This window comes from Flavobacterium gelatinilyticum, from assembly GCF_027111295.1.
GTDB lineage: Bacteria > Bacteroidota > Bacteroidia > Flavobacteriales > Flavobacteriaceae > Flavobacterium > Flavobacterium gelatinilyticum.
The window spans coordinates 1672474-1787816 of record NZ_CP114287.1; the positions used below are offsets into that span (position 1 = coordinate 1672474).

Consider the following 115343-nt stretch of genomic DNA (forward strand, 5'->3'; position numbering starts at 1 on the left):
TTTTTCCAGATTTTGTCGAAGGCTTTTACAGCAATAATCTTTATATCAGAATTTCTCATTTTTCAAGAAATATTTTAGGCAAAATTCCGTTTTCTGTCGGCGATTGTATTTATGCCTTTTTGATTCTTTCTATTATAAGCTGGTTTTGGAAAATCCGCAAGACATGGAAAGCAGACTGGAGAGATCATCTTTTAAAGATAACGGGAAAAATTTCTGTTTTCTATTTTTTATTTCATCTGCTTTGGGCTTTCAATTATTATCGCGAGCCTCTCTTTCAAAAAATGACTATTAAGAGAGAATATACAGATGCTGAATTACTTGCTTTTACAAAAAAACTAATTGTAAAGACTAATGAAATTCAATTGAAAATCACAAAAAACGACAGTGCAAAAGTGGTTCTTCCTTATAACCAAAAAGAAGTTTTCAAAATGAATTTAAACGGATACAACAATTTAACACAAGAGCATCCGTATTTTAAATATGAAATTTTAAGCATCAAAAAATCATTGTTCAGCGTTCCTTTAACTTACATGGGATTTGGCGGTTATTTAAATCCTTTTACCAACGAAGCGCAGGTTAATGATTTACTCCCGATGTACAATTTTCCAATGACAAGCGCACATGAAATGGCACATCAGATTGGTTTTGCCAGCGAAAGCGAATGTAATTTTATAGGTGTGCTGGCATCTGTAAAAAACAACAATTTGTATTTTCAATATTCCGGTTACAGTTTTACGCTGCGGTATTGCCTGGGAATCTGGAAAGCTAAAAACGAGAAGGTTTTTGATCAGCTAAAGAAACAGATAAACACCGGTATTTTGAAAAATTATCAGGAAAGTCAGGACTTCTGGAAAAAATACGACACCTTTATTGACAAAGGTTTTCACTTTTTATATGACAGTTTTCTTAAAACCAACAATCAAAAAGATGGTATGGAAAGCTACAGCAAGTTTATTGATCTTATGGTGAATTATTACAAAGGGAAAGATTTATAATTTTATCGGGAAAATTTAAATTTCGTTGTAACAAAAATTAGTTCAACACTACTAATACTTTTATGAGCGAAAATCTAGAACAGTCATTTGTTGCGCAGCTGCAGGCAAATCAGAATATAATCCACAAGATTTGTAGATTATATACTGCCGGCGAAGATGCTCACAAAGATTTGTTTCAGGAAATTACCATTCAGCTCTGGAAAGCTTATCCAAAATTTAGAGGCGACAGTAAGTTCTCTACCTGGACGTATCGTGTTGCTTTGAACACAGCCATTACACTATACCGAAAAACCAAAAGAACCATATCTACCGTAGATTATGAAAGTCATCAGCATTTTGTAAAAGATGTTGATTACAACTATGAAGAGGAAGAACAAATAAAATTGATGTATAAAGCCGTTTATCAGCTCAACGACATCGAAAAGGCATTAGTTTTTATGTATTTAGAAGATAAAGATTATCAGGAAATAGCCGAAACCCTAGGAATCAGTGAGGTGAATGCGCGCGTGAAGATGAACAGAATTAAAGGCAAGCTTAAAAAAATACTAAATCCTTAAAAATTATTATGAAAGAACTGGATTTACTAAAAAAAGACTGGAAAAAGAACTCGGATTCTTTTCAGCAAATTTCTGAAACAGAAATCTACAGAATGATTCACAAAAAATCATCTTCTATTGTAAAATGGATTTTGATTATCAGTATTCTGGAAATTTCATTTTGGACTTTTTCAAATTTATTTATCAATACCGATGATGTTTTACGCAAAATAAATCATCCTGAAATTACGGTTACGCTTGAATATTTGACGTATTTAAATTATTTAGCCGGATTGATTTTTGTCTTTATTTTCTATAAAAACTATACTACAATTTCAACTACTGTTGCTACCCGATCTTTAATGAGCGCCATTTTAAGAACCCGAAAAACGGTTCAGTATTACGTTTGGTATAATTTGGGAATGATTGTAGTTACCTCGATTTTAAGCTTCTTTATTGCTTTTGTCTACAATCCGGATATGGCATTTTTAAGAGAAAAATTAGCCTTAAACGGCAAAGCAATGCTCGCCACAATTGGAATTTTGATTCTTGTGATTCTTGGTTTCTTCGGGATGTTCTGGTGTTTCTACAGACTTATTTACGGAACGCTTTTAAGAAGGTTATATGCGAATTATAAGGAGTTGAAGAAGATTGATTTTTAAGGTGCCGTTTTTTATTAACTGACAAAAACAACAAAGTAACGAAGGTTTAAACTTTAAACCTGAAACAAAAAAACTAAAATAATTAATAATCCCATTGTCTCATTTTGTTCAGTTCTTCCTGAGCTTTTAGTTCTTCGGCCGGAATTACTTTTAAGAATGATGGATGCTGCTCAATTGCGTATTCTACTTTTTCTACAATTTCTTCGATTGTATCGTTTTCATAATCAATATCAAGAGGTTCTTTAATTATGAAAGACTGAAGAATATTTTTCTTTTTCATACGAAGCCCTTTTTTATCAAAAGAACGTCGGAAACCGTCTATAACGATAGGAATTACGATTGGTTTATGCTGTTTAATAATATGTGCTGTTCCTTTACGCACGGGTTTAAACGATTTTGTAGTTCCCTGCGGAAATGTGATCACCCAGCCGTCTTCGAGTGCAATTCGGATATTTTCGGTATCATTTGGATTTACTTCGCGTTTTTCGGTTACATCAACCCCTTTTGCACGCCAGGTTCTTTCTACGGTAATAGCGCCTACATAAGCCAGAATTCTTGGCAGCAGTCCTGCCTGCATGGTTTCTTTGGCTGCTACATAGTAAATATTCATCTTAGGCTGCCATAGATAACCAATATTCTTAATAGTATCCTGACGTCCGCTTAAACTTGCGTTAAACACATGAAACATCGCCACTACATCAGCAAAATAAGTCTGATGATTTGATATAAACAATACATTACGGTCCGGGAGTGTTTTAATAATTTCAGATCCGTCAATCTGTAAATCATTAAACCCCCTATATCTTCGGTGGGTCATGGCTCCCAGAATTCGGATTAACCATTTCTTGATGAATAATATATGTCCAAAAGGATTTCGTTTAAACAATCCCATAACGTTGTTTTTACATTTTTAGTTGAGTCGCAAACATACAAAATTTATTCGTTTAGCAATACTTTTATACAATCTCTGCAATAAATCATTATCACAATGATTATCAAATTGTTAATTTTATAAATTTATAATTTTTGTTCAAAAGTAAGTTTTAATACATCTCTCAGCTCGCTTAAAATCATGGCTGTAGCGCCCCAGACGATATGATTCTGAATACTGAATGCCGGAACCAGAATGTCATTTCCATAAGAAGTTGACAACGTAGATTCGATAATTATCTCATCATCGAGAAAAACAGATAATGGCAGTTCAATAATGTCTGCTACTTCCCTTACATCAGGATAAAATGAAAGTTCTTCTTTGGCAATTCCTAAAAAAGGATGCACCAAAAAATTACTCGGCGGAATATACATGGGTGTAAACTGTTTTATGACTTCTATTTTTTCAGGAATAACACCAATTTCTTCGTTTGTTTCCCGCAAAGCAGTGTCTTTAAAATCAAAATCTGAGATTTCATATTTACCACCGGGAAAGGCAATCTGCGAAGAATGAACTCCGTTATAAGCATTTCTGACAATCAAAATAAGATGTGTTTTTTCGTTTTTGGGATAAAACAGCATCATTACTGCGGCAATTCTGGGATTTCTTGAATTGATATCTAAATCTTTTAAAGCCTGAATACGTTCTTTTGGAGCCATTTTTACGTGCGACAGCCCTGCCGGAAGTTCAACTGGAATTAAATTAGGAACATATTGCAAAAAATCTTGAAAATCCATATTCAAAGTTTATTTTTGTACTTTCAATTAAAATATAAATATACTCTAGAAAATGCGGTTCTACAAGTTTTCTAAAATAAAGCCATAAAAATGTACAGCAGAGAAGAATCACAAAGAATGAAAAGGGAGTTTTGGGTAGCTTTTGCAGAAAAATATCCAAGAAAATGGGTTCTTTATGATACCAAAATAAAAGATTTCTCTTTTAAGTTTTATGTAGATAATAAAAAAGCACAGGTTTTAATTGATATTGAACACCGAAGTGATGAAAAACGAAATGCTTATTTTGAAAAACTAGAAGCTTTAAAGAGTATTCTTGAAGAGGAATTTATCAAAGACCTGGTTTTCGAAAAAAACTACACTTTAGAAAGCGGTAAAACCATCAGCCGGATCTGGGTTGAAAAACTGGGTGTTGGTTTCAGTAACAGAAATAACTGGGATACTATTTTTGATTTCTTCAATGAAAAAATGCATGCTCTGGAAATGTTCTATTTAGAGTATGATGAGTTTATTAAGGATATAGAAGAATCTTAAATTAAAGCGATAAGGATCTGAAATAAAAATTAAACCCGACATGTTTTTGAAACGTGCCGGGTTTATTTTATTAAACCATAATTATATTATAAACTATAATGTAATTATCATAGTTTATATAAAGCTGTTTGCGGTAGTCCTGCATTTTTCGGGTAATAATGGAGAGTTTGCACTCTTTTCCGTTGTTGTCTTTGCACATAAACGAATAGACAATATCAGTATCGTTTTCTTCTCTCTCTATATAGTCCAGAATATTGTATAACTGAATTTCCTGAGAGTATACTACAATCCTGTGTTTATTAGTATCGAGAATTACCGAAAGATTTACCAGATCAAGATTAGACCATTGTCCCCATTTGCCTCTTTCATTTTTTTCCAGCACACTAAATCCTGAAGTTTTAAAATGATAAGTCTGACTTTGAACTTGCTGCATTCCAAAACAAAGGAATAATAGTAATATACAGGTGCGTAAAGAATTCATAAATATTTCTTGCAGATAATTAAAACTCAAATGTAGCCTTTTCTTGGCAGGCTTTTCTAAAATCGGCAATCATTTGTTGAATAATTTGCTCAACCGGTAAAATTTCATGAATTATTCCGGCAATCTGCCCTATTTCTAGTTCTCCTTCTTCTAAATCTCCCTCAAACATTCCTTTTTTTGCCCTGCCTCTTCCTAAAAGCTGTATTAAATCTTCTTTAGACGGAGATTTTGCATACAAATCCTGAACGTCGTTATAAAATTTATTCTTCACCAGACGCACAGGAGCCAGCTCTTTTAGAGTCAATTGTGTATCTCCTTCCTTTAAAGCAACTATTGTCTCCTTAAAATTATTATGAGAAGATGATTCTATTGATGCTGCAAAACGGCTTCCAACCTGAACTCCGTCAGCACCCAGAACCATCGCAGCAAGCATTCCCCTTCCGGTTGCAATGCCTCCGGCTGCTATAATCGGGATCGTGATTTTTTCTTTAACCATAGGAATCAGGGTTAAGGTTGTGGTTTCATCACGTCCGTTATGTCCGCCAGCTTCAAAACCTTCTGCCACAATAGCGTCAACGCCTGCTTCCTGAGCTTTTAAGGCAAAAACACTGCTGCTGACCACATGAACTACGGTAATTCCTTTTTCTTTTAAAAATGAAGTCCATGTTTTTGGGTTTCCTGCCGAAGTAAAAACGATTTTCACGCCTTCTTCCACCACAATCTGCATGATTTCTTCGATATTGGGATACAACATCGGGATATTAACTCCAAATGGCTTATCAGTCGCTTTTTTGCATTTCTGAATATGTTCTCTTAAAACATTCGGATACATTGATCCTGCACCAATTAATCCCAAACCTCCGGAATTGCTTACGGCAGATGCCAGTTTATAACCGCTGTTCCAAATCATTCCTCCCTGAATAATTGGATATTGTATATTGAAAAGTTGTGTTATTCTGTTCATTAAAAATTCTTATTGTTTGATTATTTTTCCGGTCTTGCGAACACCTTCACTTTCAAAAGTATAAAAGTAAATACCACTTGTTAAGTCCGAAACAGAAAGAACCGGATTTTGATTTGTTACTTGTTTTTCGATTAGTTTTTGTCCTAAAACCGAATAAATAGAAACCAAAGCTGTATCATTTGCAAAAAAGAATGATATATCGTTCTGAACTGGATTTGGATAAACTGAAAAATCAGGAGTTGAAAAGAAAGTTTCTGTTCCTAATGTAGATCCAAAATTGGGTATACCGTAACCATAATTATTATCCGGAGTACTATATCTGTCTGCTGACTGCAGAATCATCTGCCTGATTTCTTTATTGGTTTTTGATGGAAAAGCCTGCCACAAACAAGCTGTCATTCCAGCCATAACCGGGCAGGAAAATGAAGTACCGCTTGCTGTTGTAATAGTACCGCTTTCATTTGAAACAACGTCAGAAACTCCCTGTGCCATAACATCAGGTTTGATCCTGTTATCAAAACTTGGGCCTATAGAACTCGAAGATGCTCTGGTTCTGGTACTATTTACAGAACCAACTGTAATAACCGAAGCTGCATCGGCTGGACCGCCAATATGTTTTTCGGCAGTGTTGCCCTCGTTTCCGGCAGAAGCCAAAACCAAAATTCCTTTACTGAAAGCTATTTCGGCACCACGCGAAATAAAATTGGTTACACCATTCATATCGCTGTACAAATGGGTATAATTGGGATTATCAAACTCAAAATAACCCAATGAACTTGTAATTATATCAACCCCAAAAGCATCGGCTTGTTCTGCAGCTTCAACCCAATAGGATTCTTCAACTGGGTTTTCAGAAGCATCGTTTTCAGTAATAAACAAATAATACGAAGCATCAGGTGCAGTTCCTACCAGAGCATTTTCTTCGTAACCGCCCATTGTAGATAGAACTAAAGTTCCGTGATTGTCTCCGGTGTAAAAATTACTGCTTCTGTTTACAAAATCGTAACCGCCCAAAATGAGATTATTATCTCGTAATCTCTGAAAAGGCTGTGCTGTATTTACTCCGGGAAAACCGGCATCTAAAACGGCAATTATTTTTCCGGAACCGGTAAAATTCTGCTGATGCAAAACCTGTCCGTTCATCATCCTGATTTGGTTACCGGAATCTCCGTAAGCAAAATCTATTGTAGTTTCGAGCTTATTCTTAGTTTTAGAAGTCGTGTTTTCTGAAACTTTTTTTGATGCCGCAGTACTATTTAAAGTTCTGTCAGCAAAAACAATTTTATCTACAAAAGTAAATGATTTAAGAGCCGTAATATTGCTTTGAGTTCCTCTAATATGAAGTGCATTAAGCCATTTAGACTGCGCCAGAACCGTAATTCCGGTGCTGCTTTTCACCTGATCTAAATATGTAGTTTCTACCGGAGCGTCTGTAATATCCAAAGCTATATTTTGGTTAATACGCCGGTCTAATGCTCTTTGCGAAAGTGTCTGCAGCGGATTATCGAAAAAATTCTGTGAATTTGGTTTTCCTGTAAAATAAACCCAGGCATCTTCCTGCTGAGAAAATACAATTGTAGAAAACAATACTAAAAGAAAAGTAAAGGTGTGTTTCATAGATACTCTTTTTAAAAGGAAATCCTTTGTAAAAAAGTATAAAGCTAAGAAATTACTCCCGAACCAACTAATTCATTTTGTAAATACCAGGCTGCAAATTGGCCTTCTGTAATGGCTGACTGAGGCTCTTCAAAACGAAGATACATTCCGTCTTCAAACTGATATAAAACTGCTTTCTGTAAAGGCTGGCGGTAACGGATTCTTGCCATTACTTCCATTGTTTCTCCAGGTTTCAAAGCCATATCACTGCGAACCCAGTGAATCTCTGAATTTCCAACAAATAATGCTTTTTTAAACAATCCGGGATGATTGCTTGATAAGCCGGTATAAATTGTATTGGTATCGACATCTGTAGCAATTACAAACAACGGATCTGTTGTTCCTCCAACATTAAGGCCTTTTCTTTGTCCGTTTGTAAAATAATGTGCTCCCTGATGTTTTCCCACTACTTTACCCATCGACGGCAGATATTCCAGTTTTTGTGCCTCAATTTTCAATTCTTCTTCTAATGATAATCCAGACGGAATTTCGTGATTGTAAATGGGGTCATTTTTATCTATCTGAACAATTTTACCTTCTTTTGGCTGTAGTTTTTGCTGCAAAAATTCCGGTAAACGAACTTTTCCAATAAAACATAATCCCTGAGAATCTTTCTTTTCAGCAGTTACCAGCTCCATTTCAGCCGCAATTTCGCGTACTTCCGGTTTTGTTAAAGCACCAATCGGAAATAAGGCTTTTGACAATTGTTCCTGCGATAACTGACATAAAAAGTACGATTGATCTTTGTTGACATCATTTCCGGCAATAAGCTGATAAACTGTTTTACCGTCAACTTCAATTTCGCTTTTTTGGCAGTAATGTCCTGTCGCCACATAATCGGCACCAAGACTTAAAGCAATTTTCATAAAAACATCAAATTTGATTTCGCGGTTACAAAGCACGTCAGGATTTGGAGTTCTTCCTTTTTCGTATTCGTTGAACATATAATCCACGATTTTTTCTTTGTATTCTTCGCTTAAATCAACAGTCTGAAACGGTATACCAAGTTTTTCAGCTACCAATAAAGCATCGTTACTATCTTCTAACCAAGGACATTCGTTAGAAATAGTAACAGAATCATCGTGCCAGTTTTTCATAAAAAGCCCGATAACTTCGTATCCCTGCTGCTGCAATAAATAAGCGGCAACACTAGAATCTACTCCTCCGGAAAGACCAACTACTACTCGTTTCATTTTTTAGAAATCTTTAATTTTATAAGGGTGCAAAGGTACGTCATATTTTAGAAAATCTAACTGGTTTTAATTAGTTTATATAATCCTGCGGTAGATAAAACTTATGATTTAAATACTTACTTTTAATCTTCCAATAGAGTGTCATGAAAAAATACATCTGCATTTTCTTTTTATTTTTTGCGTTCGTGTCTTTAAATGCGCAAAGACACTCTTCTTCGCTTACTGATTACGAAGCCTATAAAGCCTTTAGAGGCAAACCTTTATCTGATAAATTTTCGAATATAGAATCTGTAAAAGTAATTTATGATCTGCGAAAACAGAAAATGTATTACTTCAATAGCACACTGATTCCGCTTCACTTTGATTTTGTTACCAATTACTTGTATTACAATGATGATTTAGAAGTTTTTAATAACGAGAATTACAGCAATACAGAAAAAAATCGTGATTTTCTGCTTGGAAACCTCAATCACATTAAAGGAACTGATAAATGGATTTTCGAACTGGCTGCCTCAGATCATATGCCTATCCCTCTGATTGAACGTTTTTTCTATCTGGTTAAAAAATCTACTTTTACTGGTGATAATTTGAAGTTTTACCTGAATAATCCGGAACAGATGGAATGGTATCGGGAAGGCAAATTTAAAATTCCGTGTGTAAAATCAGATTATATTTTTAACGAAATCAAATATCAGGAAGTCGCCGGAGGAAGTAATGTTGGAATCCTAAAACAATATAAAATCAAGGATTTAGAAAAAACAAAACCAAATCCTGATGAAATTGTCATTTTGGACGGAACGCCTGATGTACTGCCAAATGTTCGTGGTATTATCGTAAACGAACTTCAGACACCGTTAAGTCATTTGGTGCTTTTAGGAAAAAACAGAAAAATTCCGATAATGGCGTATACGCAGGCTCTTCAGGACAAAAATATAAGCCGGCTGCTTTCTAAAAAAGTCGAATTAAAAATTGAAGCTGATACTTTTTTCATAAAAGAAAGCAATAAAAAAATTGTGCTGAAAACGAATTCCAAAAAGAAAAAACTAACGATCGACAATGCTGTTACTGACTTGATTGATTTATCAAAAATACCTAAAAAAGGCGTTAATTACATCGGATCCAAAGCCCAGAATATGGCGTATCTAATTGCTGTTTCAAAAGAAATTTCGTTTAAGGTTCCGGAAAACGCACATGCCATTCCTTTTTATTATTATACAAAACATATTCAGAGAGAGTCCATTTCTCCTTTAATAAATGAACTGCTGGCTTTTCCTAAAAAAGATTCAACTGTCTGGATCAACAATCAACTCAAGAAAATTCGTGATGCTATTAAAAAAGAACCTGTTGATCCGGTATTACTTTCAAAATTGAATCTGGCTTTAAAAAATGCCCAATTCAAAAATTTCAGGTTTCGATCTTCTACAAATGCCGAAGATTTAGATGATTTTAACGGCGCCGGTTTATATGATTCTAAAACCGGAATTTTGGGCGACAGCATCAAAACTTTTGAAAAGGCCATCAAACAAGTCTGGGCAAGTGTCTGGAATGAGGCTTCTTATAACGAAAGAGAAGTATACGGAATCGACCAGCATAATATTGCAATGGGCGTTTTAGTCCATCGCTCTTTTCCTGATGAACTGGCAAACGGCGTGATTATTACAAAGAATATATTTAGGAAGAATTTCCCCGGAATTACGGTTAATGTACAAAAAGGAGAAAACTCAGTCGTAAAACCCGAAAAAGGCGAAATCTGCGAGCAATTCGTAGCGTATCATTTCAACTCAGGAACAAATGATGATGACTTTGAGATAGATTATACTTCTAATTCAAACCTTAATAACAACGAACCGCTTTTAAGCCGAAAAGAAATGAGCCGTCTGTTTATGGTCAGCAGTAAAATAGAAGAAAAAATGTACCGCTATTGGAGAAAAAACGCGTTTCATCCTGTTGACATAGAGTTTAAGATCGTAGGAGAAAATCGGGATTTGTATATCAAGCAGGTTCGTCCGTTTAATGATTAATAAAAAACCAGCAAATCAATTTCGTTGGAAACGGTATTAACCAAAACGATTTTAAACTCAAAATCTTTAATATTGATCTTTTCCTGAATGGTTTTTCGAATGTTTTTATGATCTAGAGAAAAATCTCCTGTAAGTGGTATTTTTACATCGACTGCGTTTAAATACTTTGATGCTTTCTTGTTTACAATAATTGAAGCCGCAATATAAAAGCCGATAATAATAATCTGAAAAAACAACAGTAATTCTATTTTTTCAAAAGGATACATGATATCCAGAATAGAAAGTGTGATCGTGGCAAAAAGAAAAATAATGGCATTTACTGTAAAAGATTGTGTACGGAATCTCAGAATCGAAAATATCGCAAATAAACCAAACCCAATACCTGCACCAATTTCGATTTTGGTAAACAAATAACAAAGCGAAAACGTACAAAGGCCTACAATTACCATCAACGGATTTATGGTTTCATTATCTTTCCTGTTCGAGAAAAAATACAAAACCAAAATCGAAAAAAACAACAGTAAAAATCGTCCAGTAAGTTCGTTTAAATCCATTGAATCAAAGTTTTAACAAATTCAAAATTAAAAAAAATCAGCCACGAATTCACGAATTTATTTTTATATAAAAAATTCGTGAATTCGCAGCTGAAAATTATTCCTGATAAAATACTGTCTATTTATTTTTAGGCTTAGAATCGGCTTGGTAATTGCTTTTCGGGTCGCTCATGTTTACCTCCTTCGTTAATTTACCTTTGGTATAAAACTGCCACATTCCGGCTTTTTTTCCGTTTACAAACTTTCCCTTCGAAGCTACAGCACCATCCGAATCATAAAAAACAGCATCGCCGTTATATTCATTGTTCTTATAAGTTGTCTGTTCCAGCATTGTTCCGTTCTGACCTATCTTTTTATAAATTCCTTCTTTCGAACCGTTTACGTACGTCATTTCTTCCGCCACTTTCGCATTAGGATAGTAAACTGTTTTGGGACCGTCGAGTTTACCGTTTTTATAGTTCTCTGAACTCATCAAAACTTTAGAAGCCTTATGATAGTATTTCCACTCTCCTTCTCTCACTTTTCCAACCTCTTTTCCTTCGCTTACTTTATTTTTGGCCTGATCGTAAAAAATAGTATATGAACTTCCATCATTAGCTGTAAAATCACGTGTCGCTATTACATCTCCTTTTTGAGTATCATCGAAGAACTTAAAGATTCCGGTTTCTTTTCCGTGGCTGAATGTTCCTTCATATCTCGGACGTTTCGATTCGTAAACACCTTTCCAGACACCATCTTTTTTTCCGTCGGCATCTAATTTATTAAACTCATTCTGAGCATGTAAAAAGAAGACATTCAGTAATGCCAATCCAATTAGTATTCTTTTAGAAATCATCTTTTATTTAATTTTAAACTTAAACGATAATTAGTTTCAGAAAGTATATTCTATATTCTCAAAGATAAAATTTTTGATTTACTTTTTGAAAGCATCGTTACTTTCAAAAAAAAATCCCGATAAATCGAGATTTTTTTTAAGTTTTTATTTCTTTTTATTCTGAGCTTTTTTAGCTGCTTCCTGCTGTTCCATCACTTCCTGAAGACGCTGTTGGAATTTGCTTGGCTTTTTAGGCTCTCTTTGCTTGTTTTCCTGAATCTGAGCGTGAATTTTTTCACTATCTACAATATAATTTTTAATTACAAACATAATTCCAATTGTGATTAAGTTTGAAATAAAGTTGTATAAACTCAATCCTGCGCCGTAGCTGTTGAAGAAAATTAACATCATTAATGGTGAAACATAAATCATGATTTTCATCATCTTCGCCATATCCGGCATACCTTCCTGCTGAGGCGCTGCCATCTGCTGATCTCCTGAAGTCATTTTCATGTAGAAGAAAATCGCAATTGCTGCCAAAATTGGGAACAAACTAATATGATCTCCGTACAACGGAATATTAAAAGGAAGTTTAACAACAGAGTCAAATGATGATAAATCGTCTGCCCAAAGGAATCCTTTTTGTCTTAATTCAAAAGCAGCAGGGAAAAACTGGAACGACGCATACATAAAAGGAAGCTGAATCAATGCCGGAATACATCCTGCCATTGGGTTTACTCCTGCTTTGTTGTACAGTTTCATAGTTTCCTGTTGTTTTTTCATTGGGTCTTTTTTGAATTTTTCTCCCAACTCTGCAATATCAGGTCTTAAAACTTTCATTTTAGCCTGAGACAGGAATGACTTATAGGTAATTGGCGACATGGCCAATTTGATAATAATCGTAAAGATAATAATCGCAATTCCTAATGATAATCCCATTGTAGAACTTAGGAACCCGAATAAAGGAACAAATATTAATTTATTGATCCATCCAAAAATACCCCATCCTAACGGAATAATTTTTTGGAAGTTTTTATCATACGTTTTTAGTAATTTATAATCTGCAGGCCCAAAATACCATTGCATTTTATAATCAATTTCTCCGTTAGAAAATGCTAAAGGAATATTCGATTTAAATTGTTTTGTAAAAACAGTATCAACTTTTTCATCATTAACTAAATTAATCGATTCTAATTTAGTTGAAGCGAAAGGCTTCTCTGTAACTAAAATAGAAGTAAAGAAATGCTGTTTGTAAGCAATAAAACTTACTTTTTCAACTGTCTCTTCTTCATGCTTTCCTAAACCTGCATAATTTATTTTACCATCTTCGTGCTCATAATAAATTTCTGCATAACGGTTCTCATAAGAAATACTTTTCTCGTTTCTGTACGTTTTTAAATCCCATTGTAAATCTAATGGTTTAGCAGCATTTAAAACCCTGCTTAATCCCTGAGAACGAATATCAAAACCAACTAAATAATCGTTTGGTTTTAAAATGTATTTATATTCTAAAAATTCATTTGCACCCGCTTTTAGACGCATAGACAAAACCTGATCTGCACCAACTTTCTCTAATGTTGGCTCAAAAAATAAATCTTTAGAATTTAATGTTCTGTTATCAGTAGTTTGTAACTGAATATTTAAACTAGAGTTGTTGTTTTTAATTAACTCAACTAATTGTCCTGAACCTTTTCTGAATTTTTCGTATTCTTTTAAAGTCGCTTCAACTATATGACCGCCTTTATTAGCGATTTTAAGTTTAATTTTTTCGTTTTCGATAGTTGTAAAAGACTCTTTTGCAGAAGGAAGTGTCGCAGAATACGCGAAACCACCTAATGTTTTTTGCAATTGGGCTAACTGAACTGTGTCTCCCGGAGTTGCAGCAACGGGTAATGCAGCAGTTTTTGTTTTATCAGCTTTTGCCTGAGCTTCTTGTTTAGCTACTAATTCTTTCTTGGCTTTTTCAGCAGCTATTTCTTTTTCAGAAGGCTGATTTTGGTACATAATCCAAATCAAAATTCCGAATATCAATACAAAACCAATGATCGAATTAAGGTCTAATTTTTTTTCTTCCATTATTTATTTAAAAAAGTTATTCGTTAGAAGTTAGTTATGTGTTTAGCTTAAAAGTTACAACCTCCGCAGAATATTAATTACTATTTTTTATGAGCGTTTACAGCTGCAGCTACAAAGTTTACAAAAATTGGGTGCGGATTCGCTACCGTACTTTTGTATTCCGGATGGTATTGTACTCCAATAAAGAATGGGTGATTCTCTAATTCTACAATTTCTACCAATCCTGTATCCGGGTTTACTCCAGACGCTTTTAAACCTGCTTTTTGTAATTCGTCAGCATATTTATTATTGTATTCGTAACGGTGGCGGTGGCGCTCAGAGATTGTTTTTTCTCCGTAAATTCTGTGTGCCAGTGTGTTTGGTTTGATATCACATTTCCAGGCACCTAAACGCATTGTTCCTCCTTTATCGGTTACGTTTTTCTGTTCTTCCATTAAATTCACAACCGGATGAGGCGTTTTCTCGTTCATCTCTGTTGAATTTGCTTCGGCATAACCTAAAATATTACGAGAATATTCGATTACGGACATCTGCATTCCTAAACAAATTCCGAAAAACGGAATATTATTTTCACGTACAAAACGAACCGCTTCAATTTTTCCTTCAATACCTCTTTCTCCAAAACCAGGAGCAACTAAAACCCCGTCAAGAGATCCTAATTTTTCCTCAACATTCTCAGCATTGATGTGTTCTGAGTGAATAGAAATAACATTTACTTTCGTTTCGTTTGCAGCTCCTGCATGAATAAACGCCTCTAAAATAGATTTGTAACAATCCTGCATTTCTACATATTTCCCAACTAAACCAATGTTTACCGTTTGTTTTGGACTTTTTAATCTTTTTAAGAAAGTATTCCAGTTTTTAAGATCCGGAGATGCTTTTTTAGGAAGATCTAATTTCTTTAAAGCCACAACATCTAATCCTTCTTCAAGCATTAAATTTGGAACTTCATATATCGTAGAAGCGTCAATTGACTGAATAACGGCTTCTTTTTTAACATTACAGAATAAAGCTAATTTCTGGCGTAATTCCTGAGACAATTCGTGCTCAGTTCTACACACTAAAATATCGGCTTTAATACCGCTTTCCATTAACGTTTTAACAGAGTGCTGTGTTGGTTTTGTTTTTAACTCTCCCGCTGCAGCCAAATAAGGAACCAATGTTAAATGAATAACAATTCCGTTATTTTCACCTAACTCCCAAACTAACTGACGAACAGATTCAATATAAGGTAAAGATTCAATATCACCAACAGTACCTCCAATTTCAGTAATAACAATATCATAATCACCTGATTTACCAAGTAATTGCATTCTGTCTTTGATCTCGTTTGTAATATGAGGAACAACCTGAACCGTTTTTCCTAAAAACTCCCCTCTTCTTTCTTTCTCAATAACCGAAAGATAGACTCTTCCTGTAGTAACGTTATTAGCCTGAGAAGTAGGAACGTTTAAGAAACGCTCATAATGCCCTAAATCCAAATCTGTTTCTGCACCATCATCTGTCACGTAACATTCTCCGTGCTCATACGGGTTTAATGTCCCCGGATCAACGTTAATATACGGATCAAATTTCTGAATAGTCGTGCGGTATCCTCTTCCTTGTAACAATTTTGCCAAAGATGCCGCGATAATCCCTTTTCCTAATGAAGAGGTCACACCTCCTGTAACAAAAATATATTTTGTTTGATTCATTCTGTTGTTGTTTGTAAGTAGTTGTGTAAAAAACTTGGCAAAAGTACAAATTTAATTAGACAATTTCTCTATTCAGGAATGAGATAATTTTTCAAATTTTCAGACTTCTTCCAATTTAAATGCAGGTTTTAAATTCTATCTGTATAAAATGAAAGTTTTTTAGGTTTTTTATTAAAAATCCGCAGCTTATAATTTACAAACCTAATAATTTTAAAATCTGTTTTTAAAATTTCAACTTCACTTTAACAATTAATTCAACAGGTTTAATTTCTGCTGTTCTGCGTTATGAGAACTTATTTTACAACATCAAAATCCATATATCAGATTGTAAAATGAAAAGAGAAAGAAAGCAGCGCTTAACACAATATCAAGTTTCAATATTATTTTAAAATTTGAAATTTGAATGATTTTATTGATTATCAAACGGGCAGAAAACTGAAGAAGAAAAAATAAAAAAATCTTTATACTGTAAGGATTTAATATTAAAGCCTGCTGAAAATTAAAAAGGAGAATCTGCGAAAAAGCGCGCGTGAGCCCACGGCTTTTACAGTACTGCAGAGGCATTCCTTCGCAGGCTGATCGAAATCCAAAATTTAAGAAAATCGAGAAGTAACAATAAATAAAAATTCCAACAATTATTATCGCAAAAATAAAATTGATTTTTTTATACGAACCAATGTTGTATGAATCTTCTAATCCCAAGATGCTAAAATTCCAAAACCTAATAATAAAAACATATTAATCGCAATAAAAATTGACGCAATAATACCCAATATCAAACCCGCTATTGCCAAGCCTTTAGGCGAATTATTCTTCTTTGCTTTTGACAAACCAATAACAGCAAAAATCAGGGCCGGCAAATCTAAAATTAATGCAAAAAACCCAACGCAGGGAATAATTGAAAAAAGAACTGCTACTATCCCAAATACCAATGATGCTACTCCCCAGCTCAGCCCTTCATTTGAAGAATCTGTTTTATTATTCATTTAGATTTTAATTGTTAGTTTAGAGAATATATACCCTTACTGGGTTAAATTTTCTGATGCTAAACTAAGACTTTTTTTAAGGTTTAGGATACTGCTTTTTAATATTTCTGATCAACTCTTCTAATCCATTCAGTTTCAATTCATAAATAAGCTGTAGCTGTTGCCCTAGTTCTCCTTTTGGAAAACCTTTGTTATGATACCAAACGACATAATACTCCGGAAGATCAATTAAATATCGTCCTTCGTATTTTCCGAAAGGCATTTTGGTGTGGGCTAATTTTATGAGTTGTTTTTTATCCTGATCCATTTTTTTTGAGAAGAAAGAAGCAAGATGAAAAACTTAATAGATTTTCTCGCTTACTTTGATTGCATGCAAAACTATTACTTATTTTTCTTTTTGACACAGATTAAAAGTATTCTCAAAGATTAAAAAATTAGAATCCCAGTATCTCAGCAACTTAGATTCTAATAAAAAAAAGAAGCAGGAAAAAGAATAGATCTTTCATCCTGCTTCAATTATATATTAATTTTTCAGTCGCAGTTTATAGTTAAGTCAGCACACTGAGCACTAAAAATTGAACACTGCAAATTGAGACTAATAATGCCATCTTACAAATGCTTCCATAGCCGCATAAGTCGCCAAACCTAATTGGTGGTACAATTCTGCTGTTTCGCGGTTTCTATCTTCTGCTCTCTGCCAGAATTCTCTTGAATCGGTTCCCTGGAAAACCACTCCGTCTTTTTGTGACTGGTGTTTGAAGATTCCGTGACGTTTTTGTAAAACCTGATCCGGGCTCATTGGCACTGCCATTTCCACTTCATCAATTCCCCATTCCTGCCATGCACCACGGTATAACCATAACCAGCAGTCGTTCATGAATTCTTTTGGTTTCAGATTTTTAACTGCTTCAAAAATAGCATCCAGACATACTTTATGCGTTCCGTGCGGATCGGCTAAATCTCCTGCAGCGTAAATTTGGTGCGGTTTAATTTTTTCGATCAAATCCATTGTCAGCTGAATATCTTCAGGACCGATTGGTTTTTTCTCAATTGTTCCCGTTTCATAAAAAGGCAGTTCCATAAAATGAATCTGATTATCCGGCAGACCCACAAAATGACTTGTTGCTCTTGCCTCACCTTTTCTGATTAGTCCTTTTATATAACGAACTTCCGGAATATCAATTTCGCTGTTCTTTTTATTCACTAAAAAGGTCTGTGCTTTTTGGTAAATCGTATCAGCTTCTTCACTTTTGATGCCGAATTTTTCATTGTAATCAATCACAAATCTTGCAAAACGAAGTGCTTCATCATCGGCTACAGCAATGTTTCCTGAAGTCTGATACGCCACGTGCACTTCATGCCCCTGCTCCTGCAGACGCATGAATGTTCCTCCCATACTGATAATATCATCATCTGGATGCGGACTAAAAAGCAATACGCGTTTTTTAGCCGGTTCTGCTCTTTCCGGACGATTTGTATCATCCGCATTTGGTTTTCCGCCCGGCCAGCCCGTAATTGTATTTTGAAGTTTATTGAATATTTTGATATTGATATCGTAAGCAGGACCTGAATCTGCCAATAAATCGCTCATTCCGTTTTCGATGTAATCGGCATCGGTAAGCATTAAAATTGGTTTTTTAAGATCTAATGCCAAACCTAAAACGGCTTTTCTTGTCAGTTTATCTGTCCAGACAATTTTCTCTACCAACCACGGTTTGTTAATTCTGGTTAGTTTTGAAGATGCTTCTTTATCTAAAATAAAAACAGCATTATCGTGTTCCTGCAAAAAAGAAGCAGGAACTCTGTTTGTTACTTCATCTTCAACTGATCGTTTTACGATACTTGCTTTTCCTTCTCCCCAAGCCAATAAAATTACTCTTTTGGCTTCCATGATTTTTTTAACTCCAAGCGTGATCGCAGTTCTTGGTGTATTGTTTAATCCGTAGAAATCTTTGCTTGCCGCCACTCTCGTGATATGATCTAAAGCAACCAATCTTGTTTTTGAGTTTTGAAGCGAACCAGACTCATTAAAACCAATATGTCCGTTTCCTCCAATTCCCAGAATCTGAAGATCGATACCGCCCAAAGCTTCAATTTTAGCTTCATAATCATGACAGTAATCTGCGATTTGTTCTTTTGTTAAAAGCCCGTCAGGAACATGGTAGTTTTCCGGTAAAATATCAACGTGATCAAACAAAAGTTCTTTCATAAAGCGAACGTAACTGTTGATTGAATTGGGTTCCATCGGATAATATTCATCCAGATTAAAACTGATTACATTCTTAAAACTCAAACCTTCTTCTTTATGCAGACGCACTAGTTCAGCATACAATCCTTTTGGAGAAGAACCAGTTGCCAAACCTAAAATACAAGGTTTGTTCTCTTTTTGTTTTGACTGAATTAAAGCCGCGATTTCCTGAGCAACTGATTTTGACGCTTCGGTTGAATTTTCAAAAACAACAGTATTGATGTTTTCGAAGCGTTTTTCAAAACCTGTGGCTTTGTCTATTTTACTTTTTAACATGATATAGTTTTTTATTCTTTTAGATAATGTTGTTTATACTATAAAGATAAACCTTTATAACTTAAACAAATTTAATTTACTGATTTTAAACAAAATGAGAGTTCTATTTTAAAAAAAGAATCTCAAAAACATCAAAGTGAATCTCGTCTTCATTTCGATGAATTGCGTTAATTTTGCATTTAATTGCATATTTTTTGCAAAACAAAGGTAATGAATTAGATATTCAGTTATCTAAATGAATATGAATATTTTGTTATTTTTTAACGTCTGACAGCAAAATTTGTGCATTTACGCCAGTTCTGAAAGAATTATTCCCTATAAACAATTCGGTTTAAGATTTCTGATTCTACTTTTTCAGTAAAACGTTCTAATCCCATTTTAAACATTTCATTATCAGAGGGCAGATTTGAAGGAATATTATCCAGTAAACGCAGATACCGTTCCTCAACTGCTCTTATATCGCCATCCTGAATTGCAAATGAATAATCGTATATAGCAGGAACTTCAAGCAGAGCAGTGTTTGTTTTCTTAGAAAAATTATCAGTTGCTTTTACGCTTCCTTTTATATATGCTTCTTTATGCAGATCTACGATTTCGAGTCTGCTTTTTATAATCCTTCTTCTATCATGGGTGAGAATTTCTTTTTCTTTATCAAAAATTGTTCTTTGCAAATCGCCTTTACTGATAGTAAGTTCTTCAACATTTACGATAAAATTAAAGTCATATTTTCCTTTATTGTCCTTTCCTATTGTAATCCATCTGCCTAATTTCAAATTATCTGGAATCGTTTTTTCTATTCCTTTATAACTCTTCAAAGAATTAGTAACCTGAACCGAAATGTAATTCTGACCTTTTTTATACGCTTCATCCTTAAGTTTTATAATTTCGGCTCTTTTATATGCATTATCAAAATCCTGCAGCATGACATATATATCATACGCTTCTCTGTAACTGTTTTTTTCATCACGAGATACTGAATTTGTTAATCCGGAAGTACGGCTGTTTGCTGCTCTGTATAAAAAATCGCTGTAATTATTCTTTGTCTGCAAAATAAGCTCTGAATATTCTTTTACAGGAAAAACAAGTTCTTTATTATTAAAGTATAAAGGTGTAATATCCTGAAGCTGTTTTTGCAGATAATTGTAATTCTCTTCTAAACGCAGACTTCTTTTATATGTATCTTTTAATGCATTGTTTTCAAGATTTAAACGGCTGTAATCTTCTTTGTTTTGTGTTTTCAGCGAATATTTTAATGCGGTTTCCTCTTCTTCCAGATATTTATTATATGCGTTTTCAATTATTGAGAGTGCTACATTTCTTTTTTCACCCGATGGATTGTTTTTTAAAACCGTAACCGAATTATTAAAGGCATTAAAATAGTTTTTAGAAGTATAATCCCAGGAAATACTGTTAGGTTTAAGCGGTTCTTTACTCTTTTGGCCTGAACAGCCTGAAAATAGTATACTCAATGCAGCAAAAAAAGCAATCTCTCTCATGTCTTATCATCTTTTTATTAAAAATGCAAGATATAGAGAAAACATTAATTAAAAGAAAAATCTTACTTTTAAAATTTATTTTTCATTAGCAAATAAAAAAGCCATCAAATTATTGATGGCTTCTGTTTATATAAAGTATGTTATTTTAGTTCCAGTTAAAAGTAACATTCTTTTCTATTTCTGAACTTAAGCTTAAAAATACCGGACAGGTCATTGCGGCACGTTCCAGAATAGTTTTGCTTTTTTGATCGGCATTGCTTTTCATATCAAAAACAATTTCGATTGCTCCAATACGTCTTGGCTCTGCGTTCATGATTTTAGTAACTTCCGCAGTCGAATCTACTAAATCAACATTTAAATCGCGGGCTTTAATTCCCATAATAGTCATCATACAGCTTGCAAGAGCATTTGCTACAGTATCTGTTGGAGAAAAAGCCTCTCCTTTTCCGTTATTATCTAAAGGTGCATCAGAAATGATTTCACTTCCTGACTGTACATGAATTGATTTCGTTCTTAAATCGCCTAAATAGGTTACTTTTGATGTCATTAGTTTGCTTCTTTTAAAGTTAAATCTGTATCGTAGTATAAAATGTAGACACCTTTATTAGCGTGTCCGCCATCTTCTTTTTTATAATATTGAAATTTGTTATCAACCTGCTGAGTCGTCATTAAATCTGCCGTTTCCGGGAATGTTTTACCCTGAACCAAACGCATCATCGTGTCAAAAGTTACATCAAACCCTCTTGTTGCGTATGTATTAGGATAGGTTTTGTTTTTTAATTTGTATTCTTTTTTAAAGATCGCTGCTGATTGTTCATCGCTGTCACGAGTAACAGACGGGTACATCAGTTTTAATTTCACAAGGTTTTCATAGCTGATTTCGTCTGTGTCCAGTGTACTGTTTGGTTCTAAAATCACCAATTGTACCTGACAGGTTTTCTGAGCATCAATTAAGGCCTTAATAACGGCTTTAATCATTGCCGTGTTTCCTGTTTCCATTACCACATAATTCATTCGGCTTGGCAGTAACAGGCCTTTTAAGTTTGCAGCATCAAGAGCTCCGGTTTCGGTCAAAGCAGCAAAAACAACACCTCTTTGATTTTGTTTAATATAATTGATTACCGATTCTTTTTTCTTGTCAACAACGGCAACAATATTTCCGTTTTTAGCTCTCATATAATCAAACATAGCACTGCGAACCACCTCGCTCGAAGGTATAGTCTGATATAAATTATCGATTGGATTTGCATCATCTTTTGACAATGGCGAGATAACAGGAACATTATACATACGAAGCGTATTGGCAGCAGATTCTGCATTGCTCTGATAAAATGGTCCTACGATGGCATCTGCATCCTGAAGTTTATTTTGTGCAATTAAAGTCGAAATTCCAGATGTTGTTTTGGTTTCCTGCGAATCGTAAATAGCCACATCAAGCGGTAATTTTAACGTTTTAGCAGAGTCAATTGCCATCATAGCTCCTGAATAAAAATCAAGTGTCATGTTTAAAAACTTATCTGTTTTTAAGCGTGCCGCCATTCCTGTTGTATCGCTCTGCAGTTTCGCTAAGTTAAAAGGAAGAAGTAAAACTACTTTTTTGCGTTCGTTGATGCCTCTTTTCTTAGTCAGTTCCACAATTTCAGGATCTATTGAAACCGTTTCTGATTTCACTTTGTCCACAATTTTAATACCGCTGCCTCCGGTGTTTTCTACCGGTCTTTCAGTTTGTTTTGCTGTCGTCGTATCAGCCGGCTGCTGTGCAATAATTGGTGCCGGAGCCACGTAACCAGCCGGAACTTTTAAAACCATTCCTTCTTTTACACCTTCCGAAAGCGAAGGATTTAGTGCAATTAACTCATCCTGAGACAAATGAAAAACTCTTCCTAAACTGTAAAAAGTCTCTTTTGGCTTTACCTGATATTCCATATAAGAAACTGCTTTTTTAGAAGTTTCGGCAGGTTTTTTATTTTCTTCCGGTTTAGAAACTGTTGCAGTCTCTGTTTTAGGAGCTATTCCTTTAATAGTTACTTTATAACCAACCGGCAGGCTTGAAACGATTTCAGGATTTCTTTTTTCTAAATCTTCGATAGTTGTATTGTATTGTTTTGCAATAGAATACTTTGTTTCTTTTGGCTGTACTTCATGAAAAACATATTTTTCAGGTCCTTTTTCTTTTGCTTTTTTATCGGCAGCGACAGCCGTTTTTGGAGCAGATCCTTTTGCCGGAATTACCAGTTTCTGACCTATCTGTACGCCTGTTTTTTCAAGGAACGGATTTGCCGCTTTTAAAGCTTCATCCGAGATTCCGTATTTTTTTTCAATGCTGTAAAACGTTTCTTTTGGCTGTACTTCATGAATAATTTCTTTTGAACTGCCGGTTGATTTTACCGCAGCGGTTTCTGCTTTTTCTACACTTTTACTGCCTCCGGTTGGAATCAGTAAAACAGTATTTGGTGTTATTCCTTTTCTTGCATCCGGATTTAATTCGTAAATATCATAAGGGGTAACTTTGAATTTTTGAGCAATCTGATTGACTGTTTCACCGCTTGAAACAGTATATTTTACTACTTTTCCCTGTGAAAAAGCAGAAACAGTTACAAAAAAAACAAAGAATAATAATGTCGAAAAATATTTCATAATAGGACTTAAAACAATTTAATTTCTAATTTAATTCACAAGATTTTAATTTCTTTATACAAGATTCGCGCCATTTGCAGGATCTTCGAAATATTATCTAAGATCGACCTCTAACTTAGCAATAATTACATTCTTATATAACTCATCTTCTTCTTTTTTCTTGCATTTGTACAAAAGTTCTTCCGTGTTTTGGAATTTATCTGAGTAAACATAATACGAAAGACTGTTTACATTAAAAAAGAAGCCGGCATTAAAATCGCCAGAATCAATAAGTTTCATAATTAGCTTATCTCTTACATCTGCGTCTGTAAATATACCTAAAACTAAATAATAGCCATTAGAAACTTCTTTAAGATTATCATAAACTTCAATCTTTATGTTTTTTTCGTTTTTGAATGGATTTTCCCTGAGCTGGCGCCTCATTTCTTCTACAGAAATTGTCTCTTCTGTTTCGACAGAATTTGATTTATTCTGATTTTTCTTCGCCTCATCCTGATATTTTTTCAGTTTTACAAAAGCCAGCTTATCATCAAATTTTCGGGCTTCCATACTATAATAAGATGCTTTGCTGATGTGCCGTTTTACCTCTATTTGTTTTTGAGTATCCAGTGAATCAATTTTTGCAATTAAAAGCTGGTTCTGCTCGTCGCCTTTCTCCTGTTCGATTTTGTAACGTTTTATTTCATCTAAAGAAAGACGCTGCTGTAATGATGTAACGTTGTTATTCTTTTCGCTTTCGCGGATTTTCTTTTTGTATTCCTGATTTTCTTCTACAGCAATTTTCTCTACTTTATTCATTAAACCGGCATAAGCTTTTCTGTTTTCAGCCAGTTCTTTTTTTAACTGCGAAGATAATTCACTGGTTTTTCCGATGCTTTCATACGATTGTTTCTCCAGACGTTTTGATTCATCAATATTCAGAATATCCATTCGCTTTAATTCTTTCAGATCATTGTTCATACTGTATACCAGCGAATCCAGTTTTGCCATTAAAACGTCCTGAACATTTTTATTGGCTTCTAAAACCAGTCGGAGTTTTTCAACCGAATTTTCTCTGGAACCGTTCATATCATTCAGATTCACTTTAAGATCATTTATTTTAATAATCTTCTGATTCATTTCTTTCTGAACAACAAGCCTGTCCTTCAAATCTTCTAATTCAACTGTTTTGGCTTTTGTTTTTTCAACGACAACTTGTTTTTCGGCAAGAGCCAGCATTAATTCTTCGCTTTCATTTGCCGGTTTAATTCCGTTTATATTGATCGCCAGTTTATTCCCTACAATTAATCCGTTTACAATTTCAGGGTTTTGAGATTCTAACTGATCAATCGAAATACCGTATTTTTTAGCAATAGAAAATTTGGTTTCTTTGGGTTCAACTATATGAAAAACAGTTTCCTGATTGATTACCCTCACGCGTCCGTCAACCGTTTTTCGTTTATTTGGAATTGCGATGTTCTGACCAATCTGAAGCCCGTTTTGCAATATATTTTTATTGATATCTTCTAAATCCTTAACCGAAACATTGTATTGTCTGGCAATGCTGAACAACGATTCTTTGGCCACAACCTGATGGGTAACTTTTGAAGTGCTTACAATCTCTGTTTTTGAATTTTCCGTGCTTTGCGGAATAGTTATTTTTTGTCCGGCCTGTAATCCGTTTGACAGAAGTTCTTTGTTTGCTTCCAGAATGGCTTCCTGAGAAACCTTATATTGTTTTGAAAGCGCATAAAGTGTTTCCTTTTCTGCAACAATATGAACAATCTGGTTTTGATTTTTTTCTGAAGAATGAACCGGAATCCTGATAATTTGATTGTCTTTGATTCCGTTTTGAGATTCGGGATTCAATTTGTAAATCTCATCTACAGAAACCTTATATTTTTGGGCAATAAAATAAGCGGTTTCTCCTTTTTGAATTTTATGTTCAATAATTGAATCTTGTGCTTTTACTTTGTTAAAAAACAAAATAAAGACAAGAGAAATCTGTAAAAGTTCTCTCATAAATAGTAGGTTATAAAAAAATTAAGGCCTTACAAATGTAAGACCTTAATTTTAAATTATGCTGCTATTCCCACTCAATTGTTGCCGGTGGTTTTGAACTAATATCGTAAACAACACGGTTCACGCCTTTTACCTTATTGATAATATCGTTTGATACTTTCATTAAGAAATCATACGGTAAGTGAACCCAGTCTGCAGTCATACCATCTGTCGATTCTACTGCTCTAAGCGCTACGACCTTTTCGTACGTACGCTCGTCGCCCATAACCCCAACACTGTTTACAGGAAGTAAAATTGCTCCTGCCTGCCAAACTTTATCGTATAATCCCCATGATTTTAATCCTTCGATAAAAACAGAATCAACATCTTGTAAAATCTGGACTTTCTCCGGAGTAATATCTCCTAAAATTCTGATTGATAATCCTGGTCCCGGGAAAGGGTGTCTTCCTAATAATTCAGGATCTATTCCTAATGTAGCTCCTACTCGTCTTACTTCGTCTTTGAAAAGCATTCTAAGAGGTTCTACAATTTTTAATTTCATATAATCCGGCAGTCCGCCCACATTGTGATGCGATTTAATCGTAGCCGATGGTCCTTTTACCGAAACCGATTCGATTACGTCAGGATAAATAGTTCCCTGAGCCAGCCATTTTACGTCTTCTAATAAATGTGATTCATCGTCGAAAACTTCAATAAATACACGTCCTATTGTTTTACGTTTGGTTTCAGGATCACTGATTCCGGCCAATTCAGAAAGAAAACGATCTCCGGCATCCACACCTTTCACGTTTAATCCCATTCCTTTATACTGATCTAATACATTTTGAAATTCGTTTTTACGAAGTAATCCGTTATTAACGAAAATACAGTATAGATTTTGTCCGATTGCTTTGTTTAATAAAACTGCCGCTACAGTAGAATCTACTCCTCCTGATAAACCAAGAACCACTTTGTCGTTTCCTAATTTTTCTTTTAATTCTTCCACCATTTCTTCTACGAAAGCATTTGGTGTAAAATTTTGAGGAACTTCGGCAATTTTAACTAAGAAATTCTCCAGCATTTTTGATCCGTCTGTTGAATGAAAAACTTCCGGATGGTATTGAATTGCATAAGTAGTTTCGCCTTCAATTTTATAAGCAGCAAATTCTACGTCATGTGTACTTGCTAATTTTACAGCATTCGTTGGAAGCGCTTTGATACTATCGCTGTGGCTCATCCAAACCTGGCTGTTTTCTGAAACACCGTCAAAGAACGTTTCATTATCTTTTATATAAGACAGATTTGCTCTACCGTATTCTCTTGTGTTTGATGCTGCTACTTCTCCTCCGCTGAAATGCGCTAAATACTGCGCTCCGTAACAAACGGCAAGCATTGGAAGTTTTCCTCTGATTTGAGATAAATCAGGGTGCGGTGCATCTTCTGCACGAACAGAAAACGGGCTTCCGCCTAAAATTACTGCTTTGTAAGCTGATAAATCACTAGGAAAGTGATTGTAAGGAAAAATTTCGCAGAATATATTTAATTCGCGAACTCTACGCGCAATAAGCTGAGTATATTGCGATCCGAAATCTAAAATAAGTACGTTGTGTTGCATGCGCAAAAATACTTTTTAAATTCGAAATTGAAAAATCGGAACAATGAAAAAATAAATATTTTTTTTCATTGTTCCGATTTTTTAGTACCAAAGAGACAAAGCTACAGAGGTTCAAAGATTTAATCTTCCTAAACATATCTTACTTCCTTTGTCACTTTGTGCCTTTGTTACTTTGAAACTTCAAAGAAAAATCCTTCCTCAAAAAAATTTCGTATCTACCCAAAAACCGTATTTATGAAATCAAAATGTATTGCCCTAACCCTTTTATTATCTCTGGTCTTAACTTCTTGTAATGCTGTTGATGATTTATTAAGTTTTAGTATTTCAAACGAAACTTCGATTAAAATTAAAAGTACTTCGCCTATTAATCTGCCTTCGGAAATTATTACTCCGGATGTTACAACCAATTCTTCTGCCGAATTTAAAAACAACAAAACAAAAGCGAGTCTGGTAAAAGACGTCAAAATCAGATCACTTCAATTGTCAGTCACTGATCCTTCTGATAAAACTTTTACATTTTTAAAATCGATACATTTATATATTTCAACAAACGATTCTAACGAAATAGAATTAGCTTATCAGGACAACATCAATTCATCTTCGAACATGATTAATTTAATTTGTACCGATAAAAGACTGGATGAATATATTAAAGCAGACAGTTATAAAATAAGAACACAGGTTACTTTAAAAGAAACACTGACCAAAGATGTAACAGTAAAAGCAAATATGAAATTCAGGGTTACTGCGGATCCGTTTTAGTCTGAGATCCTGAGTTTTCTTAAAAGCAGCAAATTAAAAAAGGTTCAGAGGCAAGTATAAAAAACTTTGCAACTCTGAACCTTTGTTACTTTATATCTAAAAAAAATTACTCTTTCGTCACAATAATCGAAGCCTTAAAACCTGCAGCCAGATTATTCCAGTAATCATTGGTAATTAATACTCCTTTATCGTCATAAACCTGGATTTCGGCTGTGTTTCCGCCTAAAGTTCCAATATTCAATGCTTCAAAATCCAGTTTATTAAAGCCATTTGAAAGATTTATCTGAACTTGTTTAAAACTTGCATCCAAAAGAATTTGGTCGCGTATAACTTTATCATTATTAGAAACTCGTACCAAATCGCCGTCAATCGCACCAAAATCACGAAATTTTACAACAAAAAATTCTGCTTTGGTTCTAAAATCTCCTAATGAAATATTCTCTTTTATCAAAGTACCGCGTCCTTCACGTAAACCTTCTTCTCGTAAAGCTTTATCCAGATCTTTCTCCATTTTAGCCACATAACGATCACCCGGATTGGCAAAATCATTCTGCTGGTACATGGAGAATTTACTTTTCTCCTCGCCTATCTGAAACTGAGATTTAGGCGTTATGCTGGTATTATCAAAAACATTCGGGGTTTTTATGCCCGGAATATCAGCGGTTGCCGCCTGCGGATCTTTAACAGGCGTTGGAATCTTTTTTTGTTTTCCGCTAAACTTAGGTGCAGCAATAGGCTTGTATTTGCTTCCAAATTCAGTCTGCGCTGAAAGTGTTACAGCTGTAAAAAATAGTATGAATAATAAAATCTGCTTCATTTAAATGGGATTAATTGAGTCGGCTTCAATTGATAGAACTTAACCGCAGCTTCACAAAAATAACATAAATAAGTTTGGCCCGGCGACTTTAAGACTATTATAACAATATATTATAGTAATTTTTGGAATCAAAAAACCTGCCAAAAATGCCGGGATTAAATTTCAATGTTCAAAATTCCAAATTCCCAGCTTGCTGCATCGTTTCGTTATTTTTTATTTAATAAAGAATACATCATTTTGATTATTAGCCGCTTATTCTTAACTTCAATACCTCAATTTATTTTATCTAAAACTCAGAAAAGATGGATTATATCGATTATTACAAAGTATTAGATGTTACTAAATCTGCCACGGAAGCCGAAATAAAAAAAGCATATCGAAAACTGGCCCGAAAATATCATCCTGATTTAAATCCGAATGATAAAGAAGCAGAAAAAAAATTCAAGGAAATCAACGAAGCAAACGAAGTTTTAAGCAATCCGGATAACCGAAAAAAATACGATAAGTACGGAAAAGACTGGAAACATGCCGACGAATTTGAAAAAGCAGGTTACAACCCAAATCAAAAGCAACAGTATTCCAGACAGCAAAGCAATCAGGATTTTTCTGGTTTTGGTGGTGATTTTTCAGAAAGCGATTTCTCGGATTTCTTTAATTCGATGTACGGATCGGCAGGAAGAAGCAGTCGGGCGCAGTCTAAATATCGAGGCCAGGATTTCAATGCCGAGCTGCAATTGGATCTTTCTTCGGCTTATACAACCCACAAACAGAGCTTAACCGTAAACGGAAAAAATATTAGAATCACGATTCCGGCCGGAGTAGAAAACGGTCAGGTTATTAAAATCCCCGGACATGGCGGTGCGGGCGTTAACGGAGGTCCAAACGGCGATTTATACATTACGTTTTTAATCGATAATAATTCTGATTTTAAACGCGAAGGCAATAATTTATATTCAAATGCAGATCTGGATCTTTACACAGCTATTTTAGGAGGCGAAATCAGCATTAAAACTTTTGACGGAAAAGTAAAAATTAAAGTTCCTGCCGAAACCCAGACGGGTACAAAAGTAAAATTGAAAGGAAAAGGATTTCCGGTCTATAAAAAAGAGAATGAGTTTGGGGATTTGTATATAACGTACAATCTTAAAATCCCAACAAAATTGTCTGAAAAAGAAAAAGAATTGTTTGCAGAATTATCTAAACTTAGAAATCATGAGCAGTAAAAATTTAATCCAAATAAAACAATTTTGTCTGTATCACGAAATTGAAAATACGTTTATAAAAGACCTTAATAATTACGGTTTAATAGAAATTATTATCGAAGAAAATGACGAATATCTGCAGTCGGAACAACTGCCTTCTATCGAAAAAATGATGCGGATGCATTACGACCTTAATATTAATCTTGAAGGTATTGATGCGATTTATCATCTTCTGAATAAAATCGAAGTTTTGCAGCAGCATTTGACCAATACTCAAAACAAACTCCGAATTTACGAGGAAAACCAAAGTGTGTAATTTCGATTTAAAATATCACAAAAAAGAAAGATTTTCGAAGTGATTTCAACCTGTTATAATTCTTTTTGCCAGGCTTATTTCATAAATTGCAGCGCATTACTTAACCTGAATTTGTTTTTAAAAACCTAAAGAAACAATTTCGAAAAACTTATAAAATGAAAAGAGAAAACATCCTGACAGGTTCACCGTGGGAAGATAAAATGGGATATTGCCGTGCTGTAAGAATTGGCAATATTATCGAAGTTTCTGGAACTGTTGCCATCGTTGACGGCGAGAAAGTAAAAGCCGATGATGCCTATGCACAGACCTACAATATTATTGAGCGCGTTGAAAAAGTTTTAGAAGATTTAAACGTGGGAATTAAAGATGTTATCAGAACGAGAATTTTCACAACAGATGTTTCGACTTTTGAAGAAGTAGCCAGAGCACATTCGGCTTTTTTTAAAGATGTAAAACCTACAACGGGTTTTTATGAAATCAGCAAATTAGTTGCTCCGGAGTATTTAGTTGAAATTGAATTTACAGCTGTTGTTCAATAGATATTTTTTCGCAGCGAATTCACGAATTATTTTATTCTTTTCTAAAAAGATTCTAATTCTTTAAATTTGTGAATTCGCGGCAAAAAAAGCCTCATAAATTTAATGACTTCCCAAAATACAAAACAATTCCTGCTTTCCATTCCTAAATGGATTCTTATCTGTGCCTTAATCGGGATTTTCTCCGGATCTGCTTCTGCTTTTTTCTTAGTTGCGTTAGAATGGGTTACGCAATTCAGAATGCAGTACGACTGGATTATCTGGCTTTTGCCTCTAGGCGGATTTTTGGTTGGTTTAAGTTATTATTACTGGGGAGAATCTGTTGCAAAGGGGAATAATCTTTTACTCGAAGAATATGAAAATCCCAAAAAAGTAATTCCGTTCAAAATGGCCCCTCTGGTTCTTTTAGGAACTTTACTTACACATTTGTTTGGAGGTTCTGCGGGACGCGAGGGAACAGCAGTTCAAATGGGAGGCGCAATCTCTGATCAATTTACTAAAATTTTCAAACTTAACAATTCAGAACGAAAAACCCTGATCATTCTGGGAATCAGTGCCGGTTTTGCATCGGTTTTTGGAACTCCTCTCGCTGGTGCCGTCTTTGCTTTGGAAGTTTTGTACTTCAGTAAAATTAATCTAAAAAGCATCATACTTTCTTTTCTTACTGCGTACGCAGCTTATTTCACAGTAGAGTTTTGGGAAATAAAACACACACATTACAGCATTCCTGTTATCCCTGAGTTAAGCATAAACAATGTATTCTTCACTATAATCCTGGGCCTTTTATCCGGTTTTGCGGCTTTATTATTTTCGAGAAGTACCCATTTTTGGGGATCCTTATTTTCAAAAAACATAAAATACCCGCCACTTCGTCCGGTTATTGGCGGCGTTGTTTTAGCCATTGCTATTGCAGGATTAGGATTTACCAAATTCTCAGGACTTGGTGTTCCGGTAATTGTAGATGCTTTTTCAACTCCAAACGAATGGTACGATTTCCTGCTTAAAATTTTATTTACCGGATTTACTTTAGGAGCCGGCTTTAAAGGCGGCGAAGTCACCCCGTTATTCTTTGTCGGAGCCACTTTAGGAAGTGCGTTATCCGTTTTTATTCCGATGCCCATTGCACTTCTGGCCGGAATAGGATTCGTTGCCGTTTTCTCCGGTGCTACCCACACCCCCATCGCCTGCACGATTATGGGAATGGAATTATTCGGATTCGCTCCCGGAATATTCATTGCGATTGGATGTTTAGCCGCCTATTTTTCATCCGGCTCTGTTGGTATTTATAAATCACAGATTGTTAAAGGCCCTAAATATAAGTTGTATCAAAAGTTCTTATAATTAAATTCCAATATTAAAATCCTAAATTCTAATACACCGCTACTACAGATTTTAACTATTTAAAACAAAAAACTCGTGTAAATACGGGTCTTCGCGATAGCGAATCAGTTTAACCTGAGTCTAATTGTACAGCTAATTTGATAAAATTTAAATATCAAACCCCATAACTGAGACTGAACAGCTCACAATAAAAATATTTTCAGCATTACATTAAAAAAATGTAAATTCGCACACTATGAAAATACAAGATATTCAGGCGATACAATTATTGCTTGCTGCACCCAAGAAAATTGTAATAATTCCGCATAGAGGACCAGATGGTGACGCTATGGGTTCTACTCTGGCTCTATACCATTTTTTATTAAAAAACAATCATCAGCCAACTGTCATTGCTCCAAATGATTTTCCTGATTTTCTGGCCTGGCTTCCGGGTTCTGAAACAGTTAAGATATTTGAAAGAGACACAGAAAACTGCACCAAAATATTAGAGGAAGCCGAGATTATTTTTACACTTGATTTCAATGCATTTCATCGTACAGGCGAAATGGAGCATACTTTAGTAAAACTTACCGCTCCGTTTATCATGATCGACCATCATGAAAAACCACACGATTATGCTGCGTATACGTATTCAGATACTTCATACGGATCAACTTGCGAAATGGTTTACAACTTTATCACCTTTTTGAACAAAAAAGAAGATATCGATAAAACCATTGCTACTTGTATTTACACGGGAATCTTAACCGATTCAGGTTCGTTTCGTTTTCCGGGAACTACCGGAAATACCCACCGAATTATTGCCGAATTAATTGATTTGGGAGTTGAGAATACACAGATTCCGGTTTTATTATACGACAACAGTTCCTTCAGCCGTTTACAGCTTTTAGGTCGCGGACTTCAAAACATGAAAATTTTTGAAGAGCACAAAACCTCATATACAACCCTGACACAGGAAGAACTTGATTCATTTAATTATGTAAAAGGAGATACCGAGGGAATTGTAAATTACGGTTTAAGCATTCGCGGCATTGTATTTACTGCTATCTTTATCGAAAATAAAGACGAGAAAATAATTAAGATTTCTTTCCGTTCTCAAGGAGGATTTGATGTGAATCAGTTTGCAAGAGACCATTTCAACGGAGGCGGGCACATGAATGCCGCTGGAGGAAGATCTGAAACCACAATGGAAGAAACCGTGAAAAAGTTTGAAGATTTAGTAACTAAATTAAAATTATAGTCCCAATATGAACTACCTGAAACTTAGCATTTACTCACTGCTTTTTGCAATTGTATTGGCTGGCTGCAAGCACCATGAAGAAGCGCGAAGACCTATTTCGAGAGCGTCGGGTTCTTTTATGAAAAAATCGGCGGACAGAAATAAAAAACTGGTTGCAAGCGAAGAAGATGTCATCAAAAAAATCATTAAAAACAATCCGAAAGTAAAATATTTCGCTACTAAAAAAGGGTATTGGTTTTGTTATGATGAAAAAAGCACTACCGAAACCACTGCACCAAGAAAAGGAGACATCGCCTACTTTAATTTAGAAATAAAAGATATTACAGGTAAAATCATTTATTCTGAAGCAGATCTTGGGCCTCAGACTTATTATGTAGACAAACAAGACATCATGATGGGATTACGCGACGGTATTAAATACATGAAAAAAAATGAAACCGTTACTTTCCTGTTTCCTTCACATATGGCTTATGGTTACCATGGCGATAACAAAAAAATCGGACCTAATCAATCCTTAATCTGTACGGTTACTTTACGAAATTTTGTTCCGGATCCTGCTCAAAAAAGCACTACTCCTGTTCCGGCCGTTACAGGACAAACCGCAGCAGCGGCGCAAACACCTAAACCGGCAATAGCTAAACCGGCAATAGCTAAACCGGCAGTTTCAAAACCTGTTACCCACACTAAAAAAGATACAATAAACCCATAAAAACGTTTTAAAAAATGAAGAAGATTTTTCTATTATTATTAGCCGTTAGCTCGCTTTATTCGTGTAAAGACGAACACAGTAATTTACCTGACGGTTTATATGCTGATATCGAAACTAATAAAGGACATGTCATTGTAGAATTAGATTATAAAAAAGCACCGGTAACTGTTGCCAACTTCGTAACCCTGGCAGAAGGTAAAAACGAATTTGTTACCAAAGATTACTTAAAAGGAAAACCTTTTTACAACGGATTAAAATTTCACAGAGTAATCGACCAGTTCATGATCCAGTCAGGAGATCCTGAAGGAACAGGTTCAGGAGATGCAGGATATAAATTTAAAGATGAATTTTCAGATTTAAAATTTGACAAACCAGGTTTACTGGCAATGGCTAATAATGGCCCTGCAACCAACAGCAGCCAGTTTTTCATTACACATGTTGAAACTCCCTGGTTAGATAACAAACACACAATTTTTGGTCATGTTGTAGACGAAAAAGGACAAGAAGTAGTGAATAAAGTAGTTCAGGGTGATACAATCGTTTCTGTAAACATCATCAGAAACGGTGAAGCCGCTAAAAAATTTGATGCAGCAAAAGTATTCCATGATTACTTTGCAGAAGCCGCAAAAGAAAAAAGCAAATTTGCAGGTGCTCAAAAAGAAAAGGTAGATTATTATGCTTCTTTATTGCCAAAAACTACTAAAACAACAAGCGGTTTACAATATATTATTACAGAAAAAGGAACAGGTAAAAAACCGGCTGCAGGAACACAATTGTATATTCATTATGCAGGTTTCTTAGAAGACGGAACATTATTTGATTCAAGTATCGAAGATGTAAATAAAGCATTTGGAAAATTTGACGCGCAAAGAGCAGAACAAAAAGGATATCAGCCAATTCCGTTTCAGGCAGGACGTAAAGACGGTATGATCCCCGGATTTATTGAAGGTATTGAAAAACTTTCATTTGGAGACAAAGCAGTTCTTTTTATTCCGTCTCATTTGGCTTACGGACAAACAGGTGCAGGAGGCGTTATTCCTCCAAACGCGAATATCATTTTTGAAGTTCAATTATTAGAAAAACCGTAATTATCTCAGTATAATTCATTGACTAAAATTAAAATACGATGAAATTTAAATTTCTATTTTTATTTTGTCTGGCTGTTTTAAATATCCAGGCACAAACCAAGCCGGCAGCAAAACCAGCAGCATCAAAAGCAAAAGCAGTTGCTGCAGCAGATCCTAACGACGGAATATTTGCTACAATTTCTACAACAAAAGGAGACATTGTTTTAGCATTAGAATATGTAAAAACGCCTGTTACAGTGGCTAACTTTATTTCACTTGCAGAAGGAACAAACCCTAATGTAAAAGTGGAAAAATTAAAAGGAAAACCATTTTATGACGGTTTAAAATTCCACCGTGTTATCAACGATTTCATGATTCAGGGAGGCGATCCTGATGGAAATGGTACCGGAGGCCCGGGCTATTCTTTTAGAGATGAATTTGTAGAAGAATTACGTTTTGAAAAAGGCGGTGTTCTGGCAATGGCCAATTCAGGTCCTGCAACTAACGGAAGCCAGTTCTTTATTACACACAAAGATACGCCGTGGTTAAACGGAAAACATACTATTTTTGGACATGTAGTATCCGGAATGGACAATGTAAACAAAATTGTTCAGGATGATATAATGACCAAAATTACGATCACCCGCAAAGGTGCTGCAGCAAAAAAATTCGATGCTGTAAAAGTATTAGCTGATGATGTAAAAAAACAGGAAGCCAAAAAAGAGGAAGCTAAAAAAGTGGTAAAAGCTAAAGCAGATTATTTTGCTGCAACAAAAGCAAAAGCGGTTACTACTCCAACTAACTTAAAATATGTGGTTACTAAAAAAGGAACCGGCGTAAAAGGCGCAGAAGGTTCTACGATTTATTTCCACTACGCCGGATATTTTGAAGACGGAACCCTTTTTGACAGCAGTATGGCCGAAGTCGAAAAAACATACGGAAAATACAATCCTAGCAGAGATGCTCAGGGTGGTTATAAAGCTTTCCCGTTTACTGTTGGTAAAAAAGACGGTATGATCCCGGGATTCATTGAAGCTCTGGATATGATGACAGACGGAGAAAAAGCGATTTTCTTCCTTCCATCTAACTTAGCTTACGGAGAAAAAGGTGCAGGAGGCGTTATTCCGCCAAATGCTACTTTGATTTTCGAAATCGAAACGTATCAGAATCAGCCGAAATAATCATCGTCTGAAATACATATAAGCCGTCAAAATTTAGTTTTTGACGGCTTTTTCGTTTTACTGTAATCTGCTGAATTCTTAAAATTCAACGATTTAAAAACCCGCAATACGTCACAATGATAACGTTTGCGTATATTTTCTACTAATTCCCAAATAAAATAGCGTACCTTTGCCGGCTTATTTTTTTTTAAATACACCGCATAATGTCACAAAATAACGTATTAAAAGGAGTCTTTTTAGTTGCTTTAGGAGCTACAACTTACGGAATGTTAGCTACTTTTGTAAAAATGGCATATTCTGAAGGTTATACAACCGCAGAAGTAACAACCTCACAATTTATTCTGGGCTTAATTGGTATTTTGATTATCAATGCCTTTCAAAAAGTAAAAAATAAAGAAAAAACGGTAAAAGCTTCAAAGAAAAATATTTTTAGTTTAATGCTGGCCGGAACTTCATTAGGAACAACGAGCCTGTTTTATTATCTGGCGGTTAAATATATTCCTGTTTCTATTGGTATCGTTTTATTGATGCAGACAGTCTGGATGGGTGTTTTACTTGAAATGATTCTGGAGAAAAAACTGCCTTCAAAACAAAAAGTTATAGCTGTTTTTATTGTCCTTATCGGAACTGTTCTGGCTACTAATCTTATCAATAATGATATTGTACTGGACTGGAGAGGAATTGCCTGGGGAATTCTGGCTGCGGCATCCTTTACTACTACTATGTTTACCGCTAACAGCGTGGCTACTGAAATTTCTTCTGCACAAAGAAGTTTATTCATGCTTATGGGCGGTGCCGTAATTGTGTTTACATTTGGATTTTTTACTCAGGTTACGCCTTTCAATTTTGCTATTTTCTTCAAATGGGGAATCATTCTGGCCTTATTCGGAACTATTATTCCGCCAATGCTGCTTAATCTAGGTTTTCCTCTTACCGGAATTGGTTTAGGAAGTATTGTTTCTGCCCTTGAACTCCCTGTTTCTGTAATGATGGCTTATATGCTTTTAAATGAAAAAGTTATTCTGTCGCAATGGATAGGAATTGTCCTTATTATTCTTGCCATCATTATAATGAATGTCAACTTCAAACGAAAAATTTAAGATTTTTTATTCCTAATTTAAAAAAGCTGCATTGTAATGCAATAATGGTTAAATTATTTTATAATTTCGTGATAAACAATTAATTATCATGAACTTACCCTGGCATTTATATGTAATGGCGGTATTGTATATACTTGCCGGACTTAACCATTTTCGAAAACCCGGAATGTATATAAAGATCATTCCTCCTTATTTTAAAAACCCTAAATTACTAAATATACTAAGCGGAGCTGCCGAAGTACTTCTCGGCATTCTCCTAACCATCTCTGCTACAAGCCATTTCGCAGCGTGGGGAATCATCATCTTGTTAATTATGATATTTCCTGCGAATTTACACATGTTTCTAAATAAAAAAGCAGGTTTTAGTTTACCAAAATGGATTTTATTTGTACGTTTGCCCTTACAATTAGTTTTGATTTTTTGGGCATATCAGTACACCCTATAGTAATCAAATCTATTAATCTAAATTTATTTTATTATGAAAAAATTGTTTGCAGAGTTCTTCGGAACTTTTTGGCTGGTGTTTGGAGGCTGCGGAAGTGCTCTTTTTGCTGCAGGATACCCGGAATTAGGTATCGGGTTTGCAGGAGTTTCTTTAGCATTTGGTTTAACGGTTTTGACAATGGCATATGCAGTCGGACACATTTCCGGCGGGCATTTTAATCCCGCAGTTTCTATTGGTTTATGGGCAGGCGGCCGATTCCCTGCAAAAGACCTTGTTCCGTACATTATTTCGCAGTGTATTGGTGCAATTGCTGCTGCCGGCACCTTATTTATTATCTGGACAGGTAAAGCGGGAAATGCAATTAATAACACACAGGCAGGCGCCTTTGCTTCAAATGGTTTTGATGCATTTTCTCCTGACGGCTATTCTTTACCTGCTGCATTTTTAGCTGAGTTTGTACTGACATTATTCTTCTTACTGATTATTTTAGGCGCAACAGACAAATTTGCCAATACAAGTTTCTGCGGTATTGTAATTGGTCTTGCTTTAACCTTAATTCATTTAATCAGTATTCCTATTACGAATACTTCTGTAAACCCTGCAAGATCATTATCTCAGGCTATTTTTACAGGAGGCGGACCGCTTACTCAGGTCTGGCTGTTTTGGGCTGCACCAATTCTGGGTGCTGTTGCTGCCGGTTTTATTTACAAAACATTACTTCAAAAACAATCAGAAGATTAATCTTAAACTAACGCATAAAAAATGGCATTTTTATATTTTCTCCTTATAGGAGCTATTTCAGGCTGGCTGGCCGGACAAATTTGGAAAGGTGCAGGCTTTGGTCTGCTTGGCAATATAATCGTTGGAATCATTGGTGGTTTTATCGGCGGCTGGATTGCCGGTAAACTGGGCATTGGAGGCGGCGGGCTTCTTTGGCAGATTTTAATTGCTGTTGGAGGCGCATGGCTGCTGTTATTCATAATAAGTCTGCTCAAAAAATAGCAATTATTTTAGTAACTAATTCATTTTTAAAGAGAAAATCAAATATATTTATATTCGGTTTTCTCTTTTTCTTTGGATAAAAACCGAAAAAAGAAACCTTATTTCACTCAAATATCTATTGATCATGGACGAAATTATTTCTTATTTCAGCACTATTCCGTCTTCTCACAGGAGCTTAATTTTGGTTGGAGGTATTACTATTTTCTGGCTTATCGAAAATACCTTTCCTTTATTTCAAATGCAGTACAGGAAATGGCATCATGCCGGCATCAATATTTTCTTTACTGCCACCACTATTATAGTCAACTTTGTTCTGGCTTTTATTTTAATTAAAACCGCAGACTGGACTACTGAACATCATTTTGGACTTTTGAACTGGATTCCTGAAATTCCGGTCTGGCTTTACACTATTACCGGGCTTCTTTTATTGGATTTAATTGGAGCTTATCTGGCTCATTTAGTAGAACATAAAGTAAAATTTCTCTGGCGTTTCCATCTCATCCATCATACAGATACCTGGATAGATACAACAAGTGCAAACAGGCATCATCCGGGAGAAAGCGTGATTCGGTTTATTTTTACCACTTTAGGTGTTTTGATTGTGGGCAGTCCAATGTGGATGGTTTTTCTTTATCAGTCCCTTTCTGTTGTTTCCTCACAGTTCAATCATGCCAATATTTCACTGCCCGATAAACTGGATCTTTTCCTGAGTTATTTTATTGTTTCGCCAAATATGCATAAAGTACACCATCATTATGTCCTGCCGTATACAGACAGTAATTACGGCAATATTTTTTCAGTTTGGGATAGATTGTTCGGCACTTTTACTTCACTTCCAAAAGAAGAGATAATTTACGGTGTCGACACGCATATGCTGCCGGAAGAAAACAATAAATTGAAAAATTTACTGCAAATTCCATTTCAAAAATCGAGATCAGCAAAAAACCTTAAAAATCAATAAAAAAAGTGTTCAGGAGCGAACCAACTAATTATTTTTTTTATTAATATTGGTATATAAAATGAAAATCAATCTATTAAACATTAACCCTCTATTTTGAATTAATTTTCACGAGATGAAAAAGAGTAACCGCAAAGAGTTGAACTGGGAACAAACGGAACGATTAGTTTCGCTAGCCCTGGAAGAAAGAAATCCATTTGAAATTATAAAAAAAGAATTTGGATTGGCAGAAAAAGAAGTTCTTGAAATAATGAAGAAGAAAATGCCTCTTGAAAAATTTGAGATGTGGAAAAAGAAAGCTATTGCAAACAAACCAAAACCAAAACCAGTTAAAATTGATGACTTTGATGAAGATCTGGATGGAAAATATTATATAAAAAACAAATTTGACTAAGACAAAACTCCTGAATATCAGGAGTTTTTTTTTATATATTTATTTCTTTGTAACTTTTTTATTTTTTTGATGTCATATACACATAACTAAACGTAAACAAATGAGAAAAATACTTTACACCCTTGCACTTGCAGTAACATTTTGGAGCTGTAAAACGGGGAGTTCTTCGGGAACCGAAAAAAATATCGTTCAAGTCAACATTGACCTTGTTGATGTAAAAGATGATAAAGTTTTGGTGACAGTAACCCCTCCGCCTATTAAAACCGATGAGATCGTTTACAGTATTCCTAAAACGGTTCCGGGAACCTATTCAACAGATAACTACGGAAAGTTTTCTGAAGATTTTAAAGCGTTTGATGCTAAAGGAAATGCACTTACAGTAAAAAGACTTGACGATAATTCGTGGTCTATCTCAAATGCCAAGACCTTAAAAAAAATCACTTATTTGGTAAATGATACTTTTGATACTGAAAAAGGCACCGGATTTGGCAACGACGACGTTTTCTCGCCGGCGGGAACCAACATTAAGGCAGGAGAAAATTTCATGGTAAATACACATGGTTTTGTGGGGTATTTTCAGGACAAATTAGAAATTCCGTATAAAGTTACCATTACGCATCCTGAAACGCTTTGGGGCGCTACATCAATGACAGATGAAGATCCAAGCAAAACAACTGATGTTTTTTCTACTACGCGTTACGCTGTTTTGGTTGAAAACCCAATTATGTATTCTAAACCGGATTACACGACTTTTAATGTAAATGGAATGGATATCCTGATTGCTGTGTATTCACCAACAGGAAAATTTACAGCCGAAAGCATCACACCGGAAATGAAAACAATGATGACGGCTCAGAAAAACTTTTTAGGAAAAGTAAATTCAAATAAAAAATATACCGTTTTATTGTACTTGTCGAGTATGGCAAAAGACGATGCGCACGGATTTGGAGCTTTGGAACACCCTACTTCGACCACCGTAGTTCTTCCTGAAAGCATGCCGAAAGAAAAACTGGTTGAATCGATGAAAGATGTGGTTTCTCATGAGTTTTTCCACATTGTAACACCTTTGACCATTCACTCAAAAGAAATCCAGTATTTTGACTATAATGCACCTAAAATGTCTGAACATTTGTGGATGTATGAAGGGGTAACCGAATATTTTGCAAATCTTTTCCAGATTAATCAGGGATTAATTGATGAAGCGGAATTTTACACTCGTATTGCCGACAAAATCGAACAGTCTAAAAGCCTGGATGATAAAATGTCGTTTACTGTAATGAGTAAAAACGTTTTGGAACAGCCCTATAAAGACCAATACTTAAATGTATACCAAAAAGGTGCTTTAATAGGAATGTGCATTGATATTATCATCAGAGAAAAAAGTGGCGGCGAAAGAGGAATTCTGGATTTAATGGGCAAATTAGCTTCTGAATACGGGGTTGAAAAACCTTTTAACGATGAGGAATTATTCGCAAAAATCACGTCGCTGACCTATCCTGAAGTGGGTGATTTCTTAAACAAATATGTAAAAGGAACAACACCAATTCCGTACGATGAATATCTGGCAAAAGTGGGAGTTACAAAAGCCTCTGAGAAAAAACCGGGCAATGCATTCATAAAAGGACAGACTCCGTATATTTCTGTTGATAAAAACACAAAAGAAATATTGGTTCGTCCGGAATTTGAAGGAACTGAATTCTTTAAAAACCTAAAATTAAAAGGCGGCGATATTATCGTTTCTGTTAATAATAAACCGTATTCTTTGGATAACATTTATGATCTGATAGGCGAAAGTGAAAACTGGAAAGAAAACGATCCTATCACTTTAAAAATTAAGCGCGGCGGTAAAGAAGAAACGATCAAAGGAACCGTAAAACTTCCGTTTGAAGAATCTGAAACTTTTAAAGCCACAGATGCTTCAAAAGAAAAACTTAAAAATGCATGGCTGAAGGGGTAATCTTTTCATCTCTATAAATAAAAAAAACTGACAATCACTTGTCAGTTTTTTTTATTTGAATGTTTTTGCTTTCTGTAGATTTTATCAATATTGAAATCAATAAATTAAAAGAATCTATTTGCCTCAGGGGTTAGCCTGAAGTTACAGATTGCGCAGTGTTTTTCTTTGCTTTAATCTTATTTCTTCACTGGAAATTTCCAGTCAAACTCGTCTTTGCTGTTGATGATCGCTCCTATTTCGAATTTTACAACCTCATCAAATTCGGTTTGAAGGATAAACCAATTGTCTTCGTTAAAGTAGTTTTCGAAAGTATCAAACGTTTCCTGATTGTATTTTGTAATGCTTTTTGCAGCGAAATCTTTCTTCACATCTGCAATTTTTCTTCCAATTAATTTGAATCCAAAAACTTCAAGATCATTGGCAGAAGCTACAATGTATCCTAATTTAAAATCTTCTTCCTGATAAAATGTCAATCTCATTTTGTAGGCATTGTATACAAAAATCACATTCTCATCTTCGTCTTTATAATTTTTATCAGGTTTTCCTAAAGCAGCTGTAACATCATTCTGCTTCATTCCGAAAAGCAGTTTATCAATTCCTGATTTTAAATTTATTTTCATATTTTATTGTCTTTATTTGAAGTGCAAATTTCGTGAAGTTTTTTGGTGTTCCGCTGCGAATTGCACAAATTTTCCCGAATTTTTATTTTGTAATGTAAGCAGGCATTTAATTTTGATAATTCTTTTTATTTGGCTTTGCTGCCATATAAAAAGTGATTTTTCCGCCATTTATAACATCTGCGTGTTTTAAGAACGGTCTATCTAGTTGTTTGCCATTCAACAAAACTTTGTTCACAAACACATTTTTATCAGATTGGTTTACGGTTTCAACTTCAAAGTTTTTTCCATTTTCTAAATTAAAAACTGCTTTTTTAATTAGCGGACTTCCCAATGCATATTCATCTGAACCCGGCGCAACAGGATAAAATCCTAAACTGCTGAAAATATACCAGGCACTCATTTGTCCGAAATCGTCATTTCCGCCCAAACCATCGGAACCATTTCTATACATTTTTTTCAGGATCATTCTAATTTTATCCTGCGATTTCCAAGGCGAATCGGTCCAGTTATATAAGTATACTACATGATGCGAAGGTTCATTGCCGTGAACATAATTTCCAATAATTCCATCTCTTGTAATATCCTCTGTATTTTCAAAATATTTATCAGGAAGGTGCATATTAAACAACGAATCCAAACGAACTTTAAACTTGTCATTTCCTCCCATTATTTTAATCATTTCTGCCGGGTCCTGCGGTACATATAAACTGTAATTCCATGAATTCCCTTCAATAAAACCCTGTCCGTGTGTGTCAAGCGGATCAAATTCTTTTTTAAAAGTCCCGTCATTTAATTTCGGGCGCATGAAACCGGTTTTTTCATCGTAAACGTTTTTATAATTCTTCGATCTTTCGATAAATTCATTGTAAACGGCGGTATTTCCTAATTTCTTTGCAGCCTGTGCAATTGCCCAGTCATCATAAGCATATTCTAAGGTTTTAGAAACCGATGAACTGTTTTTATCTTCAGGAACATATCCTTTTTTCATATAATACTCCAACCCGTCAAAATATGGCACTTTTGCGGTATTTACACAGGCCTGAAGCGCTTTTGCTGTATCGAAATCAGTATTTCCTTTTACAATTGCATCTGCAATTACAGAAACAGAATGGTACCCGATCATACACCAGTTTTCGTTGGCATAATGTGACCAGACCGGCAGCATTTTATGAACGCTCTGGTCAGAATGCGCCAACATCGAGCTAATCATATCTGCATTTCTGGAGGGCTGTACAATATTAAACAAAGGATGCAAAGCCCTGTAAGTATCCCAAAGAGAATAACTGGTATAATTTTTAAAATTTTCGGCTTTGTGAACATTCATATCCAATCCTTTATAATTACCATCCAGATCCATATACTCGGTTGGGCCTAAAAACGCATGGTACATAGCGGTATAAAAGTTTACCAGATCTTCTTTTTGAATTGTTTCTACCTGAATTTTATTCAGTTCCTTGTTCCAGATTTCCTGACTTTGTTTTTTAACACGATCAAAATCCCAGTCCGGAATTTCTTTTTTCATATTTTCCAACGCTCCTGCAGAACTTACAGGCGATAATGCCATTTTTATTTTGATTTTTTCTCCTTCCTGAGTATTAAAATCAAAAAACAATTTCAGATTCTGTCCTGCCATTTCAGGGAAGTTTTTTGTCTGATCAAATTTTCCCCAGAAACCTCTGTAAACACTTTTTTCGACCGGTGTCTGTCCGTAGCTTTTTATGGGTTTATTAAACGACATAGCAAAATAAACGGTTCTGGTTCTCGCCCAGCCGTTTGTCTGACGATATCCTGTAATAATTGTATCGTTTTCTACGCGTACAAAAGTCCAGACATTCTTTTTGTCATAATTGTAAATTCCTGAAGTCAAATCGAGAATAATATGCGCTTCATCTGATTTTGGAAAGGTATATTGATGCATCCCAACGCGGGTTGATGCTGTAAGTTCGGCTTTGATATTATGGTCTTCTAAAAGAACACTGTAATAAGCGGGTTCTGCTTTTTCTGTCGAATGCGAAAACGCCGATCTGTAACCTGATAAGGGTTTAGAAACCACGCCGGGATTCAGCTGCAATTTTCCGGTTGTAGGCATAATTAGAAAATCTCCTAAATCTGAATGTCCGGTTCCGCTGAAATGGGTATGACTGAAACCTACAATCGTTTTGTCTTCGTACTGATAACCTGCACAATACTTATACACTTCTCCATTATATTTTCCGTTCAGGCTGTATGCGATTGTATCGGTCTCAGGACTTAATTGCACGCTTCCAAAAGGCAATGTTGCGCCTGGATAAGTGTGTCCCATTTTAGCCGTACCAATCATGGGATCAACATATTGGGTTAAATTTTTGAGGTTATTTTCTTTTTTCTGGGCGTTGGCAGGAATCAAAACCAACAGAAAAAGTCCAATCATAAAACGAAGACCTGATTTTTGCAGCATATTTATGTCGTTTATTGTTTTTTACTTCAGAAAATTACAATAAAATAAAGTTCCAAAAAATTTAATCTGTAAAATAAATAAGGCGGAAAAATTCCAATGGCAATGGAACTGACAAAAATCAATGGCAATAGCAATTGAAATCCAAGTTTTTAAAATTCAATTTTGACAAATCTGTTTGAGATAGAAACGACAACAATATAGAGTTTCACAGGAATGGATCATATTAAATTTCAAAATATCGATCGAGCTGACGGCGCTTTCTATACAAACTTGAAAAATAATTCCGTAAAAACCTACTCACTCATTTCATCATAACGTTCCGGAACCTGCGGATCGTAAAGCGGACATTTGAATTCTTCCATGATATCCACTAATTTGTTCATGGTTTTTCCTTCGGTGCCGTAACAATCGATTTTTATGCTTTGCGGTGTGGTAATTACCTGAAATGCGCCTTTTCCTTTTGGGTTTTTCCAGCTGTTTTCATCCACTCTTTCCCATTCTGAGAAGACTGAATTGATTCTGTTTACGATTACTTCTACCGGAAGAACAGCAAGTCCTTCTACTTCTTCTTTCTCAACAAGGGCCTCGTAAACTTCCTGATTGTTCAGGTAAATTTCGTCTAAATATCTCCAGAAAAGTAATTCGTACATAATCGGTATGTTTTTTTGAAACCATATAAGTTATATAAGAAAATATAAATTCTTTCTGAATTAAAATGAAAGACATTCAAAATCAAAATAAGGCTTCGATTTCGCTCAGCCTGACAAATCTGATCTTTCAAATTAAAATGAACTTATATAACTTATATGGTTTAAATATTTTTTAATAATTAAATGTCCCGTATTCGCTTGTAATAGTAAGTTTCTTTTCTTCTGAAGCTTCTACTCTTCCTACGATTTGGGCATCAACATTGAATGATTTTGAAATTTCGATAATATCCTGTGCGATACTTTCAGGAACGTAAAGTTCCATGCGGTGACCGCAGTTGAAAACCTGGTACATTTCTTTCCAGTCCGTTTTGGATTGTTCCTGAATTAATTTGAACAATGGCGGAACCGGAAATAAATTGTCTTTTATAACATGTAAATCTTTTACGAAATGTAAAATTTTTGTCTGCGCACCGCCGCTGCAATGCACCATTCCGTGAATATCTTTTGGTGTGTATTTGTCTAAAATTTTCTTAATAATCGGTGCGTAGGTTCTCGTTGGAGAAAGCACCAGCTGTCCTGCATTGATTGGACTGTTCTCTACTTCATCTGTTAAATTAACCTGACCTGAATAAATTAATTCTTCAGGAACGGCTGCATCATAACTTTCCGGATATTTTTCAGCCAGATATTTTCCGAAAACGTCGTGGCGTGCCGATGTCAATCCGTTGCTTCCCATTCCTCCGTTATAACTTTTTTCGTAAGAAGCCTGACCAAAAGAAGCCAGACCTACAATAACATCTCCGGCTTTGATATTGGCATTATCTACAACATCGCTGCGTTTCATACGGGCAGTTACGGTTGAGTCTACAATAATAGTACGTACGACATCTCCAACATCGGCAGTTTCGCCTCCTGTTGAATGAATGGTAACTCCAAACGATTTTAATTCATTGATTAATTCTTCGGTTCCGTTGATGATGGCCGAAATAACTTCGGCAGGAATTAAATTTTTATTTCTTCCAATTGTAGAAGAAAGCAGGATATTATCTGTTGCGCCAACACATAACAAATCATCAATATTCATGATTAAAGCGTCCTGAGCGATTCCTTTCCAAACCGAAAGATCTCCCGTTTCTTTCCAGTACATATAGGCCAAAGATGATTTTGTACCTGCTCCGTCGGCATGCATGATAAGGCAGTGTTCGTCGTCTTGCGTTAAGTAATCCGGAACAATTTTGCAGAATGCCTGCGGAAATAAACCTTTGTCGATGTTTTTTATAGCGTTGTGTACGTCTTCTTTTGATGCCGAAACACCTCTTTGTGCATATCTTTTGCTGGAATCTGAACTCATGAAAATTAGTTTGTGTTGATGTGGTGCAAAGATAATCCCTTTTTTTAATTCTTTGACTTATTCAAATATTTGATTCAAAAAAAGTTTGCCACGAATTACACTAATTTTCACAAATTTTTATCCTTTATATAAAATCATCTTTCTCAGACAATTTTTGAAAAAATAAATTCAAGTCAATTCTTGCAATTCGCGGCAAAAAACTATTTTGCTAAAATTATTTTGTAAATAATAATTCTCTGTATTTTGTTAATGTCCAGCTTTCATCATCGACCAAAAGTTCTAATTTATCGCAGTGATTACGGATATCTTCAAAGTATGGTTTTACGTTATTGCAATACGCTTCTGCCATTTTTTGAGCATCGGTTAACTGGTTGGCTTTCTTTCTTTCGTTAGTCATTGCCAATACTTTAGAATTGATTCCTTCAATATGTCCTGAGATTTCTTTAATTAAAGTAATCTGCTCTTTTGCAATGGTTTCAAATTCTTTCCCAAAAATTTCTTTTAATCCTTTTACGTTTTCGATTAACGTATTCTGGTAACGAATTGCTGTTGGAATTACATGGTTTCTGGCAATATCGCCTAAAACGCGTCCTTCGATCTGGATTTTTTTAGTGTATTCTTCCAATTCAATTTCGTAACGCGCTTCGGCTTCAACGTGGTTAAAGATTCCTAATTCGGCAAATAAATCAAGAGCCTGTTTCGAAACTTTTGCCTTAATGGCTTCAGGCGTAGTTTTAAAATTGCTTAACCCTCTTTTTGCGGCTTCTTTTTCCCATGCTTCGCTGTAACCGTCGCCTTCAAAAAGGATTTTTTTAGATTGTTTGATGTATTCTCTTAATACGTTGAAAATAGCATCATCCTTTTTCATGTCTTTGTTTTCGATCAGGTTTTCAACTTCATTTTTAAAGTCGATTAACTGTTTTGCCACAATTGCATTAAGGGTAGTCATGGCGTTGGAACAGTTTGAGTTTGAACCTACTGCTCTAAATTCCCATTTATTTCCTGTAAAGGCAAAAGGCGAAGTTCGGTTACGGTCTGTATTGTCTAATAATACGTCCGGAATTTTACCAACTACGTTTAATTTAAGATCTGTTTTTTCTTCCGGAGAAAGTTTTCCGGTTGTTACACTTTCTAATTCTGATAATACTTTTGTTAGCTGTGCTCCAATAAAAACCGACATAATTGCCGGAGGTGCTTCATTTGCTCCTAATCTGTGGTCGTTACTTGCTGTTGCGATTGAAGCTCTTAATAAAGTTTCGTTATCGTTTACTGCTTTTATGGTATTAATAAAGAAAGTCAGGAATTGTAAATTGCTCATTGGCGTTTTACTCGGACTCAATAAGTTTACTCCGGTATCTGTTGCCAACGACCAGTTGTTGTGTTTTCCTGAGCCGTTTACGCCTTTAAATGGTTTTTCGTGAAATAATACTTTAAAGTCATGACGTTCCGCCACTCTTTGCATTACATCCATTAATAAGGAGTTGTGATCTACGGCCAGATTTGTTTCTTCAAAAATTGGTGCTAATTCAAACTGATTTGGCGCTACCTCGTTATGACGTGTTTTTACAGGAATCCCTAATAACATACATTCCTGCTCCAAATCTCTCATATAAGTAAGGGCGCGGGTTGGGATCGATCCAAAATAGTGATCGTCTAACTGCTGTCCTTTTGCAGATGTGTGTCCTAATAAGGTTCTTCCTGTCATCATTAAATCCGGACGCGAATTTGCCAGGGCTTTATCAATTAAGAAGTATTCCTGCTCCCATCCTAAGGTTGCCGTTACTTTTTTTACGTTTTTGTCAAAATATTTACAAACTTCTGTAGCTGCTTCATCAATGGCAGATAAAGCTCTTAATAAAGGTATTTTATTGTCTAAAGCTTCACCTGTATAAGCGATGAATACTGTTGGGATACATAAAGTTGTACCATATATAAAGGCAGGCGAAGTTGGGTCCCATGCCGTATATCCTCTTGCTTCAAAGGTATTTCGGATTCCGCCGTTCGGGAAACTTGAAGCATCCGGTTCCTGCTGTACCAATTGTGCACCGCCAAATTTTTCTACAGGGTCGCTTCCGTCATACGAAGTTTCAAAAAAAGCATCGTGCTTTTCTGCAGTAGTTCCGGTAAGAGGCTGGAACCAGTGCGTATAATGTGTTACACCTTTTGCCAATGCCCACTCCTTCATACCCATGGCAATGTAATCTGCCAGTTTTCTTTCTATTTTAGTTCCATGCTGAATGGCATCTCTCACCCCTTTAAAGGCATCTGAAGTTAAATACTGCTTCATTGCTTTTTCGTTAAACACATTTGATCCGAAAAGATTTGACTTTCGGCCAATTTCTTCAAAATGCACCGGCTTTCTGTTAGAAGCTTGTTGTAAAGCTTGAAAACGTAATGTTGACATGAACTATAATTTTAAAAATTAGTACTGATTTCATTCAAAAATGATCGACAAATATAAACAATTAATATCCCTGATCTGAATATAATTTTTGGATTTTTGAAACAGAATTTTTCAACGGATCGCTGTTTTTTCGAAGAATAAGCAGCATCGATCAAAGAAATATAACAAAAAACCGCAATATTATCCATTAAATAAACATTTTTTCATAATTCCTTAACCCAAAAATTCAAAAATCGCCTTTAATTATTACGAATTTTAATTTTATCAGTGTTAAAAATTGCTTTTTTTAAAATATACCCCTCTCAAAATTGCGCTTATCTAAAAAATTATACTCTGCAAAACAAAATAGCCCCCTAATTTTTAGGACTAAAAAAATAAATCTATATTTGACCCAGCGAAAAAACAAAAAAAATAAATTTATATTATTATGGCTAAAATTAAGTTAGAGTACATTTGGTTAGACGGATACGAACCAACTCAAAATCTTAGAAGTAAAACTAAAGTTGAGGAGCATGAAAATTTCAAAGGAACATTAGAAGAGCTTGGAAACTGGTCATTTGACGGATCGTCTACAAGACAAGCCGAAGGAGGATCTTCTGACTGTTTATTAGTTCCTGTTGCAATCTATCCTGATCCAACCCGTATTAACGGATGGTTAGTAATGTGCGAAGTTATGTATGCTGACGGAACACCACACCCTTCTAACGGAAGAGCCACAATTGATGATGATAATGATGATTTCTGGTTTGGTTTTGAGCAAGAATATTTCATCATGGATACAAAAACACAACTTCCGCTTGGTTTCCCTGTTGGAGGATACCCTGCTCCACAAGGTATGTACTACTGTTCTGTAGGAGGAAAAAACACTCACGGAAGAAAATTAGTTGAAGAGCATGCAGATTTATGTATCGCTGCCGGAATTAACTTTGAAGGTATCAACCAGGAGGTTGCCTGCGGACAATGGGAATTCCAGTTATTCGCTAAAGGTGCTAAAAAAGCCGGAGACGAGATCTGGGTTGCACGTTACTTATTAGACCGTTTGACTGAGAAATATGGTTACTATATCGAATACCACCCTAAACCACTTGGTGATACTGACTGGAATGGTTCTGGTATGCACGCTAACTTCTCTAACACAGTTCTTAGAACATGCGGTTCTCAGGAAACATACGAGAAAATCTGCGAAGCTTTCCGTCCTGTTACTAAAGAACACATCGAGGTTTACGGAGCTTACAACGATCAGCGTTTAACTGGTAAACACGAAACTGCTTCTATCAACGATTTCTCTTATGGAGTTTCAGACAGAGGATGTTCTATCAGAATTCCTTTAATGACCGTTCAAAAAGGATGGAAAGGATGGTTAGAAGACAGAAGACCAGCTTCAAACGGAGATCCTTACAAAATCGCTGCGAGAATCATCAAAACTGTTAACTCAGCGCTATAATTCAAAAAAATCCAAAATTATACTGTAAAAAGTGCCGGCCTAAATCACCGGCACTTTTTTTATGGACAAAACGCAAAAAACACCAAAACTACCTGATTTACATTGTTTTAAAAAATAACTTTTCGATAACTAAATCTCAGAATAAATTTCATAACTTATCTTTGTATTTCCTAAAAACAAAATACTATGATAGTCTGGATTGTATTTTTGGCAGCCGTATTTGTTATTCTGGCTTTAGATTTAGGCGTTTTTAATAAAACGCCCCACATTATCAGCACTAAAGAAGCCAGCAAATGGACGCTCATCTGGGTTACTTTGTCTTTCCTTTTCTCTGGCGTTATCTATTGGCTTTATTCTACAAATTATATAGATAACCCTGATCATTTAAAACCTGCCGTTGCTTCAATGAAGTTTATTACGGGGTATTTAATTGAGCTTTCCTTAAGTGTCGACAACATTTTTGTTATTGCCATTATATTCACTTCATTCAAAATTCCGCAAAAGTACCAGCACCGTGTATTGTTCTGGGGAATTCTGGGCGCGATTGTTTTTCGCGGTTTGATGATCTTTTTTGGCGTTATGCTTATTAACCGATTCACGTGGACAACCTATTTATTTGGAATCTTTCTGGTTTTTACAGCTGCAAAAATGCTTTTTTCAGGAGAAGAAGAAGATTTTCAGCCAAAAGACTCCTTTATATATAAGGCATTAGGAAAAATTATCCCAATTACTTCTCACATGGAGCACGAGAAGTTTTTTACTGTAACCGAAAAAGGAACAAAAGCTGCCACTCCCCTGTTTGTTGCCCTGATTGTAATTGAAGTTATGGATGTTCTTTTTGCCGTAGACAGCGTTCCGGCAATTCTGGCCATTACGTCTGATCCTTTTTTGGTTTTTAGTTCGAATATTTTTGCCATTCTCGGACTGCGTTCCATGTATTTTTTCCTTGCCAATATGCTGGCGAAATTCAGTTATTTAGAATATAGCCTTGTGGCAATTTTAGCTTTCGTGGGTTTAAAAATGCTTCTTCACGAATTTATTCACGTTCCGGAATGGGCATCGCTTGGTTTTATTGCCGTTTCGCTATTATTAGGCATTCTGGTTTCGCTTAAATTTGGACACGAAAAAGAACTTACTGATTCTGATTTGAGTTAACAAAATTATTCACACGCATATGTGACTGCAAGATAAAACCTTAGGTTATAATTTATAACTTTTCTTATATTTTAACAGTCATGTGTAAACAGATACCTATCTAATTGTACTATTTTTATCTCATTATAAATTTTTTAATTCTTTACTATGAGAAAAAAATACATCTACCTCATTCTATCTTTTTTACTCACTCTTTCTTCATTCAGCCAGAAAGTAACCCTTACACTTACAGCAATTGACAACCAAAACATTAACAGCGGACCAATTAATTTAGGCAGTAAATCGTCTGCAAGTGTTTCATTGAATGTTACAGTCGAAATGCCTTCGATACCTGGCGATAATGGAACTATAAGCATCTATTCTCTTAGCGGCTTAAATGCAAATATTGTTAACGGAGGAAATGGCGGTTCTTTATTTTTTGGCCAGGGAAATTCTGCTGTCCGAGGTTTTAATGTAACTCTAAATGCCGGAGATTTTAATACTTCACCTGCATACATTTACGCAGAATATAAAACTTTTTCAGGAGTAGTCTACAAAAGTGCAAACATTTCTGTAACAAAAGACGGTGCAAATCCAAACCCGAATCCAAATCCGAACCCAAACCCGAATCCGAACCCTAATCCTAATTTCAAAAACACTTTATGCTGTGATCAAACTATTAGATACGGAGACAGACCAGCTCCAATTATTGCTTCTACAGTAGATCCATCAAGAGCTTCAGCTTCATGGCTCAAAATCATTGACAGCAAATTCCCTAACTCAACGTATACGGGCAGAAATTATTCTCAGGACAAAAGCAATGTCTTAATTACAGACTATTTAACAGAAACAACAACTTTTAAAAGAAGACTGGGTATTGATTTTCCTTTTATTGACAGTAACCCAATTACGATAAAAATTGTCCCTACACCAATATTTAATACCATTATAATCGATGGAGGTACAGACGCAAATGGTTTTGTTGAAATTATGGATTCAAATCCAAAACAAATATACAGCGACAGAGCATCTGCACGAGTAAACTTAAATATTCTTGAAAATCCGTATCATGTACCGCAATCAAGAGGAGACAGCTATGCCAGCATTGATCGTTATGAATGGCAATATGCAGTAACAAATCAAGGTGACAATGTCTGGGCAAAAAACTGGATTACTATCGAAAACGAAAACTCGCCTACATTAGAATATGCTTCTTTAAAAAAGATTCCAAATGCCGAAGACAGTTACTTGGTTATTAGAAGAATTGCCACATATAAGGAAATAAGCAATGCAAGTAACAGCATAAAAGTTATTTTAAGATCGCTTAAAAATAATAATGTAATATGCTGCGATCAAAATTTAGCTATGGATACTACTTTAAAACAAATAGAGAGTCCGTCTACCATTACAGGATCTACAGCCACTCTTGATAACATGCAGAATGCCCTAATTACAAGCATCGCTTATCAATGGCAGAGTCAATCAATATCAAATGGAAGACCAAACCAATATGGTGCATGGACAAATATTGGAGGAGCGACATCTAAAGATTATCTTCCTGCTCCGCTACAATTTGTTACCGGAAGCAGAGGCGGTATGACTGTAGAAACTACTTATAATTACAGAAGAATTGCAACAATTAACTACAGAATTGGCAGCACAAATTATACTGTAAAATCATTTAGTAATGAAGCAAATGTACAGGCAGGAAGATCGTACAGCAGCCCAACATTAATGGTGTATCCAAATCCGGCAACTTCTATTATAAATGTAGAGAGTACTGCAGCTGATTATCTTTTATCTACCAGAAAAATTACAGTAGCCAATGTAATGGGAGCAACTGTTATTACTAATTTCACTGTTATAAACGAAAATCTAATCAGCATAGATGTTTCAAATTTAGTAATTGGAACTTACTTTATAAACATTGAAGGTACCGGAGGCAGAAGAGGAGGATCAGGAGGTGCTCAATTTACATTTATAAAAACCAACTAATATTTACAAAAAAAAGGAGATCTCACGATCTCCTTTTTTACATTATTTGAAGCTTATTAATTAAGCTTTTGAACATTGCTATCATCAATATTATATTTCTTGATTACTGCATTATAATCTGAGTAGTCTGTCTTACTTACTGATTTACTAGTAAAACTAGCAGGAAGTATTATAATTCTAAATGTTTGATTATCCAAATATTCAGGAGTAGTTTCTAAATCATAGTTTGCTCTTGCATATATTTTAAAATCTACTTTACTAAAGTCGAAATCATAATCCAATTCACGATTATTAGTTAAGTAAATAGTTCTTGGAATGAGCTGCCAAATTGGAGTATTTGCGTCAATTGTGCCTATCAATCTATAAACTAAAACAGTACTTGCATCAGCTATTCTTGGATTAAATGTCCCAGATATATTAAATCCATCATCTTCATTGAATCCAAAATCTTTATTAAAGATTTCAAAAACTTTATTAGCACTTTCTCCATCATATCCCGGAGGCCCCGGAGGCCCTTCCGGTCCTTCGCAGCTAGTAAAAGCGACTAATCCAACAATCGCAAATAAGGTAAGTATCTTTTTCATAATATATCTTTTTTAAAATTTGTTATACTAAAGGTATTCCAAAAATCAAACCAAAAAAAATCTTTAGACCTAAAATTGCGTATTTTTTAGATTACTTTTTTGTAACCAATTGGTTTTTAAGCAATATTTTATTAAAAAACAAGGCATGGTAGGGCAGTGAATTTTCCCAGTAATCCCAAGTATGTGCTCCCGGACGTTCGGTATAATCGTGCTCTATTTTGTTGTAAACCATTCGGCGGTGCAGCTCTCTGTTAGGTTCAATTAAAAAATCGTCAACACCGCAATCTATAATTAAAGGGAGTTTGTTGACTTTTATTTTATCAAGCATTCCAAGAACAGCATGTTGTTCGTACATTTCGGTGCTGCCGCTTTTATCTCCAAAAACAGGCTGCATTAATTTTACGACCTGAGCAGACGAATCTCTGTTCAGCATTGTACTCATATCTACTGCTCCGCTCATGCTTCCGGCTGCACAGAATAAATCAGGGTGTCGGGTTGAAAGGTATAAAGCACCGTGTCCGCCCATTGAAAGTCCGGTGATTACTCTTCCGGTTCTGTTGCTTATGGTTTTGTAGGTTTGATCTACTTTCTGGATTACTTCTTTGGTAATAAAAGTTTCGAACTGGCTTTCTTTATTCACAGGACTGTCCAGATAAAAACTAAAGGTTTCACCTTCGGGCATTACTATAATAAGGTTATACTGATCAGAAAGGTTCTGAACTAATTTTTTGTTTGGTGTATTTTTTAACCAGTCACTAAAGTGCCCGTAAGCTCCGTGTAATAGATACATTACCGGAAAAGCGGTTTTACTTTTGGCGTATGTATTGGGTAACACTACCGCTGCTTTGTAGGTTTTGCCCATTGCCGTACTGGCAATTTGCAAGGTGTCTACTTTTGCAGCATAAGACAGGGACGAGATACACAGAAAAAGGGCAAATACAAGGATTTTAAAGTTTTTCATTTTTACATTTTTTCGGTTAGGGATGTAAATATACCCTTTTCCGACTAAACTATATGAAAAATCCGACTGGCTTTTAACCAATCGGATTCTTAATTTTTTCTGCAACGAATTCACAAATGATACTAATTGCAGGACTTGGTAAAAAATAGCCACGACCCGAGCGATAGCATCAAAAAAACATCAGCTAATAATAATCTTATGTTCCTGACGGTATTGTGAGGCGCTTTTACCTGTATATTGTTTGAATGATTTACTAAAGTGACTGAAGTTATTAAAACCGCTTTCGTAACAAACCTCATTTATACTCATTGGTTTTTCGGCCAATAGTTTTGAAGCGTGTACCAAACGATATTCGTTTACAAATTCGGTAAAAGTTTTGCTTGAAATCTTTTTAAAATAACGGCAGAAAGAAGGCGTAGTCATGCTTACGAGACTCGAAACCTCATCGATGGCAATCGATTCCTGAAAATGATCTTTTACGTAATTAAAAACCACGTTCATACGATCGCTGTCCTGTGTCTGCAGTTCGATTGCAAAACCGTCGGCATTGAGCATCGTGTATTCATCTGCCGAATCGAGTTCGTCCAGAATACTCAACAATGTCAACAGACGTTCAAACGGCTGCTGCTCGTCCATCGATTCAATCTTCTTCCCGATTCTTTTTTTTGTTTCGCCGCCAAAAGCGATACCGCCTTTGGCCTGACTCAAAATGTTCTGAATCTTTTTCATTTCCGGAACTCCAAAAAAACCATTTCCTAAAAACTCCGGTTTAATATGGATCACGGTTTCGGTCGTGTTTCCGGTTTGTTCGTTCGTAAAACCGCAATGCGGTAAATTTGAGCCTATCAGAATCAAACTCCCATTGGTATAATAAGAAACATGGCTTCCTATTTGTCTCTTCCCTGCCCCGCCATTTATATACACCAACTCGATTTCTGGATGGTAATGCCACAAATGAGCTTTACTATTGGTCTTTTCGGCGTGTTTCGTGTAGGTAAAAGAACTTCCGTATGAGTTAGTTATCACTTCAAGAGCTGGGGCGTTTGCTTTCATGATAATTATCTTTAAAAAATAAGAGCAAAATTAACAAAATTAGTTAAAAAAATTCAGTTTTTAACCTATAACGGTTTCGTAAATGAGGATAATGCATTAAAATTAACATATAGTCAATGGCAAATTATTAGCAAAACGGAACTTTTTTACAGGTATGGTATTTTTATTCGTCTTTTTTTTCACAAATCACATTAATTGTGCCATTTTATGCAAATACACTATTTTTGTAGGAAAACAGGAAGTTTTAAGAAAATAACGTTTTCGTAAAAACATTGCAGAATAACAGCCTAATTAACTAAAACACCTAAAATAATTCAAATTTTAACATATAACGGTTTCGTAAATGAGAATATAGCACATAAATAGGAAAATAGAGTTGTGTTTAAAAAAGAACTGCCGTACTAATTTTACATCCAGAAAAATGAACTAAAAATTTAAACACAATAGATTATATGAAATCGATTTTAAAATTAAGTTTAGTATGTGCAGTACTTTTATCAGGAGTTAGTACTTATGCAATTGATGGTGGAAATGCTTTTAACTTACACGTTTTAAAAGCTAAAGGAAAATTAATAACGTTTGCTATGAACCAGGTTCAAAAAGCAAGCATTAGTATATATGACAAAAACGGAAGCTTACTTTATTCTGAAAAAGCTACAGGTAAAGAAGGTATCTTAAGAACTTTCAGCTTAGAAGAATTCCCGGCTGGAACTTACTTTTTGGAAATCGAAGATGCTAACAAAAAAGCAAGACACGAAATTACAATTACAGCAGAAAATACAGTTTTATCAACAACTGCTCTTAAATAAAAAATCTGGCATACTTTATGTATGCTAAAAAATATAAGCACAGCAATGTGCTGCAAAAGTTATACTTCTCATAAAGGTATAAATAAGGTTAGATAGTTAGTAAAGTTTAAAAACGCAAGTTTTAGAAACAGCTCTTTGTGGTTATTGAGCTGTTTTTTTTTGCTCTTTACTTTTTTGAAAACCCATCTCTTTTAAATTGTTTCTGGCAGACTTTCTTTTTTAGGTCTGGAAAATTGCTTCACGCAGATTTTGCTTCCCTTTCTTATATATAGGTGCAAATTTTGTTTCACGCAGATTTCGCGGATCGGGCAGATTTTTTGATTTTGCAGATTTTTTTATTCTGCTCTTTATCAAATGCAGATTCTAAAAATCGCTTCGCGCAGATTTACTTCTCCTTCTTATATATAGGTGCAAATTTTGTTTCACGCAGATTTCGCGGATCGGGCAGATTTTTTGATTTTACTGAATTTCTTATTCTGCTCTTTATTAAATGAGATTTAAAAAATTGCTTCACGCAGATTTTACTTCTCTTTCTTATATATAGGTGTAACCTTTTTGTTTCACGCAGATTTTGCAGATCAGACAGATTTTTATTTTTTCCGGACCTATTTCTATATAGATATAAAAGTAAAATTGTTTCCATAGGTTTGGGCTGCAGGTTTTAAATACTTTCAAATACTGAAATCATTTATGCCTTTTTCTCTCCTTTACGCAGTTTTTACATAAAGACAATCCAAAACCACCTAAAATCCAGTGGATGAAATCTGAATTTTGAGACCAAAATTTGAAAATTTGCTTATGTAATTTATTTTCATAACAATAATTACGAAAACAATAAAATTTATAACTATAAATTATGCATAAAGCAAATTGGCAATATTACCAAAACATTAAAAAATAATAAGTGAATTAACAAAAACACCTCATTTAATGCAAAAATTAACCTATAACGGTTTCGTAAATGAGAATATAGCATATAAATAGGAAAATAGAGTTGATAAAAAAAACATATACCCACAGTAATTTTACATCAGAGAATTAGAGTTAATAACATAAAACTAAATAGAATGAAAAAGGTTGCAAAATTGAGTTTAGTATGTGCGGTACTTTTATCAGGTTTAAGTACTTACGCAATTGATGGTGGAAGCGCTTTTAACTTACACGTAATAAAAGCGAACGGAAAAGTAATAACATTTGCTATGAACCAGGTTCAAAAAGCAAGTATTAGTATATATGACAAAAACGGAAATTTGATTTATTCTGAAAATGCTACTGGTAAAGAAGGTATCTTAAGAACTTTCAGCTTAGAAGAATTTCCTGCCGGAACTTACTTTTTGGAAATCGAAGATGCTAACAAAAAAGCAAGACACGAAATTACAATTACACCAAGTGCAACAATTTTGTCTCCAAAAGCACTTTAAGAAACAAACAGATTTTCTGTAAAAATATAGCGGCAACGCTAAAAATTTTATACTCTCACACAGTATAAAAATGAGGTTAGATAGTTAGTAAAGTTTAAAACGTAAAGTTTTTAAAACAGCTCTTTGTGGTTATTGAGCTGTTTTTTTTTGCTCTTTACTTTCCGGTAAGGTGAACTTTACAAAACCTTTATTTTATTCCTACAAATATTATTGAATCGTTAGCCAATGGTAAAATTACGTTTTTGTAAAAACGTTGAAAAAAATTAGCCTAATTAACAAAAACACCTAATTTAATTCAAAAATTAACCTATAACGGTTTCGTAAATGAGAATACAGCATAGAAATTGGAAAATAGAGCAAACAAAAATCTTACAAAGCTGTAGTAATTTTACATCAGAGAATTAAACTAATAAATTTAAAAACTAACAGTTATGAAAAAGATTTTAAAGTTGAGTTTAGTATGTGCGGTGCTTTTTACAGGAAGCACTTATGCAATCGATGGTAATGAAGATTTTAATCTTCACGTTATAAAAGCAAACGGAAAGCAGATCACTTTTGCTCTTAACAGAGTACAAAAAGCAAACCTTGCTATTTATGATCAGGACGGATCTCTAATTTATTCTGAAACCGCTTCTGGTAAAGATGGAATTTTGAGAACTTTCAGCTTAGAGGAATTTCCGGAAGGAACCTATTTCTTAGAAGTGGAAGACAGTATTAAAAAAGTTAAGCATGAAATTACAATAACTGATGCCGCAACTGTATTATCTACAAAAGCAGTTTCATCAGTTTACAAAGCAGGTTATTCTGCAAAAAATACCAGCGTAGCAGTACGCTAAAAAAGTTATACTTCTCATAAGTATAAAATAAGGTTAGATAGTTAGTAAAGTTAAAACGTGATTGTTTTAAAAACAGCTCTTTGTGGTTATTGAGCTGTTTTTTTTTGCTTTTTACCGAAGAAAAAAGAAAGCCTTTTAACTATTTGAAAAACTATTCTTAATAATTGTTCGAAGCTTATTTTTTTATGTTAAAAAAATTTATTTTGGCAGAAAACCGCAATCCCTTTATTTACGTACATAGCGAAGAACAAAGCTTCGAAAAGGTTTCAATTCAGCATTTTAGACGGGAAAAAAGCCTGATTTTTTGCTAAAAAATTAAAATTCTATTTGTAGTTTTGGTCGTTCCACATTTAGTAATAAACTTTAAAAAACATGACAAAATTTACCAAGACCGGGTTAGTTGCTGCCTTTTTTTTAGCAACACTTTTTACTTATGCCATTGATGGAAATGGAGATTATATTTTAAATATAAAAACCGGAAACGGAAAAGTAGTAACCTTTACTCTAGACACCGTTGACAACACATCGTTTTCTATCTATGACGAAAATCACAATTTACTTTATGCGGGAGAATCTGCAGCAAACAAATTAGAGGTTTCTAAAACCATAAGCCTTGAAAGCTTTCCGGCCGGAACTTATGTTTTAGAAGTTAAAGCAAACGAAAAAATTGCTAAGCACGAAATTAAAGTTGCTGCAAAAAAGGTAAAAACAGTAAAGTTAGACGAATCTGTAAACCATAGTCCAGGTTTTCGTCGTTAACCACTCTTTTTGCCCAAAGAAAGAATAAAAAGCAGTTCATAAAACCGAACTGCTTTTTTATTTAAATTTCATTTTTACGCAAATCTGCCCCTTTTTTTACCAGTTTCCAGAAAAAGCCTGTTTCTGATACAATCACAATGCTTTTAGTTTCTCCGTAAACCGAGGAATGTACAAAAGCACAGATGTAATCTAATAAATCCATTTCGGTAAAGCTTTGCTTGTATTCCGGTCTAACGTCATCGCTGTTGGCAAAACAGACGTTTTCATGGCTTTCTTTTATAAAGATCAGCTTTAGGGTTTGTTCTATTTTGGATAAAAGCGACTTATTTAGAATTTCATTTTCAAAAGCATCTTCAAGTTTAAACTCAATTTTGTTTTCTGCCGAAATTATAGCTAAAACACAATTCTCCAAATCAATATTTTGAAACAATTCTGATTTTTCTAAACTATTTATCTGCTCTAAATACTTTTGAATTTCCATAACGAAAGCAATTAAATTCCTTAAAGCAAAAAAGCAGCTCTGTTTAAGAACTGCCTTTTTATTATTTCTGATTTAGTAATTTTTCTAAATACTCAATTTTGTCTTTTTCCGACTGAAGCAGACGCTCGTAAAGCTTTTTATTTTCTTCTACAGTTTCCATTAATTTATCTAATGGATTGAAAGTGCAATTATTTCCAAAATTTACTTGGCTATCTTTTGTATCATTAAAAGTGTTGAAATAATTAATCATTCCTTCTTCTGAAAAGTTTTTAATTGCTTCTGCTGTAACACCAAGTGCTTTTGCAATAGCGATAAGTTTATCATCATCTATCGTTTCACTATTTTCTAAAATAGAAATCGCTTGCTGATTTGTTCCTAAAGCCTGTGCCAAAGCTTCCTGCTTCATATCTCGAAGTTCACGAATACGGCTTATTTTTCGCCCTATATGATTTGGTTTTGTTAGTGTGCTCATAATTCAAAGATAATAATTAAGTATAAGAATCTGCGAGATGTAAAAAACATATTTAATCGTGTACCAAACACAAAAAATTGATTCGCTACATAAAAATCTATTTCTTCCTTCGCCGAATCAAACAAAAGTACAATTTTTCTTATATAAAATTTATAAAGCTAAATTGTAAAATTAAATTACCAGCAAAAAATAAAAATTATGGAAACCAACAAAACTAAAAACCTCGAATACCTTAAATCACTAACCGATTTATATTTCAGTACCCTGCAGCCCGCAAACGATAATCATGACACGTACACAGCTAAAATCAAAGTTTTAAATTACTTCGAACTCGGCTGTCTTATTACCGATATGCTGAAACTCTGCATCCACGCCCTAGATCACGATATGCACAATGTCGAAAAGAAGAAAAAGCAATCTATAAATGTAGGCCTAATTCTGGAAATGGTTCTTTCTATTTTTCCTTTGGATGAAATGGAATTTTTGGGGTATGTTGGGGAGGTTGTTGAGTAATTATATTCCAACCCAACAAGCACACAATCTTGTCATTTCGACCGAAGGGAGAAATCACATTCGGGAATCGACAAAGCAAATCACCAATCTTTGTAGAATTGCTAGTGTGATTTCTCGTTCCTCGAAATGACAAACTTTGCGTTTACGAGCGAGACGCTCGTGCCAGCAGAGGACACACAATCTTGTCATTTCGACCGCTAGGGAGAAATCACACTCGGGATTCGACAATGCAAATCGTCAATCTTTGTAGAATTACTTGTGTGATTTCTTCTCTGTCGAATTTTAAACATTATTAATTTTTCATTGTCGCTTTTTTAGCTTTATTGTCCTGGCTAAGTTTAATAAAGTTTACAGGCGGAAGCAATACAGCTTTCATACCAGCCTTTAAAGATGTTCCTGCAATGTGCTCCCTAATAAAAGGATAGATAATAGCAGGACCATTCGCTTCAACAAATTTCTCTACAGGCAAAATATCTTCATTTCCTATTTCAAAAACTCCAAGGTAATTTGTCGTAAATCTAAACAACTTTTTTCTTTTATATTTCCCAATCAAATCAACTTTCAAAGAAATTATAACATCACCTGAGATTAAAGTATGCTGAATATCAATATCAACCTGATTATCTATTTCAGCAGAAAAATCTATTTCTGCTTCTCTTCTAAAATTACTTTCAATTAGAGATAAACTTTTAAGTTTATAGGTTTTATTTTCACTCATCTTAAGCAGCTAAGGGGTAATCATTGTCCATAGAATCGCAATCATAATCAATTTGTACTGTCGGTAAAATAGTGTCAACCGTAGTATAAAGCTCAGGGTTTTGAACCTTTTCTGTACTATGAATCATTTTTTTAGCACTTAAATTTTGGAAAATGGCATCATATTTTAAGTTAATACCATCAATCATAACTTTAAAATTAATATTCGATTGCCAATCAACTATATAATCTTCAAACAAAGTAGAGATAATATCTTCTAAATCGAATTTCTTGTATATTTCTTTATTTTTAGATTTTCCTTTAATAACAATAGGAGACTCTAAAGAAATACCATCTTCTTCATTAATAAAAGTTAGAATATCAAAAGGAAAGAGATTTATAAATTCTAAGCTTATCTCTTTTTCTATTGCTATATATTTTTTGTTGTTTTCAAATTCATATATAGGTGATACTTCTACAAAATGTGAATCACAAAATTGATTATATTCGTATCTAATTGTCAATTGAGGAATATCATTAGCTAATTCCTGAATTTTTCTTAATATGTAGGCTTTTGAATTCATAAGGCAAAATGTTTAATTAATTCATCATTAATTGTTCTTGATAAATTTAGCGAGATTGTTGCTGTTTTTGTATCTATAGCATCTTCTTTGTAGTCAGCTGTATGTCTATAACGTTTCAAAATTCCTATCTTACTATCAAATAAACGTCCAAAAGTTTCATTCGTAGTTGTTATATTTTCTTTTATAAATGAAATCGTTAAATTATGTGAATCTTCTTTAAAGTTTTTACTATTTAATGACTCAGCGTATTTTCTTTCTTGAAAAGAATCCCATTCGTTATTCAATTTGTATTTTAATATGTATAATATAATTTGATAAGTACTGTAATAAACACAATGTATACTTGATGAATATTTTTCATTATTAAATAGAAGTTCTGCAGACTCAAAATTATTTAAAGACTTCGTAATATATTCACTCATAGATATTATATAGAAGAATGCAATAATACATATTTAAATAACTTATATATAAAGTTAAGTTTTTTTATTTAAAATTATCAATTGTAAAAAGTTATAATTATCTCAAAATAAAACATTCTCAATAATTAGTTAAAAATTTGACTTGCCAAATATATGAATATATTCGACATCACAAATCATTTCAATATTATTCTCACAATTTTTAACAAAAAATAAAACGTATCAAATTCGCATGGATAAATATTAATAAAAATTACACTTTAATAGATATTCTACAATAAATATCCATTCACAAATCTATAATGCTTTTTTCATTTATCAATAGGTATAATTACCCTATTTATCTCAAATGTAATTTTTAAATATGTCGAAAGTATTATAATATTGGATATTTCAAAAGTACCTGCTCAGTTTTATTACAACTATGTTCAGGTACTGAAAGATTGTGAGGAGCATTTTAACAAACTGTCTCATATATACTCGTTTTTTAACTCTGTAAATGATTTAAATAAAAACCCTCTCAAAAATCTTGAGAGAGTTTTCCATAAATCTATAAAAAGTAAATCTTACATATTCCTTCTATACTGCCCACCAACCTCAAACAACGCCGAAGTAATCTGACCAAGAGAACAAACTTTTGTAGCTTCCATTAAATAATCGAATAAGTTTTCGTTTTTAATGGCTGCGTCTTGCAACTGGCTTAAATGCTCGTTTACTTTTGCTTCGTGGAAATTATGCAGATTGTCCAACATCGTAATCTGGTATTGTTTTTCTACTTCTGTGGCACGAATTACCTCAGCCGGAATTACTGTTGGCGATCCTTTTGAACTCAGGAACGTATTTACACCCACAATTGGGAAATCTCCGTTGTGTTTTAAGGTTTCGTAATACAAACTTTCTTCCTGAATTTTAGAACGTTGGTACATTGTTTCCATTGCACCAAGAACGCCGCCTCTTTCTGTGATTCTGTCGAATTCCTGTAAAACAGCTTCTTCTACCAAATCAGTTAATTCTTCGATGATGAACGAACCTTGTATTGGGTTTTCATTTTTCGCCAAACCTAATTCTTTATTGATAATCAGCTGAATTGCCATCGCACGACGTACAGATTCTTCTGTTGGCGTGGTAATTGCTTCGTCGTAAGCGTTGGTGTGTAATGAATTACAGTTGTCATAAATCGCATACAAAGCCTGCAAAGTCGTTCTGATATCGTTGAAATCAATTTCCTGCGCGTGTAACGAACGTCCGGAAGTCTGAATATGATATTTCAGCATTTGCGCTCTTTCGTTGGCTCCGTATTTCAATTTCATGGCTTTTGCCCAAATCTTACGCGCCACACGACCAATAACCGAATATTCAGGATCTACTCCGTTCGAGAAGAAGAACGATAAATTTGGTCCAAAATCGTTGATGTTCATTCCTCGGCTCAAATAATATTCCACGTAAGTGAAACCATTTGAAAGCGTAAACGCCAATTGCGTAATTGGGTTCGCTCCCGCCTCGGCAATATGATATCCTGAAATCGAAACCGAATAGAAATTACGAACGTTTTTAGTAATAAAATATTCCTGAACGTCTCCCATTAATCGTAGCGCAAATTCAGTTGAGAAAATACACGTATTCTGTGCCTGATCTTCTTTTAAAATATCGGCCTGAACCGTTCCACGAACTTGAGCTAACGTTTTTACTTTTATTTCGTTATAAACTTCCAAAGGCAAAACCTGATCTCCTGTAACACCCAAAAGCATTAATCCCAAACCGTTGTTTCCTGCCGGAAGTTCGCCTTGGTATTTCGGTCTTTCAATTCCTTTTTCTTTATATAATTTGTTGATTTTAGCCTCAACTTCTTTTTCTAAATCATTCTCTTTAATGTAAATCTCACATTGCTGATCGATTGCGGCATTCATAAAGAAACCTAAAAGCATTGGCGCAGGTCCGTTGATCGTCATACTTACCGAAGTTAAAGCATGAACCAAATCGAAACCTGAATATAGTTTTTTAGCATCATCTAAACAACAGATAGAAACTCCTGCATTTCCAATTTTTCCGTAAATATCCGGACGTAAATCCGGATCATTTCCGTACAAAGTCACACTGTCAAAAGCTGTAGAAAGACGTTTTGCTGGCATTCCCGCACTTACATAATGAAAACGTTTGTTGGTTCTTTCTGGTCCTCCCTCGCCCGCAAACATTCTCGACGGATCTTCGCCTTCACGTTTAAACGGATACAATCCAGAAGCGAAAGGAAATTCTCCGGGAACATTTTCCTGTAAATTCCAACGCAGGATATCGCCCCAGCCTTCGTATTTAGGCAAAGCAATTTTTGGGATTTGCAAATGCGATAAACTTTCAGAATGTGTCGCGATTTTAATTTCTTTATCACGAACCTTAAAGCTGTAAACCGGATTTTTGTATTTCGCTGTTTTATCTGCCCAATTCAGGATAATTTCCCAATTGTACGGATCTAAGTCCATTTTTACTTTATCAAATTGATTTAGTAAAAGGTTCAGGAAGATTCTGTTTTCGTCATGTTCCTGAAATCCTCCAGACAAAACAGTCGAATCGTCGATTCCGGCTTTGGTAATCTGAGGTACTTTTCCAGAAACAGATTCTATGGTTTTAAAGATTCCGTATAATTTCTGAGCTACTTTTTGCTGTGCAATTGCCGTTTCATCATAATTTCTGTTATTCTCGGCAATTTCAGATAAATAACGTGTCCTTCCTGGCGGAATCACAAATATTTTCTCGCTCATTTCTTTAGTGATTTCAAAAGTCGATTTCAAGTCAGAATTCGTCTTTTCAGCCACTTTATCCATGATTGCTTTATAAAGCGTGTTCATTCCCGGATCGTTGAACTGCGAAGCAATCGTTCCGAAAACCGGCATTTCATCTGGATTTTTATCCCAAAGGTTATGATTGCGCTGGTATTGTTTTTTTACATCGCGTAAAGCATCTAAAGCGCCTCGTTTATCAAATTTGTTTAAGGCCACTAAATCGGCAAAATCAAGCATGTCGATTTTTTCCAATTGCGTTGCCGCTCCAAATTCTGGTGTCATTACATATAAAGAAACGTCAGAATGATCCATAATCTCGGTATCAGACTGCCCGATTCCTGAAGTTTCCAAAATAATCAAATCGTATTTTGCGGCTTTTAAAACCTGAATTGCTTCGGCTACATATTTAGACAAAGCCAAATTCGACTGACGCGTTGCCAGCGAACGCATATAAACTCTCGGATTATTAATCGCATTCATACGAATTCTGTCTCCTAAAAGCGCTCCTCCGGTTTTTCTTTTCGAAGGATCAACAGAAATCAATCCGATTGTTTTTTCTGGGAAATCAATTAAAAATCGGCGAACCAACTCATCAACCAAAGAAGACTTTCCTGCTCCACCCGTTCCTGTAATTCCTAAAACCGGAATTTTAGAACTGGAATTTACTTCATGAATTTTATCAAAAGCTGTTTTTGCAATTTCCGGGAAGTTCTCTGCAGACGAAATCAAACGCGCAATTGCTGTTGGAACTTTATTTTCGATATGATCGATTTCTCCGTTTAGTTTATCACCAATCGGGAAATCGGCTCTTTGAACCAAATCATTAATCATTCCCTGAAGTCCTAAAGAACGTCCGTCATCCGGAGAATAAATTCTGGTGATACCATACTCATGTAATTCTTCGATTTCACTTGGCAGAATCACACCGCCGCCGCCGCCGAAGATTTTAATATGTCCTGCTCCTTTTTCTTTAAGCAAGTCGTACATATATTTAAAGTATTCGTTGTGTCCGCCCTGATATGATGTCATGGCAATCGCATTGGCATCTTCCTGAATAGCGGTATTTACCACTTCTTCTACACTTCGGTCATGGCCCAGATGAATTACCTCAACACCCGTAGACTGTATAATACGACGCATGATGTTGATAGCAGCATCGTGTCCGTCAAAAAGCGAAGCAGCCGTAACAATTCTTACTTTATTTTTAGGAATATATGGTATTTGTTGTTCCATTTTATGAATATGATAATTTTAAGCGACCAATTTACAAATTATTTTAATAATTGTTCATCGCAATAGCTTTATGTTAACAAAAAAAATATCGATTTCGTTACTTAAGGGGTAACATTTTAGCTAACTAACTGATTTAGTTAAAGAAAGCTTAAAGACATGGCAATTTCGCAACTTTTAAATAAAATATGGAAACATGTTTTGAGCCCTTCTAAATTAATTTAGCATTGTAGAAAAGCCCCAAATTTTTACCAAAGAACTTGACAAGAGTAACAACGTAAAAATTTAAAAAAATGAGAACATTTTATTCATTCACCGTAATTTTAGGTTTGAGTTTTTTTGTATTTTCTTTTAACAGAATTGACAATAAAAATTTATATAAAAAGACATCAAACACCCCAGCATTACACACTAATTCAAAAGATTCAGAAAGTGATAATGTAAAAAAAGAAAATATTTCTAATGACTTCTTCAAGAGATATTCTGATTTAAAAAAGTATAAATCTGATGTAATGTCATTATATAAAAACCGATCTCTGGGAAGTATTTGGTATGACGAGGACGAGATCAACGAATTTGGCAGCATATTATATGAAAAAGCCAAAAAAACAAACGATCTGGTTATTCCGTATCAAAAAGAAATAGATCAGTTATTCGATATGTCATCAGAAAACAATCTCTCAAAAACAGATGCTGACATGCTTTTAAGTTCTTTATATGTTGTATATACCAAAAAAAGCAATTCAGACAAGAAAAAATTATCTTATGATGCCATGCTGAAAGATTTTCTGAACTATAGTACTATTGAGGAAGCCAGCGCAAAACATGACGAAAATGAAGTTCTTTATGATCAGTATTACAAACTGGAAGACGTTCTGAAAAAATACAAAAAGCTTGAAAAATCGAGCAAATGGAAACCTATCGTAACCGAAATGCCTTATAAAGAGTTACGTCCGGATGCTGTTTCGAGTACAATTGCACAAGTTAGAACCCGTTTGTACTTATTAGGAGATTTAAAACAAGATTCTAAAAGTGATTTTTATGATCGTGAACTGATGGATGCCGTAATGAAATACAAAGTTCGTAATGGTTTTAAACCAAATTATATTTTGGCAGAAGAACACATTAAAGAAATGAATATTCCGGTATCAGACAAAGTAAAAACTCTGATGCTTAACATGGAAAGAATTCGTGCTATTTCGCCTCAATTGGTTAATAATGATGAATTTGTACTGGTAAACGTGCCATCGTTTGAATTAATTTATGTTAAAAACGGAAAAATCGAGTTAACATCGAGTGTATTCGTAGGTTCTCCGTTAACAAAAACGACTATTTTTAACGGCGAAATCGACCGAATCGTTTTCAGCCCTTACTGGACTGTACCGCAGAGCATTGTACAAAACGAATTAAGATCTAAAATCGCTGCAGATCCAAATTATCTTGCTGAAAAAAATATGGAAATCGTAAACGGACAAGTAAGACAAAAACCGGGTCCGGGGAACTCTTTAGGATTGGTAAAATTCATGTTTCCAAATGCTGATGATATTTACATGCACGATACGCCGTCTAAAACTTTATTCGATTTCGAAAAAAGAACTTTCAGCCATGGATGCATCAATGTAAAAATGGCAAAAGAATTGGCCGCAGCCATGCTGAAAGATTATCCTGAATGGACTCAGGAAAAAATAGACAAAGCAATGGCAGGAAAAGTAGAAAACAGTTTTAAACTTTCTAAAAAAGTGCCTATTTACATTACGTATTTTACATCGCTTGTAAATGAAAACGGAGAAATTGGTTTCTTTCAGGATGTATATGAAAAAGATGCTGATTTAACAGAAAAATCGCTTACAGTGAATTAAAATTCATTCGGAAAAATTAAACTACCGGAAACTCATTCAACTGGGTTTCCGGTTTTTTTTTTGCAGAAGAAAAAAAGCTCCTAAAATAATAGTTTAATAACTTATAAGTCTTAAATAAAATTCAGAATCGTCTGAACTTTGCAATTCGCAATACCACTGATTTTTAATTTAAAGATTATTAAAATGAAAACAAATAATACCGAAGGACTGTCTCTTTTTGAAATTAATATGCTTATACAGCAGGGAGGAAAATTTGTAATGTTTCCGTATTTATCAGAACTGCTTAAAAAAATAAAAACCTCAAACATTTATTTTGTCCGCCCGGATGAAAAAACATTTAAATATGCGTTGAAACATTTTTTAATGAATTTAAAATTAAGTTTTCGCAGCCCCTACGGACCTTTTTATATTATTAAATCACTTTATTTCTTCATTAAGGGTGGAAAAGATTACACCTTCAGCATACTGGAAGATCTAAACAGAAGAGACTTTTTTTATAACAAAGGTTTATATGATTTATATGATCTGACTAGTCTTGAAGAATTATAGCAAAAGATGCCCTTCTTTAGAATAATTATCCTAATTTTCAGTTACAGCTTTATATAAATTTAACTCTGGAAAATAACATACAAATTATGCAGGATTCAAATGAATTAGTAAACAATAAAAACTGGTGGGACAGAAACTGGAAATGGTTTGTTCCTACCGGATGTTTAACGCTTATTGTACTTTTTGGATTATTTATAGCAGGAATACTTTTTGGCGTTACATCGCTTATGAAAGATTCAGATGTTTATAAAGAGTCTATGGCAGCAGTTCAAAACAACAAACTGGTAATCGAGAAACTCGGAAGTCCTGTTGAACCAGACGGAATGATTTCCGGAAGCCTTAAAGTAAATAACAATAGCGGCACCTGTGATCTCGAAATCCCTATAAAAGGTCCAAAAGGAACTGCTGTTTTATTTGTCGAGGGCAAAAAAAGAGTAAAATGGAATTACAGCGAAATGTCTGTTTATCTTGAAAAAACAGATGAAGAGATTGATTTACTGCAGAGACAATAATCTTATTTCTTAACAACTTTAAAACAATAATTAAAACTCTTATTTATTTAATTTGTACGCCGCAGGTTTTATTAGAAAAAGACAGACTGATTGTGTTATTTATCAAACAAAATTCTTTCTGCTATTCAAATAAAATTGTGGCTTTATTTTTGAATAAATACTACATTTGAAACTTAAATAAAACTCCATAATGAAAAAGATTTTACTATTAGCGGTAACATTTACGCTTACTTCTTGTGCACAAGTACAACAAACTTTAAGTCAGCTTCCTCAACTTTCAAACGTTGGGACTGTAGATATCGCATCGGGATTAAAAGAAGCGCTGAATAAAGGAATTACCGATCAAGTAAGTAAATTAACTGCTGTAGATGGTTTTTACAAAAATGAAGCTGTAAAAATCCTAATGCCTCAGGAATTACAAAAAGTAGATGCTGCCCTTAGAAAAGTGGGCTTAAGTTCTCTTGCCGATGAAGGAATTAAAGTACTTAACCGTGCTGCAGAAGATGCTGTAAAAGAAGCTACTCCAATCTTTGTTTCGGCTGTAAAAAATATGTCGTTTACTGATGCTAAAAATATCCTATTAGGAAACGACAGCGCTGCCACAACCTATTTACAAGGAAGTACAACCACTGCATTATACGGAAAATTCAATCCGGTAATTAAAAGCTCTTTCGCAAAAGTAGGTGCCGATGCAGTCTGGACAAAAATCATTACAAAATACAACACGATTCCGTTAGTTAAAAAAGTAAACCCGGATTTAACAGATTATACAACAAATCAGGCTTTAGCGGGTGTTTTTAAAATGATTGCCGTAGAAGAAAAAGAAATCCGTAATAATATCAGTGCCAGAACAACGCCTTTATTAAAAAGCGTTTTCGCCATGCAGGACGGAAAATAATTTTTATAACTGCAGTATACAAAGAAACAAAACTGCAATAGTCTTTGTTTCTTTGTTACTTCGCAGCTTTGTTACTAACCTAATAAAACAACCAAAATGCAAAAAATTACCATCCTGATTCACTGTAAAGACCAAAAGGGTATTATTGCCGCAGTGACTGCTTTTATTGCCAAAGTAGAAGGAAATATCACCTACATTGATCAGCATGTTGATGTGGAACAGAATGTGTTTTTTATGCGTCTGGAATGCGAATTTGCCAATCACAGACTTACTGTAGAACAAATAAAAGCTGATTTTGACAAAACACTAGCAGCTGATTTTAATATGTCGTGGGATTTGTATAATCAGGAACAGAAACCAAAAATGGCTTTGTTTGTTTCTAAATACGATCACTGTTTATTTGATATTTTAGGAAGATACAGTGCCGGCGAACTAAACGTCGAAATCCCGGTTATCATTAGCAATCATAATGATCTAAGATCGATTGCCGAACGTTTTGATATTCCGTTTCATTGTGTGCCTTTTACAAAAGATAATAAAGAGGAAGGTGAAGCCAAACAAATTGAACTCTTAAAAAAATACGATATTAATTTTATTGTACTGGCCCGTTATATGCAGATCATTACACCAAAATTAATTGAACTTTACGAAAATAGAATTATTAATATCCATCATTCGTTTTTACCTGCTTTTCCGGGTGCGAAACCGTATCATTCGGCTTTTAAGCGCGGTGTAAAAATTATTGGCGCTACAAGTCATTACGTTACAGAAGAATTAGACGAAGGCCCGATTATCGAACAGGATATTGCCAGAGTTTCGCATATACACTCTATAGAAGATTTTATCATGAAAGGACGTGACTTAGAACGAATTGTTCTGGCAAGAGCAATAAAATTGCATTCTGAAAGAAAAACTATGGTGTACAGCAATAAAACGGTGGTTTTTTCTTAGGAAAAGGCTCAAAAGTTACAAAGCAACAAAGGGTATTGCTAAACATAAAAACCCGACAGATTTTAGAAACCTGTCGGGTTTTGTATTCTAAAACTTTGGCACTTTGTTACTTTGCACCTCTGTTCCTAAAAAAACTATCTTGCCTGAATAGACAATCTTGGGTCGTCAAAATTATTAACCTCATCCATTGTCATTCCTAATGCGTTTGCTACTCCTTCTCCGTATGCCGGATCTGCTTTGTAACAATTGCGTATATGACGCACCTGAATAAATTTCTGTGCCCCTCCTACTTGTCCGGCTGTATTTTTAAACAACAGCTGTTTTTTCTCATCTGTAAGCAAACGGAATAAAAGTCCCGGCTGTGTAAAATAATCGTTATCATCTTCTCTGAAATTGTGCGCATATGCATCGCCGTAAATTGCCAATGGCGGTTCTTTATGTTCCGGCTGATCCTGCCATTCTCCAAAACTGTTTGGTTCATAATGTTTACGTCCGCCATTGTTTCCGTCTACACGCATTGCCCCGTCTCTGTGAAATGTATTATACGGACATCTTGAAGCATTTACCGGAATCTGGTAATTGTTTACTCCTAAACGGTAACGGTGTGCATCTCCGTAAGAGAATAAACGTCCCTGCAACATTTTATCAGGAGAAAAACCAATTCCGGGCGGTACGTGAGCCGGGTTAAAAGCTGCCTGCTCTACTTCGGCAAAATAATTTTCAGGATTTTTATTCAATTCAAATTCTCCAACCGGAATTAATGGGAAATCCCCTTTTAACCAGACTTTTGTCAAATCAAACGGATGGAAACGATACGTTTTCGCCTGCTCTTCGGACATAATCTGAACGAACATTTTCCATTTCGGGAAATTTCCTTCTTCAATTGCATCAAATAAATCTCTTTGGTGGCTTTCTCTGTCTCTTCCTACCAGTAGAGCCGCTTCTTCATCAGATAAATTTTCGATTCCCTGCTGCGACACTAAATGGAATTTTACCCAGTGTCTTTCATTTTTAGCATTAATAAAGCTGAAAGTATGACTTCCAAAACCGTGCATTTCCCTGTAGGATCTTGGAATACCGCGATCGCTCATTACAATAGTCACCTGATGTAAAGCTTCAGGCAGTAAAGTCCAAAAATCCCAATTATTATCAGCACTTCTTAAATTAGTTTTTGGATCACGTTTTACGGCATGGTTTAGATCAGGGAATTTCATAGGATCTCTAAAAAAGAAAACCGGAGTATTATTTCCTACTAGGTCCCAGTTTCCTTCATTTGTATAAAATTTCATGGCAAAACCACGAATATCTCTTTCTGCATCTGCAGCACCTCTCTCTCCTGCAACGGTAGAAAATCGTACAAACATTTCCGTTTTTTTACCAATTTCTGAAAACAAATCGGCTTTAGTATATTGGGTAATATCGTGAGTTACAGTAAAGGTACCATATGCTCCTGAACCTTTGGCATGCATTCTGCGTTCCGGAATTACTTCGCGGTCAAAATGCGCCATTTTTTCTAAAAACCAAAAATCTTGTAATAATACAGGTCCGCGTGGTCCTGCTGTTTGAATATTTTGATTGTCCGGAACTGGAGTTCCTGTAGCGGTTGTTAATTTTTTGTTTGTCTCCATAATGCTGATTTTTAATGTTTTATCAAATATACAAACTTATCCTTAGGATATTAATAAACAAAATTGATTGTTATTATATTTTAATAGCCAAAAATTATTTAACGCTGCTGAAAGCTCAAAAAACAGGGTTTGCAAATCTTAACTTATGGTCAACAAAGTAATAACAAAACCTTAACAGCAATACATCCGTAATAGTCGGATCTTTGTAATGTAATAAACTGGTTATTTATTATTTTGGTTTTGGTTAGTTAAATGATGCCGGCGTCTTCGAGATGCCGGCATTCTTTTTTATAACTATTTTCGTTTCAGGTTTCAAGTTTTCTTTGTTTCAAGTTACTTTGCTTTGAACATAATTTTAAACGCAAAGTTCACAAAACTTTGTGCAAAAAACTTTGCATACATCTTAGCTAGCTTTGCGGTTAACGCTCCAACAACTTGAAACCTGAAACTTAAAACTTGATATTAACTTATATCCAACAAAGTAATAACAAGACCTTAACAGCTTATTCTTGATATATGTCGGACATTTGTAATGTAATAAACTGGTTATTTATTATTTTGGTTTTGGTTAGTTAAATAAATGCCGGCGTCTTCGAGATGCCGGCATTCTTTTTTGTTCCAATTTGTTTGAAGTTTCAAGTTTTCTTTGTTTCAAGTTGCTTTACTTTGAACATAATTTAACAGCAAAGCACGCTAAGACTTTTTTCAAGTATTGTAAATATAAACGCAAAGTTCGCAAAGCTTTGTGTAAAAAAACTTTGCGAACTTTGCGTAAATCTTAGCCTGCTTTGCGGTTAAATACGTTCCAACAAACTTGAAACCTGAAACCTGAAACAAAAGAAAACTAATTCTTCAATCTTTCGTGAAGCAATTTAAAATAAGAGAAAGCCTTTAATAATCGGCTTCCGTGCCAGGAGAACATTTCGCCGTCTACGAAGATGGTTTTGGCGTGGTGCGTAAATCTGCCAATTTCGAAGGCATCTTCTTCTTTAAAAGGATATGGTTCTGATGACAGAAAAACAATATCAGGATCGCCTTCCAGACGCATCTTTTTTAATTCTATTTCGGGATAGCGGCCTTTATCTTCGTAAATATTCTTAAAATGATTCAGTTTTAATAACTCATTTATATAGGTGTCATTTCCTGCCGCCATATAAGGATTCTTCCAGATAAAGTATGCTGCTTTTTTTACTTTAATATCCTGTATGTATTTTTTGAAATCGTTTAAAGCAAAAGCCAGCTTATCATTCCATTTTTGAGCTTCGGTACGGCAGTTGAATATTTGTCCGAAATCTGAAATCATCTGAAAGTTATCTTCAACAGACACAATATTCGTTACCCAAACCGGACAGATTGTGCTTAATTGCTCTACGATCTCGGGTGTATTTTCTTCTTTATTACAAATAATAATATCCGGTTCTAACAGTCTGATCTTTTCAAAATGGATTTTCTTTGTACCGCCCACCATTTTTTTTGTAGATTTAAAATGAAACGGATGCACGCAGAACTTCGTAATTCCAACGATTTTTTCTTCGAGACCTAAATCATATAATAATTCTGTCTGCGAAGGAACAAGCGAAATAATACGTTTTGGGGTAGTTTCAAAAGAATGAATTGTACCTAGCTGGTCTGTTAATTGTTTCATTTTGTTTTTTGTTTCAAGTTCTCTTTGTTGAAGGTTTCAAGTTTTAGATTGTGTTTTTAACCGCAAAGTTCGCAAGGATTTTTCGCAGGGTTCGCAAAGAAAAATAACTTTGCGTTCATAGCGTAAATCTTTGCGAACTTTGCGGTTAAAAAAGTATGTTCAAAGTCAAGCAAAACTTGAAACTTTAAACATGAAACTTTAAACTAATTATCTCTTCCATTTCCTGTTGTACTTTCAAAGCCTCTTCTCTTGCTTTTTCTGCAAAATCAGTTCCTTTTGACGCGTAAATAATCGCTCTGGCAGAATTTACCAAAAGCCCAACCTTATCATTCATTCCGTATTTACATACCTCAGACAAACTGCCGCCCTGCGCGCCAATTCCCGGAACCAGTAAAAAACTATCCGGAACTATTTTTCTGATTTCTGTAAAATATTCTGCTTTGGTTGCACCTACAACGTACATTAGGTTTTCGCTGTTTTTCCACGTTTTAGAGGTCTCCAGAACCTGTTTATAAAGTTCCTTTCCATTTGTTGTGAGGGTCTGAAAATCAAAAGCACCTTCGTTTGACGTTAATGCTAACATTATAGTATGTTTATTTTCGAAAGCCAGAAACGGCTCAACCGAATCTTTACCCATATAAGGCGCAACGGTTACACTGTCAAAATTCAAATCTTCAAAAAAAGCTTTGGCATACATACTTGACGTATTGCCTATATCACCACGTTTTGCATCGGCAATGGTAAAAATTTCAGGATGCTTTTCGTTGATATAATTAATCGTTTTTTGCAGCGACATCCAGCCTTTTATTCCGTATGCTTCAAAAAATGCCGTATTAGGTTTGTAGCCCACTGTTAAATCGTGTGTTGCATCGATTATTGCTTTATTAAATTCAAAAATAGGGTCTTCTGTTTCTAATAAATGAGAAGGGATTTTGTTTAGATCAGGATCTAATCCAACGCATAAAAATGATTTTTTTTGAAGAATTTGTTCGTGCAGCTGTTGTGTTGTCATAGTGTATTTTTAGTTCTTCTGTTTCAAAGAATTGATTCTTTTTAAAAAGTATGCAAAAATAAAAAAAGCCACTCAATTAAGAATGGCTTTTTAGTTTTATATTCTGCGGCGGTTTACAAATTACCTAAATACACAATTTCTGTTCTTCTGTTTTCTGCTCTTCCTGCAGCTGTTTTATTAGATTTTACAGGTTTAGAAGCTCCGTATCCGTTAGAAGTCAGGTTATCAGGATTAACTCCTTTTTCTATCAAAAGATCCATTACCATTTTGGCTCTTTCTTCAGATAATTTCTGGTTTGCTTTTGCATTTCCTACGTTATCTGTATGACCGTTAACGGCAAATTTAGCATTTGGATAGTTTTTAAGAATTTCTTTAATCGCATCAAGTCTTCCTAAAGTCGCTGTTTTTGTAGCATCGTTTAAAGTTGCTTTTCCAGTTGAAAAGAAAATAGATTTTGCTTCTACTTTTAGTTGTGCCAATGTTTCTTTGGTTACTTTAGGACAGCCTTTATTATCAGCAGGACCAGGAACTAACGGGCAGTCATCATCTTTATCCAGAACGCCGTCTTTGTCAGCATCCAGGTTTGGACAACCTTTGTTTTCTACAGGACCTGCAGCGGTTGGACATGCATCATCTTTATCTAAAACGCCGTCTCCGTCTGTATCCGGCCATGGGCATCCTTTGTTTTCTACCGGACCAAAAACTGTTGGGCAGGCATCAACGTTATCTAATAAGGTATCTCCGTCAGTATCTGTCCATGGACATCCTTTATTTTCTTTTGGGCCTTTAGTATCAGGACAGGCATCGTCTTTGTCAAAAACACCGTCTTTATCTGTATCCGGCCAAGGGCATCCGCCGTTTTCTTTAGGACCTGCTACTTTTCTGCACGCATCTTCTTTGTCAATTATACCGTCTCCGTCTGTATCTTTAAATTGTTTTTGGTAAACCGGAATTTTCATACCCAAATGAAAATCAGCTCCTTTTGATTCTTTCGAAGCCAAGTTGCTAAGCACAGAACCAGAACCTATGAAGAAAACTCCAGCACGTAAACCCGCTCCGGCCTGCATACCGCTGTATTGCATATACGTAACCGGTACATAGAAACTAAACCATCTGCTTTCGTAACGAGGCGTTAAAGTAACACGGTCAGCAATTCCGTATGCGTTTAATTTACTTTTAGAAACCATACTGATATCTCCGTTCAGGTTTAGATAGAATTTGTTGTACATATTCCAGTCAACATCGGCATGAATTGCTGTCGGCAGGTTTGCTTTTACACCTTTTGAACTTGAGGTTTTAGTATAATGTTCGTTTAAGAAATCGTATAAATCATCAGCATCGTCAATCATCTCCTGGGTAATAGTACCATTTACATTGTAAGTGTCTACTTTAGAGTTTCTGTAGTTGATAGATCCAATATCTGTAACCGATAAACCAAAACGTAATTTGTATTTGTTTAAGTCTCTGAAATTGTTATCTGATGGTCTTGCATTTCTCAGATCATATAAATCATAATCCGGTCTCCATTCGTATACAAGTCCAAAATCGAAACCAAAGCCTCGTGAACCGGAATCGAATTTATAATCGTCGTTTACTTCCCAGTCCTGGCTTGCTCCTACGGTAATTTCACCGCTTGACTGCAGCGTTCCGTTTTTAGGATCGGCTGTGTTTTCCACATAATTTACGCTTACATCTCTTCCCTGAACATAACCGTTAACACCGCCTTGTAAATATTTGGCAGTTAAACCTCCTTTTAAAAAGTGCTCGTTGTTTTGGTATAAAACGGCAGCATACGAAACACCTAACTCACCCCATGAATTAGAGGCAGCATTTGGGTTTCCTAAATTGTAAAGAAAATTATCAGACTTATCTAAACCATCTTTAACCTGATCTATCAGATAACCGTTGATTTTAGCAATGTTTGAAACCGATCTCGCTCTTGTAAAAACAGCGATGGTGTGCTTTGGCGCAATGTTGAACATGAAAGAAGGCCCCATGATGTCAAAATTCGCCAATCCGTTGTTGGCATTTTTAGGCGATACTTTCGACTGCGTGTCAAAATCGTATCCGTCTTTGTAAACGTCAAATAGTTTAACGCCGTATAAATCATTCTGAACAGAACCGCTGATGGAAAACAAATTAATATCTGTTTTAAAACGTGAATCTGCTATAGAAGCCGGGTTAAACAATACACTCTGTACTCCTGCATAATTGTCATGAAAATAACCAATATACGATTGGGCTTGTACTTTAATAGAAATAAGTAATAAAAATAAAACGGGTAATAGTTTTTTCATCTATATATCTGGGTTTTTAGTTTTTAGTTGCGGCAAAACTACATAAATAAAAGTGTATTAATGTTACGGAAACATTGAATTCATGTAACATCTTTGATTAATTATGTAAGAAAGGCTCAGAACATACTTTTTACTTTTGATATAAACCCACAAAACAAACAATTATGAGTCCAAATATCGGAATATCAACTGCAAATCTTAAGAAAAGCTCCACTATATTAGCCACGATTTTATCTAACGAAATGACTCTTTATGTAAAAACCAGAAAGTTTCACTGGAACATTTCGGGAAACAGTTTTATGGAACTTCATAAATTGTTTGAAGACCAATACAGAGTACTTGAAGCTCAAATAGATGAAGTAGCCGAAAGAATCAGCCAGCTTGGCGAGAAAACAATTGGCACAATGAAGGAGTTTATCGAAAACTCGACACTAAAAGAATCTCCAAAAGAATATGCGTCGCAAAAACACATGCTGGAAGAGCTTTTAGAAAATCATGAGCAGCTGGTAACCGAATTTAGAGACTATATCCCGGTTTTTGAAAACGAAACCAACGATGCCGGTTCTGCCGATTTTGTTACGGGATTATTGCAGGAACACGAAAAAATGGCGTGGGTTTTACGCCGTTACCAAGTGTAATGAAATGTGAATTATGCAGCGGTTTAAAAAATTAATGTAAAGAAAAAGCAAATTTTAAAATAGAACTTTACATTACTTATTAATTACAAACAAAACACAGAAATTATGAATACTACAGAAATAAAAGGAAACTGGAATGAGTTAAAAGGAAAGTTAAAGCAAAAATATGCTGAACTGACAGATGATGATTTAATGTTTGCTGAAGGTAAAGAAGACGAAATGTACGGAAAGCTTCAGCAGAAACTGGGAAAAACAAAAGAAGAATTTCATCAAATGCTGTCAGATCTCTAAAATCTTCTGACTCAATCAGGAAATACCGTCTAGTAATAAATGTATTAGACGGTATTTTTTTGAAAAGTTTAGTATTTTTATGATACTTAAAATGGTCTTAAAAAAAGATTAAACACAATAACCACGAATAATTTTTTTATCTTTAACCAAATTTTTTACAAAAATGAAACTATTTATAAAGTTCGACATTAATACCATTTGTTCACTTTATCTTAAACAAAATCTCGAGCAGCAAAATATAAATTTTACCACCCTGGGCTTTGGAGAGATAGAGATTGATGACAATCTTGATGCTGATGCACTCGAATCTTTAAAAAACAATCTTGCGCCGTGCGGGTTTGAAGTAGTTGAAAACCAAAAAAGTGTATTGGTTCAAAAAATTAAAGATGCCATTATCGAATTGGTTTTTATGGAAGACAGCAACAATTACAAAAGTTCTGTTTTTCTGGCCGAAAAACTAAATCACAGTTATGGTTATTTATCCAATGTTTTTTCGGAAGTGACCTATTCGTCTATCGAAAACTTCATTATTTTACAAAAAATTGAAAGAGCAAAACAGTTAATCATCATAAACGAAATGAGTCTGACTGAAATAGCTTTCTTATTAAATTATTCGAGTGTGGCACATTTAAGCACTCAGTTTAAAAATACGACCGGAATCACCCCGTCGGCATTTCAGAGAATAATTAAGAAACGAAGAGAAAATTTAAAATAAAAATCAAATACCACATTCAAAATGCAAAAAAACGCATTATTTATTTTACTGGCTGATGATGATGAAGATGATCGTCTATTTTTTAAGGATGCTTTTGAAGAAATCAAAATACAAACCAACGTAGAATTTGTTCACGACGGAATGCAGCTAATGGATTACCTTCTGAACCCTGACACCAAACTTCCTGATATTTTATTTCTGGATTTAAATATGCCGAAAAAAACAGGAAAAGAATGTTTGATCGAAATTAAGAAAACAGAACATCTTAAAGATATAATTATCGCCATTTACTCTACTTCATCTTCTGAAGAAGATATTGAAGATACATTTATTCAGGGCGCCAATATTTATATTAAAAAGCCAAGCGATTTCAACACGCTTAAAAAAATAATTAATGAAGTCGTGACCGTAAACTGGCACTATCATACCTCAGGGTTAAATCGTGATAATTTCTTGCTGCGACTAAAATAAAGTATACCAATGAAATGGATACCAAATTTTAATTCTTCAAACTCTTTGAGAGTTATTTTTGTAATCGCAGTTTTCATTCTGTTATTTATTTCATCTATTGCCTATAAGCATAATCAGGACTTGAACGAATCGAGCAAACTGGTTATGCATACTTATGAAATAAACATTCAGTTAGAACGATTAATGTCGGCCATAAAAGATGCCGAAACGGGACAGCGCGGGTATATTATTACCCGAAATGCCCGTTTCCTTACACCGTACATATATTCGCGCGATAAGGTAAACACTTCATTTATAACCTTAAAAAAATTAACTGCAGATAATCCGCAGCAGCAGGAAAACCTTCGAAAGTTATTCAAGCTCATCATCCAGCGTTTTGTTTCTTTTGAAAACTGCTTAAAATACAGCGATCCCAAAACATATGATAAACGAAAACTCGACAATCATATGTTTGGGGGACGAATCCTGATGGAAAACATTCGTTTTAAAGTAGACGAAATGAATGACATCGAGAAAACCTACCTTAAAAACCGACTTAAAATTTATGATGCCGAAATCTCATTAAGTCCGTTATTCTCTATTTCTTTATTTTTAGTTGCCTTATTTTTCATTTTGCTGGCTTACAGACAAATCAGTAAAGATTTCCAAAGACTGAAAGTTTTCAATAAAAAACTTCTTATTTCAAACGGCTTAATTGCCGAATCTGAAGTGATTGGAAAATTCAGTACCTGGCAGTGGGATCTGGATGCTAACAAAATTGACTTTTCAGACAATCAGTTTCGTTTATTAGGACACGAACCAGGAGCTTTTGTTCCTATAAAAGAAACCCTCCTAAGTTTTGTTCACCCTGATGACAAAGAAAATGTGGCGCGTTCTATCGATGGTATTATCGAGAACAGGCAGGTTCCTTTTGTGTATTATAAAACACTGCTTCCAAGTCATGAAGTACGTTATTTTAAATCGACAGGAAAATTACTCACTGACCAGCAGGGAAGCAAAATCCTTCTGGGTATTAATTTTGATATTACAGATGAGCATCTTCTTAATATAGAGCTGCAGGAACGTAATAAAGAACTAGAAAAAAGCAATAAAGAACTGGCATCTTTCAACCACGTTGCGAGTCACGATTTACAGGAACCTTTACGAAAAATCCAGACTTTTATTTCAAGAGTTTCAGATGCAGATAAAGCTGTAATGTCTCAAAGTGCCAGAGATTATATTGCCAAAATAGAAGTTTCGGCCAAAAGAATGCGTGTTCTTATTGATGATCTTCTTTTATTTTCGAGAACCAATACCACTAAGAAAGAGTTTATAAAATCGAACTTAAATGAATTACTGCTAAATGCCGAATCGGAACTAACAGAAGTAATTGAGGAAAAAAATGCGGTTATTACAACATCTAAACTTCCTAAACTGGCCGTTATTCCGTATCAGATTGAACAGTTATTTATCAATCTTATTGGAAACTCATTAAAGTACAGTCGCCCGGATGCGGCACCCGAAATTAAAATTGACTGTTCAAAAATACTCGCCGCCGAATATCCTGAACTGGATCAAAATATTAAAAAGTACTATAAAATTACTTTTATAGATAACGGAATGGGATTTGATCCTCAGTTTAAAGAAACCATCTTTATATTGTTCCAGCGTCTGCATTCTAAAACAGATTATCCGGGCACCGGAATTGGTCTTGCAATTTGTAAGAAAATCGTAGACAACCACAGAGGCTATATTACAGCCGACAGTAAACAAAACGAAGGATCTGTTTTTACTATTTTCCTGCCGGACTAATCGCCGAAACCCCTTAAAACACTACAATTAAACGTTATATAAATTCTTTATGGGAATTATATAACGTTTCTTTTTTATGCTGTAAGGTAAAACGCTTTATTCGTTAGCATCTTTGTAATGTAATACTTTAAGAAGTAATAATGAAAGCAAAACCCGTACTGAAAGCGGCTTTTTTTAAAGCTCTTTTTTTATTGATAATGATTTTAGCAGCATCATGCAGAAAATCCAATTCGATAGAAAATGCGCTTAAGAAAAATGAAACTTTCACTAAAAATGAAAAAGAAGAAGTCGAAGCTTTCTTTTTTATTGCAACGGCAAATGTTGGAAAAACCATTATTTCTAAAAGTCAGATTGCACAACAAAAAAGTTCAGAAAATTCAATAGTGATTTTAGGCAACAAAATCGAAAAGCATCAAACCCGTCTGCTGCAGGAAGTGACCGAACTGGCAAACAAAAAGCTGCTGATTATTTCAGAAATAAATGCAACACACAGAAGAGATACTTACGATCTGGTTACCGCAAAAAATTCTTCAGATTTTAATAAAGTGTATTTAAATGCGATGAAAAAATGTCTAGAAGAGCAGATTGATTTACTTGAAACTGTTTCGAAAGAAACCAACGATAAAGCGATTTTAAAATTAGTATTGGAATATTTGCCTGAACAGTACGATCTCTTACGGGAGGTCGAACAAAAAATTAAAGAAAGGAATTAATTAAAAGCCTATTCAAACATTAACTAAATTATTTAACTATGAAAATGCAAGCCAATTTTTTATGCGCCTTAACCCTTTTTATTTCAGCTTCATTCGGAATGCTGCACGCTCAGGACAATAATGTAAATACCGAGTTTGGTGTAAAAGGAGGATTCAATATGTCTAACCTGTACGGAAGCGGTGAGGAAGTAGATGACAATAATATATTATACGGTTTTAATGCCGGTGTATATGCAACATTACCTGTTTCTGATTTTGTTGCCATTCAGCCAGAGATCTTATTTACAACAAAGGGTGCTGAATTTGAATACGACAATTTTCTTGCAAGCGGGTCGACTAAATTCAAATTAAATTATATCGAAGTTCCTCTTTTAGTAAGAGTTAACATTACTAAAAACTTCAACGTTCATGCCGGTGGTTACGCTTCTTACCTGGTAAGCTCTAAAGTAACAGGAGACGGTGATATAGAGTTTGATCAGGAAATTGACAGAGATGATTTAAACAAATTTGATGCTGGTATCGCAGCCGGTGTAGGAGTTGACTTTAACCCTATAAGCATTGGATTACGTTACAACTATGGTCTTACTACCGTTGGAAAAGAAAGAACTGTTGGAGGAGTTACATATACTGCTCCTGACGCAAAGAACAGCAACTTAACATTATACCTTTCGTATAAGTTAAATTAAAACTGAGTTACAAACCACTAAATAAAAAACCATGTCAAACTTATTATACACAATCGCAGTAATCCTGGTGATTCTGTGGGCTCTTGGTTTCTTTGTTTACAGTTTCGGAAGTATAATTCATATACTATTGGTAATTGCCATTATTGCCATACTGCTGAGACTTATTAAAGGACGGGAGATTTAAAAATTAATCAACATTAAATAAATATATTAATCTATTAAAAATCAAATATTATGAAAGCATCTAGCACAATTTTAGGAATAGCAGCCGCTGCTGCAGCAGGAGCATTATTAGGAGTTTTATTTGCTCCGGACAAAGGTTCTAACACAAGAAAAAAAATCAAAGATAAATCTAAAGATTACGGAGATAATATCAAAACTAAATTTGATGGTATTGTAAACACAATCACTTCAAACGGTAAAGAAATCATCGAAGAAGGAAAAGCAAAATTCAATCAGGTAAAAGATGATTTCAACCCAGTGAAAGACGAAGCTAAAACTGTAAAATCGAACTACTAAATACTAAGTGATTTTTTCAAACCATAAATACCAATATCATGGAACCAAATGCAACAACAAACGAGAATTTAAATCTTTATGAAAAAGCTGAAAACTACGCAAAAACAAGTTTAGAACTATTAAAACTTAAAACTGTATGTTCAGTGGCCGATGGTGTATCATCATTGGCATCAAAGATCGCAGTTGGCGTTGTTGTTGCATTTTTTACCTTATTCCTTAATATTGGTTTAAGCTTATGGATTGGGAAAGAACTGGGGGAATATTATTTTGGATTTTTTATAATGGCGCTCTTCTATTTATTAGTTGCCATTATAATACACAAATCTCATCATAAACTAATCAAAACTCCTATTGGTAATTCGATTATTTCGAGCATCTTAAAGGAAAAAAAGTAAAACTGATTTAAAAATAAATTAATAACTAAAAAAGACTATTATGGAGCCTATTTATACTATTGATGAATTAAATCAGAGAATAAAACTTTTGGAAAACCGTCAGGACGCAGAATGGTGCGCTATAAAAGACCATATCGACGATCTTAAAGAAAATCTAAAACCTATTAACCTGATTCGAAATACGGTAGAAGAAATCAATGAAACGGTTGGTTTTAAAAGTCATCTTGCACAATCTGCCATTAGTATTGCCATTGGGTATTTTGCCAAACGATTTATAGTTGGAAAAGGCGACTCGATGTTTAAAGGCATTCTGGGCTCGATTGTACAGCTTATAGTAACCAATCTGGTTTCGAAACCTCACGAATCTTCAGAAGAAGAGGATGAAGAATCATCACAATATGAACCATCATAAGAGTAATTTGTCTAACTAAAATTTTATTCATTATGGAAAAGTTAAGCCAAATAGTATTAAAAAACGGTGTATACATGTACTCTAACCTATATAAATGTTTTGAATACACAAGAGTATTTCTAGGTATCTAACCTTATTATACGTTTAGAAACAAACGATTAAACGGTTAATACATCACTATAAATATAAGTTGTTGTACTGAATTACTAAACTTCTAAGTTTTACAATCAGAATCTTCAACTAAAAAAGAGACTTTTTTACTTTAAAGTAGAAAAGTCTCTTTTTCTTTTTAGGCGCTAAGGCTCTGAGTCGCTAAGGAACTAAAGTTCTGAGTTTTTAGCCGCAATATTGTCATAACAAAAATACGAAAAAATCCTTTGCGATATTTACGTAAACCTTTACTATCCTGACGGTTAAACTTATTTACCTCTTTGTAACTTTGTCCCTCTGTCACTAAAAACCTCAGAAACTCAGTAACTCTGAGCCTCCTAGTTATAATTCTGATAAATAGGCAGTTTTAGTCCCACATACACATTTGCGCCTTTTGAATTATTCGAAACAAAATTTGAAATAAGTGTTCCTGAACCAATAAACAACGGACCAGCCCTAAACCCCGCTCCAATCTGCGTACCGCTGTACTCCATCCAGGTAACCGGAACAAAAAAGCTAAACTGTCTGGTTTCGTATCGTGGCGAAAAAGTAACCGAATTAGCAATCGCAGTTCCGTTGATTTTTTCAGCATCGATTAAACTAAAATCACCGCTCAAGTTCAGGTAAAATTTGTTATCGATATTCCAGTCAAAAGCAGTGTGAAAAGCTGTTGGAAGATTCGCCTGCACTCCTTTTCTGGATGCGATTTTAGTGTAGTTTTTATCGAAGAATTCAAATAAATCACCCGCATTGTCAATATCATCCTGAGTAACATTTCCCGTTAGATCATAGGTGTTTTCCGTTAGGTTTTTATAATTGAGTTTTCCAATATCTGTTACAGAGGCGGAAGCTTTAAATTTATAACGGTTTCCTATACAAGTATGACAGTTCGTGCGATATTCATACGTAAAACCCAGATCTACTCCCACGCCAGCAGACGCTGCATCGAACTCAGGATCTTTTCCGTTTTCGTAATCGTAACTCGCAGCCGTTTTTAAAGTTCCCGTCGAAGTATAGCTGCTCAAAGCCGGATCAAGATTATTTCTGTTAAAAGCAACACTTAAATTATTCCCGCTGATGTACCCATTTACACCCGCCATTAAATACTTTACGGTAATACCGCCTTTTATAAAATGCTCATCGCGGTCTAATAAAACTGCGGCATAACTTGCCCCAATCTCAGCCCAGGAATTCGTAACCCCATTTGGACTTCCTCCTGTTATTAAAAAAGAGTTCGAAGCATCAATATCCTTATTTATCTCATCAATCAGTTCACCGTTTACATTTACCAGATTCGTAACACTTCGTACACGGCTGAAAACTGCTATACTGTGCGCCGGAGTAATATTCATCATGAAGGAAGGACCAAGAATATCAAAATTCAAATTTCCGCTGTTATTTGTTTTAATATGCTTATTAGCATTGGTATCAAAATCATAACCGCTTCGCAAAGCATCCATTATATTAACGCCGTAAAGATTGTTCTGTCCCGTTGCGCTTATTGACGAAATGGTAACATCTGCCTTATACTTCGAATCTACAATAACCGACGGGTTAAACAAAGCACCCTGAATCCCGGCATAATTATCATCCCTGAATCCGAAATAGGACTGGCTCCTGACACAAAAAAAGCTTCCAAAGAAGCAGCAGACTAGTAAAATTTTCTTCATAGTTTTTAGGTTTTGGTTGGTTGATTAGCACATGCCTTTTAGTACGAAGGCAGGTAAATATCAAACAAAAAAAATCAAAAAAAAATTTTACGAACAGATATCAAGGTTAAGTTTTTGCTAAGTCAAAAACAGCATAATTCATTAATTTACTATGTTTTACAGAAAAAATATTAGAAATCTTACTTCATCAAAACTTCATGTAATCTTTGGACTTATTTATGTTCCAAAACCAAAAAGTTTCGAAGGTATTACGGACAGAATTTTTATATTTTATCAGATGCCTTTTTGTTCTTAAGGGTTTAAGAAAAATCTTAATCTGAGGTGCTAATGCTTTGAGGTTTTTAAGATGCTAAGTTTTTTTTATTTTTTCCACAAAAAAAGCCGAACTAAAAGTTCGACTTTCTTATAATAATATTTCTAAGAGAAAAACTCAGAACCTTACCTTAGTAAACCTCCGATGCTTCTTTCAATTTCTCCATGTTGTTAACCAGCTGAAGTTCAGATACAATTTTCTGAATATCGCCATTCATGATGTTTCCTAAATCGTAAAGCGTTAAACCTACACGGTGATCCGTTACACGGCCTTGAGCGTAGTTGTAGGTACGAATTTTAGCCGAACGGTCTCCGGAACTTACCTGAGAGCTTCGTTTTTTCGCATCTTCTTCCTGCTTTTTGGCTAATTCCATTTCGTACAAACGAGAACGCAATACCATTAAAGCTTTATCTTTATTCTTGTGCTGTGATTTTTCGTCCTGACACTGCGCTACTAATCCGGTTGGAATGTGCGTTAAACGTACTGCCGATTTCGTAGTATTTACCGACTGTCCTCCTGGTCCTGATGAACAGAAGAAATCCACACGAACGTCGTTCATATCCACCTGAACGTCAAACTCTTCTGCTTCCGGCAATACCATTACGGTTGCTGCAGATGTATGTACACGTCCCTGAGTTTCTGTTTGCGGTACACGCTGTACACGGTGAACACCCGCTTCAAACTTCAATGTTCCGTACACATCCTCTCCGGTTACTTCAAAAATAACCTCTTTGAAACCTCCCGAAGTACCTTCGTTCATATCCACAACAGATGTTCTCCATCCCTGTGTTTCGCAATATTTAGTATACATTCTGAATAAATCTCCTGCAAAGATACTTGCTTCATCCCCTCCCGTTCCGGCACGAATCTCCACCATTACGTTTTTAGCATCTTCAGGATCTTTAGGAATCAGCATAAATTTGATTTCTTCCTCTAATTCCGGCAGACGCTCTTTGGCTTCATCCAACTGCATTTTGGCCATTTCTACCATTTCGGCATCACTGCCGTCAGCAATAATTTCGTTAGCCTCATCGATATTTGCCAAAACTACAATGTATTCTTCTCTCTTTTCAACCAGAGCCTTAATACTTTTATATTCCTGATTGAGCTGTTTATAACGCTTTTGATCAGAAATAACATCCGGCTGAATAATCAAATCCGAAATCTCATCAAAACGCTGCTTTACATACTGAAGTCTATCTAACATTTTCTTTTTCCTTTATTTGGACTGCAAAATTACAAAATTTTTGTGGAAAATTCTACTTGTTGATTTTTTGTGTTTTTTGGGGTGGGATTTTGTGTGATTTTGAGTTTTGGAGTTTTCTTGTGACGTTGATTTCATTAACATTTTTTCCAAATATTTTTAAAATCAGGTGTTTTTACTTGGTTGTTTGTTAAAAATAAAAATGAAGTTTGTCGAACTGTAAAATTAGCTTGTTTAAGAAATTATGGTTTTCCGTAATCTAATTGATGCTAAAGAAATTAGTTTTGGTAGTATTAAAAGAAAAATAAACCAATTATGAAATTCAATAAAATATTAATTACGTTTTTATTTCTATTAATAGTATCGAAGAACTATTCTCAAAATAATTCTGAAACCAGACTATTTATTGACAATACAATGATGGTTCAAGTAAATAGAGATTGGAATGTAAAAGCTGAATTTATATCTGGATTAAAAGAAGTATTATCTTTTTATCCCATTGAAGCAATTGATTTAAAATCAAATAATAAAATAAAAGCATTGCAGATGGATATGGCATTAGCAGATAATTATTTTAAATCTTCATGGATTGATTTAAATGAAGTTGACCAATTCATATTATTTATTGAACAATATGTTATTCCTAACATTAAAGATAAAACTGAAAAGAAACAATCAACCACCTATATTTTTAATGCAAGAGAAATAACATTTCATTTTTCTATTCAAAAAAGTTCAAGAAGAATGTCAATCTATACTAAAGATAATGGTGCTAGAGATAATTCACATTATTTCTGGACGGAATCGCAGGTTAGTAAAATTCCTGAATTGCTTACGATTTTGAAGAATATTAAAATATAAAATAGATGGAGGAAAAAGAATCAATGAAATTTTTAATGGAAATAGAATTTTAGAAATTCCATTTTTTCAAAGGGCATATGTTTGGGGAGAGGATCAATGGGAAAGATTATTGGAAGATATGAAAAAAGTAAGTTTATCAAACAAACCATACTTTTTAGCCAATCTTTACGGGCACGGATTGCAAATCCGCGCTAACGGGTTACTATAGAATCAAACAATAACGATAATTTAAATAGATTTCCGATTGTCGATAAGAAGAGATCCGTACAAACTGATAAGATATATATAATAACAATTAATAAATCTTACTACTCGTAAAAATAACAAAAAGAAATATAAATATTATTTAGCAATTTATGGAAGACGATTTAGAATTATCAAATATTGAACAAGTTGATTCAATTGAACAAGATTATGCTAATGACGATTTATTTAATATTACTTCATGGGGAGCCGATATGTCATTTAGAGAGTTAATTAGTATGTACGATGATGATGAACTTTTAAAGCCCGAACTACAACGAAAGTATGTATGGGAAAAAGCAGAAGCAAGTAGATTTATTGAGTCAATTCTACTCGGTCTTCCAATACCTTCAATTTTCTTAGCAAATACACCAGAAGGTAACAAACTAATTATTGATGGATATCAAAGAATTATGACCGTTTACGATTATGTAAAAAAAGGTGTTTTCTCAAAAGATAATAAAACATTCAAACTTACTAATAATGAAAAAATTAATCAACGATGGAGAGGAAAAGCCTTTAATGAATTAAATGAATTTGATCAAAAAAAAATTAGACAGACAACAATACATGCAATAATTTTTGAACAAAAGCATCCAAAAGAAAGTGATTCAAGTCTTTTTCAAATTTTTGAGAGAATCAATACAAGTGGAAAAATATTAAAACCACAAGAGATAAGGAATTGTGTTTATCAAGGTAATTTAAACTCTTTACTATTTACATTAAACAAAAATGAATTCTGGAGAGATTTATTTGGACAAAATGAAGATGCCAGAATGAATGATTTAGAATTTATATTAAGATTCTTTGCTCTTTCGGATAACGAAATCAAATCAAAAAGTGATGGTCAAATTTCATTAAAACTTTTTTTAAATAATTTTATGGGCAAAAAACAAAATAATAGTAAATCTTTCATCGAAAATAAAAGAAAAGAATTTCAAACAACAATGGAATTTGTATTTGAAAATTTTGGAGTAAATGCTTTTAAAAATATAAATTCCGAAAACTCTTACCTGACAAGATTTCATCCAACCATTTTTGATTCAATATCTATAGCCACTAATTTCGTCATAAATATTAAGAATTTAAAAATTAAGTTGGAGAATGCAGAGATTAAACATAAAGAATTATTATCAAATACTGAATATAAAGTTTACACTTCATCAAGAACAACAAATATTGAGCATATTAATGGGAGAATAAATTTGGCATGTAGAATATTATACGGTGTAAATTATGAATAATCAAACTGCCCAAGATTTAATAGATGAATGTGAAAATGATTTAGAAAGAATTGAAAAAATTATAGAAGTCTTAACAAGTACAAATCCTGCTGTTCCATTTCTAAGTAAATATTCCATAATTAAAACATGTGGTACTTTAGAGCAATGTTTTAAAATTATAATATCTGATTTTTGTAGCCAGAACCAAAATCAACAAATAAGAAATTATATAGATATAACATTTAGAGAAAGCTCTATAAATCCAAGTATTGATAATATTCATAAATCATTATGTAGATTCGACAGTAATTGGAATGAAACATTTAAAAACTTATTGAAATGTGATTCTAACAAAGATCGAATAAAATTATCAATATCATCTTTAAATAATGCTAGGAATCAATTTGCACATGGAGGAAATCCTGGAATTACTTTCAATGACGTTAAAGATTATTTTGAGGATGCAAAAACAGTTATTTCTTACTTAGATCAATCAGTAATATAATTTTTTTCTGTACCAGCTTTACAAACTTAATGGATATCATCCCACTGGCTAGAGCGTATAGCTCGTGAATGCAATCCAAATAAAAACTATCTTCAAAAAATAACCATGAAAGAATGTCTTACTGTAAAAGAAATTACTTTCAAAAAAAAGAAATTATCAACAAAGGAATTTTTAAAACATTCAAATAAGATTACTATACAAGTAAAACATCGCGATCAAAAATGAACAAATTAGAAGCATTTTTTTTAGAAATAAAAAAAGACAAGCAATCAAAAAGAATTCCAACCGCTACAATAACACAACTATACGGGGTTTCACGCAGAGGCCCAAGGGTAATCTATACTGTAAATTTGTGGCTTGAAAAATATGAACTAATCATGGAACCCACCTATGCAAGTGCAAATGCATATCATCATGTAGAAATAAAACTAAAACCAACCATAGGTATTAATTCTGAGATCAAAAAACCTAAGTACTCTGATGCAATTCCTCGAGTTAGCATTATCAAATCTTCTGATCTGAATGATTCTGAAACTAATGAATTCAAACTTGTTACTGTTCGAAAAGAAATGCCAATACAAGAAGTTGTTTCTCTTATGCTATATCATAATTTTTCCCAAATACCAATATTATCGAGTAAAAAAGATGTGTATGGACTAGTAAGTTGGAAAAGCATTGGTAGAGCTCTAGCTCTTGGTAAAGAATGTAAAACAGTCGCCGATTGTTTTGAACCAATTGAAATTATCAATTACGACGAACCTTTATTCAAAGCAATAAAAATAGTACTCGAAAAAGAAGTTATATTAGTTAGAGATATTAAAAACGAAATATCTGGTATAGTAACTGCGACTGATATTGGTCAGCAATTTTTAATTCTTTCTGAACCATTCCTTCTGATTGAGCAAATAGAAAATTCAATAAGAATTATATTGAATGATAAATTAACTTATGAGGACATTAATAAAGTTTTAGATCTGACAAAAATCGAAAAAGAAATAAAACATTTATCAGATTTGACTTTTGGACACTATGTTAGAATATTTGAAAATGAAGATTTGTTTAAAAAAATCGATCTCAAAATAGACCGCGTTTTACTTCGAAAAATGCTAACAGACGTAAACAAAGTTAGAAATGAAGTAATGCATTTTAGTCCAGAAGAGATGAAAGAAGATGATTTAGCCGAATTAAGAAGAATTCAACGCTTCATTCAACAGATAATGGAAAACATTTAACTCACACAATAGCCCGCTAAACAAAAAAAATGCGCAAAAGCCATCCAAAAACCTTTTGCGCATTTCTTATATATCAAAAAAGAAACTTACTTCCCTCCCAGAAATTTCTCTAAATATTCATTCTTATCTTTTTCAGCCTGAACCAAACGTTCGTAAAGCTCAACAACTTTATTAATTGCACGAAATCAGGATACTTTGCAGAGCAAAATTTATTCCTCGTCTTTAATATACAAATCCTTCAAAAGTTCACTTGAAGTTGTATCAAGCGCTTTTGCCATTCTAATGAGAAGATTTATAGTGATACCTTGCTCTTTTCTTAAAACTCTTCGTACAGTGGTCTCAGTACAATTACTTGCTTTTGCAAAAGCACTCTTGTTTCCTGTGTATTTTTCAAGGAAAAGCTTATAAATTCTATCGACTATTTCTGCTTCTAATTTATCAATCGTCTTCATAAAACAAAGAAAATGAAGTAACCTCATCAATCTTTAAAACAAATTCGACTTATAAGTCGAATTTTGTTATATTTGCTTTATGTAAGTAAAACTCAATTAAAATACAAAGCAATGGAAGAAAAGCTGGAACAACCAATAAATGATCTTTTAAAATTTGCGGCCAATGTAAATTATTTCACAAAGCTTAAACCAAATCTTAAAGATCATAATTCTCTTAAAACGGATATAACAATAACATGTTACAACGAATTAATGCAGACGATTTTTTCTCTCATTAGAACAAATATCAGCATGCTGCAAAATGAAGAATCTCAAACCGCTATCGATGCCATGCTTTTACTTGAAATAGCCGTACAGCTTCTGCCAAATGATGAAATGGAATTGTTGGATGAATTGCACAAGATTTTATAAGAAATTTGCCTTTACTTTGGATTAGATAAAAAGTTTAATTTTATTCAAAGAAAAGCAGAGTTGAACTTAAAACATTTGGGACAATTAAACATTGACAAATATTCACATCAGAAAATGAAAAACAACATCGAACAAGAAATACAAAACCTCACAAACAGTTTACTCGAAATGGTAAATACGTATTGTTGGAATACGATTTCAAAAAATGTTGTGTATATTACGTCGAATATTTCGGAAACTGATATTGCAGGAGAAAACGCTTTTGTTCATCGCCGAAACAGAAATACAGCCAACAAAAAGAAAACACCCAAAAGCTTCAACGAAGCCATTGCCGATCTGGAAAAAATTTACGATTCGGTTTACGATATAAACCTTTACGTTTATAAAGCCGAAAAAAAACTAACAATACTTGATATTCGGTATTTTCTTAAAAGCGAACTTGATCCTGACTTTTTATCAGTCGTTGCGGACAATCCATCAATGCTGCATTGCAAAATTACACATCCTCCCTATCGAAACGAAAACCACAAATTTGATGTTAACTGGGAATTGGGCGGTTTAAGACATAACTGGAACATGTTTTGGTACAAAAGAAAATTTAAAAAACTGGAACGAGCGAGACGCTATCATTAGCGACGTGATTTATTCAAAACCGGCTTTAATAATTTCTGTCGAATCTATAATTTCTTGATCTAAATGTATTTTAGAATATCTGGGTTCAACACTTGATAAATCAACTTTATAATATCTATTTATATTTTTTCTCATATCATTCGTAATAAACTCACTAGAGTAATATTTTCTTTTATTGAAGAAAAAAAGAAATGAGCATAAGTGTAATTTTTCCCTGATTCTATTTTATAAACTTTGGCTATTGTAGAAAATTTATTTTTATTAATTATTTCACTCTTTTCGCTTTCATCTCTATTTGAAAAAAATATAAAAAACACTAGTGTCAAACAAAAAACAATACCAAGTATTTTTTCGGTTCTGGTCATAATAATCAAAAATTAGATTCAAAAATGATATACAATAATAAAATACTACAATAGAACAAATTACAAGCATTTGGCAAATCTTACCATTGTAATCTCATTAACTTGTACCTCTCTTTTCTTGCTATACTTAACGAAAAGATATTTATTTTTATCAATATCCAATTCTTGAAGAATCATTTTATCATTATCTAAATAAAAGTATCTTGATTTTTTATCTCTGTAAATTTTAAACTTATATTGGTATTTATGATTTATCGATAGGTTCATAGAATCCTTCTGAAAAATCAAGTTATAATAGTTTTCTTTGAAATTAGTATCGTTGTAAGATGTGTTGGCTTCCCAACAATCTGCAGACTTTTTATTTTGGGAATAACTTTGAGAAAACAACAAACACAAAATCAACAATATAAAAAAGTCTTTTTTGTAAAATTTTATTTGGCTGTTTTTCATTATAACAATGGTTTTGTCATTTTCATCAACTTCAAATATACTATAAATGCTTGTTTATTTCATTTGCATTAATTGATTTCAATCCATGCCCGCAGCAGTGGGTCACAATACAATTCATCAAAAAACAAAAGCTGCAAAAAATCCTGCAGCTTTTGTTTATATTTACAGAAAAACAAACCAAAAATATTATGACGCTGATTGCAATTTTCTTTCCCTTTGCTTCTTTCTTTTTGAGAGGAAGAATCTTAACTTCAATTATTTGTCTAATTCTGCAGATAACTTTAATTGGCTGGATTCCGGCTGCAATCTGGGCTGTAATTTCTTTACAGAATTCAAGAGCCGACAAACGTAATAAGGAACTAATTAAAGCGATGAGAACTAAATCGTAAACGAATAGTCCCTTCTGTCAACACATCTCTTCTACAAAATCACGCCGCAGCCATACATGCAGTATTATTTTGTTCGGCTATTTGCATATCCCTTATCTTGTCGGCTATGGTTCCTCTTTCGAATATACGGATGAATTTGAAAACGGCACTCATCAAATAACCCGGGTTTGAAACCAATCGTCCTATTTCTGCTATTTTTTTATCTCTCTGCTCAATGGAAGCTTCCCTTTCGTTTTGCGGAACCGCTACAAATTCGGTGGCGAATTTCCAGGCGCCGTTTCTTGCCGTTTCCATACTGAAATCAATACAAAAAGTGTCTATTTTGCCTGTACATTTTAATATCCACGCCAGCGTAGGCCAGATTTTTACAAGACATTTTTCGACGCCGCCTACCAAACTGCTCAGAATAACATTGATCTGGTCAAAATCATGTTTTAAATCTTCGATATCTTCAACTGTGCTTACTTCTGCCGAGGCTATCCCCAGATCGAGATTAATGTGTGCATTCATACCAAGGAGTAAATGCTGCAGGACTATCGGCCAGAATCTTTCGGCTTGTTTAAAGGCAAATTCCCAGCATTCAGATGTTTTTTCTTTGGCCTGATATTCATAATAGGCTTTTATGTACCGATTGGCAAAAATAACATCCAGCTTTTCCATTCGTTCCCCATTCTGGAAAGAACCCGCCAGAATACCTTCTTTTACCCTTACCGTAACTTCGCGGTACAGCGTGGCAAATAAACCCAGATTACTTTTATCATCTATTGATTTTGCTATTATTTCATCCAGGTACTGTATTACCTCGTTGATGTTTGTGGCTTGTTTCATACTCATTATTAATTGGTTATGGTTAATTGAGAAGAACGAATATACTTATTTTAATCTTTCGATGAACGATATTTTGAAGCAATTATCTTATTATTTTTCAGGTCTTTATCAACAAAAAAACATCCCGCAAAGAAAATTCTTTTTGGGATGTTTTTATATTATAAATCACAAAGCCGAAATCGTTACGCCATCTCTGCTACTTTTAAAATTTCGAGTTTCAGATTGCCTTTTTTGGCAGGCCATTCGATAAGGTCACCTTCTTTGTACCCTATCATTGCAATTCCTTCGTCTGAAAGAACCGAAATCTTATTTTTGCTCACTTTTACTTTATCCGGACCAACGAGAACAATTGTTTTTTCTTCGTTTTTTACGTGGTCTTTATATGTTACTCTTCGGTTTATCGAAACGATGTCTTCCGGAAGGTTTTTTCTCAGTACCTGAGAAGCATTTTTTAACTGACTCAGCAGTAATTCTTCCTCTTGCGGTGTTACTTTTTTTCTTCGTATATGATCTTTAATTAAATCGTAGGTTCCTGTTGTTAATATTATATTTTGTGACATGACTTTCTTGTTTTGCCTTCATTTTCATTGGGTATGATATACAACTCTTCACTGAATATCGCGCAGTTCTATCTTATTCAGTGATATCATATCCTGAATGAAAATTGAAGATTTAAAATAAATTTGGAACTAATAAAAAGGGATTCCCTGTCTAGAGTTGTGACAGGGCAAAATGAATAAACTCTTTTGAGCTTTTTAAGAAAGTATCGTCATGCAAATACAATAATGTGCATACTAAACACATCAAAGAACTATTTGTTAAATAAAAATTTGCAGTAACCATTGTAATATTCAAAATAATTGGGCAATATACGACTTTTTTTTCTTACAAAAAACTATTCAGTCTCCAGATAAGGATTTAAAATTTCGGCCAGTTCATTGAGCCAGTAAAAGCTGTCTTCAAGTTTATCCATCTTATTTAAAAGTGTTTCATTTTCTCTCATTACACTTAGAGCCAATGTATAATTTAGTTGCCGTATAGCTTTGGCTATTACTTTTGGTTCTACGGTTTCGTTAAAAAATCTAATTAATCTGATTTCTTCTTCTTTTGAAAGGGTATTTGCAGTCATAGTTTTTAAAAATTTAGTAGATATTTAATTCTATTTTTTATTTGAAACAAAAGTATAAACAATGGATGAATTTTAAGTGATTGTAAACAATCGGTCGTTTACAACTGACTGTTTATACATTTGATTTAAAACACAATAACAACTTTAAAATGTAGATTTTTTTTAACTTTATTAAAAATATGCCCGGGTCTCCTTCGTCGAGATGACAAGATTGAGGGTAATAAAAACTTAGCGTCTTCGAGCCTTTGCGGCAAAAACCGAAACTAAACAACTGTAATTATGGAAAACTTCGACTGGACTTCTTTCACAAAAAAAATAGCCGTTAAAGCTAAACTTTCGGACATTTATAATGCCTGGACAACAGCAAATGGGTTAGAAAATTGGTTTCTTGAAAAAGCGTCTTTCTTTAATACCGATGAGGAACTGAACAAAAACCAAAACGCCGCAGATGGCAATACATACAAATGGTTTTGGTATTTGTATGATGAACCAATGCTGGGAAAAATTACTTCTGTTAACGGAAAAGATCATCTTCAGTTTACTTTTGAAGGAAGCTGTCTGGTCGATGTAAAACTAAAAGAAACAAGCGATTACACAATTCTGGAACTTCGGCAGCATGATATCCCGACAGACGATTATTCTAAAGAAAATTTTAGGCTGGCGTGTTCAAACGGCTGGCATTTTTATCTAACGAATCTTAAATCAGTCTACGAAGGCGGATTGGATTTACGAAATAAAGACAGCGAACTGGATCGTATGCTTAATAATTAGGATAATGTATTATATTTGAGTAGGTTTCTATTATATATTTAATTCTCCTAAATCAAAAATGAAAACGTATTTTGTTGACTCTTTTACAAACGAAAAATTTAAAGGAAATCCCGCCGCAGTCTGTCTTCCTGACATAGAATTAGATGCAGAAAGTATGCAGCATATTGCGGCAGAAATTGGCTTTTCTGAAACTGCATTTATTAAACAAATAAAAGATAATACATACAGCATCCGGTTTTTTAGTCCAAAAACTGAAATTCCATTATGCGGTCATGCGACACTGGCTTCGTCTAAAATTCTTTTCAGTACAACTTTATTTGACAGTATTAAATTTATTAATTGCAATGATGTTGAGTTGTTTATTGAAAAAGAAACAGATAAAATCAAAATGCAATTTCCGGTTTACGATCTTGAAGAAACCGAAGTTCCTCAAAAATTGCTGGATGCGCTTGGAATTTCTGAAATTATAGAAAAAAAGTACAGTCCAAACAATAAAATAATTTTAATTGAAATTGAAAGCGCCGATGATCTGGCAAATTTAAAACCAGATTTTACTGCCTTACTAAATTCACATACCGGAATAAACGGAGTTTTGGTTACTGCTGTTTCTAACAACGAAAATTTTGATTTTCATTATCGCTATTTTTGGCCGTGGGCAGGCACTGATGAAGATCCTGTAACAGGAGGAATTCAAACATTTTTGACTAAATATTGGGCTTTAAAGCTAAACAAAACAAAATTAAATGCTTTTCAATCTTCCTTAAGAACCGGAACCATGATTACAGAGCTTGTACAAGATAAGGTCTACATACTGGGGGAAGCCGTAATTGTTTTAGAAGGTACTTTTATTTTATAAATAAAACCTCTGCATAATTGTTTCACAATAAAAAAAGCTGCAAGAAATAATTACTGCAGCTTTTATTGTTAAAGAAATAAATTCTTTTGGATTTTTTAGAATGAACTTACAAAAGTTGCGGCAGGATCTTTATGATCTTTCCATTTTTCATTTGAATAGGCAACATCATCTACTGCAATTTGAAGCATTGAAGTATTGTTTAAAAAGTTACCTCCTTTGAAGTTTTTATTATTACCTGATTTAAGATTTAGTTTTGTCAAAACATTGTTATTGCAAATTAAATAATAACCATCCTTTGTTGCCAAAAGCGGGTTTTTAGAGCAATCCAAAGTTCCAAGAACATTATAAGCACAGCTTAAATTAAGTAATTTTGTATTTTGGCTTACATCTAAATTTAACAGCAAATTATTATTGCATACCAGTGTTGTTAATTCTGAACATTTAGTAACATCGATTGATGTAATTTCATTTCTTCCACAAGAAACAGTTGTAAGAGCAGCATTTTTCGTCAAATCCAAAGAAGTCAGCTTGTTTTTATCAATATTAAGAACTCTTAAAATACTATTGTTTGAAACATCAATAGTTTGAAAGTTATTTTCGATACAGTATAAAACTTCTAAAGCCGGATTTTTTGAAACATCGATTGTATTCAATCCAACAGCATTTATATAAAAATATCGCAGTGCCGGGTTCTTAGAAACATCAATACTTGTAAGTGCCAATTGGCTTACGTACAAATCTTGCAATGCTGCATTATTTGAAAGATCAAGTGTTGTAATTTTATTATCGCCGCAAGACAACATTTTAAGGTTTGTATGCTTTGTAACATCTAAAGTGCTGATAGAATTTCCGCTGATATCGATTGATTCCAGTGCCAGATTTTTTGAAATATCCAGAGTGGTAATTTCATTCGTAGCTAAATTTAGGCTTTTAAGCGCTGTGTTTTTTGAAATGTCAATAGATTTTAGTTTTATAACAGAGCTGCCATATAAATTTGAACATGAGAATGATTCTAAAGCTGTAAAATCCTGAAGTCCTGTTACATCTGCTATTCCTGAGTCATTAAGACTTAAATTTTTAACTGAACTGATTTTATAGGTTGGCACACTTCCGTTTATTGGTCCTGAATCAAGCCCCATATCGATTAGTTTTTTCTCAAAAGCAGCATCAGGAATTGCTGTCACTTTCGATTCGTCTGCAGATATGTTTATCGTTACCTGAAGATCCTGGCCTCCTGATACTACGGCCGGAGTAGTTTTAGTGATATAATTTGCATAAGCAGCCACAAGGCTGATTTTTCCTGTTGGGATAGTCGTGAATTTAAATATTCCGTCTGCTCCTGTTGTTACGGTTTTATCAGTTTGTCCGTCTTGTTTTAAAGTTACTACGGCTCCGTTAACCACTACGCCTTCTGCCTGTACAAATCCGGAAACACTTCCTGTAGTTGGAACAGTTACAGGAGGTGCCTGCGGGGCATCGTCGCTGCTGCAAGACGATAAACTCATCCCGATAATTGCTAAAAACAAAAATAATATTCTGCTGATTTTTACAGAATTCAAAGGGTAAAATTGGCTCATAATTAGGGTATTTGTTAATTCCGACAAAATAAATTATAAAAACTGTTAAAACCTAATTAACAGAAAAAATAAGGCTAATTTTCACATCCGGCCGATGAAATATTCCGCTGGAATATAAAACCTCTGCGTCCTTACGCCTCTTCTGTAAACCATTCCCAGAGGCAAACAAACCTTTGTACCTTTCTTATAAAATTCCTAATTTCGCTCTTTAATTAGAAAGGAGAAAATGAAGGTCTGTATAGCTGAGAAACCAAGTGTAGCACGAGAAATAGCATCTGTTTTGGGCGCCAATACCAAACATGACGGCTATTACGAAGGAAACGGTTATGCCGTAACCTACACTTTTGGTCATTTATGCACCTTAAAAGAACCCAACGATTATAAACCACACTGGAAAAGCTGGGATTTGAACAATCTGCCCATGCTTCCTGAAAAATTCGAAACCAAAGTGGTACAGAATTCCGGGATACAAAAACAGTTTAAAATCATCAAAAGTCTTTTTGATAAAGCCGAAGTGGTGATAAACTGCGGGGATGCCGGACAGGAAGGAGAACTCATCCAGCGCTGGGTCATGAACGAAGCGCATTATAAAGGCGAAATTCAGCGCTTATGGATTTCGTCGCTTACTACCGAAGCTATAAAAGAAGGATTTGAAAACCTGAAACCTTCTTCGAATTACGATAATTTATTCTACGCCGGATTTTCCAGAGCCATTGGCGACTGGTTATTAGGAATGAATGCCACTCGTTTGTACACCGTAAAACACGGCGGTTACAAACAAGTTTTGTCTATTGGGCGCGTGCAAACGCCTACTCTGGCAATGGTGGTTGACCGGTTTAGGGAAATCGAAAACTTTAAACCGCAGCCGTATTGGGAATTACAGACTTTATACAGAGAAACACTTTTCAGCTATGAAGAAGGCCGTTTTCTGAATAAGGAAGACGGGGAAATTCTGGCTGAAAAAGTAAAACAAAGTGATTTTGAAATTGTTTCTGTCGACAAAAAGAACGGAAACGAATATGCACCGAAACTTTTTGACTTAACGGGTTTACAGGTATACAGCAATCAGAAATTTGGGTTGTCGGCAGAAGAAACACTGAAAATTGCCCAAACATTATATGAACAGAAAGTCATTACGTACCCGAGGGTTGATACGACTTTTTTGCCAAATGACATTTATCCGAAAGTACCGGGGATTCTGCAAAAATTAACCAATTACGCCGAACTGACTGAACCTCTTTTAGGAAAAAAAATAAAGAAATCGCCAAAGGTTTTCAACGACAAAAAAGTAACAGATCACCATGCGATTATTCCAACCGGAATCCAGAACAATCTGCCGTATAATCAGCAGCAGGTGTATGATATTATCGTAAAACGTTTTATAGCCGTATTTTACGATGACTGTCTGGTGGCCAATACAACTGTAATAGGAAAAGCGGCCGATGTAACTTTTAAAGCAACGGGAAAAGAAATCCTGAAAAAAGGTTTCAGAGTTGTTTTTGAAGATCCTAATGCTAAGGAAAAAGAACCGGACTTACTGCCGGGTTTTGTCGTGGGCGAAAAAGGCCCGCATGAACCGTCGTTTCTTCAAAAGGAAACCAAACCGCCCAATCAGTTTACCGAAGCAACTTTACTTCGCGCAATGGAAACAGCCGGAAAACAGGTTGATGACGAGGATTTGCGCGAATTGATGAAAGAAAACGGAATTGGTCGTCCGTCTACCCGTGCTAATATTATCGAAACGCTTTTTAAACGTCAGTACATTGTTCGTAACAAAAAACAGGTTTTACCTACTTTAACGGGAATCCAGCTTATTGATACGATTCAGAATGAACTGGTAAAATCGGCTGAGCTTACCGGAACCTGGGAAAAACAGCTCAAAGATATCGAAAAAGGAACTTTTACAGCTTCTGCCTTTATAAAAAACATGAAAAGCATGGTCGAAGCTTTAGTTACCGAAGTTAGAAGTGAAACGAGACATGCCAATATTTCGCATGCCGCAACGATCCAAAAACCTGCTGCCAAACCGGAAAAAAAGAAAGCCGACGGAATTTTGGCAGAAAATTGTCCGAAATGTCAAAAAGGAAACCTGATAAAAGGGAAATCGGCTTTTGGGTGCAGCGAGTATAAATCGGGCTGCGACTTTGTTCTGCCTTATGTTTTCTCGGATAAAAAAATCACCGAAAGCCAATATTTACGATTATTACAAAAGGGCTCGACAGTAAATATAAAAGGTTTTAAAACCGAAGCCGGAACGGTTGAAGGTTTAATACGCTTTGAAGAAAACTACAAATTAAAATTAGAACCCAAAAAAACGGGCACGAAAACATCGAAAGAAACTTCAAAAGAAGCATCGGATTCTTTGTTATGTCCGAAATGTAAAAAAGGAACTATATTAAAAGGTAAAACAGCCTATGGCTGCGCCGAATATAAATCAGGCTGTGATTTTAAAGTCACTTTTGATGAAGTCCGCGCGAAACTAAAAGACCAAAAACCAACAAAAGAATTGGTACATTCTATTTTGTCATCGAGCATTTAATTTTTTTTTTGACGCGAATTTGTGGTAAGCCTACTCTCCTTTTTTTAAAAAAATCGTGAATTCGCAGTTATTACCATTCTGCATTTTCACTCAACATTTTTTCATACTTTAGTGGCGCTTAACTAATACTCATAAATATGTTTCAAAAAATTACGCTCCTGTCTGTTATCATAGCTTTTGTTTCGTGCGAGAAAAAAGAAACCGTTGAAAAAGACAAAATAAAAAAAGCCGACTGGTTAATAGGAAACTGGGAAAATACGTCTGCTGAAGGTATTCTAACCGAAAACTGGCAGAAATTAAACGATAGTACTTTCAGCGCCGCTTCTTATTTTGTAAAAGGAAAAGATACGCTGCATTTTGAAACAATCATTCTGGCTCAATTAGGAGAAACACTGACTTATAAAGCTACTGTAAAAGGTCAGGACGAAGACAAACCGGTTTTCTTCCCTTCTGTTTCTGAAACAGATACACAGCTTGTTTTTGAAAATCAGAAACACGATTATCCGCAAAAAATCACCTATACAAAAAGTGCTGATAATTCTTTGACAACTGAAATTTCCGGAAAAATTGACGGGAAACCGAGTTCGGAAAAGTTTGTTATGACAAAGAAGTAATTTTTTGTTATGACCAAAACAAAAAAACGACTCCTTACAATTGCGATTCCTGTCCTGCTTTTTGCTGTAAGCGCTCCCCTATTCTATTTTGCAACTGTACAATATAAAAAAAGTTTTATAGAACTTAATTCATTAAAAATATCAAAAGTTGAGCTTGAAAAGGGAAATTACAGCTTATATAACATAACCAATGAAAAGGCGCCAAATGCTCATTTTGACATTGAAATCGCTGAAAATAAAAAGCTCCGGCATTTAAAAATTTCAGTATTACAAAGCAAGAAAAGCTGGTTCATAGGTGCAGCCTCAACCGTTACATTAAACGATAAAAAATACCAGCTTTTACGAGACATTACCATTTCTCAAAATGGACTTTATTCTGTTGCTGTTGCTAATCCGGAAGCAATTAAGGTAAATCTGGCAATTCAGAACCAAAGTGCCGACAGTCATTTTTTTAAATTGATTTTGATTTATTATGGCATTTCGGTATTGAGTATTATAGGGCTTTTAATTGTACTGCTCATTTTTCTTGTAAAGGCTCTTCGGGAAAAAAAGAAAAACCAACACAGAAAACTGTTTTTTAAATTACTATAAACAATTACAAATCAGAATTTTATTATATATTTGATTTCAAACTGTAAACTTCCAAAACCACCAAAAGATGAGATCAAATACTATTTTATTATTCACTTTCACAGCTTTAACGCTTCTTTCCTGTAAAAAAGAAACAAATCAGGAAACTAAAATTGAAACAGCAGTTAAAACCTATCCCAATATTTCTAAAGCAGACTGGTTTATTGGCGAATGGGGGAATAAATCTGCCGAAGGCGAACTTACCGAACGCTGGAGAAAAGAAAATGATTCGGTTTATTTTGGCGAATCTTATTTTGTCGTGGGCGAAAAAGACACCGTTTTCGGGGAGCATGTGCATCTTGAAGATGCAGGGGGCAAACTGGCGTTTATAGTAACCGTTCCGGGGCAGAATGACGAACTTCCTGTACGATTTGAAATGACCTCTTCTACAGAAAATAAAATTGTTTTCGAAAATCCAAAACACGATTATCCAAGTAAAATTGTGTACGAAAAAGTTGGAAACGATTCAATGGTCGCTGAAATTTTTGGTATCAAAAAAGGAAAACCGGCATCGGAACTATTTAAAATGAAAAAGCGATAATACTGTTTATCCTGAAATAAATATGTAAAAAACTTTCCGCCTTTGCGCTTCGAGGCAATACTCAAAATCCGACGTACTTTGCAAAATCTTTGCTTTGTTTGCGGTTAAATAATACCCGCAACAGCAAAAACAAGTTATTCGTTCTCCCCAATCTTATTCACCATAAAGATCATCATTATACCCAAAAGCGCCATTATTAAAAACGCCCATTTCATACTTAGATATTCAGAGATAAAACCTACCATTGGCGGCACGAGTAAAAACCCAAGATAACCAATTGTAGAAATAGAAGTCAACGCTGAACCGCTGCTCAGTTTAGACGATCTTCCGGCAATACTAAACACCAGCGGCACCACACAGGAAACCCCAAATCCGATTAAAACATAACCAAAAATCGTGGGATAAGCATACGGCAGGATAAAGCAAATTCCAAAACCTACTGTTATTAATATACCGCTGTAAAGCAGGATTTTTTTGGTCCCAAATTTCATTACCCCATAATCGCCAAACAAACGTCCTAAAGTTACAGCACTGGCAAAAAATACAAAAGCAGCACTGGTTAACTTTGGTGAAGCTTTTAATATATTTTCAAAATAAATACCGCTCCAGTCGTACATCGTATTTTCGCAGGCCATAGAAACGAAACAAATCAGGGCGAACTTTACCAGATTTTTTTCCGGCATCGAAAAGAATTTCTTTTTAACCGGAACAGGCTCATTATGAATACTCATAGGATAAAAAAGAGCCGTAAGAGCCAGCATAAAAACACTCACGCCCAATAAATGGTGTGCCGGCGCAATGTGCTGTGTGACCATTACATACCCCAGACCAGCGCCCGAGAAAACAGCAATACTCCACACTGCGTGAAAACGGGTAATAATCGATTTTGGATATAGTTTCTGCACTTCAAGCGATTGTGCATTAATAGACAAGTTGAAAATATTTCGGGAAGCTCCAAAAATCAAAAGAATAATAACCAATTGCCACACAAAAGCCGCCAAACCGGGCAGTGACAATACGATATTAAACATAATAGCGCCTAAAAGCATAATATAGCGGCTGCTGTATTTATTTAAAAGTTTGCCTGTAAAAGGCATCGTGAGCATTAAACCAATGGGAAAAGCAAATAAAACCGCTCCAAATTCGGCTTCACTTAAATGCAATTGTGCTTGTATATGCGGGATTCTCGAAACCCAGGAAGAATATCCAAAACCGGAAAGGAAAAAAAAGACAGTATTAGCAATACGGTATCCTCTTGGCGTATACTGCATCTTTTTTAAGAAGGGTAAAATCATGCTTTCTTTTTTTCAAAGTGCAAAATTAAGCCTTTTAGAACGAATAATTGTCTTTTTTACGCTTTATTAATACGTATGATTTCTAAGAATTCCCAATTGCTAAAATGAAAGATAATTCGCCATTTTTAGCAGAAAAAGACACATTATTTCAAATCATTACAATAAAATTTGCCCACAAAACAATAATTTTTACATTTGCGCTGTTTTTATTTATTCTAAATAAGAAATAATATTTAACCAATTTAAAACCAATGAAATATTTTAGTCTGAAAACAAGTCGTTTTCTATTTACAATCAGCTTTCTATTTTCGTTTTTTGCCCTTTTTGCACAACAAAACAGCGCAAAAATAAAAGGAATCATCACAACCTCTGACGGCGAACCTGCTGCAGGAGTAAATGTTATTTTAAAAAATTCAAAATACTGGACCATCACCAATGATAACGGAAGTTTTGACTTTAACCGTGTAAAAAGCAATACTTATACCCTTCAGGTTTCTCTTTCAGGCTATGAAACTATTGAAAAAGAAGTCATTGCAGCCGATAACGAAACAACCGAAATTAACCTGCAGTTAAAAGTTTCCAACAAAGAATTACAGGAAGTGGTGGTAAACAGCAAAAAAAGCATCACTTCAAAAAAAACAGATTATGTAGCCAGAATGCCGCTTAAAAACCTCGAAAACCCTCAGGTGTACAGTGTGATCCATAAAGAACTTCTGCTGGAGCAGGTTGCAGTAGACATTAAAAATGCGGTTCAAAATTCGCCTGGTGTTGTACCTATCAGTTATCCTTCGGGAGGAATTGGATTAATATTCAGAGGATTTTCTGTTGGTGTAAATGCCCGAAACGGAATGGAAACGGTTTCCGGACGTTCTTCTGTAGATCTTGGAAATGTTGAAAGAATTGAGATTATGAAAGGTCCTTCGGGAACTTTATTTGGTTCTTCTGTTTCTTCATTTGGAGGGGTTGTAAATCTTGTTACAAAAAAACCTTTTGAAACAACAGCAGCCGAAATATCATATACAACAGGAAGTTACAGCTTAAACCGTCTTACTGCGGATGTAAATACGCCGTTAAATGCAGATAAAACCGTATTGTTTCGAGTAAACATGGCTGTAAACAGAGAAAAAAGTTTCCTGGATTACGGGTTTAACAACACGCTTCTTTTCGCACCAAGTCTTACGTACAAAGCATCTGACAAACTTACTTTTAATTTTGATGCCGAAATTTACAATGTAAATAATACCAGACGTACTTACAATACGTATGCTCCAACATCAGGAATTACAAATCCTGGCGATCTAAAAATAGACTACAAAAAATCGATGTTCCATGACGATAATGATGCAAAAAGTACTGCAACAAAAGTTTTTGCACAAGCAGAATATGAACTATCAGAAAACTGGAAATCAACCACGATATTTTCTTTTGTCGGCGAAGATGTAGAGCGCAGCTATCAGAGTTATGCCGTTTGGAGTTCACCAACACAGGCAGAACGAAGAGTTGGACTTTGGGGACCTATTTTTAATAATTATACCAATATACAGGAAAACCTTAACGGAAAATTTTCTACCGGAAGCATCAAACACAAATTTTTGGCCGGTGTAAATTACAGACTTTACAGTTCTAACTTTTCAGGAGGAAGAACATTCACTCTTGACAATATTGATGTAACAGCTCCCTTTGCTCCTATCAGGAGAAAAGATGTAGATGCCGGACTTGTTTTAACAACTTCTCCTGTAGCCGATCAAAAAACGTTCAGTATTTATGCCTGTGATGTGGTTAATTTTACAGACCGTCTTTCGGCAATGCTGAGTTTGCGTTTTGACAATTTTGAACGCGAAAAAGTAGGAACAGTTGAAGGTTATCATCAAAATGCCTTATCTCCAAAATTGGGATTAGTGTATGAATTGGTTAAAGATCAGGTTTCTGTATTTGGAAATTACATGAATGGTTTTCAAAATATGCAGCCGGTAACACAGCCAAATCAGTCTTTACTGGTTTTAGATCCTATTTATGCCGTACAGTATGAAGGAGGGGTAAAAGCCGAAGCCTTTAACAAAAAACTAACCGGATCTGTAAGTTATTACAACATTACTATTGATAATGCTACCAGAGTTGATGATACAGGTTATACCATACAAGACGGAAAACAGGTTAGTAAAGGTTTTGAATTTGAATTAATGTCGACTCCTGCTAATGGTTTAAACATTGTGGCAGGATATGCTTACAATGATAACCGAATTGTAAAAGCAAGTGCCGTAGGCGGTACAAGCATAGAAGGAAACAAAGCGGCCAGTGCGCCCGAAAATGTGGCAAACTTCTGGACAACGTATACTTTTCAAAACAAATTAAAAGGTTTAGGACTGGGTGCCGGAGCCAATTATATTGATAAAAATTACTTTACAGCAGAGAATACGGTTTACATGCCGTCGTATACAATTTATAATGCTACTGTATTTTACGATCATTCTTCATGGCGAATTGGTTTAAAATGCAACAACCTTACGAATAAAAAATACTGGGATTTCTGGGGTTCATCAAATGCTCCAAGCACTATTCTGGCAAACCTGACTATTAAATTTTAAAACTTAGTCTCAAAAAAAAACACCTCTGTCCTAAAAGTCATGAGGTGTTTTTTTACTAAAATCAGCTTGTTTTTTAAAGTAAAACCATGACATTTAAAAATTTTATAAAAAAAGTACATTTATGGCTGGGATTATCTTCCGGCCTAATTGTTATCATATTGGGAATAACGGGCTGTTTATATGCTTTTGAAGAAGAATTACGCCCTATTGTTCACGACTATTATTATGTCGATCAGGTAAAAAGCCAAAAACTGCCCATCAGCCGGTTACTAGAAATTGCACAGGAAAAGAACAAGAAGATAAATCCAAATCAAATACTTTCGGGATGCAGGACAATTAGTGATGATAAACGCACGGTTATAATCTGGTTTTTTGAAGAACTGGATAAAGATGCCGTATGGTACTGGAATCGCTATCAGAGCACCTATTTTTACATGGATCCTTATACCGGAAACATTGAAGAAATAGAAGACTATAATTTTGAGTTTTTTGTTTTTATCAGAATGCTTCACCAGACACTCTGCCTAAACAGTACAATTGGCGATCCTATTGTAGGAACTGCGACTATTATTTTTATTATTTCGCTTATTACTGGACTTGTGCTTTGGTGGCCCAAGAACAAACAGGCCGCAAAACAACGTTTTTGGTTTCGATGGAAAAACACTACACAGTGGAAACGCAAAAATTACGACCTGCATAATATCATGGGCTTTTACATGATGATTTTTGCGCTGATTCTTGCCCTTACCGGATTAGTCTGGGCTTTCGAATGTTACGACAAAGGGGTTCAGTGGCTTTTTAACGGAGGAAAAACATACGAAAGGGAAAAAATCGTTTCGGATACTTCGCAATACAATCAAAACAACCCTGCCGATAAAATATACGCCGCAACAAAACAATTAGAACCTAATGCCAAAAGTTACTATTTGTTTCTCCCAAAAGCCGATGATTCTCTGGCTGTATTTCAAACATTTGTGCGTTATGAAAACCGTTTTAATGATGTTTCGATGCAATTTGACCGGTATACTGCAAAACCGCTTAAAATAACTACTTATGACGATAAAAATAATGGCGAGAAATTCCGCTTCATAAATTATGATCTTCATGTAGGAAGTATTCTGGGCTTTCCCGGAAAAGTCCTGGCTTTTTTTGCCAGTCTGGTATGTGCCAGCCTGCCGGTAACCGGCTTTTTAATCTGGTGGGGAAGAAATAACAAAAAGAAGAAAACCCCTTCTAAAGAAAAGACTGTCAAGTAAATTCTTTCTTTTAAAATCACAAAATAATCTAAGACAGCCTAAATATTTCTTGTTAAGGATGTTATAATTTCATAACTTTGTTTGTATTCATTCTAAATAACCACTTACTAACTAAAAACCAGTAGATGAATCACTCTAAATCAAGCAGATGGTATGCCCTTTACCAAATTTGTCTGTTCTTTATTTTTACAGGCACCTTAGCTGCACAGCAAAACAGCGGAAAAATTAAAGGCACAATCACAACGCGAGACAGAGAGGCTGCTGCGGGGGTAAATGTCATCCTTAAAAATTCGAAATACAGCACGATATGTAATGATGATGGTACTTTTGAATTTATCCGCGTAAAACCCGGCACATACATTCTCCAGATTTCCTTAACCGGTTATGAAACACTGGAAGAAAAAGTAATTGTTGAAGCAAATCAAACTACTTCCTTGAATTTACAGCTTAAGGTTTCCAACAAGCAGCTAAAAGAAGTTGTCATTACCGGCAGCAGTAGAAAAGCTTTTCCGAAGCAAAGCAACTATGTATCACGATTACCGCTGAAAAATATCGAAAATCCACAGGTATATAATGTCGTTTCTTCTGAAATTATGAAAGAACAGGCCATTACAAATTACGAAGATGCCTTAAAAAATGTACCTGGTATCCAGAAACTCTGGGAATCTACAGGACGCGGCGGTGACGGTGGTTCTTACTATACCCTTAGAGGCTTTGAAACTCAGGCAAATATCATAAACGGACTTCCCGGTTTGACAAACGGAACTCTTGATCCGGCAAATGTTGAACGAATTGAGGTAATCAAAGGCCCATCTGGAACTTTATTCGGGAGCAGTTTAATAAGTTATGGCGGCCTGATTAATACCATTACCAAAAAACCTTACAATGGTTTTGGAGGCGAGATTTCCTATCTTACAGGAAGTTTTGGATTAAACAGAGCGACGGTTGATGTAAATACGCCACTGGACGAAAATAAAAAGATTTTGTTCAGGGTTAATTCGGCTTTTCAGACTGAGGATACTTTTCAGGATGCCGGTTTTCGTACTTCCTATTTTATAGCGCCTTCTGTATCATATAAAGTAAATGAAAAATTGTCTTTTCTTCTGACTACTGAAATTATGGAAGAAGAAAAAACAACACCCTCTATGTTGTTCCTTGGAAGAGATAAACCGCTTCAGTTTACCGATCTGGCTGATTTAAATTACAATACCGATTTATCATTTTACAGTAATGATTTATCAATAAAAAACCCAAGATTTAGTTTACAGGCTCAGATGAATTATAAGATTTCTTCTAAATGGAATTCGCAGACCGTATTTTCAAGAGGAACTTCTAAATCTAACGGATACTACTCGTATATCTATGATAACGAAGACGGAAACAGGGATTTTGGTTTCTGGATTACTAAAGAAAAATCTCAGACTGCCACTACGGATATTCAACAGAATTTCACTGGGGATTTTAAAATTGGCAATATGCGTAACCGTGTTGTAATTGGCTTTGATTATTTTAAAAGAGAAGTAGATTTTGGCGGAACGGGCTATGCTAAACTTTATAATTTAACAGCACAGGGACAAGTAAGACAAATTGATGAATCGAACCCGGCTTACCTGACTGTAGATTCTGTTGACAATCTTCTCGCTGCAGAACCGGGTCCTGATTTTCATTCAAGAGATGCTGCGTATAGTGCCTACGTCTCGGATGTGCTTAACATTACGCCTTCGCTTTTTGCGATGGCCAGTTTAAGAGTTGATTATTTTGATACCGAAGGAAATATAAACGATGATAAAGACAATGACAAACAAACCGCTTTATCGCCAAAATTTGGATTGCTGTATCAGCCAATAGAAGATAAACTAGCTGTTTTTGCCAACTATATGAATGGTTTTAAAAATATCGCGCCAACTGTTAATTATGATGATGATGGAGATTTTACTGGCACACAAACTTTTAAACCCGAACACGCTAATCAGTTCGAAATAGGTGCAAAAGGAAACCTGTATTCTGATAAACTCACAGCGACGATAAGTTACTACACTATTAATGTCTCCAATTTAGTTACCAGCAACCCTTTGTACAGCACACAAGGCGGTAAAGCAAGAAGCAACGGATTTGAATTTGATCTGAATGCGGCACCCGTAAAAGGTTTAAGCATTATTGCAGGATACAGCTATAACGAAAGTAAAATTATAAAAGGGGATCCAAAAAATGTCTGGCTCGATCAGGGGCAGAGACCTTTCTGGGCCGGTCCGAAAAACTTAGTAAACCTTTGGGCCACATACAAATTTGACGAAGGTATTTTAAAGAATTTCGGTCTTGGTTTTGGCGGGAACTACGCGAGCAAAAATGCCATTTTGGACAGTAAAGTTACCGGAAAATTTGTTTTACCGGACTATACCATATTCAACGGGACGGTTTTTTACAATGCAGCTAAATTCCGCGTAAGCGTAAATATAAATAATATTACAAATAAAGAATATTACAATGGAGGATGGTCGACAATAAATCCTCAAAAACCGCGAAGCTTCATAGCAGGTTTTGCCTATAAATTTTAATTCATAACTTTTTTTTATTTTTTTTTGAGCCTCGTCGAAATACTGACGGGGCTTTTTTAGTCTTGCTTTTATATTTATTTATTGATAATTATTCTAAATAAGCATTGTGTAACTGATTAAAAAGAGTACATTTGCTGTACAACAAAACCAATAAAAAATACTTAGATTTTTCTAAGATTTTTTTTAATATTAATTTTTAAATAGTACTCTATGAAATCAAAAACTTTTAAATTAATAACATTTGCATTTTTAATGCTTTTTGCAGCACCTCAACTTTTTGCTCACGCCCTTTGGATCGAAACTAAAGCAACCGGAACAAAAGGAAAAGCACAGGAAATTTCAGTTTATTTTGGAGAATTCTCTGATAACGATATTACAAAAGCAGATAAATGGTTTTCTGATTTAAAAGATTTTTCACTTATAGTAGTTTCGCCTTCAAAAAAAGAAACAAAACTTACAGCAAAAGCGCTGGATAATAAATACCAGGCTTTCTTTACGCCGGATGAAGACGGAGTTTACACCATCGTAATGCACCACACTGTAGGCGACGTTTACGGTACCATGAAATTAGACTACAATTCAAGCGCAACTGTAGTGGTAGGAAACAAAACAGCAGGAAATTATGCTATGGCAAACAAAAACCAAATTGGTTTATTTTCTGAAGATGCAGACATTGCAAAAAAGAACACAAAAGTTTCCGGTTTTGCGACTTATGACGGAACATCGGCTAAACAAACAAAAATTAAAGTAATCGCTCCAAACGGCTGGGAAAAAGAATTATGGACAGATGATAAAGGGATGTTCTCTTTTACACCTATATGGTCAGGAAATTATATGGTAGAATACGCTCATACTGACAAATCTGCCGGAGAACACAATGGTAAAAAATATGATGAAATCTGGAAAATGGCGACGTACCAAATTGCGGTAAAATAATTTCAGGCTATTTTTTCGATTACAATATCCAGTTAATTTTCAATTGAAACCTTGTTCTTATGAGCAAGGTTTTTTTTATGCTCTTAAGTTTAAATATTTTACTCAAAAAACACTAATTATTAAGCAAATCTTAAGACAAAACTAATAAACTTTTAAGTAAGAAATCACCCCTGAAATTCTGTAGTAAGGATTACGTGTATTTATATTTGCAGAAATTTATTTTTATTAAATCTAAATAAATAACATGAAATACAACTTACTATTCTTTCTTTCTTTATTAAGTTTTGCGGTTCACAGCCAGAACCATACAAATGAAGAAAACACCAAAGTAACGGATACCGTAAAAAATAAAAAAGGCGAAACCTTAAACGAAGTTATCGTTACCAAAACCAAAGAACCAAAACCGGTTACCGCGGTTCGTTCCGGTTTAAAACCAATGGATAATCCGCAGTCGATACAAGTTATTGGTTCTGAAATTATCGAACAGCAGCAAGCCATCCGCTTAAGCGAAGTACTAAAAAATGCCAACGGTGTTTATGTTAGTTCTGCCCGGGGCGGCGCGCAGGAATCTTTCTTTTCAAGAGGATATGATATGTCTGCCAATAATATGTTCAAAAACGGATTTCGTTATAATTCAGGTTCGATTCCGGATGTTTCAGGTTTAGAAAAAGTAGAATTTCTTAAAGGAGGTTCGGCTTTATTATTCGGAAATGTTGCTCCGGGCGGTATTGTGAATCTTGTTACCAAAACCCCCTTATTTAAAAGCGGCGGCGAAATTTCAATGCAGATGGGAAGTTTTGCTTACTACAAGCCTTCTATCGATTTTTACGGCCCTTTAAGCAAATCAATTGCTTTTAGAATCAATGGTTCTTACGAGAACTCAGAAAGCTTTAGGGATGTGGTAAAAAATGAGCGCGTTTACATTAATCCGTCATTACTTTTTATAATCGATGCCAAAACACAAATTACAGTTCAGGGAGATTATTTATCTGCCGACTGGACGCCGGATTTTGGAACCGGGATTATAGGAAAACAAATTTTAGATTTACCGCGTAATGCTTTTTACGGATCTTTATGGTCAAATGGTAATACAAAATCAGCCAGTGCTTCTGTCCTGGTAAACCATGATTTCAACAAAAACTGGAAACTTAACTTTAATTCTTCTTTTCAAAATTATGACAGAGGAAGTTTTTCTACAGCACAATTATCTGGTTTAGATACGTATGCGATTCCCGGAAACTGGAATCGAGGGCTGGCAAAAAACAAAAATTTAGAACAAATATTTGGAGATCAGTTAAGTCTTCAGGGGAATTTCAATACCGGATCTGTAAAACACCAGATTTTTACCGGAGCAGACTGGGAAAACTCTTTTGCAACTGCGTATACTTTTACATTTAATGAGCAATAC

Annotated in this window: 110 protein-coding genes and 1 pseudogene (2 of these 111 only partly in view); 64 read left to right on the forward strand and 47 right to left on the reverse strand. The window is 34.6% G+C overall.

Annotated elements, in window-relative coordinates; all coding sequences use genetic code 11:
• From OZP11_RS07175 to OZP11_RS07185, 3 genes are all read left to right on the forward strand, one after another.
• Nucleotides 1-995, forward strand: partial view of a DUF3810 domain-containing protein gene (locus OZP11_RS07175; protein WP_281234541.1) — the 3' portion only. Its footprint begins 67 nt before the window's first position; the window shows 995 of its 1062 coding nt (coding positions 68-1062); its start codon lies beyond the left edge, outside the window; it ends in the stop codon at nucleotides 993-995.
• Between the two features lie 62 nt (nucleotides 996-1057).
• On the forward strand, nucleotides 1058-1552 hold the full coding sequence (locus OZP11_RS07180; protein WP_007810116.1) for an RNA polymerase sigma factor: 495 nt from the start codon (nucleotides 1058-1060) through the stop codon (nucleotides 1550-1552).
• An 8-nt stretch (nucleotides 1553-1560) separates the two neighbouring features.
• Nucleotides 1561-2193 (forward strand): DUF8845 family protein, encoded by a 633-nt coding sequence (locus OZP11_RS07185; RefSeq protein WP_281234542.1) that lies wholly within the window; start codon nucleotides 1561-1563, stop codon nucleotides 2191-2193.
• Nucleotides 2194-2275: 82 nt separating this feature from the next.
• On the opposite strand, the gene OZP11_RS07190 is transcribed toward OZP11_RS07185, so the two are convergent.
• Nucleotides 2276-3085, reverse strand: coding sequence for a lysophospholipid acyltransferase family protein (locus tag OZP11_RS07190; RefSeq protein WP_281234543.1), 810 nt, complete (start codon nucleotides 3083-3085; stop codon nucleotides 2276-2278).
• Between the two features lie 125 nt (nucleotides 3086-3210).
• On the reverse strand, nucleotides 3211-3861 hold the full coding sequence (locus OZP11_RS07195) for an NUDIX hydrolase (protein WP_281234544.1): 651 nt from the start codon (nucleotides 3859-3861) through the stop codon (nucleotides 3211-3213).
• A 90-nt stretch (nucleotides 3862-3951) separates the two neighbouring features.
• Between OZP11_RS07195 and OZP11_RS07200 the strand changes: the two genes are divergently transcribed.
• Nucleotides 3952-4392: a DUF4268 domain-containing protein gene (locus OZP11_RS07200; protein WP_281234545.1), complete on the forward strand. Its 441-nt coding sequence runs from the start codon at nucleotides 3952-3954 to the stop codon at nucleotides 4390-4392.
• Between the two features lie 70 nt (nucleotides 4393-4462).
• On the opposite strand, the gene OZP11_RS07205 is transcribed toward OZP11_RS07200, so the two are convergent.
• Genes OZP11_RS07205 through mnmA form a run of 4 tightly spaced genes read right to left on the reverse strand, consistent with a single transcriptional unit; the run spans nucleotide 4463 to nucleotide 8686 of the window.
• The gene (locus tag OZP11_RS07205) at nucleotides 4463-4873 is read right to left on the reverse strand and encodes a hypothetical protein (protein WP_281234546.1); all 411 of its coding nucleotides are present in this window, start codon (nucleotides 4871-4873) and stop codon (nucleotides 4463-4465) included.
• A gap of 19 nt (nucleotides 4874-4892) precedes the next feature.
• The gene (locus tag OZP11_RS07210; RefSeq protein ID WP_281234547.1) at nucleotides 4893-5837 is read right to left on the reverse strand and encodes an NAD(P)H-dependent flavin oxidoreductase; all 945 of its coding nucleotides are present in this window, start codon (nucleotides 5835-5837) and stop codon (nucleotides 4893-4895) included.
• A gap of 9 nt (nucleotides 5838-5846) precedes the next feature.
• Nucleotides 5847-7454, reverse strand: coding sequence for a S8 family serine peptidase (locus tag OZP11_RS07215; protein WP_281234548.1), 1608 nt, complete (start codon nucleotides 7452-7454; stop codon nucleotides 5847-5849).
• Between the two features lie 44 nt (nucleotides 7455-7498).
• The gene (mnmA, locus tag OZP11_RS07220) at nucleotides 7499-8686 is read right to left on the reverse strand and encodes a tRNA 2-thiouridine(34) synthase MnmA (protein ID WP_281234549.1); all 1188 of its coding nucleotides are present in this window, start codon (nucleotides 8684-8686) and stop codon (nucleotides 7499-7501) included.
• Between the two features lie 143 nt (nucleotides 8687-8829).
• On the opposite strand from mnmA, the gene OZP11_RS07225 reads away from it, so the two are divergent.
• Entirely contained in the window at nucleotides 8830-10707 is a 1878-nt protein-coding gene (locus OZP11_RS07225) for a PEP/pyruvate-binding domain-containing protein (protein WP_281234550.1), read from the forward strand.
• Here OZP11_RS07225 and OZP11_RS07230 read toward each other — a convergent pair.
• From OZP11_RS07230 to guaA, 12 genes are all read right to left on the reverse strand, one after another.
• Nucleotides 10704-11261, reverse strand: coding sequence for a DUF4956 domain-containing protein (locus OZP11_RS07230; protein WP_281234551.1), 558 nt, complete (start codon nucleotides 11259-11261; stop codon nucleotides 10704-10706). The two genes, OZP11_RS07225 and OZP11_RS07230, sit on opposite strands and share 4 nt — an antisense overlap.
• Before the next feature lie 118 nt (nucleotides 11262-11379).
• Nucleotides 11380-12096: a toxin-antitoxin system YwqK family antitoxin gene (locus OZP11_RS07235; RefSeq protein ID WP_281234552.1), complete on the reverse strand. Its 717-nt coding sequence runs from the start codon at nucleotides 12094-12096 to the stop codon at nucleotides 11380-11382.
• Between the two features lie 144 nt (nucleotides 12097-12240).
• Nucleotides 12241-14151, reverse strand: coding sequence for a membrane protein insertase YidC (yidC, locus tag OZP11_RS07240; protein WP_281234553.1), 1911 nt, complete (start codon nucleotides 14149-14151; stop codon nucleotides 12241-12243).
• A gap of 80 nt (nucleotides 14152-14231) precedes the next feature.
• On the reverse strand, nucleotides 14232-15845 hold the full coding sequence (gene pyrG / locus OZP11_RS07245; RefSeq protein ID WP_281234554.1) for a CTP synthase: 1614 nt from the start codon (nucleotides 15843-15845) through the stop codon (nucleotides 14232-14234).
• Nucleotides 15846-16537: 692 nt separating this feature from the next.
• Nucleotides 16538-16831, reverse strand: coding sequence for a DUF4190 domain-containing protein (locus OZP11_RS07250; RefSeq protein WP_281234555.1), 294 nt, complete (start codon nucleotides 16829-16831; stop codon nucleotides 16538-16540).
• Between the two features lie 76 nt (nucleotides 16832-16907).
• A complete protein-coding gene (locus tag OZP11_RS07255; protein ID WP_111286778.1) occupies nucleotides 16908-17138 on the reverse strand; it encodes a DUF3820 family protein in 231 nt (76 codons plus the stop codon).
• A gap of 288 nt (nucleotides 17139-17426) precedes the next feature.
• On the reverse strand, nucleotides 17427-19355 hold the full coding sequence (gene nagB / locus OZP11_RS07260; RefSeq protein WP_281234556.1) for a glucosamine-6-phosphate deaminase: 1929 nt from the start codon (nucleotides 19353-19355) through the stop codon (nucleotides 17427-17429).
• Nucleotides 19356-19663: 308 nt separating this feature from the next.
• Complete coding sequence (locus OZP11_RS07265) at nucleotides 19664-20851, reverse strand: hypothetical protein (RefSeq protein ID WP_281234557.1); 1188 nt, start codon at nucleotides 20849-20851, stop codon at nucleotides 19664-19666.
• A gap of 145 nt (nucleotides 20852-20996) precedes the next feature.
• Nucleotides 20997-21398 carry an OsmC family protein gene (locus OZP11_RS07270; RefSeq protein ID WP_281234558.1) on the reverse strand — a complete coding sequence of 134 codons (402 nt, stop codon included), beginning with the start codon at nucleotides 21396-21398 and terminating at the stop codon, nucleotides 20997-20999.
• Complete coding sequence (locus OZP11_RS07275; RefSeq protein ID WP_281234559.1) at nucleotides 21398-23488, reverse strand: LysM peptidoglycan-binding domain-containing protein; 2091 nt, start codon at nucleotides 23486-23488, stop codon at nucleotides 21398-21400. The genes OZP11_RS07270 and OZP11_RS07275 overlap by 1 nt, the downstream gene beginning before the upstream one ends.
• A gap of 93 nt (nucleotides 23489-23581) precedes the next feature.
• Nucleotides 23582-25489 (reverse strand): LysM peptidoglycan-binding domain-containing protein, encoded by a 1908-nt coding sequence (locus OZP11_RS07280; protein ID WP_281234560.1) that lies wholly within the window; start codon nucleotides 25487-25489, stop codon nucleotides 23582-23584.
• Between the two features lie 64 nt (nucleotides 25490-25553).
• The gene (guaA, locus tag OZP11_RS07285) at nucleotides 25554-27083 is read right to left on the reverse strand and encodes a glutamine-hydrolyzing GMP synthase (RefSeq protein WP_281234561.1); all 1530 of its coding nucleotides are present in this window, start codon (nucleotides 27081-27083) and stop codon (nucleotides 25554-25556) included.
• Nucleotides 27084-27317: 234 nt separating this feature from the next.
• Between guaA and OZP11_RS07290 the strand changes: the two genes are divergently transcribed.
• A complete protein-coding gene (locus OZP11_RS07290; protein ID WP_281234562.1) occupies nucleotides 27318-27845 on the forward strand; it encodes a hypothetical protein in 528 nt (175 codons plus the stop codon).
• Nucleotides 27846-27951: 106 nt separating this feature from the next.
• Here the strand turns inward: OZP11_RS07290 and OZP11_RS07295 are convergent, their stop codons facing one another.
• Entirely contained in the window at nucleotides 27952-28662 is a 711-nt protein-coding gene (locus OZP11_RS07295; protein WP_281234563.1) for a hypothetical protein, read from the reverse strand.
• Between the two features lie 302 nt (nucleotides 28663-28964).
• Here OZP11_RS07295 and OZP11_RS07300 point away from each other — a divergent pair, with 302 nt between their 5' ends.
• From OZP11_RS07300 to OZP11_RS07370, 15 genes are all read left to right on the forward strand, one after another.
• Entirely contained in the window at nucleotides 28965-29885 is a 921-nt protein-coding gene (locus OZP11_RS07300; protein WP_281234564.1) for a J domain-containing protein, read from the forward strand.
• Complete coding sequence (locus tag OZP11_RS07305; protein WP_281234565.1) at nucleotides 29875-30180, forward strand: chaperone modulator CbpM; 306 nt, start codon at nucleotides 29875-29877, stop codon at nucleotides 30178-30180. The genes OZP11_RS07300 and OZP11_RS07305 overlap by 11 nt, the downstream gene beginning before the upstream one ends.
• Nucleotides 30181-30335: 155 nt before the next feature.
• Complete coding sequence (locus OZP11_RS07310; protein ID WP_026729120.1) at nucleotides 30336-30719, forward strand: RidA family protein; 384 nt, start codon at nucleotides 30336-30338, stop codon at nucleotides 30717-30719.
• Nucleotides 30720-30821: 102 nt separating this feature from the next.
• Nucleotides 30822-32057: a voltage-gated chloride channel family protein gene (locus tag OZP11_RS07315; RefSeq protein ID WP_281234566.1), complete on the forward strand. Its 1236-nt coding sequence runs from the start codon at nucleotides 30822-30824 to the stop codon at nucleotides 32055-32057.
• Between the two features lie 235 nt (nucleotides 32058-32292).
• Nucleotides 32293-33297, forward strand: a complete 1005-nt coding sequence (locus tag OZP11_RS07320) for a DHH family phosphoesterase (RefSeq protein ID WP_281234567.1) — start codon at nucleotides 32293-32295, stop codon at nucleotides 33295-33297.
• Between the two features lie 7 nt (nucleotides 33298-33304).
• A complete protein-coding gene (gene gldI, locus OZP11_RS07325; RefSeq protein ID WP_281234568.1) occupies nucleotides 33305-34006 on the forward strand; it encodes a gliding motility-associated peptidyl-prolyl isomerase GldI in 702 nt (233 codons plus the stop codon).
• Nucleotides 34007-34020: 14 nt separating this feature from the next.
• Nucleotides 34021-35094, forward strand: a complete 1074-nt coding sequence (locus tag OZP11_RS07330; RefSeq protein ID WP_281234569.1) for a peptidylprolyl isomerase — start codon at nucleotides 34021-34023, stop codon at nucleotides 35092-35094.
• A gap of 38 nt (nucleotides 35095-35132) precedes the next feature.
• Nucleotides 35133-36254, forward strand: coding sequence for a peptidylprolyl isomerase (locus OZP11_RS07335; RefSeq protein WP_281234570.1), 1122 nt, complete (start codon nucleotides 35133-35135; stop codon nucleotides 36252-36254).
• Between the two features lie 203 nt (nucleotides 36255-36457).
• Nucleotides 36458-37354: an EamA family transporter gene (locus tag OZP11_RS07340; RefSeq protein WP_281234571.1), complete on the forward strand. Its 897-nt coding sequence runs from the start codon at nucleotides 36458-36460 to the stop codon at nucleotides 37352-37354.
• 88 nt (nucleotides 37355-37442) lie between these two features.
• The gene (locus OZP11_RS07345; protein WP_281234572.1) at nucleotides 37443-37799 is read left to right on the forward strand and encodes a DoxX family protein; all 357 of its coding nucleotides are present in this window, start codon (nucleotides 37443-37445) and stop codon (nucleotides 37797-37799) included.
• Between the two features lie 33 nt (nucleotides 37800-37832).
• Nucleotides 37833-38540 (forward strand): aquaporin Z, encoded by a 708-nt coding sequence (gene aqpZ, locus OZP11_RS07350; protein ID WP_281234573.1) that lies wholly within the window; start codon nucleotides 37833-37835, stop codon nucleotides 38538-38540.
• A gap of 21 nt (nucleotides 38541-38561) precedes the next feature.
• Nucleotides 38562-38801: a GlsB/YeaQ/YmgE family stress response membrane protein gene (locus OZP11_RS07355; protein WP_281234574.1), complete on the forward strand. Its 240-nt coding sequence runs from the start codon at nucleotides 38562-38564 to the stop codon at nucleotides 38799-38801.
• A gap of 124 nt (nucleotides 38802-38925) precedes the next feature.
• On the forward strand, nucleotides 38926-39762 hold the full coding sequence (locus OZP11_RS07360) for a sterol desaturase family protein (RefSeq protein WP_281234575.1): 837 nt from the start codon (nucleotides 38926-38928) through the stop codon (nucleotides 39760-39762).
• Between the two features lie 112 nt (nucleotides 39763-39874).
• On the forward strand, nucleotides 39875-40153 hold the full coding sequence (locus tag OZP11_RS07365) for a DUF2805 domain-containing protein (protein ID WP_281234576.1): 279 nt from the start codon (nucleotides 39875-39877) through the stop codon (nucleotides 40151-40153).
• A 100-nt stretch (nucleotides 40154-40253) separates the two neighbouring features.
• A complete protein-coding gene (locus tag OZP11_RS07370) occupies nucleotides 40254-42110 on the forward strand; it encodes a M61 family metallopeptidase (protein ID WP_281234577.1) in 1857 nt (618 codons plus the stop codon).
• Nucleotides 42111-42286: 176 nt separating this feature from the next.
• Here the strand turns inward: OZP11_RS07370 and OZP11_RS07375 are convergent, their stop codons facing one another.
• The 5 genes from OZP11_RS07375 to OZP11_RS07395 all read right to left on the reverse strand — a co-directional run bounded on the left by OZP11_RS07375 (nucleotide 42287) and on the right by OZP11_RS07395 (nucleotide 49572).
• On the reverse strand, nucleotides 42287-42730 hold the full coding sequence (locus OZP11_RS07375; protein ID WP_281234578.1) for a hypothetical protein: 444 nt from the start codon (nucleotides 42728-42730) through the stop codon (nucleotides 42287-42289).
• A 106-nt stretch (nucleotides 42731-42836) separates the two neighbouring features.
• Nucleotides 42837-45167: a GH92 family glycosyl hydrolase gene (locus tag OZP11_RS07380; protein WP_281234579.1), complete on the reverse strand. Its 2331-nt coding sequence runs from the start codon at nucleotides 45165-45167 to the stop codon at nucleotides 42837-42839.
• A 293-nt stretch (nucleotides 45168-45460) separates the two neighbouring features.
• A complete protein-coding gene (locus OZP11_RS07385) occupies nucleotides 45461-45817 on the reverse strand; it encodes a hypothetical protein (RefSeq protein WP_281234580.1) in 357 nt (118 codons plus the stop codon).
• Between the two features lie 172 nt (nucleotides 45818-45989).
• A complete protein-coding gene (locus OZP11_RS07390; protein ID WP_281234581.1) occupies nucleotides 45990-47168 on the reverse strand; it encodes an AIR synthase related protein in 1179 nt (392 codons plus the stop codon).
• A 214-nt stretch (nucleotides 47169-47382) separates the two neighbouring features.
• Nucleotides 47383-49572: a glutamine synthetase III family protein gene (locus OZP11_RS07395; RefSeq protein WP_281234582.1), complete on the reverse strand. Its 2190-nt coding sequence runs from the start codon at nucleotides 49570-49572 to the stop codon at nucleotides 47383-47385.
• 427 nt (nucleotides 49573-49999) lie between these two features.
• On the opposite strand from OZP11_RS07395, the gene OZP11_RS07400 reads away from it, so the two are divergent.
• The 3 genes from OZP11_RS07400 to OZP11_RS07410 all read left to right on the forward strand — a co-directional run bounded on the left by OZP11_RS07400 (nucleotide 50000) and on the right by OZP11_RS07410 (nucleotide 54145).
• Entirely contained in the window at nucleotides 50000-51016 is a 1017-nt protein-coding gene (locus OZP11_RS07400) for a glutamine synthetase beta-grasp domain-containing protein (protein ID WP_281234583.1), read from the forward strand.
• A 186-nt stretch (nucleotides 51017-51202) separates the two neighbouring features.
• Entirely contained in the window at nucleotides 51203-52171 is a 969-nt protein-coding gene (locus OZP11_RS07405; RefSeq protein ID WP_281234584.1) for a TerC family protein, read from the forward strand.
• A 147-nt stretch (nucleotides 52172-52318) separates the two neighbouring features.
• The gene (locus tag OZP11_RS07410) at nucleotides 52319-54145 is read left to right on the forward strand and encodes a T9SS type A sorting domain-containing protein (RefSeq protein ID WP_281234585.1); all 1827 of its coding nucleotides are present in this window, start codon (nucleotides 52319-52321) and stop codon (nucleotides 54143-54145) included.
• 56 nt (nucleotides 54146-54201) lie between these two features.
• Here OZP11_RS07410 and OZP11_RS07415 read toward each other — a convergent pair whose 3' ends face one another.
• The 3 genes from OZP11_RS07415 to OZP11_RS07425 form a co-directional block, all read right to left on the reverse strand.
• A complete protein-coding gene (locus OZP11_RS07415; RefSeq protein ID WP_281234586.1) occupies nucleotides 54202-54729 on the reverse strand; it encodes a hypothetical protein in 528 nt (175 codons plus the stop codon).
• A 91-nt stretch (nucleotides 54730-54820) separates the two neighbouring features.
• The gene (locus OZP11_RS07420; RefSeq protein WP_281234587.1) at nucleotides 54821-55690 is read right to left on the reverse strand and encodes an alpha/beta hydrolase; all 870 of its coding nucleotides are present in this window, start codon (nucleotides 55688-55690) and stop codon (nucleotides 54821-54823) included.
• A gap of 180 nt (nucleotides 55691-55870) precedes the next feature.
• Nucleotides 55871-56743, reverse strand: coding sequence for an AraC family transcriptional regulator (locus tag OZP11_RS07425; RefSeq protein ID WP_281234588.1), 873 nt, complete (start codon nucleotides 56741-56743; stop codon nucleotides 55871-55873).
• A gap of 452 nt (nucleotides 56744-57195) precedes the next feature.
• On the opposite strand from OZP11_RS07425, the gene OZP11_RS07430 reads away from it, so the two are divergent.
• From OZP11_RS07430 to OZP11_RS07445, 4 genes are all read left to right on the forward strand, one after another.
• The gene (locus OZP11_RS07430) at nucleotides 57196-57552 is read left to right on the forward strand and encodes a T9SS type A sorting domain-containing protein (RefSeq protein WP_281234589.1); all 357 of its coding nucleotides are present in this window, start codon (nucleotides 57196-57198) and stop codon (nucleotides 57550-57552) included.
• Between the two features lie 1067 nt (nucleotides 57553-58619).
• Nucleotides 58620-58973 carry a T9SS type A sorting domain-containing protein gene (locus OZP11_RS07435; RefSeq protein ID WP_281234590.1) on the forward strand — a complete coding sequence of 118 codons (354 nt, stop codon included), beginning with the start codon at nucleotides 58620-58622 and terminating at the stop codon, nucleotides 58971-58973.
• A gap of 431 nt (nucleotides 58974-59404) precedes the next feature.
• Nucleotides 59405-59809: a T9SS type A sorting domain-containing protein gene (locus OZP11_RS07440; protein WP_281234591.1), complete on the forward strand. Its 405-nt coding sequence runs from the start codon at nucleotides 59405-59407 to the stop codon at nucleotides 59807-59809.
• Nucleotides 59810-60181: 372 nt separating this feature from the next.
• A complete protein-coding gene (locus OZP11_RS07445) occupies nucleotides 60182-60568 on the forward strand; it encodes a T9SS type A sorting domain-containing protein (RefSeq protein ID WP_281234592.1) in 387 nt (128 codons plus the stop codon).
• Nucleotides 60569-60629: 61 nt separating this feature from the next.
• Here the strand turns inward: OZP11_RS07445 and OZP11_RS07450 are convergent, their stop codons facing one another.
• Together OZP11_RS07450 and OZP11_RS07455 are read right to left on the reverse strand one after the other, a co-directional pair.
• Complete coding sequence (locus tag OZP11_RS07450) at nucleotides 60630-61049, reverse strand: hypothetical protein (protein WP_281234593.1); 420 nt, start codon at nucleotides 61047-61049, stop codon at nucleotides 60630-60632.
• A 61-nt stretch (nucleotides 61050-61110) separates the two neighbouring features.
• The gene (locus OZP11_RS07455) at nucleotides 61111-61521 is read right to left on the reverse strand and encodes a helix-turn-helix domain-containing protein (protein ID WP_281234594.1); all 411 of its coding nucleotides are present in this window, start codon (nucleotides 61519-61521) and stop codon (nucleotides 61111-61113) included.
• Between the two features lie 198 nt (nucleotides 61522-61719).
• Here OZP11_RS07455 and OZP11_RS07460 point away from each other — a divergent pair, with 198 nt between their 5' ends.
• On the forward strand, nucleotides 61720-62034 hold the full coding sequence (locus OZP11_RS07460) for a hypothetical protein (protein ID WP_281234595.1): 315 nt from the start codon (nucleotides 61720-61722) through the stop codon (nucleotides 62032-62034).
• A gap of 292 nt (nucleotides 62035-62326) precedes the next feature.
• Here the strand turns inward: OZP11_RS07460 and OZP11_RS07465 are convergent, their stop codons facing one another.
• The 4 genes from OZP11_RS07465 to OZP11_RS07480 form a co-directional block, all read right to left on the reverse strand.
• Nucleotides 62327-62752 (reverse strand): protein-export chaperone SecB, encoded by a 426-nt coding sequence (locus OZP11_RS07465; protein WP_281234596.1) that lies wholly within the window; start codon nucleotides 62750-62752, stop codon nucleotides 62327-62329.
• A gap of 1 nt (nucleotide 62753) precedes the next feature.
• Nucleotides 62754-63314 carry a hypothetical protein gene (locus tag OZP11_RS07470; protein WP_281234597.1) on the reverse strand — a complete coding sequence of 187 codons (561 nt, stop codon included), beginning with the start codon at nucleotides 63312-63314 and terminating at the stop codon, nucleotides 62754-62756.
• Nucleotides 63311-63736 carry a hypothetical protein gene (locus tag OZP11_RS07475; RefSeq protein ID WP_281234598.1) on the reverse strand — a complete coding sequence of 142 codons (426 nt, stop codon included), beginning with the start codon at nucleotides 63734-63736 and terminating at the stop codon, nucleotides 63311-63313. Before OZP11_RS07475 ends, OZP11_RS07470 begins: the two co-directional genes overlap by 4 nt.
• Nucleotides 63737-64302: 566 nt before the next feature.
• Nucleotides 64303-67743 (reverse strand): methylmalonyl-CoA mutase family protein, encoded by a 3441-nt coding sequence (locus OZP11_RS07480; protein WP_281234599.1) that lies wholly within the window; start codon nucleotides 67741-67743, stop codon nucleotides 64303-64305.
• 290 nt (nucleotides 67744-68033) lie between these two features.
• Between OZP11_RS07480 and OZP11_RS07485 the strand changes: the two genes are divergently transcribed.
• From OZP11_RS07485 to purU, 5 genes are all read left to right on the forward strand, one after another.
• Nucleotides 68034-69599, forward strand: a complete 1566-nt coding sequence (locus OZP11_RS07485; protein ID WP_281234600.1) for a L,D-transpeptidase family protein — start codon at nucleotides 68034-68036, stop codon at nucleotides 69597-69599.
• Between the two features lie 183 nt (nucleotides 69600-69782).
• Nucleotides 69783-70148 (forward strand): hypothetical protein, encoded by a 366-nt coding sequence (locus OZP11_RS07490; protein ID WP_281234601.1) that lies wholly within the window; start codon nucleotides 69783-69785, stop codon nucleotides 70146-70148.
• 86 nt (nucleotides 70149-70234) lie between these two features.
• Nucleotides 70235-70660, forward strand: a complete 426-nt coding sequence (locus tag OZP11_RS07495) for a cytochrome c oxidase assembly factor Coa1 family protein (protein ID WP_281234602.1) — start codon at nucleotides 70235-70237, stop codon at nucleotides 70658-70660.
• 190 nt (nucleotides 70661-70850) lie between these two features.
• Nucleotides 70851-71558, forward strand: a complete 708-nt coding sequence (locus OZP11_RS07500) for a DUF4197 domain-containing protein (RefSeq protein ID WP_281234603.1) — start codon at nucleotides 70851-70853, stop codon at nucleotides 71556-71558.
• Between the two features lie 96 nt (nucleotides 71559-71654).
• Nucleotides 71655-72509 (forward strand): formyltetrahydrofolate deformylase, encoded by an 855-nt coding sequence (gene purU / locus OZP11_RS07505; protein WP_281234604.1) that lies wholly within the window; start codon nucleotides 71655-71657, stop codon nucleotides 72507-72509.
• Nucleotides 72510-72643: 134 nt separating this feature from the next.
• Here the strand turns inward: purU and OZP11_RS07510 are convergent, their stop codons facing one another.
• From OZP11_RS07510 to OZP11_RS07525, 4 genes are all read right to left on the reverse strand, one after another.
• On the reverse strand, nucleotides 72644-74137 hold the full coding sequence (locus tag OZP11_RS07510; protein ID WP_281234605.1) for a catalase: 1494 nt from the start codon (nucleotides 74135-74137) through the stop codon (nucleotides 72644-72646).
• An 844-nt stretch (nucleotides 74138-74981) separates the two neighbouring features.
• The gene (locus tag OZP11_RS07515) at nucleotides 74982-75782 is read right to left on the reverse strand and encodes an ABC transporter substrate-binding protein (RefSeq protein ID WP_281234606.1); all 801 of its coding nucleotides are present in this window, start codon (nucleotides 75780-75782) and stop codon (nucleotides 74982-74984) included.
• Nucleotides 75783-75966: 184 nt separating this feature from the next.
• Nucleotides 75967-76794, reverse strand: a complete 828-nt coding sequence (gene pyrF, locus OZP11_RS07520; protein ID WP_281234607.1) for an orotidine-5'-phosphate decarboxylase — start codon at nucleotides 76792-76794, stop codon at nucleotides 75967-75969.
• Between the two features lie 113 nt (nucleotides 76795-76907).
• Nucleotides 76908-79091 (reverse strand): DUF5723 family protein, encoded by a 2184-nt coding sequence (locus OZP11_RS07525; RefSeq protein WP_281234608.1) that lies wholly within the window; start codon nucleotides 79089-79091, stop codon nucleotides 76908-76910.
• 164 nt (nucleotides 79092-79255) lie between these two features.
• On the opposite strand from OZP11_RS07525, the gene OZP11_RS07530 reads away from it, so the two are divergent.
• From OZP11_RS07530 to OZP11_RS07580, 11 genes are all read left to right on the forward strand, one after another.
• Complete coding sequence (locus OZP11_RS07530; protein ID WP_281234609.1) at nucleotides 79256-79729, forward strand: Dps family protein; 474 nt, start codon at nucleotides 79256-79258, stop codon at nucleotides 79727-79729.
• Between the two features lie 105 nt (nucleotides 79730-79834).
• Nucleotides 79835-80020: a CsbD family protein gene (locus OZP11_RS07535; RefSeq protein ID WP_035648981.1), complete on the forward strand. Its 186-nt coding sequence runs from the start codon at nucleotides 79835-79837 to the stop codon at nucleotides 80018-80020.
• Between the two features lie 163 nt (nucleotides 80021-80183).
• Nucleotides 80184-80735 (forward strand): helix-turn-helix domain-containing protein, encoded by a 552-nt coding sequence (locus tag OZP11_RS07540; RefSeq protein WP_281234610.1) that lies wholly within the window; start codon nucleotides 80184-80186, stop codon nucleotides 80733-80735.
• Nucleotides 80736-80756: 21 nt separating this feature from the next.
• Nucleotides 80757-81206, forward strand: coding sequence for a response regulator (locus OZP11_RS07545; RefSeq protein WP_281234611.1), 450 nt, complete (start codon nucleotides 80757-80759; stop codon nucleotides 81204-81206).
• A 9-nt stretch (nucleotides 81207-81215) separates the two neighbouring features.
• Nucleotides 81216-82997: a sensor histidine kinase gene (locus tag OZP11_RS07550; protein ID WP_281234612.1), complete on the forward strand. Its 1782-nt coding sequence runs from the start codon at nucleotides 81216-81218 to the stop codon at nucleotides 82995-82997.
• Nucleotides 82998-83137: 140 nt separating this feature from the next.
• Complete coding sequence (locus OZP11_RS07555) at nucleotides 83138-83710, forward strand: DUF4142 domain-containing protein (protein ID WP_281234613.1); 573 nt, start codon at nucleotides 83138-83140, stop codon at nucleotides 83708-83710.
• Between the two features lie 38 nt (nucleotides 83711-83748).
• A complete protein-coding gene (locus OZP11_RS07560) occupies nucleotides 83749-84396 on the forward strand; it encodes a porin family protein (RefSeq protein ID WP_281234614.1) in 648 nt (215 codons plus the stop codon).
• A 31-nt stretch (nucleotides 84397-84427) separates the two neighbouring features.
• Nucleotides 84428-84580 (forward strand): lmo0937 family membrane protein, encoded by a 153-nt coding sequence (locus OZP11_RS07565; protein ID WP_143102046.1) that lies wholly within the window; start codon nucleotides 84428-84430, stop codon nucleotides 84578-84580.
• Between the two features lie 50 nt (nucleotides 84581-84630).
• The gene (locus tag OZP11_RS07570) at nucleotides 84631-84915 is read left to right on the forward strand and encodes a YtxH domain-containing protein (RefSeq protein WP_281234615.1); all 285 of its coding nucleotides are present in this window, start codon (nucleotides 84631-84633) and stop codon (nucleotides 84913-84915) included.
• 38 nt (nucleotides 84916-84953) lie between these two features.
• Nucleotides 84954-85310, forward strand: coding sequence for a hypothetical protein (locus tag OZP11_RS07575; protein WP_281234616.1), 357 nt, complete (start codon nucleotides 84954-84956; stop codon nucleotides 85308-85310).
• A gap of 40 nt (nucleotides 85311-85350) precedes the next feature.
• Nucleotides 85351-85722, forward strand: coding sequence for a hypothetical protein (locus tag OZP11_RS07580; protein ID WP_281234617.1), 372 nt, complete (start codon nucleotides 85351-85353; stop codon nucleotides 85720-85722).
• A gap of 488 nt (nucleotides 85723-86210) precedes the next feature.
• Here the strand turns inward: OZP11_RS07580 and OZP11_RS07585 are convergent, their stop codons facing one another.
• Complete coding sequence (locus tag OZP11_RS07585) at nucleotides 86211-87542, reverse strand: DUF5723 family protein (protein ID WP_281234618.1); 1332 nt, start codon at nucleotides 87540-87542, stop codon at nucleotides 86211-86213.
• Between the two features lie 443 nt (nucleotides 87543-87985).
• Nucleotides 87986-89062, reverse strand: coding sequence for a peptide chain release factor 1 (gene prfA / locus OZP11_RS07590; RefSeq protein ID WP_281234619.1), 1077 nt, complete (start codon nucleotides 89060-89062; stop codon nucleotides 87986-87988).
• A 312-nt stretch (nucleotides 89063-89374) separates the two neighbouring features.
• Here prfA and OZP11_RS07595 point away from each other — a divergent pair, with 312 nt between their 5' ends.
• From OZP11_RS07595 to OZP11_RS07615, 5 genes are all read left to right on the forward strand, one after another.
• The gene (locus OZP11_RS07595; RefSeq protein WP_281234620.1) at nucleotides 89375-89920 is read left to right on the forward strand and encodes a hypothetical protein; all 546 of its coding nucleotides are present in this window, start codon (nucleotides 89375-89377) and stop codon (nucleotides 89918-89920) included.
• Nucleotides 89921-89948: 28 nt separating this feature from the next.
• Nucleotides 89949-90128: a GmrSD restriction endonuclease domain-containing protein gene (locus OZP11_RS07600; RefSeq protein WP_281235509.1), complete on the forward strand. Its 180-nt coding sequence runs from the start codon at nucleotides 89949-89951 to the stop codon at nucleotides 90126-90128.
• A gap of 148 nt (nucleotides 90129-90276) precedes the next feature.
• Nucleotides 90277-91407 carry a DUF262 domain-containing protein gene (locus OZP11_RS07605; RefSeq protein WP_281234621.1) on the forward strand — a complete coding sequence of 377 codons (1131 nt, stop codon included), beginning with the start codon at nucleotides 90277-90279 and terminating at the stop codon, nucleotides 91405-91407.
• Nucleotides 91400-91891: a HEPN domain-containing protein gene (locus tag OZP11_RS07610; protein ID WP_281234622.1), complete on the forward strand. Its 492-nt coding sequence runs from the start codon at nucleotides 91400-91402 to the stop codon at nucleotides 91889-91891. Before OZP11_RS07605 ends, OZP11_RS07610 begins: the two co-directional genes overlap by 8 nt.
• Nucleotides 91892-92112: 221 nt before the next feature.
• Complete coding sequence (locus OZP11_RS07615) at nucleotides 92113-93123, forward strand: CBS domain-containing anti-phage protein (RefSeq protein WP_281234623.1); 1011 nt, start codon at nucleotides 92113-92115, stop codon at nucleotides 93121-93123.
• 86 nt (nucleotides 93124-93209) lie between these two features.
• Here the strand turns inward: OZP11_RS07615 and OZP11_RS07620 are convergent.
• Both OZP11_RS07620 and OZP11_RS07625 read right to left on the reverse strand, forming a co-directional pair.
• A pseudogene (locus OZP11_RS07620) lies at nucleotides 93210-93308 on the reverse strand (transcriptional regulator); the annotation flags it as partial.
• 24 nt (nucleotides 93309-93332) lie between these two features.
• Nucleotides 93333-93575, reverse strand: coding sequence for a helix-turn-helix domain-containing protein (locus tag OZP11_RS07625; protein ID WP_281234624.1), 243 nt, complete (start codon nucleotides 93573-93575; stop codon nucleotides 93333-93335).
• Between the two features lie 111 nt (nucleotides 93576-93686).
• Between OZP11_RS07625 and OZP11_RS07630 the strand changes: the two genes are divergently transcribed.
• Together OZP11_RS07630 and OZP11_RS07635 are read left to right on the forward strand one after the other, a co-directional pair.
• The gene (locus OZP11_RS07630) at nucleotides 93687-93986 is read left to right on the forward strand and encodes a hypothetical protein (protein ID WP_281234625.1); all 300 of its coding nucleotides are present in this window, start codon (nucleotides 93687-93689) and stop codon (nucleotides 93984-93986) included.
• 114 nt (nucleotides 93987-94100) lie between these two features.
• Nucleotides 94101-94619 carry a hypothetical protein gene (locus tag OZP11_RS07635; RefSeq protein ID WP_281234626.1) on the forward strand — a complete coding sequence of 173 codons (519 nt, stop codon included), beginning with the start codon at nucleotides 94101-94103 and terminating at the stop codon, nucleotides 94617-94619.
• 425 nt (nucleotides 94620-95044) lie between these two features.
• Here OZP11_RS07635 and OZP11_RS07640 read toward each other — a convergent pair whose 3' ends face one another.
• Nucleotides 95045-95434, reverse strand: a complete 390-nt coding sequence (locus OZP11_RS07640; RefSeq protein WP_281234627.1) for a hypothetical protein — start codon at nucleotides 95432-95434, stop codon at nucleotides 95045-95047.
• A 188-nt stretch (nucleotides 95435-95622) separates the two neighbouring features.
• Here OZP11_RS07640 and OZP11_RS07645 point away from each other — a divergent pair, with 188 nt between their 5' ends.
• Nucleotides 95623-95823: a YqaE/Pmp3 family membrane protein gene (locus OZP11_RS07645; protein WP_281234628.1), complete on the forward strand. Its 201-nt coding sequence runs from the start codon at nucleotides 95623-95625 to the stop codon at nucleotides 95821-95823.
• Between the two features lie 39 nt (nucleotides 95824-95862).
• On the opposite strand, the gene OZP11_RS07650 is transcribed toward OZP11_RS07645, so the two are convergent.
• The 3 genes from OZP11_RS07650 to OZP11_RS07660 form a co-directional block, all read right to left on the reverse strand.
• The gene (locus OZP11_RS07650; protein WP_281234629.1) at nucleotides 95863-96657 is read right to left on the reverse strand and encodes a DUF5995 family protein; all 795 of its coding nucleotides are present in this window, start codon (nucleotides 96655-96657) and stop codon (nucleotides 95863-95865) included.
• Between the two features lie 176 nt (nucleotides 96658-96833).
• Nucleotides 96834-97211 (reverse strand): GreA/GreB family elongation factor, encoded by a 378-nt coding sequence (locus OZP11_RS07655; RefSeq protein WP_281234630.1) that lies wholly within the window; start codon nucleotides 97209-97211, stop codon nucleotides 96834-96836.
• 335 nt (nucleotides 97212-97546) lie between these two features.
• On the reverse strand, nucleotides 97547-97780 hold the full coding sequence (locus OZP11_RS07660; RefSeq protein ID WP_281234631.1) for a hypothetical protein: 234 nt from the start codon (nucleotides 97778-97780) through the stop codon (nucleotides 97547-97549).
• 279 nt (nucleotides 97781-98059) lie between these two features.
• Here OZP11_RS07660 and OZP11_RS07665 point away from each other — a divergent pair, with 279 nt between their 5' ends.
• Entirely contained in the window at nucleotides 98060-98551 is a 492-nt protein-coding gene (locus tag OZP11_RS07665) for an SRPBCC family protein (protein ID WP_281234632.1), read from the forward strand.
• Nucleotides 98552-98609: 58 nt separating this feature from the next.
• Nucleotides 98610-99407, forward strand: a complete 798-nt coding sequence (locus tag OZP11_RS07670; protein WP_281234633.1) for a PhzF family phenazine biosynthesis protein — start codon at nucleotides 98610-98612, stop codon at nucleotides 99405-99407.
• Nucleotides 99408-99502: 95 nt separating this feature from the next.
• Here OZP11_RS07670 and OZP11_RS07675 read toward each other — a convergent pair whose 3' ends face one another.
• Nucleotides 99503-100984 carry a carboxypeptidase regulatory-like domain-containing protein gene (locus tag OZP11_RS07675; RefSeq protein ID WP_281234634.1) on the reverse strand — a complete coding sequence of 494 codons (1482 nt, stop codon included), beginning with the start codon at nucleotides 100982-100984 and terminating at the stop codon, nucleotides 99503-99505.
• Nucleotides 100985-101210: 226 nt separating this feature from the next.
• Here OZP11_RS07675 and OZP11_RS07680 point away from each other — a divergent pair, with 226 nt between their 5' ends.
• From OZP11_RS07680 to OZP11_RS07695, 4 genes are all read left to right on the forward strand, one after another.
• A complete protein-coding gene (locus OZP11_RS07680) occupies nucleotides 101211-103523 on the forward strand; it encodes a type IA DNA topoisomerase (RefSeq protein ID WP_281234635.1) in 2313 nt (770 codons plus the stop codon).
• Between the two features lie 137 nt (nucleotides 103524-103660).
• Nucleotides 103661-104137, forward strand: a complete 477-nt coding sequence (locus OZP11_RS07685; RefSeq protein WP_281234636.1) for a DUF6265 family protein — start codon at nucleotides 103661-103663, stop codon at nucleotides 104135-104137.
• 9 nt (nucleotides 104138-104146) lie between these two features.
• A complete protein-coding gene (locus OZP11_RS07690) occupies nucleotides 104147-104728 on the forward strand; it encodes a hypothetical protein (RefSeq protein WP_281234637.1) in 582 nt (193 codons plus the stop codon).
• 67 nt (nucleotides 104729-104795) lie between these two features.
• Nucleotides 104796-105308 (forward strand): DUF6265 family protein, encoded by a 513-nt coding sequence (locus tag OZP11_RS07695; RefSeq protein WP_281234638.1) that lies wholly within the window; start codon nucleotides 104796-104798, stop codon nucleotides 105306-105308.
• Nucleotides 105309-105442: 134 nt separating this feature from the next.
• Here the strand turns inward: OZP11_RS07695 and OZP11_RS07700 are convergent, their stop codons facing one another.
• Nucleotides 105443-106603 (reverse strand): MFS transporter, encoded by a 1161-nt coding sequence (locus OZP11_RS07700; protein WP_281234639.1) that lies wholly within the window; start codon nucleotides 106601-106603, stop codon nucleotides 105443-105445.
• 251 nt (nucleotides 106604-106854) lie between these two features.
• On the opposite strand from OZP11_RS07700, the gene OZP11_RS07705 reads away from it, so the two are divergent.
• The 5 genes from OZP11_RS07705 to OZP11_RS07725 form a co-directional block, all read left to right on the forward strand.
• Entirely contained in the window at nucleotides 106855-109188 is a 2334-nt protein-coding gene (locus OZP11_RS07705; RefSeq protein ID WP_281234640.1) for a TonB-dependent receptor, read from the forward strand.
• Nucleotides 109189-109274: 86 nt separating this feature from the next.
• A complete protein-coding gene (locus OZP11_RS07710; RefSeq protein ID WP_281234641.1) occupies nucleotides 109275-110444 on the forward strand; it encodes a PepSY-associated TM helix domain-containing protein in 1170 nt (389 codons plus the stop codon).
• A gap of 125 nt (nucleotides 110445-110569) precedes the next feature.
• Nucleotides 110570-112999: a TonB-dependent receptor gene (locus OZP11_RS07715; protein ID WP_281234642.1), complete on the forward strand. Its 2430-nt coding sequence runs from the start codon at nucleotides 110570-110572 to the stop codon at nucleotides 112997-112999.
• A 210-nt stretch (nucleotides 113000-113209) separates the two neighbouring features.
• Nucleotides 113210-113935, forward strand: a complete 726-nt coding sequence (locus tag OZP11_RS07720; RefSeq protein ID WP_281234643.1) for a DUF4198 domain-containing protein — start codon at nucleotides 113210-113212, stop codon at nucleotides 113933-113935.
• 244 nt (nucleotides 113936-114179) lie between these two features.
• On the forward strand, nucleotides 114180-115343 hold the 5' portion of the coding sequence (locus tag OZP11_RS07725) for a TonB-dependent siderophore receptor (protein WP_281234644.1). It continues 1143 nt past the right edge of the window; only the first 1164 of its 2307 coding nucleotides appear in the window; its start codon is at nucleotides 114180-114182; its stop codon lies beyond the right edge, outside the window.

What these genes read in the sequence shown, in the direction of transcription:
- OZP11_RS07345 (WP_281234572.1), top strand. Translation starts at nt 37,443, where the DNA reads ATGAACTTACCCTGGCATTTATATGTAATGGCGGTATTGTATATACTT.
- OZP11_RS07440 (WP_281234591.1), top strand. Translation starts at nt 59,405, where the DNA reads ATGAAAAAGATTTTAAAGTTGAGTTTAGTATGTGCGGTGCTTTTTACA.
- OZP11_RS07280 (WP_281234560.1), bottom strand. Translation starts at nt 25,489, where the DNA reads ATGAGAGAACTTTTACAGATTTCTCTTGTCTTTATTTTGTTTTTTAAC.
- gldI (WP_281234568.1), top strand. Translation starts at nt 33,305, where the DNA reads ATGAACTACCTGAAACTTAGCATTTACTCACTGCTTTTTGCAATTGTA.
- OZP11_RS07335 (WP_281234570.1), top strand. Translation starts at nt 35,133, where the DNA reads ATGAAATTTAAATTTCTATTTTTATTTTGTCTGGCTGTTTTAAATATC.
- OZP11_RS07410 (WP_281234585.1), top strand. Translation starts at nt 52,319, where the DNA reads ATGAGAAAAAAATACATCTACCTCATTCTATCTTTTTTACTCACTCTT.
- OZP11_RS07475 (WP_281234598.1), bottom strand. Translation starts at nt 63,736, where the DNA reads ATGAGTGAATATATTACGAAGTCTTTAAATAATTTTGAGTCTGCAGAA.
- OZP11_RS07685 (WP_281234636.1), top strand. Translation starts at nt 103,661, where the DNA reads ATGTTTCAAAAAATTACGCTCCTGTCTGTTATCATAGCTTTTGTTTCG.
- OZP11_RS07380 (WP_281234579.1), bottom strand. Translation starts at nt 45,167, where the DNA reads ATGCTGCAAAAATCAGGTCTTCGTTTTATGATTGGACTTTTTCTGTTG.
- OZP11_RS07680 (WP_281234635.1), top strand. Translation starts at nt 101,211, where the DNA reads ATGAAGGTCTGTATAGCTGAGAAACCAAGTGTAGCACGAGAAATAGCA.
- OZP11_RS07405 (WP_281234584.1), top strand. Translation starts at nt 51,203, where the DNA reads ATGATAGTCTGGATTGTATTTTTGGCAGCCGTATTTGTTATTCTGGCT.
- OZP11_RS07580 (WP_281234617.1), top strand. Translation starts at nt 85,351, where the DNA reads ATGGAGCCTATTTATACTATTGATGAATTAAATCAGAGAATAAAACTT.
- OZP11_RS07355 (WP_281234574.1), top strand. Translation starts at nt 38,562, where the DNA reads ATGGCATTTTTATATTTTCTCCTTATAGGAGCTATTTCAGGCTGGCTG.
- OZP11_RS07615 (WP_281234623.1), top strand. Translation starts at nt 92,113, where the DNA reads ATGAACAAATTAGAAGCATTTTTTTTAGAAATAAAAAAAGACAAGCAA.
- OZP11_RS07450 (WP_281234593.1), bottom strand. Translation starts at nt 61,049, where the DNA reads ATGGAAATTCAAAAGTATTTAGAGCAGATAAATAGTTTAGAAAAATCA.
- OZP11_RS07270 (WP_281234558.1), bottom strand. Translation starts at nt 21,398, where the DNA reads ATGACATCAAAAGTAACCTATTTAGGCGATTTAAGAACGAAATCAATT.
- OZP11_RS07510 (WP_281234605.1), bottom strand. Translation starts at nt 74,137, where the DNA reads ATGGAGACAAACAAAAAATTAACAACCGCTACAGGAACTCCAGTTCCG.
- OZP11_RS07705 (WP_281234640.1), top strand. Translation starts at nt 106,855, where the DNA reads ATGAAATATTTTAGTCTGAAAACAAGTCGTTTTCTATTTACAATCAGC.
- OZP11_RS07490 (WP_281234601.1), top strand. Translation starts at nt 69,783, where the DNA reads ATGAAAACAAATAATACCGAAGGACTGTCTCTTTTTGAAATTAATATG.
- OZP11_RS07550 (WP_281234612.1), top strand. Translation starts at nt 81,216, where the DNA reads ATGAAATGGATACCAAATTTTAATTCTTCAAACTCTTTGAGAGTTATT.
- OZP11_RS07275 (WP_281234559.1), bottom strand. Translation starts at nt 23,488, where the DNA reads ATGAAATATTTTTCGACATTATTATTCTTTGTTTTTTTTGTAACTGTT.
- OZP11_RS07625 (WP_281234624.1), bottom strand. Translation starts at nt 93,575, where the DNA reads ATGAAGACGATTGATAAATTAGAAGCAGAAATAGTCGATAGAATTTAT.
- OZP11_RS07630 (WP_281234625.1), top strand. Translation starts at nt 93,687, where the DNA reads ATGGAAGAAAAGCTGGAACAACCAATAAATGATCTTTTAAAATTTGCG.
- OZP11_RS07290 (WP_281234562.1), top strand. Translation starts at nt 27,318, where the DNA reads ATGAAATCAAAATGTATTGCCCTAACCCTTTTATTATCTCTGGTCTTA.
- OZP11_RS07465 (WP_281234596.1), bottom strand. Translation starts at nt 62,752, where the DNA reads ATGAGTGAAAATAAAACCTATAAACTTAAAAGTTTATCTCTAATTGAA.
- OZP11_RS07540 (WP_281234610.1), top strand. Translation starts at nt 80,184, where the DNA reads ATGAAACTATTTATAAAGTTCGACATTAATACCATTTGTTCACTTTAT.
- OZP11_RS07650 (WP_281234629.1), bottom strand. Translation starts at nt 96,657, where the DNA reads ATGAGTATGAAACAAGCCACAAACATCAACGAGGTAATACAGTACCTG.
- OZP11_RS07605 (WP_281234621.1), top strand. Translation starts at nt 90,277, where the DNA reads ATGGAAGACGATTTAGAATTATCAAATATTGAACAAGTTGATTCAATT.
- OZP11_RS07415 (WP_281234586.1), bottom strand. Translation starts at nt 54,729, where the DNA reads ATGAAAAAGATACTTACCTTATTTGCGATTGTTGGATTAGTCGCTTTT.
- OZP11_RS07555 (WP_281234613.1), top strand. Translation starts at nt 83,138, where the DNA reads ATGAAAGCAAAACCCGTACTGAAAGCGGCTTTTTTTAAAGCTCTTTTT.
- OZP11_RS07720 (WP_281234643.1), top strand. Translation starts at nt 113,210, where the DNA reads ATGAAATCAAAAACTTTTAAATTAATAACATTTGCATTTTTAATGCTT.
- OZP11_RS07370 (WP_281234577.1), top strand. Translation starts at nt 40,254, where the DNA reads ATGAGAAAAATACTTTACACCCTTGCACTTGCAGTAACATTTTGGAGC.
- OZP11_RS07460 (WP_281234595.1), top strand. Translation starts at nt 61,720, where the DNA reads ATGGAAACCAACAAAACTAAAAACCTCGAATACCTTAAATCACTAACC.
- OZP11_RS07675 (WP_281234634.1), bottom strand. Translation starts at nt 100,984, where the DNA reads ATGAGCCAATTTTACCCTTTGAATTCTGTAAAAATCAGCAGAATATTA.
- OZP11_RS07180 (WP_007810116.1), top strand. Translation starts at nt 1,058, where the DNA reads ATGAGCGAAAATCTAGAACAGTCATTTGTTGCGCAGCTGCAGGCAAAT.
- OZP11_RS07365 (WP_281234576.1), top strand. Translation starts at nt 39,875, where the DNA reads ATGAAAAAGAGTAACCGCAAAGAGTTGAACTGGGAACAAACGGAACGA.
- OZP11_RS07445 (WP_281234592.1), top strand. Translation starts at nt 60,182, where the DNA reads ATGACAAAATTTACCAAGACCGGGTTAGTTGCTGCCTTTTTTTTAGCA.
- OZP11_RS07645 (WP_281234628.1), top strand. Translation starts at nt 95,623, where the DNA reads ATGACGCTGATTGCAATTTTCTTTCCCTTTGCTTCTTTCTTTTTGAGA.
- OZP11_RS07210 (WP_281234547.1), bottom strand. Translation starts at nt 5,837, where the DNA reads ATGAACAGAATAACACAACTTTTCAATATACAATATCCAATTATTCAG.
- nagB (WP_281234556.1), bottom strand. Translation starts at nt 19,355, where the DNA reads ATGTTAAAAAGTAAAATAGACAAAGCCACAGGTTTTGAAAAACGCTTC.
- OZP11_RS07595 (WP_281234620.1), top strand. Translation starts at nt 89,375, where the DNA reads ATGAAATTCAATAAAATATTAATTACGTTTTTATTTCTATTAATAGTA.
- OZP11_RS07700 (WP_281234639.1), bottom strand. Translation starts at nt 106,603, where the DNA reads ATGATTTTACCCTTCTTAAAAAAGATGCAGTATACGCCAAGAGGATAC.
- OZP11_RS07610 (WP_281234622.1), top strand. Translation starts at nt 91,400, where the DNA reads ATGAATAATCAAACTGCCCAAGATTTAATAGATGAATGTGAAAATGAT.
- OZP11_RS07665 (WP_281234632.1), top strand. Translation starts at nt 98,060, where the DNA reads ATGGAAAACTTCGACTGGACTTCTTTCACAAAAAAAATAGCCGTTAAA.
- OZP11_RS07670 (WP_281234633.1), top strand. Translation starts at nt 98,610, where the DNA reads ATGAAAACGTATTTTGTTGACTCTTTTACAAACGAAAAATTTAAAGGA.
- OZP11_RS07315 (WP_281234566.1), top strand. Translation starts at nt 30,822, where the DNA reads ATGACTTCCCAAAATACAAAACAATTCCTGCTTTCCATTCCTAAATGG.
- purU (WP_281234604.1), top strand. Translation starts at nt 71,655, where the DNA reads ATGCAAAAAATTACCATCCTGATTCACTGTAAAGACCAAAAGGGTATT.
- OZP11_RS07530 (WP_281234609.1), top strand. Translation starts at nt 79,256, where the DNA reads ATGAGTCCAAATATCGGAATATCAACTGCAAATCTTAAGAAAAGCTCC.
- OZP11_RS07635 (WP_281234626.1), top strand. Translation starts at nt 94,101, where the DNA reads ATGAAAAACAACATCGAACAAGAAATACAAAACCTCACAAACAGTTTA.
- OZP11_RS07225 (WP_281234550.1), top strand. Translation starts at nt 8,830, where the DNA reads ATGAAAAAATACATCTGCATTTTCTTTTTATTTTTTGCGTTCGTGTCT.
- pyrF (WP_281234607.1), bottom strand. Translation starts at nt 76,794, where the DNA reads ATGACAACACAACAGCTGCACGAACAAATTCTTCAAAAAAAATCATTT.
- OZP11_RS07375 (WP_281234578.1), bottom strand. Translation starts at nt 42,730, where the DNA reads ATGAAAATAAATTTAAAATCAGGAATTGATAAACTGCTTTTCGGAATG.
- OZP11_RS07525 (WP_281234608.1), bottom strand. Translation starts at nt 79,091, where the DNA reads ATGAAAAAACTATTACCCGTTTTATTTTTATTACTTATTTCTATTAAA.
- OZP11_RS07690 (WP_281234637.1), top strand. Translation starts at nt 104,147, where the DNA reads ATGACCAAAACAAAAAAACGACTCCTTACAATTGCGATTCCTGTCCTG.
- OZP11_RS07390 (WP_281234581.1), bottom strand. Translation starts at nt 47,168, where the DNA reads ATGAGTTCAGATTCCAGCAAAAGATATGCACAAAGAGGTGTTTCGGCA.
- OZP11_RS07305 (WP_281234565.1), top strand. Translation starts at nt 29,875, where the DNA reads ATGAGCAGTAAAAATTTAATCCAAATAAAACAATTTTGTCTGTATCAC.
- OZP11_RS07360 (WP_281234575.1), top strand. Translation starts at nt 38,926, where the DNA reads ATGGACGAAATTATTTCTTATTTCAGCACTATTCCGTCTTCTCACAGG.
- OZP11_RS07640 (WP_281234627.1), bottom strand. Translation starts at nt 95,434, where the DNA reads ATGAAAAACAGCCAAATAAAATTTTACAAAAAAGACTTTTTTATATTG.
- OZP11_RS07495 (WP_281234602.1), top strand. Translation starts at nt 70,235, where the DNA reads ATGCAGGATTCAAATGAATTAGTAAACAATAAAAACTGGTGGGACAGA.
- OZP11_RS07425 (WP_281234588.1), bottom strand. Translation starts at nt 56,743, where the DNA reads ATGAAAGCAAACGCCCCAGCTCTTGAAGTGATAACTAACTCATACGGA.
- OZP11_RS07395 (WP_281234582.1), bottom strand. Translation starts at nt 49,572, where the DNA reads ATGTCAACATTACGTTTTCAAGCTTTACAACAAGCTTCTAACAGAAAG.
- yidC (WP_281234553.1), bottom strand. Translation starts at nt 14,151, where the DNA reads ATGGAAGAAAAAAAATTAGACCTTAATTCGATCATTGGTTTTGTATTG.
- OZP11_RS07195 (WP_281234544.1), bottom strand. Translation starts at nt 3,861, where the DNA reads ATGGATTTTCAAGATTTTTTGCAATATGTTCCTAATTTAATTCCAGTT.
- OZP11_RS07585 (WP_281234618.1), bottom strand. Translation starts at nt 87,542, where the DNA reads ATGAAGAAAATTTTACTAGTCTGCTGCTTCTTTGGAAGCTTTTTTTGT.
- OZP11_RS07485 (WP_281234600.1), top strand. Translation starts at nt 68,034, where the DNA reads ATGAGAACATTTTATTCATTCACCGTAATTTTAGGTTTGAGTTTTTTT.
- OZP11_RS07695 (WP_281234638.1), top strand. Translation starts at nt 104,796, where the DNA reads ATGAGATCAAATACTATTTTATTATTCACTTTCACAGCTTTAACGCTT.
- guaA (WP_281234561.1), bottom strand. Translation starts at nt 27,083, where the DNA reads ATGCAACACAACGTACTTATTTTAGATTTCGGATCGCAATATACTCAG.
- OZP11_RS07185 (WP_281234542.1), top strand. Translation starts at nt 1,561, where the DNA reads ATGAAAGAACTGGATTTACTAAAAAAAGACTGGAAAAAGAACTCGGAT.
- OZP11_RS07340 (WP_281234571.1), top strand. Translation starts at nt 36,458, where the DNA reads ATGTCACAAAATAACGTATTAAAAGGAGTCTTTTTAGTTGCTTTAGGA.
- OZP11_RS07230 (WP_281234551.1), bottom strand. Translation starts at nt 11,261, where the DNA reads ATGGATTTAAACGAACTTACTGGACGATTTTTACTGTTGTTTTTTTCG.
- OZP11_RS07435 (WP_281234590.1), top strand. Translation starts at nt 58,620, where the DNA reads ATGAAAAAGGTTGCAAAATTGAGTTTAGTATGTGCGGTACTTTTATCA.
- OZP11_RS07455 (WP_281234594.1), bottom strand. Translation starts at nt 61,521, where the DNA reads ATGAGCACACTAACAAAACCAAATCATATAGGGCGAAAAATAAGCCGT.
- OZP11_RS07480 (WP_281234599.1), bottom strand. Translation starts at nt 67,743, where the DNA reads ATGGAACAACAAATACCATATATTCCTAAAAATAAAGTAAGAATTGTT.
- OZP11_RS07660 (WP_281234631.1), bottom strand. Translation starts at nt 97,780, where the DNA reads ATGACTGCAAATACCCTTTCAAAAGAAGAAGAAATCAGATTAATTAGA.
- OZP11_RS07235 (WP_281234552.1), bottom strand. Translation starts at nt 12,096, where the DNA reads ATGATTTCTAAAAGAATACTAATTGGATTGGCATTACTGAATGTCTTC.
- OZP11_RS07430 (WP_281234589.1), top strand. Translation starts at nt 57,196, where the DNA reads ATGAAATCGATTTTAAAATTAAGTTTAGTATGTGCAGTACTTTTATCA.
- OZP11_RS07565 (WP_143102046.1), top strand. Translation starts at nt 84,428, where the DNA reads ATGTCAAACTTATTATACACAATCGCAGTAATCCTGGTGATTCTGTGG.
- OZP11_RS07385 (WP_281234580.1), bottom strand. Translation starts at nt 45,817, where the DNA reads ATGTACGAATTACTTTTCTGGAGATATTTAGACGAAATTTACCTGAAC.
- OZP11_RS07570 (WP_281234615.1), top strand. Translation starts at nt 84,631, where the DNA reads ATGAAAGCATCTAGCACAATTTTAGGAATAGCAGCCGCTGCTGCAGCA.
- OZP11_RS07545 (WP_281234611.1), top strand. Translation starts at nt 80,757, where the DNA reads ATGCAAAAAAACGCATTATTTATTTTACTGGCTGATGATGATGAAGAT.
- OZP11_RS07300 (WP_281234564.1), top strand. Translation starts at nt 28,965, where the DNA reads ATGGATTATATCGATTATTACAAAGTATTAGATGTTACTAAATCTGCC.
- OZP11_RS07295 (WP_281234563.1), bottom strand. Translation starts at nt 28,662, where the DNA reads ATGAAGCAGATTTTATTATTCATACTATTTTTTACAGCTGTAACACTT.
- OZP11_RS07515 (WP_281234606.1), bottom strand. Translation starts at nt 75,782, where the DNA reads ATGAAACAATTAACAGACCAGCTAGGTACAATTCATTCTTTTGAAACT.
- OZP11_RS07190 (WP_281234543.1), bottom strand. Translation starts at nt 3,085, where the DNA reads ATGGGATTGTTTAAACGAAATCCTTTTGGACATATATTATTCATCAAG.
- pyrG (WP_281234554.1), bottom strand. Translation starts at nt 15,845, where the DNA reads ATGAATCAAACAAAATATATTTTTGTTACAGGAGGTGTGACCTCTTCA.
- OZP11_RS07255 (WP_111286778.1), bottom strand. Translation starts at nt 17,138, where the DNA reads ATGGATCAGGATAAAAAACAACTCATAAAATTAGCCCACACCAAAATG.
- OZP11_RS07655 (WP_281234630.1), bottom strand. Translation starts at nt 97,211, where the DNA reads ATGTCACAAAATATAATATTAACAACAGGAACCTACGATTTAATTAAA.
- OZP11_RS07715 (WP_281234642.1), top strand. Translation starts at nt 110,570, where the DNA reads ATGAATCACTCTAAATCAAGCAGATGGTATGCCCTTTACCAAATTTGT.
- OZP11_RS07420 (WP_281234587.1), bottom strand. Translation starts at nt 55,690, where the DNA reads ATGAAAAACTTTAAAATCCTTGTATTTGCCCTTTTTCTGTGTATCTCG.
- OZP11_RS07215 (WP_281234548.1), bottom strand. Translation starts at nt 7,454, where the DNA reads ATGAAACACACCTTTACTTTTCTTTTAGTATTGTTTTCTACAATTGTA.
- OZP11_RS07500 (WP_281234603.1), top strand. Translation starts at nt 70,851, where the DNA reads ATGAAAAAGATTTTACTATTAGCGGTAACATTTACGCTTACTTCTTGT.
- OZP11_RS07535 (WP_035648981.1), top strand. Translation starts at nt 79,835, where the DNA reads ATGAATACTACAGAAATAAAAGGAAACTGGAATGAGTTAAAAGGAAAG.
- OZP11_RS07320 (WP_281234567.1), top strand. Translation starts at nt 32,293, where the DNA reads ATGAAAATACAAGATATTCAGGCGATACAATTATTGCTTGCTGCACCC.
- OZP11_RS07560 (WP_281234614.1), top strand. Translation starts at nt 83,749, where the DNA reads ATGAAAATGCAAGCCAATTTTTTATGCGCCTTAACCCTTTTTATTTCA.
- prfA (WP_281234619.1), bottom strand. Translation starts at nt 89,062, where the DNA reads ATGTTAGATAGACTTCAGTATGTAAAGCAGCGTTTTGATGAGATTTCG.
- OZP11_RS07400 (WP_281234583.1), top strand. Translation starts at nt 50,000, where the DNA reads ATGGCTAAAATTAAGTTAGAGTACATTTGGTTAGACGGATACGAACCA.
- OZP11_RS07265 (WP_281234557.1), bottom strand. Translation starts at nt 20,851, where the DNA reads ATGAGAGAGATTGCTTTTTTTGCTGCATTGAGTATACTATTTTCAGGC.
- OZP11_RS07310 (WP_026729120.1), top strand. Translation starts at nt 30,336, where the DNA reads ATGAAAAGAGAAAACATCCTGACAGGTTCACCGTGGGAAGATAAAATG.
- OZP11_RS07200 (WP_281234545.1), top strand. Translation starts at nt 3,952, where the DNA reads ATGTACAGCAGAGAAGAATCACAAAGAATGAAAAGGGAGTTTTGGGTA.
- OZP11_RS07710 (WP_281234641.1), top strand. Translation starts at nt 109,275, where the DNA reads ATGACATTTAAAAATTTTATAAAAAAAGTACATTTATGGCTGGGATTA.
- mnmA (WP_281234549.1), bottom strand. Translation starts at nt 8,686, where the DNA reads ATGAAACGAGTAGTAGTTGGTCTTTCCGGAGGAGTAGATTCTAGTGTT.
- OZP11_RS07575 (WP_281234616.1), top strand. Translation starts at nt 84,954, where the DNA reads ATGGAACCAAATGCAACAACAAACGAGAATTTAAATCTTTATGAAAAA.
- OZP11_RS07330 (WP_281234569.1), top strand. Translation starts at nt 34,021, where the DNA reads ATGAAGAAGATTTTTCTATTATTATTAGCCGTTAGCTCGCTTTATTCG.
- OZP11_RS07250 (WP_281234555.1), bottom strand. Translation starts at nt 16,831, where the DNA reads ATGAATAATAAAACAGATTCTTCAAATGAAGGGCTGAGCTGGGGAGTA.
- aqpZ (WP_281234573.1), top strand. Translation starts at nt 37,833, where the DNA reads ATGAAAAAATTGTTTGCAGAGTTCTTCGGAACTTTTTGGCTGGTGTTT.
- OZP11_RS07470 (WP_281234597.1), bottom strand. Translation starts at nt 63,314, where the DNA reads ATGAATTCAAAAGCCTACATATTAAGAAAAATTCAGGAATTAGCTAAT.
- OZP11_RS07205 (WP_281234546.1), bottom strand. Translation starts at nt 4,873, where the DNA reads ATGAATTCTTTACGCACCTGTATATTACTATTATTCCTTTGTTTTGGA.